Annotated in this window: 82 protein-coding genes (2 of these 82 running past the window's edge); 32 read left to right on the plus strand and 50 right to left on the minus strand. The window is 34.3% G+C overall.

Annotated features, from left to right (window positions below; translation table 11 throughout):
• Positions 1 to 1,839 carry the 3' portion of an excinuclease ABC subunit UvrA gene (gene uvrA / locus FLACHUCJ7_RS23175; RefSeq protein WP_180910698.1) on the plus strand. The gene continues 993 nt to the left of window position 1, outside the view, so the window shows 1,839 of its 2,832 coding nt (coding positions 994-2,832); its start codon lies off the left edge, out of view; it ends in the stop codon at positions 1,837 to 1,839.
• A gap of 76 nt (positions 1,840 to 1,915) precedes the next feature.
• Here uvrA and FLACHUCJ7_RS25650 read toward each other — a convergent pair whose 3' ends face one another.
• From FLACHUCJ7_RS25650 to FLACHUCJ7_RS23310, 27 genes are all read right to left on the minus strand, one after another.
• On the minus strand, positions 1,916 to 2,299 hold the full coding sequence (locus tag FLACHUCJ7_RS25650) for a TonB-dependent receptor domain-containing protein (protein ID WP_180910760.1): 384 nt from the start codon (positions 2,297 to 2,299) through the stop codon (positions 1,916 to 1,918).
• 92 nt (positions 2,300 to 2,391) lie between these two features.
• Positions 2,392 to 2,841, minus strand: a complete 450-nt coding sequence (locus FLACHUCJ7_RS23185; protein ID WP_078229425.1) for a hypothetical protein — start codon at positions 2,839 to 2,841, stop codon at positions 2,392 to 2,394.
• Positions 2,842 to 3,214: 373 nt separating this feature from the next.
• Positions 3,215 to 4,135: a hypothetical protein gene (locus tag FLACHUCJ7_RS23190; protein ID WP_180910699.1), complete on the minus strand. Its 921-nt coding sequence runs from the start codon at positions 4,133 to 4,135 to the stop codon at positions 3,215 to 3,217.
• A gap of 195 nt (positions 4,136 to 4,330) precedes the next feature.
• Positions 4,331 to 5,347: an STM3941 family protein gene (locus tag FLACHUCJ7_RS23195; protein ID WP_180910700.1), complete on the minus strand. Its 1,017-nt coding sequence runs from the start codon at positions 5,345 to 5,347 to the stop codon at positions 4,331 to 4,333.
• Between the two features lie 217 nt (positions 5,348 to 5,564).
• Positions 5,565 to 6,164 carry a hypothetical protein gene (locus tag FLACHUCJ7_RS23200; RefSeq protein ID WP_180910701.1) on the minus strand — a complete coding sequence of 200 codons (600 nt, stop codon included), beginning with the start codon at positions 6,162 to 6,164 and terminating at the stop codon, positions 5,565 to 5,567.
• A 211-nt stretch (positions 6,165 to 6,375) separates the two neighbouring features.
• The gene (locus FLACHUCJ7_RS23205; RefSeq protein ID WP_180910702.1) at positions 6,376 to 7,026 is read right to left on the minus strand and encodes a WG repeat-containing protein; all 651 of its coding nucleotides are present in this window, start codon (positions 7,024 to 7,026) and stop codon (positions 6,376 to 6,378) included.
• Positions 7,027 to 7,119: 93 nt separating this feature from the next.
• A complete protein-coding gene (locus FLACHUCJ7_RS23210; protein WP_180910703.1) occupies positions 7,120 to 8,406 on the minus strand; it encodes a retropepsin-like aspartic protease in 1,287 nt (428 codons plus the stop codon).
• Positions 8,407 to 8,618: 212 nt separating this feature from the next.
• Entirely contained in the window at positions 8,619 to 9,383 is a 765-nt protein-coding gene (locus FLACHUCJ7_RS23215; RefSeq protein WP_180910704.1) for an alpha/beta hydrolase, read from the minus strand.
• Between the two features lie 377 nt (positions 9,384 to 9,760).
• Entirely contained in the window at positions 9,761 to 10,330 is a 570-nt protein-coding gene (locus FLACHUCJ7_RS23220) for a hypothetical protein (protein WP_180910705.1), read from the minus strand.
• Between the two features lie 177 nt (positions 10,331 to 10,507).
• Entirely contained in the window at positions 10,508 to 10,975 is a 468-nt protein-coding gene (locus FLACHUCJ7_RS25495; protein ID WP_317170957.1) for an STM3941 family protein, read from the minus strand.
• Positions 10,976 to 11,243: 268 nt separating this feature from the next.
• On the minus strand, positions 11,244 to 11,999 hold the full coding sequence (locus FLACHUCJ7_RS23230; protein ID WP_180910706.1) for a DUF4262 domain-containing protein: 756 nt from the start codon (positions 11,997 to 11,999) through the stop codon (positions 11,244 to 11,246).
• A 239-nt stretch (positions 12,000 to 12,238) separates the two neighbouring features.
• The gene (locus FLACHUCJ7_RS23235) at positions 12,239 to 12,712 is read right to left on the minus strand and encodes a GNAT family N-acetyltransferase (RefSeq protein ID WP_180910707.1); all 474 of its coding nucleotides are present in this window, start codon (positions 12,710 to 12,712) and stop codon (positions 12,239 to 12,241) included.
• Positions 12,713 to 13,019: 307 nt separating this feature from the next.
• On the minus strand, positions 13,020 to 13,508 hold the full coding sequence (locus FLACHUCJ7_RS23240; RefSeq protein ID WP_031457244.1) for a hypothetical protein: 489 nt from the start codon (positions 13,506 to 13,508) through the stop codon (positions 13,020 to 13,022).
• A 154-nt stretch (positions 13,509 to 13,662) separates the two neighbouring features.
• Positions 13,663 to 14,334 (minus strand): hypothetical protein, encoded by a 672-nt coding sequence (locus tag FLACHUCJ7_RS23245; RefSeq protein ID WP_180910708.1) that lies wholly within the window; start codon positions 14,332 to 14,334, stop codon positions 13,663 to 13,665.
• The gene (locus FLACHUCJ7_RS23250) at positions 14,331 to 14,807 is read right to left on the minus strand and encodes a hypothetical protein (protein WP_180910709.1); all 477 of its coding nucleotides are present in this window, start codon (positions 14,805 to 14,807) and stop codon (positions 14,331 to 14,333) included. The genes FLACHUCJ7_RS23245 and FLACHUCJ7_RS23250 overlap by 4 nt, the downstream gene beginning before the upstream one ends.
• Before the next feature lie 415 nt (positions 14,808 to 15,222).
• Entirely contained in the window at positions 15,223 to 17,154 is a 1,932-nt protein-coding gene (locus FLACHUCJ7_RS23255) for a family 43 glycosylhydrolase (RefSeq protein ID WP_180910710.1), read from the minus strand.
• Between the two features lie 41 nt (positions 17,155 to 17,195).
• Positions 17,196 to 19,775, minus strand: a complete 2,580-nt coding sequence (locus FLACHUCJ7_RS23260; protein WP_180910711.1) for an alpha-L-arabinofuranosidase C-terminal domain-containing protein — start codon at positions 19,773 to 19,775, stop codon at positions 17,196 to 17,198.
• Complete coding sequence (locus tag FLACHUCJ7_RS23265; RefSeq protein WP_180910712.1) at positions 19,775 to 21,145, minus strand: glycoside hydrolase family 27 protein; 1,371 nt, start codon at positions 21,143 to 21,145, stop codon at positions 19,775 to 19,777. The genes FLACHUCJ7_RS23260 and FLACHUCJ7_RS23265 overlap by 1 nt, the downstream gene beginning before the upstream one ends.
• Positions 21,146 to 21,275: 130 nt before the next feature.
• On the minus strand, positions 21,276 to 23,696 hold the full coding sequence (locus tag FLACHUCJ7_RS23270; protein ID WP_180910713.1) for a sugar-binding domain-containing protein: 2,421 nt from the start codon (positions 23,694 to 23,696) through the stop codon (positions 21,276 to 21,278).
• A gap of 129 nt (positions 23,697 to 23,825) precedes the next feature.
• A complete protein-coding gene (locus FLACHUCJ7_RS23275) occupies positions 23,826 to 25,412 on the minus strand; it encodes a glycoside hydrolase (RefSeq protein ID WP_180910714.1) in 1,587 nt (528 codons plus the stop codon).
• Positions 25,413 to 25,572: 160 nt separating this feature from the next.
• Complete coding sequence (locus FLACHUCJ7_RS23280) at positions 25,573 to 27,210, minus strand: glycoside hydrolase (RefSeq protein WP_180910715.1); 1,638 nt, start codon at positions 27,208 to 27,210, stop codon at positions 25,573 to 25,575.
• A 1-nt stretch (position 27,211) separates the two neighbouring features.
• Positions 27,212 to 28,813: a RagB/SusD family nutrient uptake outer membrane protein gene (locus tag FLACHUCJ7_RS23285; protein WP_180910716.1), complete on the minus strand. Its 1,602-nt coding sequence runs from the start codon at positions 28,811 to 28,813 to the stop codon at positions 27,212 to 27,214.
• A gap of 11 nt (positions 28,814 to 28,824) precedes the next feature.
• Positions 28,825 to 31,857: a SusC/RagA family TonB-linked outer membrane protein gene (locus tag FLACHUCJ7_RS23290; RefSeq protein ID WP_180910717.1), complete on the minus strand. Its 3,033-nt coding sequence runs from the start codon at positions 31,855 to 31,857 to the stop codon at positions 28,825 to 28,827.
• Positions 31,858 to 31,903: 46 nt separating this feature from the next.
• The gene (locus tag FLACHUCJ7_RS23295) at positions 31,904 to 33,304 is read right to left on the minus strand and encodes a cadherin repeat domain-containing protein (RefSeq protein WP_180910718.1); all 1,401 of its coding nucleotides are present in this window, start codon (positions 33,302 to 33,304) and stop codon (positions 31,904 to 31,906) included.
• A gap of 706 nt (positions 33,305 to 34,010) precedes the next feature.
• On the minus strand, positions 34,011 to 36,803 hold the full coding sequence (locus FLACHUCJ7_RS23300; protein WP_230408899.1) for a sugar-binding domain-containing protein: 2,793 nt from the start codon (positions 36,801 to 36,803) through the stop codon (positions 34,011 to 34,013).
• A gap of 219 nt (positions 36,804 to 37,022) precedes the next feature.
• The gene (locus tag FLACHUCJ7_RS23305) at positions 37,023 to 40,406 is read right to left on the minus strand and encodes a DUF5107 domain-containing protein (protein ID WP_180910719.1); all 3,384 of its coding nucleotides are present in this window, start codon (positions 40,404 to 40,406) and stop codon (positions 37,023 to 37,025) included.
• A 14-nt stretch (positions 40,407 to 40,420) separates the two neighbouring features.
• A complete protein-coding gene (locus FLACHUCJ7_RS23310) occupies positions 40,421 to 41,797 on the minus strand; it encodes a sugar porter family MFS transporter (RefSeq protein ID WP_180910720.1) in 1,377 nt (458 codons plus the stop codon).
• Between the two features lie 362 nt (positions 41,798 to 42,159).
• On the opposite strand from FLACHUCJ7_RS23310, the gene FLACHUCJ7_RS23315 reads away from it, so the two are divergent.
• Entirely contained in the window at positions 42,160 to 43,044 is an 885-nt protein-coding gene (locus FLACHUCJ7_RS23315) for an AraC family transcriptional regulator (protein WP_180910721.1), read from the plus strand.
• 75 nt (positions 43,045 to 43,119) lie between these two features.
• On the opposite strand, the gene FLACHUCJ7_RS23320 is transcribed toward FLACHUCJ7_RS23315, so the two are convergent.
• Positions 43,120 to 47,160, minus strand: coding sequence for a hybrid sensor histidine kinase/response regulator transcription factor (locus FLACHUCJ7_RS23320; RefSeq protein WP_180910722.1), 4,041 nt, complete (start codon positions 47,158 to 47,160; stop codon positions 43,120 to 43,122).
• 165 nt (positions 47,161 to 47,325) lie between these two features.
• On the opposite strand from FLACHUCJ7_RS23320, the gene FLACHUCJ7_RS23325 reads away from it, so the two are divergent.
• Entirely contained in the window at positions 47,326 to 47,685 is a 360-nt protein-coding gene (locus FLACHUCJ7_RS23325; protein ID WP_180910723.1) for a hypothetical protein, read from the plus strand.
• 67 nt (positions 47,686 to 47,752) lie between these two features.
• On the opposite strand, the gene FLACHUCJ7_RS23330 is transcribed toward FLACHUCJ7_RS23325, so the two are convergent.
• The 5 genes from FLACHUCJ7_RS23330 to FLACHUCJ7_RS23350 all read right to left on the minus strand — a co-directional run bounded on the left by FLACHUCJ7_RS23330 (position 47,753) and on the right by FLACHUCJ7_RS23350 (position 53,336).
• Positions 47,753 to 49,171 (minus strand): TolC family protein, encoded by a 1,419-nt coding sequence (locus FLACHUCJ7_RS23330; protein ID WP_180910724.1) that lies wholly within the window; start codon positions 49,169 to 49,171, stop codon positions 47,753 to 47,755.
• The gene (locus FLACHUCJ7_RS23335) at positions 49,152 to 50,507 is read right to left on the minus strand and encodes an HlyD family secretion protein (protein WP_078229456.1); all 1,356 of its coding nucleotides are present in this window, start codon (positions 50,505 to 50,507) and stop codon (positions 49,152 to 49,154) included. Before FLACHUCJ7_RS23335 ends, FLACHUCJ7_RS23330 begins: the two co-directional genes overlap by 20 nt.
• A 2-nt stretch (positions 50,508 to 50,509) precedes the next feature.
• Positions 50,510 to 52,165 (minus strand): peptidase domain-containing ABC transporter, encoded by a 1,656-nt coding sequence (locus FLACHUCJ7_RS23340; protein ID WP_180910725.1) that lies wholly within the window; start codon positions 52,163 to 52,165, stop codon positions 50,510 to 50,512.
• A gap of 102 nt (positions 52,166 to 52,267) precedes the next feature.
• Entirely contained in the window at positions 52,268 to 52,744 is a 477-nt protein-coding gene (locus FLACHUCJ7_RS23345; RefSeq protein WP_230408900.1) for a hypothetical protein, read from the minus strand.
• A 190-nt stretch (positions 52,745 to 52,934) separates the two neighbouring features.
• Positions 52,935 to 53,336 carry a DoxX family protein gene (locus tag FLACHUCJ7_RS23350; RefSeq protein WP_031455495.1) on the minus strand — a complete coding sequence of 134 codons (402 nt, stop codon included), beginning with the start codon at positions 53,334 to 53,336 and terminating at the stop codon, positions 52,935 to 52,937.
• Between the two features lie 424 nt (positions 53,337 to 53,760).
• On the opposite strand from FLACHUCJ7_RS23350, the gene FLACHUCJ7_RS23355 reads away from it, so the two are divergent.
• The gene (locus tag FLACHUCJ7_RS23355; RefSeq protein WP_180910726.1) at positions 53,761 to 54,816 is read left to right on the plus strand and encodes a GntR family transcriptional regulator; all 1,056 of its coding nucleotides are present in this window, start codon (positions 53,761 to 53,763) and stop codon (positions 54,814 to 54,816) included.
• A 37-nt stretch (positions 54,817 to 54,853) separates the two neighbouring features.
• Here the strand turns inward: FLACHUCJ7_RS23355 and FLACHUCJ7_RS23360 are convergent, their stop codons facing one another.
• Complete coding sequence (locus FLACHUCJ7_RS23360; RefSeq protein WP_180910727.1) at positions 54,854 to 56,083, minus strand: PQQ-dependent sugar dehydrogenase; 1,230 nt, start codon at positions 56,081 to 56,083, stop codon at positions 54,854 to 54,856.
• Between the two features lie 341 nt (positions 56,084 to 56,424).
• On the opposite strand from FLACHUCJ7_RS23360, the gene FLACHUCJ7_RS23365 reads away from it, so the two are divergent.
• From FLACHUCJ7_RS23365 to FLACHUCJ7_RS23485, 25 genes are all read left to right on the plus strand, one after another.
• Complete coding sequence (locus FLACHUCJ7_RS23365; RefSeq protein ID WP_180910728.1) at positions 56,425 to 57,294, plus strand: helix-turn-helix transcriptional regulator; 870 nt, start codon at positions 56,425 to 56,427, stop codon at positions 57,292 to 57,294.
• Positions 57,295 to 57,637: 343 nt separating this feature from the next.
• Entirely contained in the window at positions 57,638 to 58,207 is a 570-nt protein-coding gene (locus FLACHUCJ7_RS23370) for a DUF4255 domain-containing protein (protein ID WP_078229502.1), read from the plus strand.
• Entirely contained in the window at positions 58,204 to 59,037 is an 834-nt protein-coding gene (locus FLACHUCJ7_RS23375) for a hypothetical protein (RefSeq protein WP_180910729.1), read from the plus strand. Before FLACHUCJ7_RS23370 ends, FLACHUCJ7_RS23375 begins: the two co-directional genes overlap by 4 nt.
• A gap of 37 nt (positions 59,038 to 59,074) precedes the next feature.
• Positions 59,075 to 60,652 carry a phage tail sheath family protein gene (locus FLACHUCJ7_RS23380; protein ID WP_180910730.1) on the plus strand — a complete coding sequence of 526 codons (1,578 nt, stop codon included), beginning with the start codon at positions 59,075 to 59,077 and terminating at the stop codon, positions 60,650 to 60,652.
• A gap of 53 nt (positions 60,653 to 60,705) precedes the next feature.
• The gene (locus FLACHUCJ7_RS23385) at positions 60,706 to 61,179 is read left to right on the plus strand and encodes a phage tail protein (RefSeq protein WP_031455486.1); all 474 of its coding nucleotides are present in this window, start codon (positions 60,706 to 60,708) and stop codon (positions 61,177 to 61,179) included.
• On the plus strand, positions 61,179 to 61,637 hold the full coding sequence (locus FLACHUCJ7_RS23390; RefSeq protein ID WP_180910731.1) for a phage tail protein: 459 nt from the start codon (positions 61,179 to 61,181) through the stop codon (positions 61,635 to 61,637). Before FLACHUCJ7_RS23385 ends, FLACHUCJ7_RS23390 begins: the two co-directional genes overlap by 1 nt.
• Before the next feature lie 5 nt (positions 61,638 to 61,642).
• The gene (locus tag FLACHUCJ7_RS23395; protein WP_180910732.1) at positions 61,643 to 61,813 is read left to right on the plus strand and encodes a DUF5908 family protein; all 171 of its coding nucleotides are present in this window, start codon (positions 61,643 to 61,645) and stop codon (positions 61,811 to 61,813) included.
• Between the two features lie 10 nt (positions 61,814 to 61,823).
• Entirely contained in the window at positions 61,824 to 62,495 is a 672-nt protein-coding gene (locus tag FLACHUCJ7_RS23400) for a CIS tube protein (protein WP_180910733.1), read from the plus strand.
• A gap of 2 nt (positions 62,496 to 62,497) precedes the next feature.
• Positions 62,498 to 64,294: a type VI secretion system tip protein VgrG gene (vgrG, locus tag FLACHUCJ7_RS23405; protein ID WP_180910734.1), complete on the plus strand. Its 1,797-nt coding sequence runs from the start codon at positions 62,498 to 62,500 to the stop codon at positions 64,292 to 64,294.
• Between the two features lie 51 nt (positions 64,295 to 64,345).
• The gene (locus FLACHUCJ7_RS23410) at positions 64,346 to 64,645 is read left to right on the plus strand and encodes a PAAR domain-containing protein (RefSeq protein ID WP_078229467.1); all 300 of its coding nucleotides are present in this window, start codon (positions 64,346 to 64,348) and stop codon (positions 64,643 to 64,645) included.
• The gene (locus FLACHUCJ7_RS23415; RefSeq protein ID WP_230408901.1) at positions 64,638 to 65,072 is read left to right on the plus strand and encodes a GPW/gp25 family protein; all 435 of its coding nucleotides are present in this window, start codon (positions 64,638 to 64,640) and stop codon (positions 65,070 to 65,072) included. The genes FLACHUCJ7_RS23410 and FLACHUCJ7_RS23415 overlap by 8 nt, the downstream gene beginning before the upstream one ends.
• Positions 65,072 to 68,773 (plus strand): hypothetical protein, encoded by a 3,702-nt coding sequence (locus tag FLACHUCJ7_RS23420; RefSeq protein WP_180910735.1) that lies wholly within the window; start codon positions 65,072 to 65,074, stop codon positions 68,771 to 68,773. The genes FLACHUCJ7_RS23415 and FLACHUCJ7_RS23420 overlap by 1 nt, the downstream gene beginning before the upstream one ends.
• An 8-nt stretch (positions 68,774 to 68,781) precedes the next feature.
• Positions 68,782 to 71,553 (plus strand): hypothetical protein, encoded by a 2,772-nt coding sequence (locus FLACHUCJ7_RS23425; RefSeq protein ID WP_180910736.1) that lies wholly within the window; start codon positions 68,782 to 68,784, stop codon positions 71,551 to 71,553.
• The gene (locus FLACHUCJ7_RS23430) at positions 71,540 to 75,241 is read left to right on the plus strand and encodes a contractile injection system tape measure protein (RefSeq protein ID WP_180910737.1); all 3,702 of its coding nucleotides are present in this window, start codon (positions 71,540 to 71,542) and stop codon (positions 75,239 to 75,241) included. Before FLACHUCJ7_RS23425 ends, FLACHUCJ7_RS23430 begins: the two co-directional genes overlap by 14 nt.
• 53 nt (positions 75,242 to 75,294) lie before the next feature.
• The gene (locus tag FLACHUCJ7_RS23435; protein WP_180910738.1) at positions 75,295 to 77,817 is read left to right on the plus strand and encodes a synaptonemal complex protein 1; all 2,523 of its coding nucleotides are present in this window, start codon (positions 75,295 to 75,297) and stop codon (positions 77,815 to 77,817) included.
• Positions 77,818 to 77,827: 10 nt separating this feature from the next.
• A complete protein-coding gene (locus tag FLACHUCJ7_RS23440; RefSeq protein WP_180910739.1) occupies positions 77,828 to 78,655 on the plus strand; it encodes a hypothetical protein in 828 nt (275 codons plus the stop codon).
• 63 nt (positions 78,656 to 78,718) lie between these two features.
• Positions 78,719 to 79,642 (plus strand): hypothetical protein, encoded by a 924-nt coding sequence (locus FLACHUCJ7_RS23445; RefSeq protein WP_078229473.1) that lies wholly within the window; start codon positions 78,719 to 78,721, stop codon positions 79,640 to 79,642.
• Complete coding sequence (locus FLACHUCJ7_RS23450) at positions 79,632 to 80,999, plus strand: ATP-binding protein (protein WP_180910740.1); 1,368 nt, start codon at positions 79,632 to 79,634, stop codon at positions 80,997 to 80,999. The genes FLACHUCJ7_RS23445 and FLACHUCJ7_RS23450 overlap by 11 nt, the downstream gene beginning before the upstream one ends.
• A gap of 1 nt (position 81,000) precedes the next feature.
• Positions 81,001 to 81,558, plus strand: coding sequence for a hypothetical protein (locus FLACHUCJ7_RS23455; RefSeq protein WP_180910741.1), 558 nt, complete (start codon positions 81,001 to 81,003; stop codon positions 81,556 to 81,558).
• Between the two features lie 18 nt (positions 81,559 to 81,576).
• Positions 81,577 to 83,583 carry an eCIS core domain-containing protein gene (locus FLACHUCJ7_RS23460; RefSeq protein ID WP_219634160.1) on the plus strand — a complete coding sequence of 669 codons (2,007 nt, stop codon included), beginning with the start codon at positions 81,577 to 81,579 and terminating at the stop codon, positions 83,581 to 83,583.
• A 12-nt stretch (positions 83,584 to 83,595) separates the two neighbouring features.
• Positions 83,596 to 84,834, plus strand: coding sequence for an eCIS core domain-containing protein (locus FLACHUCJ7_RS23465; RefSeq protein WP_180910742.1), 1,239 nt, complete (start codon positions 83,596 to 83,598; stop codon positions 84,832 to 84,834).
• 442 nt (positions 84,835 to 85,276) lie between these two features.
• Positions 85,277 to 86,785 (plus strand): ankyrin repeat domain-containing protein, encoded by a 1,509-nt coding sequence (locus FLACHUCJ7_RS23470; protein WP_180910743.1) that lies wholly within the window; start codon positions 85,277 to 85,279, stop codon positions 86,783 to 86,785.
• Positions 86,786 to 86,844: 59 nt separating this feature from the next.
• Complete coding sequence (locus FLACHUCJ7_RS23475; RefSeq protein WP_180910744.1) at positions 86,845 to 87,327, plus strand: DUF2271 domain-containing protein; 483 nt, start codon at positions 86,845 to 86,847, stop codon at positions 87,325 to 87,327.
• 27 nt (positions 87,328 to 87,354) lie between these two features.
• Positions 87,355 to 89,538 carry a PepSY domain-containing protein gene (locus FLACHUCJ7_RS23480; RefSeq protein WP_180910745.1) on the plus strand — a complete coding sequence of 728 codons (2,184 nt, stop codon included), beginning with the start codon at positions 87,355 to 87,357 and terminating at the stop codon, positions 89,536 to 89,538.
• Positions 89,539 to 89,551: 13 nt separating this feature from the next.
• Positions 89,552 to 90,556, plus strand: coding sequence for an FAD:protein FMN transferase (locus tag FLACHUCJ7_RS23485; RefSeq protein ID WP_180910746.1), 1,005 nt, complete (start codon positions 89,552 to 89,554; stop codon positions 90,554 to 90,556).
• Between the two features lie 590 nt (positions 90,557 to 91,146).
• On the opposite strand, the gene FLACHUCJ7_RS23490 is transcribed toward FLACHUCJ7_RS23485, so the two are convergent.
• Positions 91,147 to 92,178: a LacI family DNA-binding transcriptional regulator gene (locus FLACHUCJ7_RS23490; RefSeq protein ID WP_078229481.1), complete on the minus strand. Its 1,032-nt coding sequence runs from the start codon at positions 92,176 to 92,178 to the stop codon at positions 91,147 to 91,149.
• Positions 92,179 to 92,339: 161 nt separating this feature from the next.
• Between FLACHUCJ7_RS23490 and FLACHUCJ7_RS23495 the strand changes: the two genes are divergently transcribed.
• On the plus strand, positions 92,340 to 93,161 hold the full coding sequence (locus tag FLACHUCJ7_RS23495) for a polysaccharide deacetylase family protein (RefSeq protein ID WP_180910747.1): 822 nt from the start codon (positions 92,340 to 92,342) through the stop codon (positions 93,159 to 93,161).
• Positions 93,162 to 93,232: 71 nt separating this feature from the next.
• Here FLACHUCJ7_RS23495 and FLACHUCJ7_RS23500 read toward each other — a convergent pair whose 3' ends face one another.
• The gene (locus FLACHUCJ7_RS23500; protein ID WP_180910748.1) at positions 93,233 to 93,721 is read right to left on the minus strand and encodes a TlpA family protein disulfide reductase; all 489 of its coding nucleotides are present in this window, start codon (positions 93,719 to 93,721) and stop codon (positions 93,233 to 93,235) included.
• Positions 93,722 to 94,002: 281 nt separating this feature from the next.
• Here FLACHUCJ7_RS23500 and FLACHUCJ7_RS23505 point away from each other — a divergent pair, with 281 nt between their 5' ends.
• Complete coding sequence (locus FLACHUCJ7_RS23505) at positions 94,003 to 94,455, plus strand: hypothetical protein (protein ID WP_078229484.1); 453 nt, start codon at positions 94,003 to 94,005, stop codon at positions 94,453 to 94,455.
• A gap of 4 nt (positions 94,456 to 94,459) precedes the next feature.
• A complete protein-coding gene (locus FLACHUCJ7_RS23510) occupies positions 94,460 to 94,765 on the plus strand; it encodes a hypothetical protein (RefSeq protein ID WP_180910749.1) in 306 nt (101 codons plus the stop codon).
• Between the two features lie 53 nt (positions 94,766 to 94,818).
• On the opposite strand, the gene FLACHUCJ7_RS23515 is transcribed toward FLACHUCJ7_RS23510, so the two are convergent.
• The 14 genes from FLACHUCJ7_RS23515 to pta form a co-directional block, all read right to left on the minus strand.
• The gene (locus FLACHUCJ7_RS23515) at positions 94,819 to 95,322 is read right to left on the minus strand and encodes a hypothetical protein (protein WP_180910750.1); all 504 of its coding nucleotides are present in this window, start codon (positions 95,320 to 95,322) and stop codon (positions 94,819 to 94,821) included.
• A 160-nt stretch (positions 95,323 to 95,482) separates the two neighbouring features.
• Entirely contained in the window at positions 95,483 to 95,836 is a 354-nt protein-coding gene (locus tag FLACHUCJ7_RS23520) for a hypothetical protein (RefSeq protein WP_180910751.1), read from the minus strand.
• A gap of 129 nt (positions 95,837 to 95,965) precedes the next feature.
• Positions 95,966 to 96,694, minus strand: a complete 729-nt coding sequence (locus FLACHUCJ7_RS23525; RefSeq protein WP_078229488.1) for an SH3 domain-containing protein — start codon at positions 96,692 to 96,694, stop codon at positions 95,966 to 95,968.
• A 197-nt stretch (positions 96,695 to 96,891) separates the two neighbouring features.
• Positions 96,892 to 98,280 (minus strand): M20/M25/M40 family metallo-hydrolase, encoded by a 1,389-nt coding sequence (locus FLACHUCJ7_RS23530; RefSeq protein ID WP_180910752.1) that lies wholly within the window; start codon positions 98,278 to 98,280, stop codon positions 96,892 to 96,894.
• A 167-nt stretch (positions 98,281 to 98,447) separates the two neighbouring features.
• The gene (locus FLACHUCJ7_RS23535; protein ID WP_230408902.1) at positions 98,448 to 100,367 is read right to left on the minus strand and encodes a family 43 glycosylhydrolase; all 1,920 of its coding nucleotides are present in this window, start codon (positions 100,365 to 100,367) and stop codon (positions 98,448 to 98,450) included.
• 198 nt (positions 100,368 to 100,565) lie between these two features.
• Positions 100,566 to 102,866, minus strand: coding sequence for a beta-glucosidase BglX (gene bglX / locus FLACHUCJ7_RS23540; RefSeq protein WP_180910753.1), 2,301 nt, complete (start codon positions 102,864 to 102,866; stop codon positions 100,566 to 100,568).
• A gap of 93 nt (positions 102,867 to 102,959) precedes the next feature.
• Positions 102,960 to 103,667 carry a carboxylesterase family protein gene (locus tag FLACHUCJ7_RS23545; protein WP_180910754.1) on the minus strand — a complete coding sequence of 236 codons (708 nt, stop codon included), beginning with the start codon at positions 103,665 to 103,667 and terminating at the stop codon, positions 102,960 to 102,962.
• Positions 103,668 to 103,678: 11 nt separating this feature from the next.
• Entirely contained in the window at positions 103,679 to 105,052 is a 1,374-nt protein-coding gene (locus FLACHUCJ7_RS23550; RefSeq protein ID WP_078229492.1) for a glucoamylase family protein, read from the minus strand.
• Between the two features lie 67 nt (positions 105,053 to 105,119).
• Positions 105,120 to 106,607, minus strand: coding sequence for a RagB/SusD family nutrient uptake outer membrane protein (locus tag FLACHUCJ7_RS23555; RefSeq protein ID WP_078229493.1), 1,488 nt, complete (start codon positions 106,605 to 106,607; stop codon positions 105,120 to 105,122).
• A gap of 4 nt (positions 106,608 to 106,611) precedes the next feature.
• Positions 106,612 to 109,635: a SusC/RagA family TonB-linked outer membrane protein gene (locus FLACHUCJ7_RS23560; RefSeq protein ID WP_180910755.1), complete on the minus strand. Its 3,024-nt coding sequence runs from the start codon at positions 109,633 to 109,635 to the stop codon at positions 106,612 to 106,614.
• Between the two features lie 243 nt (positions 109,636 to 109,878).
• Entirely contained in the window at positions 109,879 to 112,623 is a 2,745-nt protein-coding gene (locus FLACHUCJ7_RS23565; RefSeq protein WP_180910756.1) for a helix-turn-helix and ligand-binding sensor domain-containing protein, read from the minus strand.
• Between the two features lie 72 nt (positions 112,624 to 112,695).
• A complete protein-coding gene (locus FLACHUCJ7_RS23570; protein ID WP_078229909.1) occupies positions 112,696 to 113,277 on the minus strand; it encodes a hypothetical protein in 582 nt (193 codons plus the stop codon).
• An 11-nt stretch (positions 113,278 to 113,288) separates the two neighbouring features.
• Positions 113,289 to 114,485, minus strand: a complete 1,197-nt coding sequence (locus tag FLACHUCJ7_RS23575; protein ID WP_180910757.1) for an acetate/propionate family kinase — start codon at positions 114,483 to 114,485, stop codon at positions 113,289 to 113,291.
• Between the two features lie 74 nt (positions 114,486 to 114,559).
• A protein-coding gene (gene pta / locus FLACHUCJ7_RS23580; protein ID WP_078229907.1) for a phosphate acetyltransferase crosses the window boundary here: on the minus strand, positions 114,560 to 115,343 show its end. Its footprint extends 1,310 nt past the window's final position; the window shows 784 of its 2,094 coding nt (coding positions 1,311-2,094); the start codon falls outside the window, past its right edge; it ends in the stop codon at positions 114,560 to 114,562.

Consider the following 115,343-nt stretch of genomic DNA (forward strand, 5'->3'; position numbering starts at 1 on the left):
AAGTTCAGTTTTAAAATAACTGATCCAATCGAAAAAATTCCGGAAGAAGCCATGACTATGATTTTGCATGGCGGAAAAGATAAATTCATTGTAAACTCAAAAGATTTGGGTGTTACTCGCGATTATAAAATTGATTTTGAAGGAATTTCTCATTTCATCAAAAATCAATATGACGAAAGTGCCTCTACAACGATAAAACGCTGGGCAAAAGATTTCATGGACGAAGTAAACTGCCCTGTTTGTGATGGTTCACGATTAAAAAAAGAGGCTCAGTTTTTTAGAGTAAATGGAAAAAATATCACTGAATTGTGTGATATGGACATATCTGATTTAACGGCCTGGTTTCAGGATTTAAATATTCATTTATCAGACAAACAGCTTTTGATTGCATCTGAAGTGGTAAAAGAAATCAAAGACCGTTTGAATTTTTTGATGAATGTAGGTTTGAATTATCTGGCTTTAAGCCGAAGCTCAAAATCACTTTCTGGCGGAGAAGCACAACGCATTCGTCTGGCAACACAAATTGGTTCGCAATTGGTTGGTGTTTTGTATATTTTGGATGAGCCAAGTATTGGTTTACACCAAAGAGATAATGAAAAGTTGATTAAATCACTGGAGCAATTACGTGATATCGGTAATTCGGTAATTGTGGTAGAACACGATAAAGACATGATCGAAACCGCCGATTATGTAATTGATATTGGTCCGAAAGCAGGAAAATACGGAGGAGAAATTATCAGTATTGGTACACCTGCTGAAACTTTGAAATCGAATACTATTACTGCTCAATATTTGAACGGTACGATGAAACTTGAGATTCCTAAAGAACGAAGAAAAGGAAATGGAAAGTTTTTAAAACTAACCGGAGCAACCGGAAATAATCTTAAAAATGTTTCTATAGAAATACCTTTAGGTCAATTAATTTGTGTAACCGGAGTTTCGGGAAGTGGTAAATCGACTTTAATTAACGAAACCCTCTACCCGATTCTAAATGCTTATTACTTTAACGGTGTAAAAAAACCACAACCTTATAAAAAAATAGAAGGATTAGAATATATCGACAAAGTAATTGATATTGACCAAAGTCCAATTGGAAGAACACCGCGTTCAAATCCGGCGACTTATACTGAAGTTTTTACCGAAATCAGAAATCTGTTTACAATGACTTCAGAAAGTATGATTCGTGGTTATAAAGCCGGACGTTTTAGTTTCAATGTAAAAGGTGGGCGCTGTGAAACCTGTGAAGGCTCAGGCGTACGAACCATCGAAATGAACTTTCTACCGGATGTATATGTAGAATGCGAAACTTGTCAGGGAAAACGTTTTAACAGAGAAACTTTAGAGATTCGGTACAAAGGAAAATCAATTTCGGATGTATTAAATATGACGGTTGACGAAGCAGTTCCGTTTTTTGAAAACATTCCGAAGATTTATCGCAAGGTGAAAACGATTCAGGATGTTGGCTTAGGTTATATTACACTTGGTCAGCAAAGTACAACACTTTCTGGTGGTGAAGCACAACGTATTAAACTAGCCGGAGAATTGTCTAAAAAAGATACTGGAAACACGTTTTATATCTTAGACGAACCTACAACTGGATTGCACTTTGAAGATATTCGTGTTTTAATGGATGTGATTAATAAACTCGTTGACAAAGGAAATACAATTCTGGTAATCGAACATAACATGGATGTCATCAAACTAGCTGATTATATTATCGATATTGGTCCTGAAGGCGGAAAAGGCGGCGGACAATTGGTTGCAAAAGGAACTCCTGAAGAAGTCGCTCAGAACAAAAAAAGCTATACGGCTAAGTTTTTGAAAAAAGAGTTGGTTTAAAATCTATTCAAATAAAAAAAACAGTAGCAAATATGATTTCGCTACTGTTTTTTTTATACTAATTATTATTTTAGAATTAAAATTTAAATGTAATACCTGCTAATATGTTTACAGGTTTTTGAGGCATTCCAGTTGCATTCCAATATCTTTCATTTAGGAGATTATTTCCTTTCAAAGAGATTTTGTATTTAGGCTGATCATAAAACAATGCAGCGTTTAACAACGTATAAGAAGGAAGAACAAATGTATTTGATGTTTCAAACCAAGAATCGCTTACGTAATTTCCTCCGACACCTAAACCAAGTCCTTTGCTCTTTCCTTCGGTAATTGTATAACTCGCCCAGATATTTGCTGCATTTTTTGGACTAGCTGTAAGAGACTTTCCTTCTAATGCTATAGAAGCGTTTGTATATTTGTTTTCATTAACTATATTTAAACTGGGAATAGGATTAGCAATAATTTCTACGTCTCACCTTTACTGTTTTGAGTTCCATCCTAAACGTAATAATTTGATAAATCTCTGTAAAAGGAATTTGTTACAACAATCATAATTCATGCTGCATCAAAAATTTCAATTTTTAATATTGATTTTAATTTTTCTGCTATATGCAAACATTCAGTTTTGTTACCATTCTGATAAACTGTAAAATATTGATGTTGATTAAAAAATAAACGGACATTTATAAGTTCAGAATATGTTCTGTTTTGTGGATAATCATCGTCTAATATTCTAGTCTTAATAACTGTGATAAATTTTACTTCTGGATAATTTATCCATTTTCCAATGTGAACTCCAAATATTTTTAAGAATTTTCTATAAGAATTGTTTTCAACTTTAAATTCTAAACCTCTTGATGAGAAAACAAACAATCCAATAAAAATAAAAATAGAACCATAAAATATATAATTTCCAACGATTAAGCCAAACCCAATAGTTAATAATGCGAATGTAAAAATTCTTTGCGTTAAAGTCTTTTCATTTAAATATATTAGTTCGCTCATATTTTATTTGTTGTTAAATTTGGTTGAGCTAAAAATAGAATTATGGTTAAGAATTTTTACAATTTTCTTCATAAACAGATTTTATCAATATTTCCTGTAACCTCCCTATTTCATGAAATTAGGAAAATTTCACCTCCGAACTTTCAATTAAGGACAGGTAAATTATTGTAATACAAATATTTAACTTATTCTTTTTATCAATTCTTTTGATATTTTATAAGTGACAAATTCTGTTAACTTTATTTTCGGATTTTAAAGCTTTATTATAAGCTGTTTGAAATCATAATCAATTTTGTATATTTTAGAATAAAAATAATGAGTGTCCAAATTAAAATTGGCTTTTCACAAACTTTTAGATTAAGTTCATTCTATATTACAAACCTAAATTAGGCAACACAAAAGACTTAGTATTAGGATGTAACCTTATCCATAACCCCGGATTTGTATTTAATTGCAATAAAGCTTCCTCTTTATCTGAACTCAGGTCTGTATTAAGCACGTTTGCATAAGTTTGAATTTTAGCAGGAGCAGAATCGGCATCTACTACAGACTGAACAATCTTTTTGGCTTGTAATATCACTGCTGGACCTAATGTGAGAATATATTCAGCAGATCGACATTCTTTTTCATCGCTTTCATTTACAAGGCTTCCACCAGCTTTAAACTTGCTAATGTGATGCTCCAAAATACTTCCGGATATTGGAATTATACCTACGAAATGATGAGGCTGCGCTCCAGAGAAAGGTTTTATATAGGCAAGGTGTGATGCCTGATTCTCTTCCGGACCATGACCAATAAAAAAAATATCCAAACCACCTAAATCTTCCAATTTAGTCAAATATGCTATAAGCGCTAACTCTAAATCTTCTGTATCTGTTCGCATTGGTGTAAAGCTTTTTATTTTTTTGAAAAAGGCATCACCTAAAATACGCTCAAAATCCCTAACAAAGCTAAAACCATTATTCATGCTCAAAGGAGCAAGTGCATCCTGAGTAAAAACATTTAGTCTGGCAAGCAGCTGATCCTGTTCTGTTGATTTTGCTAACGCACCAAGCAAACGGTGTAACTCCTGCGCACCTCTCCCACCCAGTAGTGCAATATTAATATCCCCTTCTTTTGATGCTGCAGTGCTGTAAAGTTCATTTAACATTGCCTGGCCAACCTCAGCTTCACTGCTAAGAACTGTGGGTACTATCCCGTAATCAATAAAATTAAATTCCTGATTGTTATTTTTAGACAACCACACATTATTGTTGTCTTCATATCTTGTTAATTGTGAATTATCAATATTCATTATATTACCTATTTATTCTAATTCATTAATTTATGGACTCTTAAATCAATCCTCGTTAGGAACTAAATCTTAGCCCAATTTAAGCGATTTGAGACTAAATTAAACCCTTTTTTCGGATTTGCCAAATCATATATAAATCCAACTTTTCATTAAGGCAATTGCCCAAATCTGTTGCATTAGCTGTTTGTAGCAGTATTAATTCCACTCATTTAATTCAGTATCAAATTCTTTTTGATTATGATTTAAAGTTTCTAATTTCAATTTATATTCATTTCCGTTCTTTTCGTATTCTATTTTGTCGACAATATAATTTTGAATTAGATTTAAATTTAGTTTTTCACGAATATTTTTAATGTCATTTGGATAATTTCCAAATTTGCTTTTATACGTTTCTATTTCGTTGTGTATTTCAATTCCAATTTTGTTAGAAGTAAAATCATAAATTTTAAACACAAGTAATAGTACAACTATATTGATAAAGCCTAAGAAAGTCATTATTCGGGCATATTTATATAGAATTGATTTATTATTTGTTCCTCGATGCCATCTTGCAATTATTGCCGCTATTCCCATTAAAATTATAATAGTCATAAAAGCTTTGAAATTGCTTAATGATGTCAAAACCAAAACAATTAAAATGATGAAATAAACTAAATAATTTTGAAGTTCAAAATTTGGAATAGTTTTTTGGTTTGATGAAAATACTCTGATATGATTTTGTCTTTCGTTTTTTTCTGAATTTATAATTTTATTTAATAATTCGGTAAGTTCAATTTCATCAATTTTTATTTGACTTAAGTTTAAATTTAATTTTTGAGAACCAACAAATTCGTTTAATTTTTCAGCCCACTTATATTGTTTTTTCTTAAACTCAAATGTTTCGCAAACAACTATTGAAATAAATTTTTGATTATGAATATCAATAGGATAGGTTTCAATAATTTGCTCCCATTTTATCTCTCCTTGTTTTAAAGTTCTATCTGAAATTCCATTTTCATTAATTATTATTTGTGGTCTTTTATCAAATAAAACAAAAAATCCTAATGGAATTCCTAAACCAAAAAACGAAACACAAAGCCATCCCATAATATAGTCAAATGTTCCTATTTGTTCTTCCAAAATCATCCAAATACCAATTATAACAAAAGGCAAAGACAATGCTATAAGTCTTGCTCCTTTCCAGCTTGATTTATATAATTTTATTTCAGCCATTTTTTTAGGTGTTTTTTTAGGTGTTTTTTTTAGTTGCCGAAATACTGCTCCAAAAGTTCCGGAACTACAACTGGTTTCATACTAAATCAAGCCCATTCTTCGGATTTACTACCCAAACGATAGCGAGCATACGAAGTAAATCATCCAAATATAAATCATCTTTCAATTAAATCCATTACTCAAATTCATTATTCCAACTGTTAGACATTTGTTTTTTTTAGTATAATTCGTTTTCAAATGGTTCAACGTCTTGGATTTTTGGCAAAGGTCTTATGAGTATTTTCTTTTTTGTATTACTCAAAACCCTGTCCTCTTCTTCACCATAACTTTCTGTTTTCTCAAGTCTTATTCCTGTTGAAAGATTAAAGTCAGTAGTGTAAATTGTTCCGTGCCCATCCGATGATATGTAAGAGAAACCAATTAATTCAAAATTTCCGTTCTGAAACCTGAAATTATGTTCAAAGTGTCCTCGTAATAAACCAAAATTCACACTAACTATTCCTTTATTAATTGTAACATCTACAAATCCATCTCCTGTTCGGTATCCATCTCTTCCGTTTGGATATTGCGGTGAGATTATCTTAGTTGAAGCAGCAATTAATTTAAATTGTCTGTTTGGCTGAGCAAAAAATATTTGAAGTTTATATGGGGATTCCTGATTAATAGTATCTTGAGTAACTATTACTTTATCATCTAAATTATCTTTGTTTAAATCTCCAATGACTTTTGTTACCAAAAAAGTAAAAGTATCTTTTTCATTTTTACTTTGTGAAAACGAAGTAACACAAATCAATAATAAAAAAATTAATGTCTTCATTTTTAATCTTTCATTTTTGATATTTTTTCTTTCTTCAAAACCTTTCCATTATTTGTAAAATAATAGCTGTAATTTTCATCCTCAGCGTAAATTTCACTATTATCTATATTTTCCTGGGACATCGTTTTAAAATCTTTTGCTATAATCGGTTTTAGATTAAAATCAACTAAACTATATTTTCCTCCTTTTTTTATACATATTAATTTTTCTGTTATAAATTGTAATTTTTTTTTGAAAACGGAATAATTATTTTATTGTTTCTGTCTATAACTCCCATTTCATCTGCTTTCTTAACAATTACAAAGAAATTATGTGTTGTTTTGTTTTCTACAAAACTAAATATCTCATCATAGATGAAAGGAACTATAATTTTGTTTTCATAATTTATTACAGCCGTTTTATTGTTTTTTTTAGCAATAAATATTTCTTGATTTTGAATGTCTAATTCATCATATTCAATTGGAATTACTATTTCTTTTTTTTCATTAACAACTCCGTACAAACTATTTTTTTGAACCACTATAATACCATTTGATACATCAATTGAACTGTAATTTTCTTCAAAATTGACAACAAATTTGCCTTTGCTGTTAAGGAGTCCATATTTTTCAGTTCCAGGTATATGATTTTCATTTTTATATCCATTCTCGCTAATTTCGTGTTCTGCAATGGAAACCATATAATAGCCGTCAATGTTATAAGATGCTGAGCAAAACTGACCTTTTACTACATTTGTTCCGTCTTCAAGAAAATAGCCAAGTCCTCCAGCTATTCTGTCCTTTTTAGGAAACAGTTCCGGGTCATTTTGAGCACTTGCCAAATATTGAAAAATTAAAAAGAAAAGTATTAATTGTAATTTCATTGGTTTGTATAAAATAAAAGTAGAAATTTAATTTAAGATGATATTTAGACATTTCTTGCTACATTGCTAGCAACCGTTTTGTACATTCATTATTTATTTAAAGTCTATATTCATATTTTTAAAACTGATAATCAACGTATCAAACTTTAAAAAAACATCTTGTCCTAAATTCCCGTCAAAGTATTTATTAAAATCGTACTCTTCCAACGTAACAGGAATTTTATCTAAACTTGTTTTATGTTGTCCAATTTGAATTGGGAAGTTTGAAAGCATATATTCTTTAACTTCTACCTTGCCGCCAGCACCACCCCTTTGATTTGTTTGCATAATTCCTTTTTTTTCAACATCCAATTTATGATCCTTATAGTACTTAAAGGATAATTCTGTATTCTTGGCACCAGTGTCAAATGTGAATAATAAAGTGTCACTTTTAGAGAAAAGCCTAACTACTGGATTTAACCCTTCAAAAAACATATTTTTTTCAGTTTTTTTTAAAGCAGCTCCCGGAATAAATATCTTACCGTCTTTATGTAAGTGAACTTCGTCCAATTGGTTAATTACCGGAAAACCAATTATTCCTTTTATGGCATAATTTATTTGAGGAAATGTTAATTGGCTATCAGGCATAACAATAAACAACACATTTTCAAAAAGTATATCTCCTACATACAGACTGTCAGCTAATGCCAATTTAGACTGAACATCTTTCTGAGTTGATGAACCAATATCTACAATTTGTTCAAACAATTTAAGCTTCATTTTCTTTGCCTGGCTTTCAGATATTGTACTCAAATTTGCTCCAGTGTCAAAAATAAAATCTTCGTTGACAGTATCTACCTTTACCGGTATCATAAGGTGATTGAATTTGTTTCTATACGATTTTAAAGTTACATCTTTGGCTTTGTGCATTTTCTGCTGATTTACATCCGAAAATGTCCCAAACAAATTTTTTGTGTTTTTATAATTTTCTAAATCAGCACTGTCCAAAACCTTTTTATAAGTAGTCAAAATATCGTTGTAAATTTTCGTTGCCTTTTTGTATTCATATAAAAACAGGTAATTGGATGCCTGAACATCAAGTAACTTAACGGTTAAGCTGTCGTTTAAAGCTTGTTTGTGTTTGTTTAAAAGAATTTCAATTTCATGATTGGATTTTTCCCATTGTCCAAATGCTTTATTTATGAATACATTATAGTACAAAATCCGGTCATCACTCAACTCATTCAAATTTTTGAATAGTTCATCTTGTAATTGAAAATAATTTTTCTGTTCAAGCAAGAAATTTAATTTGTCTTCAACAATCTTGTTAGTTGTTTTTTTTGTACAACTAACAAATGTTGCAATAAGGGTTAAAATAACGAGAATTTGATTTTTTTTCATAATATCTTTAATTGTGAATTTCGTTATAAAATGCTACTACGTTTTAATGTAATGTGTTTGCTTTTTCCTTAATTTAAGAACAGACAGCCCAAAGAAAATTCTTTACATTTTTAGCGGCTGTTTTCAGTGATAATCTCCACTATTATTTTTTCAATGGAGGTTTCCAGTCCTGATAAATAAATCGCAATGCGTCATAATAAGCAACTATTGGTTCACTCATGTGGCTTTCCTTCCGGGTAGCATTTGTACTTATATAAAAGTCCTTTTAGTGTTCTATTTACAATCAAACCATCAAATTTCAACACATCAGTATGAAATGAATTCTGTTCATTAATACCTTCGTTTCCTGTACTGTAAAAAAGCATTTTATTGAGATAAACTGATTTTGTCAATTTGTTTTCTGCGAGTTTTAATATATATTTATTATCCCACCAAAGCGAAGGACTTATGGCTATATAGGCATTAAACATATCAGGGTGAGTAAACATACAATTTATAGTTGTAATGCCACCAAAAGAATGCCCGGCAAATATTTTGTATGATCCAGCTTTATAATTTGTTTCAATGTAGGGTATTAACTCTGATTGCATAAATTGAAAAAAATGTTCATTACCACCACTTGTTTTATAGGTAGAGTCAATTTTTCCAAAATAATCAATTGCACTTTTGGTAGGTGTAAGGTCTTTTCTACGGTCTTTACTAATAATACCAACTACTATAATTGGAGGGATTATCTCATAATAGCTTAAGTAGTCAATGTATGCGGAAAGTATATGAAAATTATTTTCCCCATCTAATAAATACAACACGGGAAAAGTCTTGTTAGGGCTTGCGGATTCCTGTTTTGGAACATGAATGTAAATTTGACGTTCCTCATTTAGTACTTTGGATGGTATTGTGATTACTTCATTAGATATGTGATTAAACAATTCGACATTTTGTCCTTTTGATTGCAATGATAAAAACAAAAAAAGCATAAGGGTATACTTTTTACAATTAAGAGTAGTTGTCATGGTTAAATATTGATAATTTTAAATTTGGTAATATATCAAAGATTTACTTTTTGTAGTCACCCGGATAATTGACGCAAACATCAGGTATTCAGATGGTTTAGACCTAAATTAACTCCATTTTTCGGATTTACCAAATTATTCCAAATACAAAACCATCTTTTGATTAAGCAAATTGCCTAAATTCATTATAGTAGCTGTAAACTATTTGGTTTTAATATATTTTTTTATCAGAATACAAACTTCCTTAAGATTTTTTCATTCAAATTCATACTATTCGATAATACTTCGCAAATCCAAAGTGGTTTTATTTTGGTTTAACCTTTTTTTAAGAAAGTTGTTTTTTATTTAAGTTCTCCTTTAATTGCTGAAATATTTTGTCTGTGATTTATTATGTCAATTGGTTGGCATGATCGTTTGTATAACTTCCAAAATTTGTCTTCCCAAAACTCGGCTTTTTCTTGTTTGTTTTGTTTATTTTTTGGTTTATTCACAAATTCCCAATTTCCATCTTCATTTAAAAATTTTTCGTGACTTTCAAAATATGATTCTATTAATTGGCCTTTGTCTGCCATAATCCATCTACAAGTACAAATCCAAGGGTCAATAAAAAAATAATATACTTTTGTATTTAATTCTTTTGAAAGAATTAATGTCATTTTTTTAGTTTCTTCAAAATCCCAAACATTCCATCGTAGATAATTCCATTCATTAATTTTATCAAATAATAAAAATTGTTTGTCAAAATTTTTCGTTTTTTCATCAAATAGAAAATTCCAATTAAATTTATTATCAACTAATACATTTTCGGTATAAGAAGCATTCAAAACTTTTAGAATTTCATTATTATTTGAATCTTTTATACAAAAGTGATGATTTATCAAAGTGTTAATTAGTGGATTTTCCTTTTCCACCTTGATTAGTTTTAAATTCTTTTTTTTGCTTTTGAAAAAGTCGAAAATTTTCATGGCTTTTTGGTTTTCTGCGTAAGTTCGGTATAAACTCATTCTTCGGATTTGCTAAATCAGCCCAACTACAAAAACATTTTTCCTTTAAGCCAATTGCAAATCCGTTGTAGCCGTTCGTTGTTTTTATGCTCTTTCTTTGAATTTTCTTTGTAACAATTTATATAACTCTTCGAAATTTGTGTCTAAAGTATTTGCGGAAATACTAATTGGTGAACCATAAGTTTTATAATTTATTTCCATTGCTTTTCTTTTCACAATTCCATTTTGACGATTTATATATTCTTCAGGATTTTTTACAATAAACATTAAGAATTTTTGGTTCATTACATTCGCTGTAGAAATTTCGATTATATCTTTCCACAAAACTATTCCTGCGGAAACTCCACTAGAATTATCAATTATTCCTTCAGAGTTAATTATTAAACCTGGTTTATTATCAGGCATTTTTTTTAAAAGTATAAACGTAGTATACCCAAAAAAAACAATTGCAGATATTCCGCTTATAAAAATTATCATTGGATTTCCAAAGATTTGATGATTACTTTTAGGTGGATTTACTACTAACCAAGTTCCGATTATAACAAATATTATTCAGCCTAATAACATTAAATATAATTTTTGCTTACTCAATGGTATTTCAATTTGATTTTCTTCTGACATTATTTTAGTTTCGTTTTGGTTTTAATTTTAGTTCTTTTTCTCTTTTCTGCCGTACAATGACGGTTAACGTTCTGGGATTACAGCAGGTTTGGTACTAAATTAAGCTCTATTCTCGGATTTGCCAAATCATTACAGATACAAAATCAACTTTCCATAAGCCTATTGTTCAAATCCGTTGTAGCAGTTAGTGGTAGCCTTTTTATTCATCATCATCATTTTCAATGATATTTCTTGTCCATTTTCCACCTATAAATTCTCTTTCAGCTTGCTCTCCATACTCAAGGTCAAAAACTTCATTTAAAGTTTTATCTTTGATTGTCATTTGCTCTAATGCAATAAGTTTAGCATCTTCGAGCATTTGGTCGCCTGTTAAAAACTGCCAATCTCCATCATTGTCGTGTACAACTCTTAATATAGGTTTTCCAAGTTCAAGCCATTGTCTTGTTGTAAAAACAGCAACGTTTTTAGCCTCATTGAATTTAAAATCAGCGTTTCTGTCAAGTAAAGGTTGCTTGTAAATAAACTCTTCTTCAAAATCTGTTTCCCAAGGAAATTTGTCATTTCGGTCTGTCCAAATAAGTTGAATTGCAGGAAAATCATTTGTATTGTAGAAATCTATTGCAGTTCCAAAATAGTCAGCTAAATTTCTGTTGTCAATTTGGACAAATTCGGCTTTACTATTTTCAAATATATCATTGTATGTTTTATTTGTCTCAATTTTTTGTCCACTCTTTACTAAGTCAACGACATCATTGATTATTGAATGTAAAGTTTGGGTGCTAAGTCCAAAACAAATTATTTCGGGATGATTGTATTTAGTCCAAAGTCCAATACTATAAGCGAAAGAAGGCAAATAGTCACTCGCTTCAATAAGTATAACAGAGAGTCCATATTTTTCTATATCAGATTTTGTCCGATTATCATCTCTACAATTATGTTCGTTTTCTTTTGTCATTCTTTCGTTTAAGTTTTCTTCTACTAAGGTTACCACTACGTTCTGTGACTACAGCGGATTTGGGACTAAATTAAGCCCATTCTTCGGATTTGCCAATATTCCAAATACAACACCAACTTTCCATTAAGCCTATTGCTCAGTTGTAGCATCTATGTAATGGTTATTTTTACCGCAAATTTTAAAATCTTCAGTTTTATTTAGTAATTGATATAACCTATTATAGTTCGAGATTCAATTTTCTATATTGTTACCCTAAGTTTAGGTCCTTTTTCTTCGAATCCATTCTTTTTGTAAAATTCAATTGTTCTAGGCCATTCATCCTTGTTAGGAGCACCGACCTCTACTTTGTTCCAATTCTTCGTTCTTGCAAATTCTAAAGCATTTTTAATTAGAAGTTTTCCGATTCCATTACTTCTAATGTTTCTGTCAACATACAATTCTGTTATGACTCCAAAGTCTCCACCATTGTAAATAGCAGTTCCTTGTGCTATTGTTATTATTCCGACAGTTTCATTTGTTATGTTATCTCTTGCAATGAATCCTGCAAAATTGTCTCTTGCCAATAATTCTTTACAAGTATCTTCAATTTTAGATGCATCAATCATAAAGTTACTTCCACTTCGTTGATTGAAATCCTTTAATAATTCGCAAATTAATTTTGAAATTAATCCTGAGTCCTTAATTGTCGCTTTATTTATTGAGTATGTGTTCATTTAAAATCTCGCCAAACGGCTTTTAGGTTGTATTTTAGTTTAAGGTACAATCGTAATTTTCAAGTTTTAACGCTTCTGCTTTTAATTTTTTTGCTTAAAAAACGTCTCTTCTGATGTTTTTCATGTGCCTGTTTTTGGCGATAACTATCACATAACGCTCTGTTATCAGCGGGTTTGGGACTAAATTAAGCCTATATTTAGATTTCCACCCGAGTCATAGCGAACAGGCAAATCAAATCATCCCAAATACAAAACCATTTTCCCATTAAGCCAATTGTCCAAATCCGTTGTAGCTGTTATAATCAGTTTATTTTATCTTTTTATAAATTTCATTTTTGTTAAATCGTAAATGCAAGTCGTTTCTATCGAAAAATTCAGTCTCTCGAACAATCTGAAGTCGCCGGTTACTAATTTTTACTATGTCAAAGTTATCATAGCCAATTCTAATAGTATCACCCTCGTAAATTTCAATATCAGGTACTAATGTTATAGTCTTAAGTCCGCGTTTAGGATTATTCAATAAAAAATATTTTCCTTTAAAGTCTAAATGAATGCAACCACAATTTGTTTTGAAAGTGTAAGCAGAGTCTTTGAGAAAAGTTAAATAGTCACATGCTTCCACTTTTTGGTAATCATTTCCTCTGGGGTAAGTAGCACTGTCCAAAACCCAAGTCCCTATTAAATATTCTAACTCATTAGGTCTTTGAACAGAATTGTCACATGATGCTATTGACAAAACAAGAATTATTAAGCAAATCTTCGTTATTATAGGATTAATATGTTTAACTCTTGTCATCGTCACTTAAATTAAGTATAAAGTTCTGGGATTAAAGTGGGTTTGGGATTAAATTAAGACCTATTCTCGGATTTGCCTAATCTTCCAAATACAAAACCAATTTCAAATTAAGCCTAATACCCAAATTGCTTGTAGCGTGTGTTGTGCGTAGTACTTATTTTTCTTTTTTAATTTCTCTTAAAGTTAAAATATCTATATTCTTTCCATTTTCTTCTATTGAAATAACTCTACAATGTTTATTTGCTGGATTTTTCACAAATGAAACTTCTTCAAGTTCCATTTCAGTTATTATTCTTGTACAAAGTTCACCATTGTAAAGTTTTCCTTTAATATGATTGCATTTACCTGACTTTTCATTGCAGATAGAACAATGGCTTTGTTTAATAATTCCTCCAACACTTTGAAAATAAAGATTAGGAAAAAGTAGTTTTTCGTATTGCTCTAATTTAGTTAAATATTTTTCGTTTGATTCATCAGGAAAAGTTGAGTTACATATTACAGTTCCATATATTACTTGAGCTCTTACTAAACTATTCCAAGCTTCGTCCATTTTATCTTCTTTTATGTTTACAAGCATTTGTAATTCATAAGCAATTGCTAATAAAGAGTTTTCAATACAATAGACAAGATTTGCTTCGTTTTCAAAATTTTTACTAACATATTCTTTTTTTAAACTATTGAGTTCTTTTATATAATTCTGGATAGTTTGGATTTCTTCTTTTTGAATTTCAATTCCGATCGTGATGAATGCTTTATTTTGGGCAATAGAAGCCATTTCATTAAACTCAGAAATTAATAAATTTGGGTTCTCAAAAAAAATCATCATTTTAGAGCTTTTATTATTTTATCAAAATTTTTTAATCCTTCTGCATCACCTTTGTAGTTTATTTTAGAAATTTTACCCTTTTTCTTTTCAACGTAAAATTCAATTTTAGCCGTTTTATTTCCGATAGTACCTTTAAGATTGTCATAAATAAAACTTGAAATAACATTTAATGCTAATGAAACTATATTTGGATTTTCCGAAATAGTTGAATAAGCTATAAAAATTGCAGGAAGATAAATGTCTGCATTTTTTCTGCTTCTTAATAACTCTGGTTCAACTCCTAATGAATTAATATGTATATTATTAAGTTTAAAATATTTATGAAGTTCAATTATAGATTCAGTAAAAATTAAATCCTCTTTAGTATTTGCAGATTCAATATTTTCAGGAATAAATGTTAATTCATTTAATTCTTGAATAGATAATCTGAGCAAATGATCATTAATTTCTATTTCTTCAATTTTATATTCCATTTTATAAATATTTGATTATATGGGGATGTTGATTTTTAGCACTTTACGCAGTATTACGCACAACTTGTATATATGTCTGACAATATAAGACTTATCCACCTTAAATCAGGTCGCTATGTCTGACAAATGTCAGATTTTATTGTTGGTCAAATATATGATAATTTCCTGTTAATCATCAAAAAGACTCTAGACTTATCGAATACTTTCTTAAGTAGGTAATTGTAATTTTAACATTGTTATGAAACCTAAAAACCCTAGCCCTGATGGAAACGGCATCCTTTTGTGCCGGGGTTCGGCACAAAAGATATAGTGTACAGCAGGAAACAGCTCCTAAATCTAAAACTCAAAATTTATAAAACAAAAAAAGCTGCTCCGGGGCAAAGTAGAGCAGCTTTTTACAACGAAATAATAGGTATTACTTAATTGTCTGTATTCCTGTATGTGTTGGGGTTGCCTGTTTAATGGTTCCATCCGGATTGAATTCTAATTTATCAATGCAGACTTCGCGGTGGAAACCTCCGGCCTCTCCCATTTTTATTCCGGTTGGGTACGAAAATCGGTGGTACGTGATATACCATTCGTCTTTGTTTGGAATTTGTAAAACCGAATTATGACCTGTTGCATAGATTCCCTGATCCGGGATTCCCTGAATTACGATGTTGTTTTCCGGAATTTCAATTGGTCCCAGAGGTGATTTTGAAGTTCCGTATCGTACTTTGTAATTTGGACTTCTGGTATCGTCTTCGCTCCACATAAAATAGTAAGTTCCTTTTCTGTAAATCACGTAGGTTCCTTCACGGAACGTTTTGTCTACTTTAATCAATTTTATATCGCCTTTGAATGAAATCATATCGTCATTCAATTCGGCTACAGCCATGTATCCGTTACCCCAGTACAAATAACTTTTGCCGGTTTTAGGATCTGTAAAAACATCCGGATCGATTTCCTGGCCGCCTTTTGCTCCTTCAGGTTTGGTTGCTACCAAGGCTTTTCCGCTGTCTTTGAACGGTCCTGCCGGATTGTCTGAAACGGCAACACCAATTTTTTGCGCTGCGGTGAAATAATAGAAATATTTGTATTTTCCTTTTACCTTTTTCTCTACGATACAAGGTGCCCAGGCATTTCTGTTGGCCCAGCTTACATCTTTTGGAAGATCTAAAATAACGCCTTCGTCTTTCCAGTCTATCAAATTTTCTGATGAAAAAGTTTTGAAATATTTGCCTGACCAGCCATCAAAACCATCGCTGGTTGGGTAGATGTAATATTTTTTGGTTTTGTTTGAATATAAAATATCAGGATCGGCATAATATCCTTGTAAAACCGGGTTGTTATTTATTTTTGGAAATTTTGCAGGAGTTCCCCATTTTGCAAAAAGCCTTTTCAATTCAGAACGGGTGATTGGCAAAATAGTTCCGTGACGTGGTTTGAAATCCATTGAAATTTCATCGTCAATTGCTTTGAAATTTTCTAAATCGGTGCTTTTTGTAAACTGATATTTTCCTTTTTTGTAAACGTCATACATCAGAATATAATCGTCCGAATTGTTTAGTTTAAAAACACTGGAACCTTCAACGGACTCTTTGGTCTGCTGGAGGTAATTGTCGTTTTCTGTCCATTTTCCTGAAGTCAGATCGGTTGTGGTAGCCACTTTGATTCCCGGATTTTCGGTTTCAGTTTTGTAAAAAAGATGATACACACCGTTCTTTTCGATAATATCTCCGTCAATACAGGCTTTTTCAGATTTTGGAATGAATAATAATTTTGGCTCGCTTTCAAGCGCTGTGAAATCTTTATTTGCGTAAGCGTAGTAGATTTTATCTGCATTATTTCCGTGCTGCATGCTGAAGTAAATCAAATATTTACCGGCTTTGGCATCGTAAATCGTCTGAGGTGCCCAAACACGTTTCAGGTTTTCATTGCCCGGAAATGCTTTCTGAATATTCACGATACTGGTTTTCCAGTTTACAAGATCAGTACTTTTTAGCAAAACCATGGCACGGTTGCTGTCCCATCCTTTTGAAGAAGTCATATCAGTCAGCACCATATAAAATGTTTTGCCGTCGTCGCCACGCAAAATATGGGGATCACGCACCCCTCCTGTAGAGCTGATTACCTTACTGTCTATAACCGGTTTATCGCTGTTAAGGGTATGGTAATGATACCCATCGGCACTTACGGCATAACGAACTGCTTCTTCTTCGATGCTATTTCCTGTAAAATATACAAATAAATAAGCGGTTAAATCCTTGCCGGCAATAACAGGAGGTGTTCCTGCCGGAATATTCTGGGCCTGTAAAAGATTAAAAATCGCTAAAAATAATACAAGGCTAAATTGTGTTCTTTTCATTATTCTGTTGAGTTTAAATAAAAAATCGAGTATATCAAAATTTAAAAAGTTTCATTTAAAAGTACTTTCTCATTTACTTTTATACGTATTACGGCAAATGAGTAAGGAGGCAGTTCTTTTGAAAATACTTCTTTTGCAGTTATCTGTTGAGTTACAGGTCTGGCAGTCGTTTTTTCAGGATTTCCTGATAATAAGGTATAACTTGCATTCTCTGCTGTTCCCAGATTAGCTACTGTAATCGAAGGTGCTACGGAAACCGGAAGTACATTGACCAGTTTTATAATCAAATCGCCTGTTGTCTTGTCCTGAACTGCGGAAACGCCAATACGTTTGTTAACTTCGTCATTCGCATCAGATAATTTTACGGTATTCTGAAGGTAAAAATCACCTGGGTTCTGTCCGTAAAGCTGTTGTACAAAATAGTTTACTGTAGGTTTTACTTCATAACCGTTAAAATAAATTAAATCGGGATTCCACTGGGTATGTTTTTCGCGGGCCAGTAAAGGTGCATATGAAGCCATTGTTACCACATCTCCGTTTCGTTCGATTCCGGTAAGGTATAAAGCTTCTGAAAGGGCATTATAAAATTTATTACCTCGTGAAGCATATTCGCCCAGATATACTTTGGATTTTGAGCGGTCATAGCTGTCATAAAAGTTCTGATTATTGATGAACCAGCCCGGGCTTTGATAATAATGTTCATCAACCATTGGCAGTTTCAAATCGTTTGCAATTGCCCAGCCTTCATTGTAATCTGATCCTTCAAAAAAGGGTCCAACTGTACCAATAATAATAATTTCAGGGTGTTTTTGCTGAACTGCTTTTACAATCATTCGGTAACGTTCTTCGAAAACATCACTGATCAGATCTTCATTACCAATACCTACATATTTTAAATTAAATGGTTTCGGATGACCGGCTTCTGCACGTTTTTTACCCCAGATAGTATTCACGCTTCCATTGGCATATTCGATTAGATCCAGAACATCCTGAACATATTCGTCCATATCTTCCATCGGGATTCCGAATTGCTGTCCGGCTCCTCCATCAGATGAATTCTGACAAGGAACGCCTGCAGCCAAAACTGGAACGGCCTGGGCTCCTAGATCCTCACAAAACTGAAAATATTCAAAATACCCTAATCCCATTGACTGGTGGTAGTTCCATATGTTTCGGGCAGGAATACGACTTTCTAAAGGACCAATCGTATTCTTCCATTTGTAAATATTATGAATTCCGTCTCCATGCGCTACACAGCCTCCCGGAAAACGTACAAACTTTGGATTCATTCCTGCAATAGCTTCTGCTAAGTCTTCACGAAGACCATTTTTACGATTTCTGAATGTTTTTTGAGGGAAAAGCGACACCATATCAACAGCAGTTTCTCCGGCTGTACTAATTTCTAAATGTGCATCGGTTACTGTTTTTGATGATTTTAGAACACCTGTTAATTTTTTCCATGAAGCCGTTGGGCTTACAGTTGTTTCTGCCAGAGTTTCTCCTGCAGAACTTTTTAATTTAACGGTAAGTTTTACCCCTTTTGCAAAAACACTAAAATCATATTTTTCATTGGCTTTCAAAACAATTCCATCAAAACCGGTATTACTGACACTACTTTTTATAAGAACTGCATAATTTGGATTATTGGCATGAATTGGATTTTCCTTAGAAATTTTAAAATCTCCATCCCACGCCATAGTGGCATTCCACTTTTCGTCTCTTCCTTTTTTATCGCTAACGGCATATTCAAAATCACGGTTTTGAATCATTTCTCCATACAAACCGCCATCGGCTGCGTAATTGATGTCCTCGAAGAAAACACCCGTAAGCATGTTGCTGATTTTTTTAACATCCCTGCCATTTATATTGATTTGAGCAGTTACAGGTTTTAAACCCGCCAACATTAGGCTGTCACTTTTGGGCGAAGTATTATCCTTCTTATCTCTGAATTTTACAGATTCCATTGTTCTGATGAGCATTTCGACAACACTCCAGTCAACTATTGTGATAGTCCCTTTTTGAATGTCGCCTTGTACCGTAATTTCAGTTAATTTAGGGGCATTGTCTGTATCTTCTTTCGTTTCAGTATAATTTACAAAATCTTTGGTCGTATTGTAATACTTAGTATTATCTGAAACCCAATGAATGCCATACTGACCGTCTTTTTTACCTACAGTTATATTTTGAATAACCGGTTTCTCGTCCAGTTTTTTAGTTATATTCTTCATTGCCTGAATATAACGCTGACTCTTCCAGTTAATCAGGTCTTTGCTTGAAGCTTGTGCTAAAACATCGTCTTTCACACTCCAAAAACAATGAAAAATTCCGTTATCATCCTTTATTAAAAAAGCTTCAGACATACTTTTTCCTGTTGGTCCCCAGCTTCCGTAATCTGATTTTAAAAAGCTGTGTTCAGGACCAATCCCAAACCAGTTTTTCTGATCGGTGCTCCATGAAAAATGAAGTCCGTTTTTACCGTTATTTTTTAAATTCGAATAGGCAAAAAGATATACTTTATCCGGTTTGTCTGCTTTGGATTTGAAACTAAAACCAGAGAATAAAAAGACAATTACAAAAAGTACTGCAAGACCCAAAAAATGCTGCTGTAAAAACTTCTTCATTATTTTTTGCTTTTTAGTTTGTAAAGAACAGAGCTGTGAGGTTTTAAGGTTACGGAAACTTCTTTGGAAGAAACATTCAGTTTTTCACCTGTCCACATGTTTATTCCTCCGGCAAAACCCGCTATTCCAAGATCTGAAAGACTTACTGAAACGTTTTGAGAATCTGTATCTGAAATATTAAACAATGCCAGATATACGCTTCCGTCCTTTGGATTTTTTGAAGTCACGGCAATTTTTCCGTCGTTGTGAAAAAGCTGTTTTACATTTGTGCTTTCGTTGTGCATTTTTACCACTTCTTTATTCGTTAATAATGATAAAGTAAAGGCATCATTACTTGGTAAATCACCACCAAAAAACAAAGGCGATTTAAAAATATTAAAGAATGTAATCAGTGTATATTGTTCGTCTTTTGTCAAACGCGTCATTCTGTCTTCTCCACGTTCTCCCCTAACTGAAATACGTCCTAACGGAATCATATCACAATCAGGCCATGTTCCCGGAGCAATATGCGGATACCATTTTTGAGCAACATCCATCAGGTGTGTAATGTGTGGCCATGTATCCCAAACATCATCGACCATACGCCACATATTGGCATGTCTTGTTACGTGTGCAGCTGCTGAAATTGGTGTTTCTCCAGGTGATGTACTCAATACGATTTTACGTCCGCATTTATCGATTGCATTTCTGATCAAATTGATTTCACCTTCGTGATACGGTCTTGACAGGTCGTCAATTTTAATAAAATCTACTCCCCATTGTGCATATAATTCAAAAATAGAATCATAATACTCCTGTGCTCCCGGTTTGTCTGCTAAAACAGTATAATTATCTTTTAACCATTCGCACTGTAAGGCTGTGGTGTAAATCTGGTCGGCTGTAACTCCATTTGCTCCTTTAATTGGCATTTTTTCTTCAACCGCTTTTTTAGGAATCCCACGCATAATGTGAATTCCGAATTTCAATCCTTTTTTGTGGATGTAATCTGCCAACGGTTTGAATCCCTGACCATCTTTAGCGGAAGGAAAACGGTTTACAGCAGGCAAATATCTTCCATATGGATCGATTACATAACGTGGATCTTTTTGGTTGTACCCTCCTGCTTTGTCATTTTCTACAAACCATCTGATATCAACCACTACGTACTCCCAACCATATTTTTTCAGCTCTTTTGCCATATAATCGGCATTGGCTTTTACTTCGTGTTCTTCTACCGTTGGACCATAACAATCCCAGCTGTTCCAGCCCATTGGAGGCGTTTGTGCCCATTGCTTAAATTCATCTTTTTTAAAAACTGCTTTTTGAGCATTTGAAAAAAATGATGTTAAAAAAATTCCTAAACTAAATATTATTATGCTTTTTATTTTCATATCAGTAAAAAAAATAAGTGTTGATAGTACACTTCAAATATAATAAACTTTTCTTCATTATAACAAAAAACCTGCCTGCGAATACCGAAATGCAGACAGGTTTAACTCAAATTAAAATAAACTAACTAAATTATCTTACATTCACAGTAATTTCAACCGGTTTCAACCATTGGCTTGTAAAAGTAACTTTGATAGGCTGTGCTTCTCCGGTTGCTTCAATATATGCAGCAATATGACCGTGATATACCCTCTGAACGTTATCTGTATAATCTGTCATGTCGCTGTTGTTTCCTGCCTCAAGTCCTAATAAAACTCCCGGACCACTAATGGTACAAGCTACTTCATTGTCTGAAAGCATAACCGGAAGACCGTTTTGATCTTTAACCTGAACCATTATTTTAGCAACACCTCTGTCTTTACTGATTGTGATATTTTTATCTGCAATAGTCAATTCAACAGGCTGCTGTGTTGTTGTAATTGCGTAATGGCTTTCTTCTTTATCGTCTTTATCCAATCCAACAGCTTCTAATTTTCCCGAAGCAAAAGGAATATCCCAGTAAATGATTCCAGTTTTTTCGTCGTACAATTTGGTTTCGCCTACTACTTTTCCGTTTAATTCCAAACGAGCTTTTGCAGCATTCGTATAACAAACGACACGGATTTTTTGTCCCGCTTCATAGTTCCAGATTGCCCAGGCGTCTTTAGAAATATCTTTTTCATTTTTGAGCGGATAAGTCCCTAAATATGCCATTGGTTTATCTGACCATAATGACTGACGGAAATAGCCTCTTGGTTTGATTACTCCGGCAAAATCAACCAGTCCTGAATAGAATCCTCTTGAAGGCCATCTTCCTGATTCACCTAAATAATCAATTCCTGTCCATAAAAACTGCCCAAAAATATGTTTGTTGTTTTTTACAGCTAACCAAGGCTCCATATCATGCACATTTTCACTTCCGAAAATGACTCTGTTTGGATATTTTTCGTGATCCGACTGGTATTTGCTTTCTGTATAATTGTATCCGGTAATATCCAAAGCTCCCGGATATTCAGTTTCATTAGACATCGCAACTCCGGCTAATCCTGCCGTTGTCGGACGTGATTTATCGTATTTTTTAACGGCTGCAACCAAACGTTTTGCAATTGCTCCTAAACGCATGGCATCTGGAGCATCTTTTTTATAACCTCCGTAATTTGCCTGTCCGAAACCTTCTTTCCCTTTATCCAAAACAGGGTGAGAATACGGATCGTTAGGATAATCTACTTCGTTACCGATACTCCATCCAAATACTGATAAATGGTTTCTGTCGCGGCGTACAAAATCTTCCAGATCTTTTTCTGCCCAGTCGGCAAAAATATCAAACGTTCCTTCGAATCCAGGAGTTCCGTAATTCCAGCCTTCCAGCCATTTACGCTTAGGGAATTCCCACTCGTCATACGCTTCGTTTAATACCAATAATCCTAATTCGTCGCAAAGTTCATAAAATTCAGGAGCCTGCGGATTATGGCTCGTACGGATTGCGTTTACACCAATTTCCTTCAGCGTTTGCAATCTGGTTTTCCAAACTTCACGAGGAACTGCTGAACCCAAAACTCCGGCATCATGATGTAAACAAACCCCTTTCATTTTCATCCATTTGTCATTTAATGCAAAACCATTATTTGAATCGAAAGTGAATTTTCTGAAACCTGTTTTGGTAACCGTTTCATCGATTTGCTTTCCGTCTTTTAAAACCGTTGTTTTTAACTGATACAAATTCGGATTCTCCAAATCCCATAATTGTGGATTTTTGATATTTAATTTAGTCGAAATCTTTCCGTTCTGATTGGCTGCCACATCAACTTTAGAAGAAGATTTAGCAACTGATTTTCCATCTTTCGAAATCAATTCATTCACAACCGTAAGACTTGATTTTGCTTTAGAACCGTTTTCTACCTCAACCTCAACATTCAAAGTTCCGTTACCTTTATTCACTTCCGGATAAGCGTAAACTCCCCATTGTGCAATATGAACCGGATTAGCATACACTACCCATACATTTCTGTAAATCCCGGAACCGGTGTACCATCTTGAATCGGCACTTTGACTGTGATCTACACGAACTGAAATAGTATTTTCGCCACCATATTTTACGAATGGTGTTGCATCATATGCAAATGAAATATAACCGTTTGGACGTTTGCCTAAAGAATGTCCGTTAATGAAAACTTCGCTTCGGTTGTAAACGCCTTCAAAATATAAATATACTTTTTCGCCATTTTTACTCTGCGGAATATTGATTGATTTTCTGTACCAGGCAATTCCTCCCGGCAAAAATCCGGTACAACTTGCCAATGTTGGACTCAATTGCCCTTTTACACTCCAGTCATGAGGTACATTTACCTGTTGCCATTTGCTGTCGTTAAAAGCTGCATTTTGAGCATCCGGTGTATCCTGAAGATTGAATTTCCAGTTGTCATTAATTTTTTTAGAATCTCCAAACGAAATCTGGCTGGTCGCTGACAGACACGAGAAGAGCAATACGGGTAATAAGATCTTTTTTGTAAACATTTTTTAAAAGGTTCTAAGATGCTAAGAATCTAATTTTCTAAGCTTTCCTTAATTTGTTAATTAATATTTTGCTTCGGTTTCTCAGGTTCAGGTTTCAAGCTCGTTATCAAACCTGAAACCTGAAATATTTTAATATTGTAATTCTCCAACAAACGTTACTACTGATTTTGCCGGAATTTCCAGATTATCCATTTTCTGAACTGTTCCTTTTTTTAAATTGAAAGTATCAGAAGTTGTGTAAGGTGTAAATTCATTGCTTTTTACTGTTCCCTTTGATAAATCAAACTTGTATTGCTGAGCTGACTTTCCACAGTTCACTGCTACTACAATCAGTTTTTTGTTTTGAACATCCTTGTAAGCTGTGAGCATCACATCATTTGCAGCATCAAGTTCATTTTGATCCGGAACATCAACTCTCAGCATTCCCGGACGTACAAACAAAGAGTAATTCCCTAAAGCCCAAAGCAATTTTGAATCGTGAAACTCTCCATCATTTCGAACATAATCCGGTGCTGTTGAACCTGTGCTTTTTCCATCATCGAGATAAACAAGACCGTCTTTGTAATCAGCACGGGTAATGGATGTCCACCACTGCCATGAAGCAGCATTTGCAAGTGCAATATCATTATGAATTAACCTCGCTACGAACAAAGCTGTCTGAATTCCTAAATCTCTTCCTCCGCCTGAACCTCCCGGAATTTCAGCTTCACCCGGGTTCTCCAAAATGCAGTACTCAGACTGCCAATACTTTAAACCCGGTTTCTGTTTTACTTCTGCTGCAATTAATTTTCGGCTTAAAACCTGTTTTTCAACCGGCCAGGTTGTAAAATAACTGTGGCCTAAAATAACATTTTTAACATTCGAAAATTTAGAAATATTCGTTTTTGTTTTTCCAAAGAAATAATCAATCTGATTATCGCGATTTTCTGCATTTACATTTCCATACAAATAATCGATTTGTGCTGCTTCGGCAACTACAATTTCTGTACTCATTTTTTTGGCTTTCAGCTTCTCAGAAAGTGCTTTCGTTACCTCGTATATCTCCTGATTTGTAGCCGGAGTACCTTCCTGACTGTTGGTGTCACCGCTTTTTGGCATCCACTCCCACTGCGGTTCATTTAATGGGCTGACATAATCGAATTTTATACCTTCATTTTTCTCCAGTCCCTGAATACTTTGAACTAAAAAATCGGCAAATTTTGGAATTGCACCATCTTTTAGATTCAGTTTATTCTTTTGTGAAGAAAAAGATAATCCGTTGTGCGTCATGTGAACCGGCGGACTGTTGGTGAATATCAGGAATTTTTCGACTCCCCTTTTTTTAGCTGCCTGCAAAAACCATCTCTGCCCTTCCTGTTTTGAAAAATCGTAGGTTCCATCTGCATTGAGGAAACATTCGCTTCTTCTCCATTCGTCAGAAACTTTGCTGTTTTCGCCTTGTTCTGCACTTCCTGCTCCGAGATTAAAACGCCAGATCGAAAGTCCGATTCCTTTTGGGTTTCCTTCTGCATCAATTTCTTTGCTGAACAACAAATCTGCAATTGCATTTTTTTTCTGCTCCGGCCAATTTTTACCCACGAATTGTGTTCTCCAGGCATCCGAACCTCCAAAACCATCCATGGTCTGTACCACATTATCTGTCCTTATAGTGATGGTTCGCTGTCCATAAGACAGCGAACTCATTACTACTAAAAGCGAGATATATACTCTTCTCATTTTTTAAATTCTTTCTATTTTTATCAATACTGTTTTTGTCATTCCGACGCAGGAGGAATCTCAGCAAGCAACTCCTCAATCAAAAGCAAAAATCTTTGTCGATCTTGCACCGGAGATCCTTCGTTCCTAAGGACGACAAACATTACGGATAAAACCTGTTTTATTTATACGTTCCTACATACGTTACAACTGATCTTGCAGGAATTTCTAAATTCGTAGCTTCAACAGCTGTTCCTTTTTTAAGACTCAAGGTTTCAGAAGTTGTGTAAGGTGTTAATTTATTATCTGTTAACACACCTCCTGAAAGGTTAAATTTGTATGTTTTTGCTGCTTTACTGATGTTCACTGCAACAATTACCAGTTTTTTGGATGCAACATCTTTATAAGCTGTAACCATCACATCGTTTACAGCTTTTGCGCTATCTACACTTGGAACCTGAACTCTTACCATTCCCGGTTTTACGAAGAAAGAAAAGTTTCCTAAAGCCCAAAGTGTTTTGGAATCCCGGATAAATCCATCATTTTTACAATAATTTGCATCACCGGCTCCATTGCTTGAACCATTATCAACGTGAATTAATCCGTCTTTGTAATCTCCACGGCTAATAGCTGTCCACCATTGCCATGAAGTTACGCCACCAACAGCAATATCAGTACTGATAATACGCGCTGTCCAAAGTGCCAGAGAAATTCCTAAATCCCTTCCCGGACCTGCGCCACCTGGCAATTCAGCCGTTCCTGGGCTTTCTAAAACACAATATTCTGTAGACCAAAGACTCAATCCTCCAACAGACTGCGCTCTTACAGCAGCTAATTCTCTTGAATTTACTAACTCTCTTAAAGGCCATGCCTGCCAGTAACTATGTGCAGAAATGGTTTTCTTAACGTTGCTTAAACCTGCAATGTTTTTGGAAGAATTAGAAGCAAAAAAATAATCGATCTGGTTCGATCTGTTTTCTTTACCTGAAATTGTTTTGTATAAAGGCTCATAAGAACCTCCTTCTCCTACTACAATCTGAGAACTTAGTCCTTTAGATTGTAATTTTGGAGATAAAACATTCACAAAACTGTAAATATTTCCATTTGTAGCAGGTGAACCTTCCTGACCTGAACCATCCCATTCGTATTGCGGTTCGTTGAAAGGACTCAAATAATCGATTGTTAATCCGTGCTCTGATTTTAATTTATCTAAAGATGTTACCCAGAAATCAGCCAGTTCAGACATTTTTCCTTCTTTCAGATTGTAATATTCTTTGATACTTGCATGCGCTTTTCCGTTTTGAGTCAAATAAACCGGGGCACTGTTTGAAAAAGCCAATAATTTATCTACTCCACGTTCTCTTGCAGCTTTCATGAACCAAACCTGACCGGCTTGTTTGGTCATATCATAGTTTACTCCGTTTGTAGTGAAACATTCTGTACGTCTCCATTCATCACCAATATCGCTGGCATCGCCCTGTTCTGCACTTCCTGCACCCAAATTAAAACGCCATAATGACAAACCGATACCTTTTGGATTTCCTTCAGCATCAAACTCTTTGCTGAAAAGCAAATCTGCCATTTTGTTTTTTTTATCCGAAGGCCAGTTTTTCCCAATAAAATTACACTGCCAGGCATCAGAAGCACCAAAACTTTCCATGGTTTGAAGATTAGCATCCAGATTAATTTTTAGTTCTGCAACAGCATTATCAGAATCAGAATTTTCGTTTTTATCAGAATCACAGCTCACAAAAAGAGAACTGGCGAAAAGCAAGCCTGCACACAGCAGACTTACTTTATTATTTTTATATAATGTCATCTTAATAATTAGGGTTTTGAGTAATTACACCTCCACTTAAATCTCTCTCGATTTGCGGTATTGGCCAAAGTAAATGTTTTGAAGGATCAAAATTAATCCCCTTATCCTGAGATTCTTTTGTATTTGTTGTTTCATAAGGATCTGTAGAACTTAAATTGTATTTTACAAAAGTTCCGTTTGGTCCCATCAAAGTTTCAATTACTCTTTTTCCTGTTGTTGGATCTTTTTCGCGACGGATATCGAACAGACGTAATCCTTCAAAAGCCAGTTCCAGACGACGCTCTTTATAAATTTGGTTTAAAAGCGTTGGTCCTGAGATTCCGGTTTTAGGGTCTAGATCGACACGATCCCTAATGATATTAATATCCGCCAAAGCATCTCCGCTTGTATGGTAACTTGCTTCTGCTCTTGTCAGGTACATTTCAGCCAGACGAATCAACGGAACATTTAATGGTAAGTGCCCGTCTTTTTTATCTAATGTACGGCGTGTAGCGATTGGAATATAATATTTACGGCAGATACGTCCTGATTTATTATCATTTAAACTGAATTTATGAGTCGGATTTAAAACCTCATCTCCATAAGCGGCTTCTCCCCATTTTGTAATAGTACTTCTGCGACGGATCACATCATTTTCAGAAAGATAAGCATTCTCTAAATCACTGGTTGGCATGCACCATCCCCAACCATCAATAACATCTTTTGCATCATTACTAGGGAAGTTTTTTTTGTCTTCTCCTCTTGCTCCCGAAAAAGTTGGCAGCATAGAACCCAAAGCTTCGTTTTGTATAGAGGAAGACTGAGCTTCTAAAATAGATTCTTTTCCGTTATGATTGTTTACATTCCAGATGTCTAGAAAATTTTCTTCCAGGGTGTAAGGACCTTCTGTTATTACCTTATTGGAATATTGTTTTGCCTCAGCCCATTTTTCCTGAAATAAGGAAACACGAGCCAATAAAGCATAAGCAGCCCATTTGTTTATTCTTCCGTTTCTGGCTACCGGGATTCCTTCCAGCTTTGCTGCAGATTCTTTTAAGTCGGCTTCTATTTGTGCATAAACTGCTGTTGCCGGACTGCGCTCCAGTTTTAAATCACTGGTTCCCAAAGATTTTGTATACAAAGGTACTGCCCCGAAAAAGTTTACCAATTCATAATAGCAATAGGCACGAACAAACAAAGATTCTCCCATATATTGGTTTTTCTGAGTGTCCGTAATTGGCGAAACAGCCATTTTTTCCAAACCAATATTTGCTGATTGAATGGTATAATAATGAGCCGTATAAAGACTATTTAAACCTCCCATATTGTCCGGAGTGATAACATACTGCGCCCCTGGTCTAAACGCACTATTATCCTGTCCTGTGTTTCCCATCCAGGCATCATCAGTAGCAGTTTCGTTTACTAATCTTGGAGCAAGTAATGTATACCAGTCTTTAGAAAGCAGTAATCTCTGCGTCAATTCATTAGTATAGTTTTCGCATTCCTGCGCTGTCTGAAAGTAGTTGTCCAGCGTCTGTGTTCCTCTTTCTTCTTTTTCAATAAAATCCTCACAGGAAACTGCAAACATTGAAAAAGCTATTATAGATAAAATTATTTTTTTCATGTTTTCTATTATTAAAATGCTACATTAAGACCCATCAAAATGGTTGGCTGAACCGGATAGTTCCATCCTCCAAAACCTGATCCTTTAACTCCGTCGTCTTTTTTAGGATCTCCTCCTGCAACTTCAGGATCAACACCTGAATAGTTTGTCCATGTCCATAAATTCTGTCCTGACAACGATATTCTCAACTTGTCTAAACCAAATTTATTCTGGAATGTATATCCTAACTGAATGTTCTTCATACGTACAAACGAACCGTCTTCTACATAAAAAGAAGAAAATTTACTAAAGTTTTCATTGTTGTCATCTTTAGACAAACGAGGAACATAATTAGAAGTTCCTTCTCCGTGCCATGCCATCTGATCTAATCCGTCTACTTTGTTTGTTAAGCTTGCACCGTTGTATAAATCTGAAATATTCTGGTTTACGATATCATTTCCGATACTTGAATAGAAATTAGCCACTAAATCAAATTGTTTGTAAGCAAAATTCAGATTCAGACCTATGTTGTAATCAGCCCAAGGTGAACCAATTTTTGTTCTGTCTTTATCATCTAATTTTCCGTCTCCATTCAAATCTTTGAAGCGAATATCACCCGCTTTTGCATAAGGCTGTAATTTAGTTCCGTGTTCATCTGTATGTGCATTCAGTTCTGTCTGATTTTGGAATAAGCCATCTGCTACATACCCGTAAAAATAACCCGGTTCATCGCCTTTAACTGTCAAAGTTCTGTTTCCTGCTCCATAAAGTCTTTCTCCTTCTGTTGATAAAGAAAGCATTTCCACATTTACCGTTGTAAAAGTCAGGTCTGCACCGTATGAGAAATCTCCTTTTTTATTTTTATACGAAAGCAATAAATCTATACCGCTGGATTGCATAGCACCTACATTTGTCCAGATTGTCGCATATCCAGGAAAACCACTGTATGTTGGAAATTGTTTCTTGAACAACATATCATTTGTTTTCTTTTGATAGTATTCTAATGAACCGGAAAATTTATTTTGCCACAAACTAAAATCAATTCCAAAATTGATATCCTCGACAGTTTCCCATTTGATATCCTTGTTTGCCATGGATGACGGATAAGAAGTATCTACCATTTCACCTCCAATTACGTAGTAACCTTGTCCGATATTAGACTGATAAACTGAAGCCGGCAGCCCTTGATTACCTACTTTACCCCAACCTGCTCTTAATCTAAGATCACTTATAACTTCTTTAGTACTTTCCATAAAACCTTCATTCGAAATTCTCCATGAAGCTGAAGCAGACGGGAAATTGGCCCATTTATTATTTGCCATGAACTTTGAAGAACCATCACGTCTGAAAGTACCCGTAAAATAATATTTACTGTCATAATTGTAAGAAAAACGAGAAATATATGACATTATAGAACTGGACCAGCTATTACCTTCGCTGTCACGGTTTTTAGTAGCCGCATTTACCTCTCTCATCGATTCTGAATTGTTAGGCACACCTTCTCCATAGCCCCAGACATCATTACCGTTATACTCTTCCATTGTAGTACCAATCATCAGCGATGCATTGTGTTTCTCTGCAAATTTTCTTGAATACGTTGCAGTACTTTGCCATGTCCAGTCATGATTTGTAGTCGCTCTTCTCTCAACGCTATTAATTTCTGCTTTTTCATGAGCTGCATCAATAATAAAATCCGGTTTGAATATACTCTGTACTTTATTACCCACTTCGATAGAAGCCTGCGTACGAATTACAAGTCCTTTGATAGGTGTATATTGCAAATAACCATTGGTGTTTAAATTATACTGGTCTGTATAATCATCATATCTTTTTACAGCGGCAACGGGATTCCATACATACGAAGGAGAACGTGCATAAATACTGTATTCATTTTCTAATCCAGTTAACTGATCTGCCGGTTTGTAAATTGGGGTAATAGGATCAATTTTAACAAAATCTGCCCAGTTTCCAGGACCTCCCCAACTTTCATAACGAGGATTTAAAGTGATTCCTGCTGAGAATTTATCTGAGAATTTAAAATCATTATTGATTCTCATTGTGATTCTTTCCCATCCTCCTATTTCATACATTGATTCTGTATTGTAATAGTTTAAACTAACTGCATACGTGTGTTTGTCTGAACCTCCCGAAGCTCCTAAAGAAGCATTTGTTACCGGAGAACTTTTTCTGATTCCTGCACCCCACCAGTCTGTGGTTTTTCCTCTGTACTGAGAAGCATTTGGTAAATAATCTGAATAACCCGAATTATTATAAGCCGTATTCATAATGTTAGCATAGCCTTCAGCATTTGCCATATCGTATGGATTCTCCATCATCTGCATACCTGAGCTCAGATCAAAAGTAAATCTTGTTTTTCCTGATTTACCTTTTTTCGTAGTAATAAGAATAACTCCATTAGATGCTCTCGAACCATAAATAGCACTTGCTGAAGCATCTTTTAAAACCTCCATAGACTCAATTTCGTTATTACTCAAAAAATTGATACTCGTTCCCATTGGAATACCGTCAACAACATAAAGCGGATCTGTACCAAGATTAAGAGTTGAAATACCACGAATCAATACCCTTGGCTGTGCTCCCGGACCACCTTGTCCGGTAATCTGAACTCCAGCTACTTTTCCCTGCAAAGATTCGGTCACGTTACCAACAGTCATAGTCTGAAGTTCTTTTCCTTTTACAGAAGAAATTGAACTTGTTACATCGCTCTTTTTTACAGATGCATAACCTACCACTACAATCTCATCCAAAACCTGACTAGACTCTTCTAAAGTAACATCAAGAGTAGTTTTATCTCCGGCAGCAACGACTTTAGATGTAAAACCAATGAAAGAAAATTCGATCTGAGTGTTTGCATTAGGAACAGAAATGGAATATTTACCATCGAAATCGGTTGCTGTTGAGTTAGAAGTTCCTTTAACAATTACATTAACCCCGGGAATCGGCACATTGGCTTTATCCTTTACAGTTCCTTTGATTGTTACTTGCGCAAATGATGCAGCACTGCATAATAAGGCAATAAAAAACCATATATATTTAAATTTCATATTTAGCTATTTTATTTATTAATGTTATAACAAAGCCTATAACAAATTATTTTTTTGTTATAAAGGCTCTTTCCAACTCGGTATCAACAATAACTTTGTAAACACCCGGAGCTGCTGTGTATGCACCATTACCATTTTCTCCTGGAGACATAGTGGCAATACCATTATTAATCAATCTCCATTGTGGATTCCACCATTGCCCTGTAAAAGTAATTTTCATAGTTGATCCTGTAAGTGTAATCTCTCCAACTAATTGATATGGATTATCCGGATTATTAGCCAGGTGTAAACTTCCCATAACCCATGCGTTCCAGGTATCCCAGTTAGCGTCTTTAACACCTTCACCACAAACACTCACAAAAGTTTTTCTTAGTGCTTCATCATCATTCCATGATCCGTTAGCAATATCTGCCCAAACTTTACTTGAAGGTGTATATTTAGTAACTGTATAAGCCATTGTATTTGGATTCATTTTTATGTTGTAATATCCTTTGGTAGGTAAAATAATTGGTGCTGAAGAAGCAGCATCAACGATGTTTCCTGAACCATCTAATCCAAAACAATGTGGGGCAAAGTCAGATTCCTGTCCTAAGAAATAAATTTCTTTATTGTCTTTATCAGCATAATATTTGAATTCAAAATTCTGTCCGTTTTTCTCATGGAAATACATAGGAACACCAGTTGCATCTGTTTTAAGGTTAGTTCCTTTTGGCTGATCACATAAATAAATGGCAGGATACTCATTCGTAGCCACAACATTGATATTTAATGATCCTGTATTAGGAATAGCAAATTTATCTTTAGCAGTAATTGTTAGTACATAATTTGCTGCAGTAACAGGTAAGACATATTCTTTGCTGAATGTATAAGTTTGTGGAGAACCCTGTAACTGAACAGTTTCATCAATATTAAGAGCAGCACACTTAACCTGAACATAATCGATACCTGAATCATCATTAACTACAAAATTTACCGGCATTATATTACTGGTCGACAATAAAATAACGGCTCCTTCATTTGGGGAAAGCATACTTATTGCCGGAGCAGCAAATTCTCCGTCTAAGCGCAGGTTAATTTCTTCATCAACAGCGTTTCCTGAAACATCAGTTATTGTCAGTTTTATTTTAAAAGCTTCAGATGTTCCTCTATCAGCAGGAACCTCGAAAAAATAACTCAGGTTATAGGTTTCAAGTAAAGGATCAGTTTCAAAAGTAATCACCTTATCAAGGGACAGCTCAGGAATTTGAATGTGTACACTCTTTAGTCCTAAATCATCTGCCAAAGCAGCTTTGATTTCAAATTTTCGGGTTGGTGCACCATAAATTTCTTTTGTTGATACAACTACCGTGGGGTTATCAGAACTTGGAAAATCTGATTCGTTATTTTGACATCCGGTAAAAAGGACAGCAAAAAGGGCAAGAAAAAATAAAAATACATTTTTTTTCATTTCTTTAATTTTAAGGTTAGGTTCGTTTAGTAAGTTTTCTTTTTAAAGCTTAATTGTAGGTTGTAATTGTAGGTTAATTTTAGCATTTTGCTTTAACTGTTTTTTGGGAAAACAGGCAAATGATTAACTGATTGTTTTCATATTATCTGGTCTGGTTAATTTGTTAGTGATTCTTTTTTTTATTTATGTTTCTGCCTGCTTATGGCAGCATTTAATTTTTTTTTAAACCCGCAGGTATTAATCTGCGGGTATGATAAGTAACAAGATAAACTAACTCTACTTTCTACATTTAAAGAGTGCTCAAATTCTTTAAATCAGATAAAAACTTATCGTAAAAAAAACACTTATAACTACATAGTAATTGATAACTTTATTACTATTACTGCAAAGAAATGTTTAATACATACTTTAAAAGAGGGGTAAATTGGAAAAAAAAGGAGGTCAAAATCGCAATCAGGCGTTTTTTAACCTTTAAAATTACCAAGTGAAAAAAAATAACAGGATTTTTTTACACAATACGCAATTACTATCTAAAATTGCAATTTTCATTATTAAAACATCTTTGTAATCCAATACTGATTATGCTTTACTAAAAGTTGATTAGCATTTAAAGTTTTTGCACTAATTCAATTTATAGTTTAGAAAACAATGTTTTAAAAAAGACGTTATAATTATGATAATGAAAATGTTTTTTTTTGATTTTGTTTTAATAAATACTCTTCGCATCCTCCTTACCTTTTTCCTTTTGTTCCGTCAAAACAGATTTTAAAATTTCAGGATTTTTTATAGCTTCCGGATTAAAGGATTCGCTGTTCATGTATTTTAAGATTGATATGAGCATCTGTTTTGTGACTGGGCGTTTATCTAAATCTGTGGCCAGATCAAAAGATGCGATAACCAATTTTCCAGATCCTACGCTTCCTTCAAAAAGCGAAGCCAGTTTTCGGTTATTGGCAAAATTATCTACCATTTCTACAATCGGGCTTCCTCCTTCTATTCCGTCTGTAATGAGTGTTGTAGAATTCACATTCAAATCCCACCACTGCCAGTCGGTATTTATGTCTGTCGGGAAATCGGCCAACGCTTTGTGCGAAGGATTACAAAGCACTCCCATCGTTCCAGCTTGTTTGGGAAAGTGTACCGGACTCCAAAATACAGGTACAAATTTTCCTTCGATTCCTTTAATCTTTTTCCAATCTGGATTTAGCAATACTTTTTTACCGGCTTTCAGTAGTTTGTACGCTTCTTCAAGGCTTCGGGTGTAAACTACTTTTCCGTAATCTATGTTTTGTTTTTGGGGATAGATCCAAATATTCCATTGGTTTTTATAATTTGTTCCTTTCAGATTTACAATAACTGTTAATTTCGTCGCTTTCGTTATTTTCTGAAGGCTTTCATTTATATCCAATATTTTATGGTTGTAACCAATAAAAATTGCTGCTTTTGTATTTCCTGAAGCAACTATAGTATTGCCGTCATTAATGCTCCATTCTATTTCCTGATCTTTTAAAACTGAATCCGAATAATTACTGATATCCAAAAAAGCTGTAAAAAATTCATCGTTTGTATAAGCCGCTTTAGAAAACCGGAGCAGAGGCACAACCGGAGCTGAAAACTGCCTGAATTCTTCGGCCGAAATCAAGCCTTTACTATCCCAAAAAGCATCCAAAAGTCCGACTAAAGCCGTTCCCTGCCCCGGAAAATCATGTAAATCCAATAATTGAAAACCACTGATTCCTGCTGTTTTTAATGCTCTTTCAATTTCTTCTTTATAAAGAATTACAGCCAATTTACCCGATGCTTTTGTATAATCAGCTGCTTTATTGATTAATCCTTTTCTTTCTAAATCTTCCTTAAGCGATTTAAAATTGATGGGTTCCAAAACTCCTGTATATTTCGAAATTTCATCAATTTTTGGATAAACAGCATACTGACCAATTTCATGCGTGACCAAAGGCACTGTCATTCCTTCAACGGAAGCAGTGTAATCTTTGTTGAAAGTTGGCGATTCACTGTTAAAAACACCTTGTCCGCGAACCCAACCTTTCTTTGTCCATTGTGTGATAAAGAAATCATCTTCAGGTTCCGGCCAGTCGCCATGTCCTTTTTCAAAAGTAAACGAAGTTGTTGTGTAAAGATGTCTATCGTCCTTCGCTCTTAAACTGTTCATCAATTTTGTCAAAACGGTCATGTCGCCCTGCAGTTCATTCCCCATCGACCACATACAGAAAGAGGGATGATTTCCATACTCATCAATCATGCGTTGTGCTTCGGCATAAAGAAAATCAGTTGTTTTTGGATCTTCGCCAATTTTCAACACCCAAACCGGAAGTTCAACTTGTAAATAAAACCCCATTTCGTCAGCTACTTCAAACGCTGCCTGAGGCGGACACCAGGAGTGAAAACGCAGGTGGTTCAATCCCCAGTCTTTGGCTGTCCCGAAAACTTTCCTCCAACCTTCTTTATCCATTGGCGGATGCCCGGTGAGCGGGAAAATATTACATTCTAATGTTCCTCTCAAAAATACTGGCTGTTCGTTAATCGTCAGTACAGAACCTTTTTTGGAAAAACTCCGCATTCCAAAATCAACAGAAACATTCGAATTGTTTTTCCCGGCTTTTAATTCGGCTTTTAATTCATATAACTCAGGTGAAAATTCACTCCAAAGTTTTATGTCTTTGCCCATATTATAATCCGCTTCAACGATTGATTCCCCGGTTTTTATCTGAATTTCCTTTTGAAGTGTTGCTGCCGAAATCTTAGTCTTTTTATTTACTGCCGTAATACTTAGAATCCCTTTTGTGTTTTTTGCGCTGTTGTTAAGCGTTACTTTCACTTTAGCAGTTCCTGTACTTATTTCCGGTTTTACCTGAAGATTGGCAATCCGTACCGCATCAAAAGCTTCGATTTCCATTTTGCCAATAATTCCATTCCAGATAATCTGAGTTTCATTAGTGTAAGCATGGGCCATATTATCAACACTGATATCAAACAGTTTACGGTTGTCCACACGAATGGTTATACGGTGTGTTTTTCCGGCAGTAAGATATTTTGTAAGGTCATAATAATGCGGTGCTATCAGACTGTTTTGTTCTGCTGGAAGTTCATTTCCGTCAATCCATACATTGGTTTTCCAGATAACACGTTCCAGTTTTAAAATAAATTCCTTCCCCTTCCAGTTTTTCGGCACTGAGATTTCACGCGTATACCATGCTGCACCTAAATAACTATTTTTTCTTGTCAAATGACTCATCTGCAGTTTCTCTAAACTTGGTTTTAGTTTATTAGGAACTCCAAGACCCGCATCATCTGTAGTTCCCGGCAGTTTCATCAGCTGTTTAAAACTCATGTTCTGCCAGCCATTTTTCAGTCCGCTGTCTGTGCTGTCGAGCTGTACTGTCCATTCTCCGGCAATATCCATAACTGTTTTTTCTCTCGAATCCCATGAAGACAGAAAAAGCAGAAGCAGAACAGACGTTATGATATGTTTGATTTTCATCTCTTAAATTTTACTAATTAAATAATTTGTCGATTTTAACACACTTCGACTCCCCTCAGTGCAGGCTAGAATCATAGATTTGGAAACTTAAAAAAGGCGTTTCACTCATTCAAAAACATATAGCTATGTGTTGAGAAATGAGTTTCTCTTTATATTTTTTTCGAAAGATAGAAATCTATGTTTATATGTGTTAATTATTAAACAATGTTAAAACTCATCTTATTTACAAAAGGTCTGTTTATTGATATCTAATTGTTTTACTTTCTGATAATATTTTTCAGATTCGGTTTCATTACCTAATCCGCTGTGACCTAATGCCATCACATAATAACAGTGCACCTGATTTCTAACATTCAGATCATCATCCCAAATCGCCAAATCCGGAAGCGAAACCGCAAAATAATCGATTCTTGATTTTTCGAACAGGTATTTCTCTCCGTGTGCCAGCAGTTTGTTGAAACGGCTTCGGGCTTTGTCTTCATCTCCTAATTCACGCCAGGCCAGTCCCTGATAAAAAATCTTATCCGGTTGCTGATCGTTATAGAAAAATGCCTGAACAGGCTCTGAGGATCCAAGTGTTGCCTCAACAAAATTTGCTGTTGCTTTTTCTAAATCTCCAAGACCTTTATACGCTAATCCTTTATAATAAAAAACTTCATTTTCCTCTGCATTTTTCAGTTTGCCTTCACCTAAATCGTGCGGATAAACTTCGGTTTCTTTCAGCAATTGTACTGCTTCTTCAAATCTTTTTTCTGCAATTGCTATTTTTGCCAATTCCACTCTGCACAACGTATATTGCCCTGTTACTTTTCCTTCACCTCCTTCCCAGGGATGGAATTTTCGCTGTGCAATCAATTCTTTTGCAACAGCATATTTTCCTATCTGATTGTAAAGTGTAATACGTTCAATACATAAATCATCACGCTCTTCGACCAAATTTGAATACTGGTTTAAAAGCTCTAATCTATATTCAGGTGATTTTCCAATTTTCTTATACAGCTGATCCAGCTCCATAAAAATTCTTGAATCGGTTGTATCCAATGCAAATGCTTTTTCTAACATTACCTGAGCCTTAACTTTATCACTTGTCTTGTTAAAATAAGCGAGTGCAAGATTTCGCAATAAAGTTGGAAACGTATCATCGATGCTGTATGACAGTTCCCAGCATTTTACAGCATCATCATATTGGCGGAAAGCGTACCAAAAATTCCCTAAATAATAAGGTGCTTTTGCATCCTTAGGATTTAAACGAATAGCGTCCTGCAGGATATTAACTTCTTCAATACGGTTTGGAAAACATTTTTCTGGTGACTCCGCAGCGGCTTTTTTGTACCATTCTAAAGCTTTATCTTTATCTCCATCCATAGAAGAAAAATAACCCAAAGCATAATATACCATTGGATAAACTTCTCCGTTATCATTTATCGATTCCTGCAATAATCGAGAAGCTTCTTGATACAATCCGGCACCAGCAAAGTCAAGCGCATATTCGATATAACCGTGTGACCACTGACGCATAATGGTATTCATTTCGTCCAATAGAGTCTGGTCTTTTGTCAGCAGATATTTCTCAAAACGGCAACCCATGTTGAAACGGTCAATTTTGAGCGATTCTTCAATCCATGCCAAAGCTTCCTGATTTCTGTTTAACTTTCGCAAAATAGAAGCTTTCAACTGACGTGCCTTGTGATTGTGCCAGTTGCGGATCAATGATGATTCGACTCTTTCCAACGCTTCTGACCATTCTCCTTTTATACTGTCAATTTGTGCTAAAGCGTAAAAACCGGCGTCCTGCCACGCTGCATTCCAGGTTGATTTGAAAAGTGAATTATAAGCATCATCAAATTTCCCTTGTAATTTCAGGCAATAACCCAGATTGTATAAAGGTTCTCCATCGATTGGATTTGGATTGCGCTCTGTTAAAACTTCAACCGCAGTTCTGAAATACTTTTCGGCTTTTTCAAACTGACCTCTTCGCAGTATCAAAAGGCCGATAGCATTACTACATCTCAAATCTCTTGAATCTCTGCTTAAAGCTTCAAAATAATAATCAAGCGGATTGTAAGTAGCATGTCTGTATTGTTCCAAATGCAGTCCTGTCAAATACAATTGCTCCATTGAAGCGATATCTTTTGGATCAAGAGCCGCTTTTGCAGGATCAGGAACTGGTTTTATTTCTGGTTTTTCTTCCTGATATTGAACCAGAATTTTACCATTCGAAGTATAAACTGTAAAAATTAAATCTTCAGAGACCGTTTCTCCAATTGAAACTCGTTTTTTATACGGATTTAAAGGCGAAATCGTAATTTCATCCTGAAATAATACCCCGTTTTGCTTGTTTTTTAATTCAATACTCAAATTCTCATACAAACCAGTTGTATACAAAATTAGATCAGCTTCGTTTCCTTCAATTTCAATATTAATGATCGCATCTTTTGTTGCATTTTTTACATAACCTACTTCGGCATACGGCATAAAATATTGTACCCATGACTTTTCTTCGTAAGCCTGAAGCCAGGAAAAATCAGGCTGATTGTCTGTAAAAACACCCGTCATTAATTCAATATACGGACCGTCTTTGTCTGTTAAATTTCTGTCCCATGCAAGTCCGAAATCTCCGTTCCCCCACGTCCATTGTTTTTTTCCCGGCGAAACATGATGATTGGCAACATGCAACAATCCTGCCTGCACATCATCTTGGTAACCGCCCACAAAATTATATTTGGACTGAACCGCCATATAAGATGTTGGAACCGGAATATTTTTATATTTTGAAATGTCGACTCCGGCAGAATAGTCCTGTTTGTAATATTCTCCAGTCGCAATTGGAAATTTAGAAACATCTCTTTTTCCGTGGTCAAATACGGCATTAACATCTGGAGGAAAAACCGATTTATAACCGTCATTCACCACCACAGCAGGGTTTGCCCACCAAAGAAAAGTCTGAGGAAAAGCGGTACGGTTATAGATTTTTACTTTAATTTCGATGTAAGCTTTATCAGGATGCAGCGTGAATCCCTGCATTCCTTTGGTTCTAAACATTCTTTCTACTTCATTACACCATATTGTTCTGCTTCCGTCCTCATTTTCTTCAATATTATAATCTGTAGGCAAAAAAGTACTCGGACGGTGGTGCTGTGGCCAGTTGAACTCAATTCCGCCGGAAATCCAAGGTCCGGTAAGCCCCACAAGAGCCGGTTTTATAACCTGATTGTAATAAACAAAATGACGCTGTTTTACTTTGTCATACGCCATGTGAACGCGCCCTCCCAGTTCAGGAAGAATCATGATTTTGATGTATTTGTTTTCTAAAAATACGGCGTTATACGGCTTATCGAATTTTTCATCTGATAATTTTTCTACAACAGGATAAGGATAAACAGCTCCTGAACTTCCCTGATATACTCGTTTTTCCAAAAAAATCGGATTCTTTTCCTCTTCACCAATTTGGTACGTAGGCAGTAAAATATCTTCTTTCCAAACACGTACAACACCATCTTCATTAACCGTTGACTGAATTAAATAGGCTGTGATTTTTTCGTCCTGCCCTGTCTCTTTTATTGTTTGTTTTGCATGTAAATTATCTGCAATTGTATTTTCCATTTTATTATATACTATTATTTTGTCAATTCATTTTCTATTTCTTCTAAAGACTTTCCTTTAGTTTCCGGCAGCGAAATGCGAAGGAAAAAGTATCCTGCTAAGCAGATAACCCCATAAAGCCAGAATGTTCCGTACGATCCAAGACTTTTGTTTAGTATCGGAAAAGTATAAGTAAGTACAAAACAGGCTGTCCAAAGAGCGAAAGTCGAAACCGCCATTGCCATGGCACGTATTTTTGTGGGGAATATTTCAGATAAAACGACCCAGGTAATGGGTGCCAATGTCATGGCATAGCAGGAAATCGCAGCAATAACAAGTCCTAAAACTGCAAGCCCTGTTATTTCAAAATAATAGCAGGTGCCAAGTGCTGCATAGATGAAAAACAATCCTATTGAACCGATAAGCATCAATGTTCTTCTTCCCCATCTGTCGACAAAATACATTCCTGCAAAAGTGAAGATTACATTCGTTACACCTGTAATTACGATATTGAACAAGATATCCGAAACGCCATAACCGGCTGCTGAAAATATTTCCTGAGCATAATTAAAAATCACGTTGATACCGCACCATTGCTGAAAAGCCGCAATCACGATTCCTAACAAAAGAATCTTTAGCATTTTACCTTCAAATAGCATTTTATAATTGGCTTCTTCTTTGACGTCTCCGGCACTTAATTTTAATTCTTCAATTTGTTCTCTTGCAAAGGCAAGCCCGCCAATTTTAGTAAAAACAGATTCGGCTTTTGCATATTTACGCTGACTCGCCAGCCATCTTGGACTTTCTGGTATAATTAGTATCAAAACAAAAAAGGCTACTGACGGAATGGCTCCCGCCCAAAACATGTATCTCCAGCCCCATTGACCGTTCCAGGAATTCAAAATATCCTGTCCTTCTACAATTGGGTCTGCAATTAACCAATTCACAATTTGAGCCGCCAATATTCCTATTACAACCGTTAACTGATTTATCGAAACAAATTTTCCTCTGGATTCACTTGGAGCGATTTCGGCTATATACATTGGTGAAAGATTTGAAGCGATTCCAATTCCGATACCGCCAACAACTCTCCATATAATAAACCATTCAATAGTATCGACTATTCCGGTGCCAACTGCTGCCAGTGTAAAAAAGATTGAAGCTACAATCATTAGTGGTTTTCTTCCGTATTTATCAGATAAACTTCCCGAAATCATTACACCCAAGAGGCATCCTAAAATAGCGCTTCCCATTACCCATCCCTGCATCGAAGGTGAATTGGCAATATTAAAAAAGACTTCATAAAATGGTTTCGCACCACCAATTACAACCCAGTCATATCCGAACAGTAATCCGCCCATGGCTGAAACCAATGCGATAAAAAGCAGGTATGAAGAATTAAACTTATTCATATGTATAATTTTAAATTAATTTATTATTTACAAATATCGCTAGTTGGCAGGCTTTTAAAAATGTAATATTTATGCAAAACATGTATAAAACAACGATTTTAAACAAACCATTGTCATACTAAAAATAAAAAAACCTTTTTTTATTGCAAATACATTTTTAGAGTTAAAAACTAACATAACAAACAACTTTAATATAAAAAATATCCAACTAAAGCATTATTTACGATACATTATCATACCTTTTTAAGTAACATAATTACATAATATGTAAATTATCACGGTTAAGTTATACATATATTTTCTTAAATTTGATTTTTGAATACATCTCAAATGTTTAGTTTCTACAATAAATATAATTTAATATGAATCAAATAGCAGATGGTTTTAAGGGCGAAAGAGCAATCGTTGTTCCATATAGTGTACGTAATTTTCAATCAGGCAATGAATTGACAAAAAACGCATTTATTACACATATTGGTTATTATCCTAATGCAAAATATCATTTTAGAAAACGGTCAAAAGGCGCACTTGAAAACATTCTTATTTATTGTGAAACCGGAAAAGGTTTTATAACCCTTGAAAACGAACAATTCTCGCTTACGAAAGATCAGGCTTTTATAATTCCGGCTCACAAAGCACATAGCTATGAAGCAGAAATTTCTAAACCCTGGAGTATTTACTGGCTCCATTTTAAAGGAAATTCAAACTCTTTACATACTGCTGTTTCAGGAAAGATCCTAAATCTAAACGACAGCAGATCAACGGACAGATTAAATTTATTCGAAGAAATATATCAAAATCTGGAAATGGGTTTTAATCCTGACAATCTTGAATATTCCAGCATTTGTCTGCAGCATTTTCTGGCCAGTCTAAAATACACCGATCAATTCTTAAAAATAAAAACAGCAGACACAGAGGTATTAGATGTTATACCACTAAGTATTATTTACATGAAAAATAACCTAACTGGTAAAATCACGCTGTATGATATTGCACAGCATGCCGGTTATTCGAGTTCGCATTTTGGGTCTCTGTTTTTAGAGAAAACCTCCTTTACCCCTATGGACTATTACAATCAGTTAAAAATTCAGAAGTCCTGCTCTCTTTTGCAGTTCAGCACCATGAAAATAAAGGAAATTGCTTATTTCTTGGGCTATTATGACCCGTTTCATTTTTCAAAATCATTTAGGATGGTCATGGAAATATCTCCCAGGGAATACCGGCTTAAATATAAAACTACTGTTTAATCGCTATTTGAATCATCAAAAAGGGCTTCAACTCCGCTCAGCCTGACAACTGTTTTGAATTACACCCAGCAAGTACTATTTAATAATATTCAAATCAGAATTAAAAGAACTCTTATACTTTTTGATGTATTCTGAAGGTGTCATTCCAAATAATTTCACGAATTGCTGTCTGAAATATTTCGGGTCTTCAAAACCAACCTCAGCACTTGCCTGTGCAATATTAATATCTTCAGTAAGCATCAACATGGCAGCTCTTCGGATTCGCAGTGAACGTATAAAAGCGTTTAGAGTCTGTCCCGAAATGATCTTAATTTTGGTATAAAGTGTTCTATGGCTCATACCCATTTCAAGAGCAAAAGTTCTAATTGTAAAATCTCTTTTGTGAATATTAGCTTCTACAATATCAATACATTTTTTCAGCATTTCCTGATATTCTACAGGGACTTTCTGTGTATTCTCTTTTAAAGTTATGCTATTTAAGAAATAGGTTCGTAAATTGCTTCTGTTTCGCAATAACGATTCGACACGGGCCACGAGTATCTCATCATCAAATGGTTTCGTGATATAATCATCCGCACCATCATTTATTCCCTGCAAATGGGTTTCAGGATTTTTTGATGCGGTTAACAGAATTACAGGAATATGAGATAAATCATTGCTTTCTTTTATTTTTCGGCATAATTCAAGACCATCCATTTCTTCCATGGTAATATCGCTGATTACCAAATCGGGCATGTGTTTTTTGGTTAGTTTTAAACCCTCTTCACCATTTTCGGCACTATACACTATATGATTTTCAGAAAATAATTTGATTAGATATCCTCTTATTTCAGCGTTGTCGTCAACAATTAAAACCGTTCTTTTTTCAGTAAGCATCACTTTTTGTAAATCACTTTCGGAAACTACTGTATTAACTGGCGCATTGCTTTCTTCGGCATCATCAATAATCAATTCATCAAAAAGCTGACTTCTTTTTTGAACGTCGTTTGTAATTTCTGCATTTTCAAAATGGCTGTCTCCTTTCAGAAAAGTTAATTTAAACGTACTCCCTTTACCAGGTTCACTGCTACAGCTTACAGTTCCTTTATGTTTGTCTGTAAAATATTTGACAATATAAAGCCCGATTCCAAAACCGGTTCCAATAGAAACTTTTGAATTGATTTGTTTGAATTTTTCGAAGATTACCTCAATATCTTTTTTCTCGATTCCATCGCCGTTATCAGCGATCTCTAGCTGTACATCATCATCAGTTTCTGTAAGTTTAAGATCAATCTGCCCACCAATTGAGGTATACTTAAAAGCATTTGACATCAGGTTAAACAGTGAGATTTCAATTTTTTCATAATCACCGATAATCACAATTTCATGATCCGGAATATCAAAATTGTATTTTATATTCTTCTCTTTTGCCTGATTTACAAAACACTGATACACTTCATTACAAAGATTGTTGACATTTATAGGAGATAATCTAAGGGAATCAGCATCATTTTCGGCTTTTCTAAAAAGCAGAAGCTGATCTACCAGACTCAAAAGTCTTCTGGCATTTCGGTGTGCAATAGCCAAATCACTTCCTGAAGATCCATTTTGAACACTTTCTTTCTGAACTGCTTTTTTAAGCGGATTTATAATGAGCGAAAGCGGTGTTCTGAATTCGTGTGAAATATAGGTAAACATCGATGATTGTTTCTCAGCAACTTCTTTTTCTTTCTTGCTTTCAAGTTCAGCGATTTTTACCTTATATTTTAATTTTTCCTTATTCTTTTGATAATCAAGATACACAAAAAGAATTCCTGCCACAGCCAGAACATATAAACTATAAGCCCACCACGTTCTGTACCAGGGCGGCAAAACTTCAATTGAAATCAGATTGATTTCATTGTTCCAGCCCCCCTCAAAATTGGTGGTTTTTACTTTAAAAGTATATTTTCCTTCCGGCAGTCTTGAATAGTTTGCCTTTCGGGCCTGACCCACATAATTCCATTGGTCATCCCAGCCGTCGAGCAGGTAAGCATAATTTATTTTATCGGCATTATTATAATCCAAAGCAACAAATTCTACCGATAAAGTGGTCTGATCGTAATCCAGACTTACTTCTTTCATTTTGTCGGAGTCTAAAGTTGTTACTTCCACTCCGCTTACTTCAATTGGCTGATTGTTGACATAAAAATCAGTCAGCAATACGTTATTTTTTTGATTGAAACCCTTAATCGCTTCCGGAAAAAAGATATTAAAACCGTTTATACCGCCAAAAAGAAATTCGCCTGTCGATAATTGAATCCCGGCATTAAAACTAAACTGATTGCTTTGAAGTCCGTCATTTACAGAAAAATTACGGAATGTTTTTCGTTTTTTATCAAATCTGCAAATACCGCTGTAAGTACTCATCCAGAGATTCCCTTCCTTATCTTCAAGTAATCTCAAAACCGTATTTGACGGAAGGCCTTCATCTGTAGTAAATCTTTTAATACGATTGGTTTTTCTGTCAAACATAACCAATCCGCCTTCCTGTGTCCCCAGCCAGAGATTTTTGTCCTTATCTTCATGAATACATCGAATCGGATTGCCAATTACCGTTTTTTTGACTTTTTTTGGTGTTTTTTCTATACAAAACAAAGTACTGTAATTTGCTCCCCAAAGCTTACCATCCCTGGTTTCTATTAGACATTGCAAATTATTGATGTTTCGGTCAAAAAGTACAAAACTGTTTTTATTGCGGTCAAAAAGATACAAGGAACCTTCGTTTGTAGCACTTGCCCAGATATTAGCTTTTGAATCCATATAAACAAACCAGATGTTTTTTTCTATTTGTTTGGTATATGGGTTGTAACATGAAAACTGGGTTACACTGTTATTATTTTTATTAATTCGGTTTACACCTCCGGCCCAGGTAGAGATCCAGATATCGTTATTATTATCACGTGTTATTCCGGTAATAAATTTGCTCGAAAGGGTATTTCCGTAGTTTACATAAGTATTATTTTTTCGGTTCCAGTATTTTAAACCTGCACCGTCTGTTCCTACCCAAATGTTATTTTTCTCATCCTCGCAAAAAGACAAAATAAAATTTTCAGCGGGATCTTTTGCATTATATCTAATGCTTTTAAAATACTTGGGAATATTGCTTAGCATACTGACTCCGCCACGCAATGAACCAAACCATTTATTTCCGGTTTTATCTTCATACAAACTCCAAACCGAATTACTTTTGGCCAGTTGATTACCATTAACTTCATTCTGCCAAATAGCCTGGTTACCAATAATTCTGTAAATCCCACAACCGTCAGTCGTAATCCAGATTTCTTTTTTCTTATCAACAAGAATATCGGTAACACTGCATTTATTTGAAAAATAATTCTCAGAAAGAGTACCCGATCTTGTATCAAAAAGAAAAAGCCCTTCATCTGTGCCTAACCAAAGGTTTCTATCAGAAGCCGGTTTCATTGCTTTTACTTCTTTCGAAAGCGGAAAAACTACTTGTAAAACTTTAGACTGATAGGAATACCTGCAGATTCCAATATTACGGACATATACCCAGGAATGGCTGTTTTTTTTATCATCCTGAATAGCTACTGCATCATAATTATCAATACTATTTTTTTTACCTTGAATTTTAAGCGGAATTTGTTTGCCGATGAAAGAGCCGTTTTCAAAACTTATCAATCCTAAACTCTGAGAAGCTATCAGTACTAAATCATCAGAAACAGAACGCATCTGATGAATAATGTCTTTTAAAACTTTTACTTTTTTATTTGTAGCTGTATAACGAACAGGATGAAATGTGGCTGTATTTTTATTGTAAATACAAACCCCATTCGAACCACCAACCCAGATATTTTTTTTCGAGTCTCCTTCGATGTTATAAATAGTATTGAATGGCAAGGATTTTTTATCGTTGATACGGTTTCGGAATACTTTAAAATTATATCCGTCATATCGGTTCAGTCCATCATAAGTTCCAAACCACATATAACCATCACTATCCTGAAATATTGTAGTCACCGAATTGTTGGATAACCCATCAGATATGTCAAGAAATTTTACCGGATTCTCCTGCGCCGAAACAAGTGCGTAAAATCCCACTAATAGAATCAGGTTTATAAAAAATTTCTTCAAGATTTGTTTATTTTAAATTGAAAAGAATAATCAAGCAATAAATTTATCAATAATTTAAAAAATCACAAGAAAAAAGAATAAAAAATAAATAAAATCACAATTTACCTATATTATTAAAAGTTCGATTATATTTGCCGACTTTCTTTTTAAAACACAAATAAAATAATGACAATACAAGATTTAACTGGCAGCTATTCTATTTTGGGAAGTAATCAGGACGGCTCTGATGAAATGACTTATAAAGGTGTTCTGACACTCTCTCTTGATAAAAACAACAGGATTAAAGCCAGGTGGATCATCAACAATGTTCAGGAACAAAAAGGCTCAGGATTTTTTAAGGATAATATTCTCGTAATCAATTTTAGTTATAAAGGAGAAGACAAAAAAACATACAAAGGAGTGGCGGTTTACAGATGCATTACCAAAGATATACTCGAAGGATTTTGGTCTGAAAAACACGGAAACCCGCTCTATCTGGGAACCGAACATTGCAGGAGAACAGCAACTTCTGAACGGTTGAACTAATATCCTTTAAATAAAAAACCACTTATTTTACCTGAATAAATAAGTGGTTTGGAAAAGAAAAAAAATATCAATCAGGATTTGCCAGTATTTTAAACAATTCGGCATTTGAAATGTAAAACTGATTTTCGATGCTGATTTGTGATAGTTTGGCACTCACCAGATTATTTTCCCTTGAATTGATCAGGAAGATAGAACTTTCACCAAAAGAGAACAGTTTTTCTTCAGAATTCAGCATTGTCAGATAGTCTTTTACCAGATTATCAATGACGCCTTTTTGCCTTTTTAAAGAAGCAATTTCGGTTTGCTGTGCTTTGATTTTATTTTTAAGTTCTAGTCGCTGCTGGTCAATGTCATATTTTAAATCCTGAATTTTAAGTTTTGCCAGTTTTAAGCTTCCGCGCTCTTTTCTCAAAAAAATCGGAATGCTGAAATCGACATTAAACTTATAATCGTCGGTATTGAAAGAATTAAAATAAGAAGGCTCCGAAATATAATTGTACCCCACATTCAGCTTTGGAAGCAATGAATTTGCTTTCAGTTCCCTGCTGATTTCCAGCATCCCCATTTTAGTTTCCAGAGCCTGAATCTTCGGATGAGAGTCCAGACCCTGAACATCCACCATCATTGCATCCGTTCTTAGGGTTTCTTCCAGCGTTTTTATCAGATTTTCTTCCGGTTTAACAGCATCTCCTAACTCAACAGGAACATTTTCTATCCATAAATAATTCGAAAGATATAATTTCGCTTTAGCCAATTTCAGATTTCCGTTTTCTACGTTTAATTCACGGTTTCGAACAGTAATTCCGGCCTCTACACTGTCTATGGCCGGAGCGTCCCCCAGTTCAATCAGCTTTTTTACACCCTGAAAACGAGTGCTGGCAAAACCAAGATATCTTTTATAAAGTTCAGCTTCATTGTAGCTTTTTCTCCATTCAAAATACGCTTCGCTGGCTTTGTACAAAACCTCAATAGCTTTAAGTTTTCGCTGTGCATCACTCAGTTTTACCTGCAGTTTCCCTTCCCTTACATCAGCCATTCGCTGATTGATGAACATTCCCTGACCTAAGGCTACATTAATTCCCAAAGAAGTCAAACCCGCTTCAGGAGTACGATTTTGTGGGTTGTAGTATTGCCCGTCTGTCTGGTCAAAACCTGCTTTAATTTCGATTCCGTACCAGGTAGGAATTTTAAAACTGCTGTTTAAAAGCGAATAATATTCTGTTCCTTTAAATTCTTTTTTATTGTAATCGACTTCGATTTTAGGATCAAATCCTCCTCGGGCAAGCATCAATGCAGCCTGAGCCGTACTAATTTCAAGATTAGCCTGCTTGACCAGCGGATGATACTTTTTTACGTATCCCAAAAACTCGCTATAGCTCAATTCTTCTTTATTAAAATCCTGACTGTATAAATTAGAAAAGCCGAATAAAAATAAAAGAGAAAAGACTGTAACAGCATACTTCAATTTATTTTTTGTCCTTACCATCCTTCGCCTCTTTTTCGTCTGATTTATAATAATTTGGAGGGAAGCCATTCAGGTTACGCCATATTTCGTACCATACTGAAACGGTTTCAAGTAAAGCGATACTTTGTGCCCCTGCTCCTATACTTAATTCTTTTGGCCATTTATTATCCGGACCATCAGGTGAAACAAGCACTCTGTATTTCCCATTAGAACTTATAAAATTCTCGATTGCCACGATTCTTCCACCATAGGTTCCATAAGATAATCCAGGCCATCCTGAAAATACGATTCTTGGCCATCCGTCAAACCAGACACGTACTTTCGCACCGCGATGTACCAACGGAAGATCGATAGGATCAACATAGGTTTCAACCGCAATATCATAACTTGCCGGCATAATACTCACAATTGGAGTCCCTTCTTTGATTGTTTCTCCCAAACCTGCCAGCAAAGCACGGTTGACATAACCGCTCTGAGGAGCCTTAATGTAGTACAGACCGTTTCTAAGACTATAATTTACATATTGATTCTGCAATTTATTTACTTGGGCTTCTGTATCATATTGCGTACTCAAAGCAGTATATTTATCGCTTTTTGATTTCGAAATTTTCTCGGTGTACTCAGCTGTAATTCGGTTAATTTCAACTCTTGCATTTATCAATTCGTTTTTACTGCTCAAAAGCTTGTTTTGCTGCGTCACTATATATGCTTCAGACTCCTGAAGTTTCAGTCTTTTTTGCTCCACATCGGTAAGCGGCTTCAAACCTTCCTTATTCAATGCTGTCGAACGGTCAAATTGAGTTTTAGCGATTCTTAACTGTGTTTTTATCGCTTCAAGATCCATACTGTCACTCTTGATTTTCAGCTGGGCCTGTTTAATTTTATTCTGGGCCTGCTGCAGTTTTAATTCTCTTTCTGTATTAAGCGATTGTGCCTGAACTTCAAGCGAATTTACTTTGTCTCCATACGATTCTACAGCCATTTTCTTGGCATCAACCTGCTGTTTGGTGTTGCCAACAAGATTCGGATCCAGATAATCTTCTTTTACCTCCGAAATAAAAACAATTGTATCTCCTTTTTTTACATAATCACCTTCCTGCACGTACCATTTTTCTATTCTTCCGGCAATAGCATTATGTACTGTTTGTGGTCTCTGATCAGGTTTTAAGGTCGTTACTGAACCGCTCCCTGAAATGTTTTGTGTCCATGGCAGAAAAAGGCAAGCTACACAAAAGATCAAAAATCCGATTATAACCCTGTTTAAAATTTTATAATGTGGCCTGCGGGCTACGCTGGTAATAGATTTGTATTTACCCGGAGTTATCAGTACATTATTATCTTTAGATATATTGAGCATGATTAAAGCTTTATGTCGTTAATAATTTTTCCGTTATCGATCGTTATCATACGGTCACATTTGTTCTTCCAGATATCGTTTTTAGAAGTTACAATTACCGTCCAGTCATTTTCTTCAGAAAGTAAAAAATCTACAATTTTACCAGAAGTCAGTTCGTCCATTTTGTCAACAGGATCTTCAAGAAATAATATATTAGGTTTATGAACAATACTACGTGCTAAAAGAATCTTTTGGATATCTGAAGCAGAAAGTTCATTACCACCCGGATGCACCTGATGTTCTAGCCCGTTTGGGAATGTTTTGATGTCAGGCGTCAGCCCAACATTATCAAGAGCCCATTTTAGATCATCATTATTCAATGCATCGTTTCCAAAAAGGATATTTTCGCGAATGGTTCCGGCAAAAAGCGTATCCCCTTGTAAAAAAGTTCCGGCCTGTGCTCTGTAGGCATCTTCGTTTAAACGGTTCATATAATTATCTGTCACATACATCGCACCGCTTTCAGGTTCAAGTAAACCAGATAATAAACGTAATAAAGTACTTTTTCCTGCTCCGTTTGTTCCTCTTAAAATGATTTTTTCCCCCTGATTTATTTTCAGATTAATATTTTTAAGTGATTTTTTATTGTGATCCGGATAATTGTAAACCACGCTTTCTGTTTCAATATTAATTCCTGTTTCAGAGACTGCTGATGTTTCAGGGATACATGAGATTTCCATGTCTGTTACTTGTCCAATTTTTTCCAATGAAGTCAGTACATCATAAAAAGATTCCAATCCGAAAATAATTTTTTCAACCGAATTGATCAGCAATACGATAACAATTTCAGCTGCTACAAACTGCCCGATGTTCATTTGATGGTGAATTACCAGGAAACCACCAATAGACAATAAGGCAGCCGTAACAATAACTTTAAAAACAATAAGCTGAATATATTGTTTTTTCATTACCTGAAAATGCTTTTCACGATAGTTTATGTACTTGCTTACATAGTCATCATTTCTTTCTAATGCATATTCAAAACCTCCTTTTTTGCGAAAACTATCCCTATTACGGGCAATTTCCTGAAGCCACGCTGCCACTTTATACTTAAATTTTGATTCGTTAAGACTCGTCTCAAGTCCATCTTTATACGAAAATTTAAAAATGATATATAAAATGACGATAAACAAAAGACCAATTACCGTAAAGAAAGAATGGTACAAGACTAATAATATAATCCCCAGACCAACTTGTAAAAAAGCAGTACAAAAATCCAGTAAAAGTTTTGCCGTTCCTTTTTGTACCATTAAAGTATCAAAAAAACGATTGGCTTTTTCCGGGGCATATTCAGAATACATTTCCTTAAATTTGATTAGAGGCAATCTGTAGGCAAATTCAAATGAAGAGCGCACAAAAATTCGCTGCTGCAGATTTTCTACGATGCGAAGCTGTAAAATGGTCAGAATTCCGCCGAAACCAACTCCTATTGTAACCAAAATCACAAGTACAATCCAGGAAACACTCAGCTGTCCGCTCTGGATAAAATTAATAATTGCCTGAATCCCTAAAGGAAGTGAAAGGTTTACAAGGCCGGCAAAAGCAGCATAAAAAATAATTTGATATACATCGCGTTTGTCAAGATGAAGCAAATTGTAAAAACGTTTTAATGGTGTCATGAATTTATATAAATACAATATTAATAAATGTTACATACGGTAAAAACCATAGATAAGGATGTCAGAATTACTTCTAACAGCAAACAAAATTAAGTATTTATATTAGAATCGAGGTGGAGGTAAATGAATTTTACCATGAAAACCAAATGAGAATATTTGATTATCAACATAGTTTTTTGTTTTTGAACTAATTTGAAAGTACAAAACAGTTAATGAAGTGTTTAAAGGTACCAGATAATCTAATGACGGAATCCCTTTTGCGAGTTTAGTGGTTTTTGTTTCCTTAGTTTCGTAGTCATCCAATTCTTCCGGAATACTGTCGCAATTGAATATTTTTTTCAGGAAATTACAGGTAATACCTCTAACCGTATTTGTTTCTGCATTATCAGCGATGATAAGGCCAAAACTATTTGAGACGTTAATACTGCTGATTAGAAAGTACCCAATTAGCAATACCTGAAGGCATTTACATAAGATACTATTTTTAATTCTGCTCAACATTTCCCTGTCCTTAAAGTGGCGCAAGTTAGGACGAAATTTTATGACCAACATTAAAATAACATTAGAATTGGATTTCATTCTGTTATTTTTTTCTTAATAGAAAACAAAAAAAGAGACCCGAAAGTCTCTTTGTATATGATAAAATAGTCTATCCTAATCTGTTAGATGAAATTGACAGGATGATAAAAGTTTTATAATTTGAAAGCCACTTCGACTCTGCTCAGCCTGACCCTTATCTCTAGTTCGCTACAGATTTAAAATGAATATTTTAGTCCCAGTTGTTGTTTTTTGAAACTGCCAGTTTTCCCCCACCAGTAAAAAATAAAGCAAGAGCACCAAAGAAATACAATCCTAAAAGCTCAAGCGCCCAGCCTCCGTGTTCTCCTAATTTGAATATATCTGCACTATGCGCCATTAATACGGCAACTAAACAATTGAATGCATAAATAAGTGCTGCAAGCCTTGTTCTAAAACCAATTAAAATGGCAATTGGAGCCAAAATTTCACCAACTAAAACACCATAAGCAAAGAATCCCGGAAGTCCTTTTTCTACAAGCATACCGCTTATGAATTCCAACCCTCCTCCAAATTTTGCAAAACCGTGCAAAAGCATTAAAAATCCAATTGTAATACGAAGTATTAACAAACCTAAATCATTGTTTTTTCTCATTTTTTAATATTTAAATTTAGTAAAACAAATCAGTATTTCATACAAAACAATGCTACTGTATGATAGCTGCTAAAGGTAAAAATAGTAAAAATATACTTCCTGAAAGATTAAAAAACTCATTCTTTTGAGTTTTACAACTTATGATTTAGCAGTTGGATATTTAGTATTTGTTAAAAAAATAATTCACTAAACATTTTCAGCACAGCACAGGACAGATGCAGCATTCTATTTCTATATTTTTGAGAACAATCAAATTAACATTTAGCAACCCAAACACATTAATCATAAAAATAAAATAAAATATTTGTTAAAATTTTAATTCTTCACTCAGTATTCATACAATTAAACTCATACCTATAATTTTCAAAAATGAAGGTGGTTAAAAATTAACGAAAGTTTTATAAAATATATCCGAAACCCCTATATGGCATCAAAAAGAAATAATGTAACTATAAACCTGAAAATGGATTCCGGCTCTCCTAAATTTATACAGGTAGCCGATTTTCTCGCCACAGAAATTGTGAATGGTAAAATGAAGACTGGCCAGCAAATGCCATCAATAAATGAATTGAGTACCCAAAATTCGATCTCGCGGGACACTGCAGAAAAAGCTTATAAAATATTAAGGAATCAGAAATTAATAGTTTCCGTGATGGGATCAGGAAATTTTGTTTCCTATGCCGGCTCAAAAGCAAAGTTTGATGTTTTTTTTCTTATCAATAAACCATGTACCTATAAAATGGAGGCTTACAATGCTTTTGTTGATACAATTGGAAATAAAGGACATGTCAATATGTATATCTATTATTGTGATGAGCAGCTTTTTATTAATGCTTTGAAAAAAAACATTAATAATTATAACTATTTTATAATTATGCCTCATTTTAGAACCAGCAAAAAAACTCATATTAATTATACAAACAGAGTTCTAAAAGCTATTGAAACCATTCCGAAAGATAAACTTTTGATACTCGACAATTCTTATTCTGAAATTTCAGGGAATTTTACAGCAGTTTATCAGGATTTTAAAGAGGATATAATGTATGCGCTGACAAAAGCTTTCGCAAAATTAAAAAAATACAAAAAGATCATTTTGGTGTTTTCAACCCAAACCGTATTTCCAATTCCGGTTGGTTTATTACATGGTTTTAAAGAATTCTGTCAAAATAATTCCCTTGACTTTGAAATCATAGAAGAAGTAAATAATGATCTGAAATTTGAATCAAAAGAAGCTTATATCGTTATTGATGATAATGATTTGGTGCAGCTTGTTCAGCAGATAAAAGAAAAAAAGCTACAAATTGGTACTGATGTAGGTGTCATTTCTTATAATGAAACCCCACTCAAGGCGCTTCTTGACATTAGTGTTCTAAGCAGCGATTTTAAAGCCATGGGACAAAAAGCTGCAGAATTAGTACTGAGCAATAAAAAAGAGTTTTTCAAAAATCCGTTTGGATATATTGAACGCAGTTCTCTATAAAAAATGGCGCCTGAGAGCGCCATTTTTATTGAAATCATTATTTCTTATCTATCTTATAAAGTCTACCCTGATCGGTTACAGCATACAAAGCACCGTCATTGCCCTGAGTAACATCTCTAAATCGCTGACCTTCGCCAGCTAAAAGCCTTTCTTCTCCCACAACACGGTTATTTACTATTGCAAGACGTGCTATATGTTGACCACTTAATGCCCCTATAAATAAATTATTTTTCCATTCCGGCACACGGTCACCCTTATAAAAAGTCATACCGCTTGGTGATATAACAGGATCCCAGTAATACACCGGTTGTTCCATGCCTTCTTTTTTCTGGATAGCATCTCCAATTGCCTCTCCTCCGTATTCTATACCATAAGTTATGATTGGCCATCCGTAATTTGAGCCTGCTTTTAATCGATTAATTTCATCTCCCCCACGCGGTCCATGTTCACTTAGCCAAATTTCACCTGTAGTCGGGTGAAGTGCCAGCCCTTGCGGATTTCTATGCCCTATAGTATACAATTCTGCTAAAGCTCCTGTCTGACTAAAAACAGGATTGCCAGTTGCTGGCAGTCCGTCTTTGGTTATTCTGACCACTTTTCCTAAACCGGCAGAAACCGACTGTGCCAACGGTCTGGTTGCTAACACTGAACGTTCTCCTGTACTAACGATAAGATTTCCGGTTTTATCAAAAAGAATACGACCTCCATAATGAAGCGTACTTGCATTTGCCGGATTTGCACGATAAATTACAGTCGCTCCTTCGATTGTTTTTTCATCATTTGATAACTTTCCTTTCGCAACTGCTGTTAGGTTTCCGCCTGTTCCTGCTTCAGCAAACACCCAATAAATCATTCTATTGGATGTAAAATCAGGATCAAGACACAAGCCCAATAAACCTCCCTGATTTGCCGAATTTACCGCTGGTAAACCTGTAATTGCGGCACTTACTTCACCTGTTACTTTAACAATGCGTAAGTTTCCTGTTGTTTTCTCGGTAACTAAAAGTCTGCCATCCGGAAGGCTTTTGACCCCCCAGGGACTGGTCAATGCTGAAGTGATAATCTTTGCCTCATAACTCGTATTGGTCTGTAGTCCGCCTATTCGTGTTTGTCCCTCAAACGCAGGAGTATAAGTTGTATTGGCTGAATTATTTTCAACCGGATTTGTCGGTGTTCCCAGATCGTTTGTGTTTTTATCATCGTTCGAGCAGCTGAATAATGTAAAAGATGCAATTAAAAGACTCAGAATTTGATTTGTATTTCTCATCGTATTTTGGATTTAATTTTTTGTAATAGTTTTCAAAAATCTAAAATTAATTCTATAAAAAATTATACAATTTATCTTATGATTTATATAATTTTAAACATTAGCAACTTATTTCATATAACAATATAAAATACAATTTAGACAATTAAAGAATAAAAAGTAAGGAAATAAATCTCGGCTAAAAATTCACAGAAAGTCATTTCATTTTAATCAACAACACAAAAAATATGTTTTTCATGACAAGAAAAACCTGTTCTGTGACAAACTCTCCTTTTTTAAAATGATTAGATTTTTAATTTTAAACTGCTATAATAAACCAACCCAAAAAAACGATCACCAAAATGCCTGAAAAAAAATCAATATTGATAGGATGTGATGATACCTTCGTTTTAACCCAGGTATTAAATGTATTGTCAACAATGTCTGATTTTACTTTTTCTACGGTTACTGTTTCCAGAGCTATCGATTTATATAATACCGCAAAATCACTGGCACCGGACTTAATTATTTTAGGCTTCAAAAGAAATCAGCCTGTTATAAACGACAGTACTTTCAATTCCAGTAAAATAGATATTCCTATTTTATGTTTAACTCAAAGCTATGAATGCGAATCGTCATGCTGGTCAAAAAACTGTATTATTTTTACACATCCATATAAGCTTATTAATAATGTTGATTTTTTAATCTACAGAATCAAATCTATATTTGTCTTAAAAAAAACAGAAACTACAAATAAAGCGAGTTCAACATTTGCAGAAGCAGCCTTACAAAAAAATGATTTTAATCATACCAGAGAATTAAGTCATTATGTGATGGAACTTGATCAAAAAGTAGAAGTACTTCAAAATATTAAAAAACGTATTTCGTTCCTGTACCCAAATGTTGATGATACTATCAGAAGAGAATTAATGTCTATCGCAAATTGTATTAAAACGGCTGCCAATGACAATAAACTCTGGGACGATTTTAAAATTTATTTTGAACAATCAGATCCAGAATTTTTATTGGCCCTTGCCAAAAAACATCCTTCCCTTAGTCCTAAAGATTTAAAGTATTGCTGCTACATTAAAATGAATATGAGTAATAATGACATTACCAACCTTCTCGGTATTAATCAGGAAAGCGTACGAACTCATAAATACCGCTTAAAAAAGAAATTGACACTTGAAAAAAAACAGGATATCATTTCGTATTTAAGAAGCGTCTCTTAAAATCACTTCATCTTTCGATATAAAAAAGCTTAATTGATTCATTTTACAACCTGTAACTGAATCAATTTTTATTTTATAACAAACTAACAGCATACCCTAAATAAAACTAAAAACCACTAAAATCATCTTTCATAAATCGTATTAAAACTGACCATACATAATGAATAAATCCTTTCTTTTTACTAAAAAATATTCCTGTCTACATTTTGTCTATATAACATCAGAAATTTTAAACAATGTATACGAAAAGTACATTCTGAAAATCTTACACAAATTCAATTCTAAAGTAATTTTACCACTGCCATTGACAATCTCTTTTCTGAATAATTTAAATCATATTAAAATGATCAATCAATCACTTCAATTTACGAATAAATTACTGGGACAGTTTTTAAAAAACCGTTTTGGACTGGACGAAGATAAAATCGTCCTGAATTATATTGTAGATGTGAATGGCACATTTCCTAAAGTGAATCAGAATAAAGTGGTTTTATCCTTAATCAATGTGGAGAAAGAAACCAATCAGCCATTTTATATAAAAAACAAACAGCTCGAAAACGGAAATTATTCCAGTTTTAACCCTGTCGAAAGATACAATCTGGACATCCTGATCAGCAGTAATTTTGACGATTATAATGAATCTCTAAAATTTCTCGATGCCATTATTTATTTTTTTCAGATTAATAATTATCTGGATGCTTCCAGCTCTTCTTCTATTCCGGAAGGCTTGTCAAAACTGGAATTTGAATACGAAAAGATTTCGTACCATCAGATGCATAGTTTATGGACCGCAATGGGAGCAAAATACCAGCCGTCAATAATTTATAAAATGAAACTTATAAAAGTTCAGGCCAATGAAACAATCGCGATTACACCAGCTGTAACCAATACCAGTAATGCTCTGACAACATGATACAAAGCAATTACATAAAAATATTTACTACAGCTGTGTATCATACTTATTTTGATAACACCAAGTGCAATTGTCTTGATTTTATTGCTAATCATAAAACAGAAAAAATACTAAAGAGATTTGGTTTTAAAATCAATACTATTTACAACGGTTTTGATTTGTTCAGTACTACATCATCACTATCAAATTTATTCGATTATATTTCGAAAACTACTACACAGAATTACTTTGAATTTGATATTAGATGCAGTAATCCAAATTTCATTCTTTTTACAGCATTACCTATAAACTGGCTCGGCGAAATTATATTTGACAGCCATGATGATAAAAATCAGAATAACAATGGTATTACAACGCTCAGCCCAACATTAGAAACAAAATCAATGGCTCCGTTTTTTGGCAGTTTAAAAATTTATTTTGCTGATATTCTAAAAAATCAAACCACTACTCCCTTTCAGTTTGAAATAAAATTTAAAGCCAGAGCGACACAATGGCAATACTATTTTATTAATAAAAATGCCGTTACCTTAAACAATCCGGCGATTACTGAAAAAGAAAATATTCAATTTGATGGTCCGCAGCAGGTTACTCTTCAAACAGGAGAAAAAGCGCTCCTTTTTACATCAAGCACTACTAATATTCTGCTTAGTGAAAAACCGAAGTACAAATTTGATTTAATTAATAAAAATACATCAAATGGATCCGGTCAAAGCAATTTAAACGGAAAAGTAATCATTAAAGGACTACCTGTTCCTGATGTTTCACGAATTGAAATAGTCAAAAACAGTAAGACAAATCAAATAGCATCACCAATGTATATCTATCTATAAAAAACAAATTAAAATGAACATTAAAAATTAAAAATCAATGAATTTATCTACCATCCAAACCCCTGGTGTGTATATTCAGGAATTAAATGCCTTTCCAAATTCAGTAGTAGCAGTTGCTACGGCTGTACCGGCATTTATTGGATACACGCCACAAGCTTCTTACGAAGGTAAATCGTACACGAATGTACCGGTAAGAATCACATCGTTCTCTGATTTTCAGGCATTTTTTTGTTTACCGGATCCTGCGAGTCCAGCAAGTCCTGCTAAACAATATAGCCCTGAATATTATTTGGTACAACAAAAAAGTCAGCCGGCAAAGGGAGACTATATGTTGATCAACGGATCTTACTATTCTATAGTTCCGGATCCTAATACAGTCTATTATTTGTATAACAGCGTGAAGCTTTTTTATGAAAATGGCGGTGGCGATGCGTATATTGTATCTGTGGGTACTTATGGCCCCGGATCACAAAAGCCAATGACTCCGGGTACTCCGATTGTGAATCCGAATGTACAGTTAAACGACTTATCTAACGGTCTTACTTTATTACTAAACGAACCGGAACCAACGATGTACATTTGTCCTGAAGCTACTTTGTTAAATCTTGCAGACAATGGTACCCTTATGCAATCAATGCTTCTTCAGGCTACAAAAATGCAAACAGCCATGTGCTTATTTGATATTATTGGAGGTGATGATCCTGATCCTATTTTGTATACTCAGGACATTATCAATTTCAGGAATAACACGGGTGCTCAGGGTCTAAATTATGGTATGGCCTATTATCCATTTATTGGAACTACCATAATGCAGAATTCGGATATTGATTATACCAATTTATTTGGTGGTGATATAAAACAGCTTGCCTCAATTCTTAATCCGCCAAGTGCACCTAACCCGGCCGTTGCTACGATTATTGCCAACATTCAAAATCCTGATAGCGGTTTAAGTGTTACTCAGAACAACAACGCTCTTTTGATTGCGAGCCCAATTTACTCGTTAATCATAAAACACGTACTGACTGATGCTAATATTCTGCCTCCAAGCGGTGCTATGGCTGGGGTTATTACTACCACTGACAATGCTGTTGGCCCTTGGCAAGCACCTGCAAATACTTCTATTGTTGGAGCAGCTTCATTACCAATCAGTATTTCTGAAAGTCAGCAGGCAAATTTAAATGTTGATGCCGTTTCAGGAAAATCTATCAATGCAATCAGAATGTTTAATGGATTGGGTATTTTAATTTGGGGTTCAAGAACCTTAGACGGAAATAGCCAGGACTGGCGATATATTCCGGTAAGAAGAACCATGATTTTTCTTGAACAGTCTTGTAAACTCGCAGCTCAGGCTTATGTGTTCCAGCCAAATGACAAAAATACCTGGGAAGCCGTAATTTCGATGATCAGCAGTTTTCTTAATTCGATCTGGAAACAAGGCGGTCTGCAAGGTGCGAGTGCATCAGATGCTTATTCAGTTGCCTGTGGATTGGGCTCTACAATGACAGCAGATGATCTTTTGAATGGTTTTATGAATGTAACTGTAAAAGTAGCAGTAGTTCATCCTGCAGAATTTATCGTATTGACATTTCAACAGCAAATGGCAACTTCTAGTTAATCAAAGAAATACTCTAGTTAATCAAAGAAATTTTTAATTTAAAATAAAATATTATGCCACCACCAGATGACGGAAGCGTACAAGGCGCAACATGGCCAATGCCAAAGTTTAGGTTCGAAGTAGACCTTGGAACCGAATTGACAAAAGTAGCTTTTCAGGAAGTTACAGGAATGGATGTCGAAAATCAAATTATAGAATATCGTAAAAGTAACAGCCCTCTTTTTTCTGTAGAAAAAATGCCGGGAATTACCAAATACGGAAATGTTACCATGAAGCGTGGCATCTTTGTAAACGATAATACTTTTTGGGACTGGCATCAGCAAATCGTGATGAATACGATTAAAAGAAGAACAGTTTTGATCAAATTATTAGACGAAAAAGGCGATGTAACCATGCAATGGACATTAAATAATGCCTGGCCAACCAAAATTACCAGCACCGATTTAAAATCTGATGGAAATGAGGTTGCAGTAGACACTATCGAAATTGCACATGAGCAGCTCATCATTAAAAATGGTGGCAAATAATGGATTATCCGGTTAGCTTCTATTTTACACTTTCATTTTCAGGTGTAGATGCAGCTTTCAAAGAGGTATCAGGAATTTCGAAAGAATTAAGTGTTGAAGAAATTGTTTGCGGAGGCGAGAATCGTTTTAAATACCGCCTCCCAACTGTTTCTAACAGCCAAAACTTAGTTCTTAAAAGAGCCGTAGTACCCGTGGGATCTCAATTGGTAAACTGGTGTGCAAACTCTATTGATCAGGGATTATCAAATACGATTCAGCCCCACAATGTGATTTTGAGTTTGCTTAATGCCACCGGTATTGTATGCATGCAATGGACTTTTAATAATGCTTATCCTGTAAAATATACTATTTCTGACTTAAACTCGCAGGAAAGCGGTATTGCAATAGAATCTATTGAACTCGCCTATACCTATTTTGATATTTCTTCAGACACAAAATTTGATAACCTTTTTACTTAATAATTATGCCAATAGAAATAAGAGAACTCATTATCAAGACAGAAATCGTAAGCAGCAATACGAAAAATTCTTCTGTAGTGAAAGAAAAAGAATTATCTGTTTTAAGAAAACAGGTATTGGAAGAATGCAAAAGGCTGATTGCCGAAAAAAATCAGGAGAATAGCTATAAACGTTAAAAATAAAAAAATGGCAAGTCTGGAATTAATGAAAATAACAGGATATACTGATGAAGAATTTCAAAATAAATTCTCAGCAAGCCCGTATGCCTTTATGATTAATCCTGATACCATTAAAATACAAAAAAGCATTGAATATAATGAACAGCAGGCTCCTGCAACGAGCTCTGCATCTCAAAAATATAAAAGTACTCCCAGCGATAAACTAAGTTTCGAAATCATAATAGACTGTACAGGTATTGTAGATGCAAAACGCATTGATATGGCACAGGAAATAGAGGCGTTGGAAACTATTATTTATACGTATAACGGTAAAATTCACCGTCCTAATTTCGTAAAAGTACAGTGGGGTCAAAATATTACTTTTAATGGGGTTCTGGATTCTATAGATATTTCATACACTCTGTTTAAACCAGACGGGAATCCTTTGAGAGCAAAAATATCTTTGGCTTTCAGTCAATATATTTCTCCCAAATCAGTAACAATGATTGATGCTCCTCAATCACTGGACTTAACGCATATTGTCAATGTAACAGAGGGAATGTCATTACCTCAGTTGTGTTTACAAACGTGGGATGATGACTCCCTCTATATACAAGTGGCACAATTCAACAACCTGAACAAATTCAGAAATCTCAAAGGGATCGATAAATTAATATTTCCTCCTGTAAATCCATCTTAATCATGAGTGCTTCAAACGAAATAGCATGTGGGGGAATCGCAACATTCTCAGTCAAAGTCAACGGCAATACAATTCCGGATGAACTTAGTGTGCTTTCTGTTCACATCGAAAAAAAAGTAAATCGGATCGCTATTGCAAAAATTATGATTCTGGACGGAGAAGCCAATACAGGAACTTTTGATGCAAGTTCGTCTTCTACTTTTCTTCCGGGTGCAACTGTAAGTATAGAGGCCGGATATGATAATAAAAACACCGTTATTTTTTCGGGTTTAATTATGGGGCAATCCATTCGTATTAATGATTCGGTTGGATCAGCCTTAGAAATTGAGTGCAGGGATGCTGCAATAAAAATGATTGTGGGAAGAAAAAGCCTGACGTATTCTAATCAAAAAGACAGCGATATCATTTCATCCATTATTGGAACTTATGGATTATCATCGGATGTAACGGCTACAACTACTCAGTGGCCTGAACAAGTACAATATTATGTAACCGACTGGGATTATATTTTGGCTCTTGCCGAAGCCAACGGACTAATTGTGACGACGATAAACGGAAAAGTTTCTGTCAATACGCCTGATAACAATACAACATCTGTACTGACTGTAACTTACGGAAACAGTCTTTTGGAATTTAATGCTAAATTAAATGCCACGACACAATTAGGAAATGTTACTTCTAATAGCTGGGATTACAAAAATCAGGTAATCGTAAAAGGTGAAGCAACTCCAAATGTAGCCGGATCCGGAAATTTATCATCAAAAAAATTATCTGAAGTTATTGGACTCTCTGCTTTTCAATTGCAAACTTCAGCACCTTTAGAAACTGCTGATTTAACGAATTGGTCAAAAGCTCAAATTGTTAAAAGTGAATATTCTAAAATAATTGGTGAGGCTAAATTTCAGGGAACAAACTTAATTGATCCGGGAAAATATATGACTTTTGATGGTGTTGGCGATCGGTTTAATGGTGATTATATTATTTCAGGTGTTGTTCATGATCTGTCACTAGGAAATTGGGTTTCTCATGCTTCACTTGGACTTTCGCCTTTTTGGTTTACTGAAGAACCAGATGTTATGTCTCCTCCCGCATCCGGCCTTTTACCGGGAGCAAGAGGTTTATTTAACGCTACTGTAAAAAAAATGTTTGATGATCCCGATTCTCAATATCGAATTTTAGTAGATGTTCCATTATTTGACACGAATGGCGCAGGAATCTGGGCCAGACTTTCCAACTTTTATTCTACCAGTGGAGCGGGAGCGTTTTTTTTACCCGAAGTTGGTGATGAAGTTATCCTTGGTTTTTTAAACGAAGATCCCCGTTATCCTGTGATTTTAGGAAGTTTGTACAGCGGAACCAAAAACAAACCTTTTAAGGACTTAGCGCCTAATGAAAAAAACTCCATAAAAGCTATTGTTTCCAAATCCGGAATTTCAGTAGAGTTTGATGATGAAAATAAAATCTGGACCGTTGCCACGCCTAATAAAAACACCATCATTATCAGCGATAAAGACAAAAAAATAACAATTCAGGATGAAAATCAGAATAGTGTTGTCATGTCTGGCAGTGGTATCGATCTGTCAAGCCAAAAAAGCATTTCTATTTCGGCTCAGGAAAATGTGACCATCAAAGGAACACAGGGCGTTTCAATTCAGTCTAGTGGTGGTGATGTTGCCACCAAAGGAATGAATATTAAGGACTCTGCAGATATGCAGTATACTGCTCAGGGCGGACAAACAGCTCAGGTTTCCGGAGGAATGGAATTAACGCTGAAAGGCGCCATGGTAATGATTAATTAAAAAAATTATCAATTATCAATTATCAATTATCAATTATCAATTAAAAAAAATATGCCTCCAGCAGCAAGACTTACAGATTTTCATGAATGCCCGATGCAAACGCCGGCTGTACCTCCGATTCCGCATGTTGGCGGTCCAATTGTTGGGCCGGGAGAGCCAACGGTTTTGATAGCAGGATTACCGGCAGCGAGAATTGGTGATATGCTGGTTTGCGTAGGACCGCCTGATTCTATAGTACAAGGATCGGCAACTGTTAAAATTGGTGGAATGCCCGCCGCAAGAATAGGAGATAAAACCGCTCATGGGGGATCAATTGTCCTTGGAGCCTTTAATGTGATAATAGGTGGATAAAATAGCCGATAAAAAAGAAAATGTTTTTTTGGGTTCAGGATGGGCATTTCCTGTGTCTTTTTCTGCAGGTAATCATCAGGTAAATATCTCAGCAAACGAAACCAATATAAACGAATCTATCAATATCATTTTGAATACCCGTAAAGGAGAACGTACGCTGGAATCGAATTTTGGATCCGGATTACAGCAATTTATGTTTAGAAAAATCGACAATACTTTGAAAGGAGAAATTGTAGAAACTATTCAGTTTTCCTTGTTACGTTACGAACCAAGAATAATAGTTCAGGAAGTACGGGTAGCAGCTACAGATTTAATTAATGGTGTTGTCGAAATATTAATTATTTACATCTACGCACAAACGAATACCAGACATAATTATGTTTTTCCTTTTCATTTAAACGAAGGAACCAATTTAGCCGGAAAATAATGCTTGTAATTGATCAAAATAGCGCCATAAATTCACTTAATGAGTCACTCATTCCTAATTCCACTTTGATTGATGGAAGGACTGAGCAGGACTGGCTGTACTTTGCTGCCGAATTTAGCAAGCTAATCAATTTTTATAATGACACCAATACCATTGAAGGAAACTGGAATCCTTTTTTATTAAAAGATCCGGTGTTTTTAATGGCTTCTATATCCAAAACAAATTATAAAAACCTTTATGCTGTCTACAAGACTATTTGTACAGAAATTCAAAAACAGACACTAAATGCTAACGCAGGTAATTTGAATTCAAAAGCGTTAAGCAAATTATTCGACCACCTGAATGCTATTTATAAAATTATCGAAAGCTGGACCCATTATATGCAAAAAACAAATGAAAAATATGATCTTAAAAATTATATCCTTCACGAAGTACAGACAAAACTGAGCATAGATTTTTGGGCTATCCAATCTTTTAGACAATACTTATATACCTCATCTGTGAATAAGGTTTTTATTGAGCCTGCGCCTGTAAGTAAATTTGTTTCTTTTGAAACCCATTTGTGGAGTATCAATAAAGACAAAACTCCTTTTTGGGAAGTTTTTGGATTTGAATCAGAACAAAATATTCTGAATACATCAGAAACAATGATTGCTTTCAGTTTGAATATTCTGACCAAAAAAGCGGATCAGTTATTTAGTTTTTTACAAACTGTAATTCATCATTCATCTGATGAATTTAAAAAATTAAGCCATAAAAAAAGTAAATTTCCAGATACAACACTTTTAAGATCTTTTATCAATATTTTAAAAATACAACAAGATCAATTAAACGGCATTTCACAAAAACATCTTGATTTTTATTATCGTGATATCTTAAAACAAACCAAATTACCTGCTCTGGCCGACAGTACATTTTTGTGTGCCACACTTGCCAAAACGGATTCAGTTTATAATTTACCGGTTGGAACTTTATTTAATGCCGGAGTTGATGCACAAAAAAATCCAATATTATTTGCATCACAAAAAAACACTGCCTTAAATCCGGCCAGTATTGTAAGTGCAAATACACTTTGTTATCAGCCTGATACTTCATCTTATAACTTACAATCGATTAAAGCCACCAGCGTACAAAAAGATCCTGATGGAAAAATAATAAGCTGGCCAACTTTTGGGGAATCAAATCCGAAAGCTTCTTCAGTACCAATCGGAATTGCTTTTGCATCGCCTATGCTATTATTACGGGAAGGGAAAAGGATCATCACGCTTACGCTGGAATTTGATTCGGCAATTTATTTAAGTTTTTTACAGAAAGCTTCCTATCTTTTAAGTACCCAAAACGATTGGTTAAAACTTGCATTAGACCCAACTGTTTTTAATATAAATACTTCCTTAACTACCGTGACAATAGAAATAAGCCTTGCTGCTACAGAAGCTGCAATAGAGCCTTTCCTGATTAATCCTGATGGATTAAAGACTGAATGGCCAATGCTTAAAATATTATTTGAATCAGTTCCAAATCCGGTTACGCCTCCAAAAGTGCTTTCTATTACTATCGGTGTAAAAGTATATGAGGTTAAAACATTTCAGTTGTATAACGATTTTGGGGAATTAAATACTAAAAATCCCTTTCCTCCTTTTGGACCGATTCCTTTAGAAAATGCCAATTTTATAATTGGAAACAATGAAATATTCAGTAAGCCTATTGATAATTTTATAACAGAAATCAACTGGGATAAACGTCCTTCGGATTTTAGAACGTATTACAAACAATACAATGATTATTTGAATCCGGGTTCAACTGACGATGAAAAACCGGGAGTTGGAGAAAGATTTATGAATTTTATTGGTGCCAGAAAAGAAACTGTTACTGTAGATGATGATGACGAAACTTTTAGCAATGGCAGTTTTATTGTTGACTTTAATGTGTTGGAAGAAAAATCGTGGCAGGAACTTAAAATATATAAAGTGGACAGCGCAAATGGTATTGATGTGCTTGCTCCAAAAGTAGACAATGACAACCCTGTCTTTTTGTTCGATACTAATGAAGGAGATCCAACTCTACCTTTTGTTACCAATTCGAGCAGTTATTATATGTATTCCAAAACCACTACATCAGCTTCTCAGGTTGTAATGGATCATACTTTTTTGGTTGACCCGAACATTCAGAATGAACCTTTAAAATTTACTGAAAGCAGTTCCTCCGGATTTATAAAAATGATTTTATCCGGGCCGGAATACGGTTTTGGGTCAGAAATTTATCCAAATGTGGTAACTTCTATTGCACTGGATAATGCTAATAGTCTTGCGAGAGCCAGAGGAAAAAAAGACGCTGTATTTATTCCGTCTGCAAATTTGCCGTTTGCGCCAAAAATCAAATCGTTTTCGGCTAGTTATTCGGCTACCGTAACGTATAAATTTGACAGCACGGCAGCAGAATATCCCTTGCAGTATTTTATCTATACGCCTTTTAGCAATTATCAGATATTTGATAATTCTGACCAGACCAATACAGCAAGCACCTCTATTGCAGAGCCTAATCCAACTGTTACAGCTGGCTTGCCACTTTATCCTTCGTTTAATTATACCGGAGGATTATTTATTGAACTCGAAAATTTAATCTGCAACAGTTCATTAAATTTATATTTTGAATTAGCCCGAAATTCAACTGCAATTACACCTGGTCACAGCGTTAACTACTCCTATTTAAACAATTCCGGCTGGAGCCAAATAAAACCATTAGCTGACGAAACGAATCAGTTTAAATGTTCAGGAATTATAACACTTCCTATTCCGGCAGATTGCAATAACAATGAAATTTACATGCCCGGGAAAAACAATTGGATTTCTATTGTTGTTTCGGGCAAGCCTGACTCCTACTCTAAAACGACTTTTTTACAAACAAACGGATTTAGCGTTCAGCGAACAGGAACAGAATTTTTATTGGATACGGAAACTCCACAGATAAATAGCGGTACAATCACCAAACCGCAAAATGCAATTCCACAGATTGCAACACTGATTCAGCCATTTGCTTCTTTTGGAGGAAAAGCAGCAGAAAACGAAACCAATAAAAATCAAAGAGTTAGTACTACTATCAAAACAAAAAACAGAGTCATTACGTCTTCTGATTATTATACTTTAATCGCTCAACAATACGATAGTGTTTATTATTCAAAAATTGTAAATAAAAAATATAAAAACAGCTGTACTGTTTATCTGGTAAAAAAAATGGACAGTGGGAACGACAGTAATGCTTTTATCCCTTTGGCGTCAAACAGTCTGGAAATCGATGTAGAAGATTTTTTAAAAGAAAATGCTTCTCCGTTTGCAAACATTACAGTTTCGAATTTTAATATGGAATATGTTTCTGTTACTGCTAAAATAGTTGTTGAAAGCGGTTATCAGCCAATCCTAATTCATAAAAATGTAAATGATGCTTTAAAACTATATCTGTCGCCCTGGATTAACAGTTCTGCAGCTCAGACAGAAATTGACAAACCACTGATTAATGCCAAAGTGACCACTTTTATTCAAAATATCGAAGGGGTAGCTTTGGCTGAAAATGTTTCATTCTCCAGTTATTACATTAATTCCAAAACAGGAATACAAACGGTTTGCAAAAAAAATAAAGCTACGCTTAAAGCTTATGGTCCAACGACACTTTTAGTTTCAGCACCTGATCACAATATTACTTTTTAATCTGAGAAATGGATACAATCAATCACATAACAAAGACACCGCTTCCTCCGCATCAGGATTTCACTTTTCTGAAAAACGAAGCACTTGGTTATATCCAAAAACATATTGGAAGTGAATGGACAAACTTTAACCCAAGTGATCCGGGAATGACTATTTTAGATCAGTTTTGTTATGCACTCACTGAATTGGGGTATTGTACTGATTTTAGTATTCCGGATATTTTAACAGATGCAAACGGTGATCTCGAAATTAATAACCAGTTTTATTTACCATATCAAATACTTACAACTGCTCCGTATACAATTGATGATTATAAAAAATATTTGATTGATGGTATCGAAGAGGTCTATAATGTTGCCATAATTTGCTATAACAATAATATTTTTCCCTTTAATAAAGTATATCAGGTTTATCTTTATGTAAATCCTGAAATTACGAATCCCAATAAAATTAAAAATATTTGTAAATCGGCATTTTATTTACTCAACAAAAGCCGAAATTTAGGAGAGCTATTTAATGTCCCTATTGCACTCCAGCCTGTAAATTGCTGGATTGGAGGAAAATTAGACCTCAAAAAAGAAGCTGACCCCTATACCGTATTACTGGAACTGCAAGCTGCACTCCGTTCTTATGTGTTTTCTAAAATTGCACAAACAAGTACGGATAATTTAAAACTTGCTGGATATACTTCATCTGAAATTTATGATGGCCCTTATTTAGAAAACGGCTGGATTATAACAGAATCTTTAGTTGATAAAAAAGATACTATTCAGGCAGTTGATTTAGTTTCTGTAATAGAATATGTGGCTGGAGTTGATTCCATTTCCGGTTTACAGCTTTATCAGGAACAAAAAACTGTTGCTCTGCTTCAGTCTACAGTAAATCAAATTTTGTCAATTGATATTTTGGGCTCTTATCAAAATAAAAACCTGATATTGAGCTGTAACGGTAAAGATTTGTCTTTTGATTCTTTTAGACCGTTATTGGCCAACATTGATAATTTTGAAAAAACAACCAGTATTATAAGCAATAGTACAGGTTTAAAATTACCTAAAAGTTACTTCAGGGATATTAACACCTATTATTCTATTCAAAATACATTTCCGGCGCAATACAATATTGGCGATGATACGATCGAAGATGAGACAAAACCGGTTCAGGTGGCACAATCACGGCAGTTAAAAGGATATTTGACATTATTTGATCAAATACTGGCTAATCAGTTTTCGCAATTGGCTAATATTTCTAAACTTTTTTCTTTTAAGAATTCTGTTTGTGGAACCCCTTCAGATGAAGAAGCTTTTTATGCCGTAAAAGATAAATACGAGCAAAAGCATTTAGAATATCCCGTACCCTACAAAATGTTTTCGCCTAGCTATTATTATCAGTCACTATATACAGTTCCTCATATCCAGCCTTTATTAAAAGACAGCAATACGTTTAATTACAGCTACGGTAATGAATCTCAGGCAGAATTGAAAGAAAAAAGCTGGATTGAATATCAGCAGGATCCTTATAATCCATACATATTTGGTTTAATGAAGCTTATGGAACAGGAAAATGTAAGCCTTGACCGAAGAAATAAATTACTCGATCACCTGCTTTCACGTCACGGCGAATCTCCAAAGGTCATTGATTCTATTATTGATGATACGATTTATACCGGAGACAAACGAAAAGACCAAATAATTTTAAAAAGCCTTTATTTACAAAATCTTGGTCTGCTGTCATACAACAGACAAAAAGCATATAATTTTCTAAGTGCCTCAAAAATAGCAAATCCAGTTAATGGTAAACTGGATATAAATTTGCCAAAAATTAAGGTAAACAATTTTCAATTTATAAATGAAAACACTTCTGATTTCATCTTCAGATCTGAAAAAATCAATAAAAAAGAGAAATTACATTTGAATGATTTCAACAATTTTTCAGGAATTGAATTAAAACTGAATTTACTCTTCGGGTTAAGAAATATATATTCTAATTTCATTACAAGCAAACTTGATATTTTAAAAAATAACTCTGAAAATCAATCGGATAGTAATGCTTTCAAAACGATACGTGAAGCATTATGGTTTACAGAAAAAAGAAACGGAAGTGTGCTTTTGGAATCGGTACTTTTTTTAAATCAATTAAAATTTAATCTCGAAATAATAAAAGCAAATCAGGTAAATTATGCTTCTTACAGTATTGAAAACATTGATTTTCAAACGGTAACCAATCTGAATTATGTTTTAAACAGTACAGATCAAACTACGTTAGATGTGCAGTTACAGCAAAATTTTTTATTGTTTGCTGATGTAAAATATTTTTTCACTCCCGGAAATGAAACTATCGAAAATCAAAGCGATTATGTAAAAACGGCACTGTCCAATTATTCTTTCCGGATAACGATTTCATCAGGAAATGGAAAAGTAACTCTTGATTCTAAAATTTTTAAAAAGAGCATTTTCCTGATATTCCCAAATTTTATTCATCCGTTTCATACTGCTGAATTTAAAAAACGCTTAAAACAGTTTCTTAAAATCAATCTTCCGGTGAATGTTAACTATGAATGTCTCTTTTTAACCAGTCAGCAATTAGAAGGATTTATTCCGGATTATCTCTACTGGTATGAAAGTTTACGATACAAAGATGAATTACTTCCGATTAGAAATGATTCAGAGTATCCTTCAACAGATAACTCAGATAAAACAGTGACCATAAATCCTGTTGAGTCTGCAATGAATCTCATAAGCAGTTTAACCTCAATTTTAGAAGCAAAAAATGGAAGAAATTAACCGCCATATTGTATCAAGCCTAAAGTGGGACACTACTTTTGATCAAAAAAATGAAGGATACAAACTTCAGGACCGTTTGAGTTCGTGGAGCAAAATCGCTTTACCCAGAGAAGTCGCTAATATATTTAATGAGCTTTGTCCGCCTGAACAAAGCTGGAGAATTGAATCGCTGGAATTAAACCTTGGCCCGTGCGATTATGATGATCTTGAGTTTGATTTAAGCACCAAAATTCGAAATCAGCTGAAGGAAAAAATTGCTGAAATGATTATCTACCAAAATCATCAGAAGAAAAACCTGATTTCGGTTTACAACAAAGAAAAATCGATCCTGGAGAATCTTATTGTTTTTTTGATGGAAGGCTATTTGCCATGGAATTACCAAAACAAAGAAGGATCTATTAACGAAATATTGGCCGAATTACTTCAGAATAATTTAGCCGAGGTTAGTATTATCATCAAAAAAGCAGGAATTACCCATGAACAGGTAAGAAAAAGAATCGCCTGGCAATTTAACGAAAGTAATATAACCAAAATAATCGCTGCACTTGAACCCAATAATAGCAATACTATAGTTGAATTCACCTCAGTTATGACGAAACTTAAGGTAAAAGAAACTATTATTCAGACCAGTGCCATCAATTTCAAAAAAAATCTTTGGTTTTTTATATTCAATTTTCTGCTGCTGGAGCGAGGAACTCTTTTTAATAAACTGGCGTTTATGAAAAGCAGTATTCTTCAAATGGCAAATCATTACAATATTTCGTATACTGAACTTATTTTGCTGATTGAAAACACGATTATAAAACTTTCTGATAAAACCAGTCAGGACAATGATTTTATTGTTTCGCTAAAAACACTTACACAGGAATTTGAATCTCAAAAAAAAGACCCTTATCAGCCTGAAAAAAACGAAGATTACTGGGATATTTTCGAACAATTGCTAAACAATACAATTAAAGAAAAAACAAATACCAATAAAAACGATTTGAATGAATTGATTGTTGCGCTGAGCAATGAGAATCCAACAAAATTTAGCACACTCATAAATAAAGCTTTACATAACGATAATGCTCTTATTTTACTGATTCAGGATCTAAATGAAACAGCTCTCAGATTATTGTTTTCTAACTTCGATACAGCTTCATCATCGTTGCATCTGGATACTATAATTTGTCTGAACAAATTAAGCAGCACCCTTAAGTTGAAAACAAACAGCAAGACCTTATGGCAAATCTCAATTGTTTTTCTGATAAAAAATAAAAATGTAAATCATAGTACATTTATACTCCACTGCATTACAGAATTAAGTAAGAAGAATAATCTTGATCCGGAACATTTATTAGAATCGTTTACCAGTTCCAGAATTCCTTCTGATGTAAAAAATCATAATTCTGAAATAATTTACAACAGCCTCAATGCTATTTATTGCAGTGAAATAACCCGTAATAATTCGAGTTATCCTGCCACTCATTTCAAAAACTTACTATCAAAACTCGAAATCCAATTACAAAAAAAATCAGCCCAAAAAGAGCTTTTTACAGACCTGCAAAGATCACTTATCAAAAACATCACGCTGCATCCCAAAATGGCTTTCGAAGTAATGCTTTCGTATGGCAATAAAGATTTGCTAAAAAAAATACTTCCATTGGTTCTTAACCGTGAATTATTGAAACTATTGGTTAAAACTGCCAACTATAAAAAAACAAAACTGGTAGAAACGATTCAGATGGTATACGAAATCTTAAATGCCAAAGAAAAATACGATTTTCCTGAAGAGCTTCTTACTAATGATTTGCTGTTGTTTGGTATACAGGAAATATTTCTTCATCCGGAACATAATTCATCGCTGTTCCTGGAAACCATTATTCTTCAGTTATCCCAAAAAGTAACCCATACACATCGTAAAAATTACTTTCAGTTTATAACCAAACTATTGCTTTCTAAAAAAATAAAGTCTTTTGGAGTCGCAGTCAAAAATACTTTTTTTAATCAATTGAGAAACAACAGCGCCATAGACGTTATAGAACTAGCACTTTTGATACAGAGCACATCTCAACAATCCCACTCTGAATTATCTCATTTGCTGATTCTGAATTTTGATGATCCTAAATTTATTTTATTACGAAAAAAGGACGAAAAAGAAAGTAAAATCCTTATGCATTATTTTTTAAAGAACAGTACATCTTTAAAAAAACACTGGATAGCAGAACAATCTGCCCTATTGACTAAAAAAATCACAACACTTTCAAAAACAGAAATTTGTTCTGGATTAAATGAATTGTTCTGGATAACGATTTTAAAATATTCTGCCTATAAAGGAAATGAAATCCTGTTTCAAAAAATGCTGCAAAATGCGCTCAACGTTTACCTGGAAACCAATAGTAGCAATAATCAAAATCAGCTTATAGAGGAGATAAAACGTCTTCATAAAATAGATTTAAAAAATAAGGCCCTCCCCTCTTTTATAGAAAATCCTAGCATGAGAAATCTGCCTGAGGATACATTGCCTTTGAAGAATAAAACTAAAAGCAAAATTTTGTTTGCAGGTAAAAACCTTTCAGAAAAAGAAAAACAGGAGTGGTTCTCACTCATCATCCGTCAAAAACAAATTCCTGTTGCCTTAAGTATTTCCGGAACATTTGACATTAAGGAATTACTCGGTGAAATTGTAGTAAACCATCCTAAAATATTTTTCGGAATAATCAAAAATGAATTCGTTGCCGAAGCGCAATTAGACTGGCTTAGCCGTACTATTGATTTTGACAATTTATGCAGCTCAATTGGTCAATTAGATAAAAACAGAGAGTCTTATCTGAGAATCCTAAAAAAATTCCACTCCGTTTTAGGAACCGTTGCGATTAAAGGAATAGCCTCAAAAGAAATACAAATACTGTTATTAAGAAAACTGCTCAAAGCCGCAGCAAATGATAACTGGAAGCTCATTTCGATTGATAAAATCTGGAATGAATTAATCTGGGAAGTGGTAACCCAAAAAGGAATTACAAAAAAAACCTTCCTGATCGACATTGAAAAACACATTCACCTATTTCCACTGTCTTTACAACTTAGTTTTAGAGCAGTAAGCAATGCCGAAAAACAAACTGCTCTAATCTCAAAAAATATTGAAATACTTGAAAAAATGGAACGAATAAGCATCAGTAAAAAAACAAAAGCCCCTATTCGGGAGGGTATTGCTGTCAGAAACGCCGGAATCGTAATCTTAAACAGCTATATCATTATGCTTTTTGAGAGGCTTAAATTGGTAGCTGATAACGAATTTACCAGTATAGAAAATCAGATTCGCGCTTCTCAATACCTGCAATATGTAGTTACAGGATTAACAAAAACAGAAGAAGCATATTTACCCCTAAACAAGGTATTGTGCGGATTATCGATGATGCATGCCATACCGGACGAAATCGAAATTCCCGAAGAAAATAAAACATTAATCAACAGTTTAATCTTGGCTGCTATTTCTTACTGGGATGCAATTGGCGATTGTTCAGTAGATGGTTTTAGAGGAAACTGGCTTGTACGCGACGGAATCCTGACAGAACTTGAAGACAGATGGGAACTTACAGTAGACAAGAAAGCCTATGATGTACTGATCAACAAATCACCTTTTGCTTTTTCAATTATAAAATATGCCTGGATGGACAAACCATTGCATGTTAACTGGCCTTATTAAAACTATAAATACAATCTCTTAAAATAAAAAATTAATCAATTAAAAAATCAATTATGAACAGCTACAGCGAAAATTTACATTCCAGTGTATTGGCATCATTAGAAAGCCAGGAGATGAATCAGAAAAAATTGGATTCACAATTAAATTCATCCATGTTTACACTTTATTATGCCGAAGGTGCAGAAATCGTTACCGATAACAAACTAGAATTGGCTACAAAAAAATACAATCAGGCTCAGACGGTTAAGGAGCAAGCGGTTAAAACCAAAAATATTTCTACCAATATTGTAATGTCGGCTACCCAGCAAAACACAAATACTTTGCAATCTGTAAGCAATGGGGCTGTTAGTGCGGCCAACATTCAAATTGCTACTAATGCAATTGTACGACTGGCAAGTGATATGGGAAGCATTTTTAGTATTATTAATGCGGCGGATTACGGTACTCAAATTTATCAGCAAAGTATCGAAGCTTACAATTTGATGAACAGAACGGCTTATCTTGCAGAAGTCGCTTCTCAGCATGCTATGGAAGCTTCTGCAGCTATTGCAGAAGTCTCATCATCTACAGTACAGGATAAGGCAAAAGCTACGGATACTTCAATTAGCAATCTTTTGCAGGTATCCAGTACAAATTTTACAACTACAGCAGCAATTGTTGCTGCCGATAATGATGCAAAAGCGGCTGCCAGCGTAAATACAAAAGCAGCTCAGGGAATCATTGAATCTAACAAAGTAGAGTTAGAAGCTGCAAAAGTAGCTTATCTCCTTAATAACAAAAGTCTTAATTACAATTTAAGAGTCAATGTTCCTAAGATTTATAATAATTCTTATGAAGTTTCTTTTAACTATTTTAAGGCACCTTTTAAAACAGATGAAAAAGGAACAAATACGCCACAGCTTGGATTAGATAACCCTGTCAAAAGCTACAATTTATTTTTGGTTAAGGACAGTAAAAAATCTTTTTTTTCTGCATCAGCTGCTGAAGAATTATTGATTAATCCGCTTCAGCATATCCAGATACTTCCTTCTGATGGTACTGCTGTCAAAACAGATTTATCAACAAGTAAAACAATCCTTTCTAATTATAAAACCCGCTTTCAGGCAATCAATAATCTAAGAGCATCCCAACAAAAAGCCATTGAAGCAAAAGATAATTTAAGTAAAGCCAATGTTGCTTTGGCATTAGCAACCAAAGAAAAAAGTGATGCTGATACTGCTGTTAACAATACGAAAAACAACATTACCAGACTTACAAAAGAATTAGAAACTGCTAAACAAAATACAGCAAAAGCAGCAGAAGCAGCCAAAAAAAATCCTGACGATAAGGATCTTGCCAAAACTTCAGCACAGGCTGCCAGAGATCAGGATACAATTGAGCGATCCCTAAATATTGCCACACTTACCGAAACAGAAGCAATTGACTTTCAGAAAGTAGCGACAGATAATTTAAAAGCTGAAAATACAAATGCCGCAAAAGCTGAAAATGAATTATTAGAAGCGCAAAAATTAGTTGCTACTAATGAAACAAATCTGAAAACTGCTGAAGCTGCTTTTAAAGAAAAAAAAGATGTTTTTAAAACCATTAACATTTTAGATTTAGTGGATACAGATAACGAAGTGATCGTTTTAGGAGAAAAATATGTCATCTTTCTTCTTACTGTATTTACAGACGAATATAAAAAAGGAATAAATACTTACGATGATTATCTATCAGCTCCATCTGAAACTTTTAGTTTAAAGAAAACAGTAAATGCGGTAAAAGACATTAACATTGTACAAGAACCTGAAAAAAAGGATACTACAAAAATAGGTTTGCCAACGCTATCGCCTTTTGCTGTAAACTTTGCCGTGAATAAAGATGATAAGTCAATTACAGAATACAGATGTATGTTTTTGCCTTATAAAGAAAAAGACTTTACAAAAAATGACCTTGACAACTTTGAAGAATCTATTCAGGAAACTATTTTAAAGAAAGAAATAGAAACAGTTGAAAATGAAATTACGCAGTACGAAACCGAATTAGAATCTATTAAAGATAAAAATAAGGACCCCAAAGACCAACTGGATAAGCCACTGAATAAGAAACAGGAATCTCCTGACTCATCTAATAAAGAAAAATTGAATAATGAAATAGAAAACACTAAAAATCAATCAAATAGTTACAACCTGGTTGAGATAGAAACTAATTCAAAACTTGAAATCGCACTGACCAAATTGAACCATTTGTATATTGGACTTGAAAAAATGTATTCCCAAAAAACTGCTGAAATTAAAAATACAAAAGCTTTTTTCTTTAATCAAAAATTAGCCGAAAACGTTCCTTCGGGCAATTATACTGTTGCTGCCCCTACTTCAAACGATCCGCTGGTTTATGAGGTAAAAATTGATCCTGCTACGACAGATAATTTTGGTAATTCACTAATAGACAACAGACTGTACATTCCGGTAATTCTGTCTTATTACAAAGGAAGTGAAACGAACAGAAAACAGTATAATAACAATTTATCCGATTGGGAAAATGAAGAAAGTTTTACTTTTTCAATTGCTAATAACCAAAAAATACTAATCAATTAAATCCTAAAATATGGACACTATACTAAATTCAAATCCAAAGCGATATGGAATTACCGAAAAGAAAAAATCTGATATCGATTTATTAAACTCTCAGGTAACAGATGCCCAGGCAGTTGTAGATCAACAATCAACGGTTGTTGCTTCCTTAAATCAAAAATCAATAAAATATCAAGGATATTTACTGGATGCTGAAAGTTCGAGAACTCAGGCAAAAAGCAACAAAGAACTTGTAGACCAGGTGGTTCAGAACGGATTAGATTTGTTTCAGAATTCCGAAATTGCCTTTTCAAAAATGACTGTGGCAAACGAGGCTACAGGAGAAGTTGCAAAAGAAGTAACGGTGTTAATTAATAAGCTTATCTATTCTGTAGAGATTATTAATAAACTATCCAATCTTGTTATTCGCAAAAAATCATTAAACCCGCTTATATCAGATGATTTGATAACCAAAATAAATGCTGCCGGTACAGATTCTAATAATGCAATCGCACTTACACTGGTTGCTTTAAAATCAATATTTGCTGCACAATCATTATCTCTTGAATCTGAGGCTTCTACAGCTCTTGAACAAAAACAGGCTCTAAACCTTTATTTGACCCTAACCGGAAAAAAAGACCCGCAAGATACCTTTATTTTAGAGGGTAATAATTCCGTACAAGCCTTGATATACAAAGCAAATGATGAAGCAAAAGCCAATTATCTTGAAGCAAATAAAGCAAATGATGAAACGACAAGACAATTGAATGTAGCAAATATCAACTTAAATAAAGCTCAGGTTGAACTTAAATCGTTACAGGCTGCTTTGGCTGCTGCAAACGCTGCTGCTTTGGCTTCTTAATAAAAAAGTCCACTGTTTCAATCAAAGATTCAGTGGGCATTTAACCACCTAATTTTTAGTTTTATGGATTTAATTTATAAAAATTATTACAGGCATTTTTACTTAAAAACAGGTGGATTTCTACCTACTAAACCATTAAATAAAAACCTGTTTCCTGGCGATTATTTCCAAATTAAAAATGGTACGATTACCCTTTTGGGGAATTTATATCGCAACGGTATTCTGTCTCCGGATGAAGTTAGTTTAAGCCCTGTAATTAAACTAAATCCATCAAGCTGGAGTTTTAGTGATGGCATCTCAAAACCCTATTCAGGAAGAGGTTTTGGTAATAGTGCTATTGAAGGACAATTTGAATTCAGCAAACAGATACTCGCTTTTACAAATAAAGGAAGTTTCATTTTTAGGGCTGCAGAACCCGAATCCATGAAAATTGAGAATTGGAATGATATTCAACAGCAATTAATTATAAAACTTACGCAAACCTTATTCTCTTTTCGGGAACTTTATATTGTGACAGAAAGTGCTACAGCTGCAAGCACTACTCTGGCTGTTGCAGGTGAAGCAAATGCTGAACTGGAATTAGCAAGTGATTCTGAAAACTTTGGATTAGTTGATATATTCGGACATGATAATACCAAAACAATACAATCTAAGGATATTGATTATTACCATCGTGAAACCAAAAGAAAGCCAGCTTATTTCAAGGCAAAAAAACTAGTTGTCCAAGATGATAAACTGGCTTATTTTATTAGTGATTTTTTACATAAAACCTATAATTCAAGCGAGTGGACAGATACTTTTTTTGATTCAAACTTTCATAATGATATTGCCTTAAGTTCACAAATAATCATGCAAAATGCACAAAGTCATTTTTTGGATATGTTACAAGCCAATGAATTAAATCCGAATAATGCATTATTATATTTTAAATGGACAGATACCAATTTAGATGATGTCGAAAAACTATTTGAAGGGTATGGAAGCTAAACAAAATAGTGTCATTTTATACAAAGAAATAGACTGGCTTCAAAAAGTAATTGATCAGGTAATCTGTAGTTACTTGCTTCAGGAAGGTCATGAAAATCATTGGATGGACATTCCATTTCCTGAAACAGATGAAGATGCAGAAAATACTGCTTATTATAAAAAACTAAAGGAGTGGGATTTAAATCAATTTGAGCGACTTTGTCTTGCTTTAATAATTGCCCCTCAGATAAAGCCCGAAGCATTAGATATTTTCTTTAGTAAAAATGCCATGTACGATCGTGGTTTTACTGAATTTGGAGGAGTTGTAAACAAAATTCACAGCGGATTTTTACCAACCGGTCAAACCTTTTCCTTTTTAATTACAGCTGTTAATCCTGAATTAAGAATTGAAATGCTGAATGTTCTTAACCCATCAAATATTCTTTTGAAAGAACAGGTTTTAATTTTAGAAGCCACAGAATCCAATACACCACTTTTAAATCAGGTAATCTCGATTAACGAACGCTGGCTGCAGTATTTTATAACGGGTACATTACCCAAATTAGAGCATAGTGTTTCATTTCCTGCTCAACAAATTTTTACTAAAATGGATTGGTCAGACTTAGTTTTAGAAGATCACGTCATGGAACAAGTTCTGGAAATTGATGCATGGCTAAAACATGGATCAACACTTATGAACGAATGGGGGCTTGAAAGCAAAATTAAACCCGGTTATCGAACGCTTTTTTACGGACCCCCGGGAACTGGAAAAACACTAACTGCTACCTTATTAGGAAAAAGTACTAATCGGGAAGTATATAGAGTTGATCTTTCGATGATTGTATCAAAATATATCGGAGAAACAGAAAAAAACCTTTCTAAAATATTTGACGTTGCCCAGCATAAAGACTGGATTTTATTTTTTGACGAAGCAGATGCACTTTTTGGTAAAAGAACCAGTGCGTCATCATCAAACGACAGGCATGCCAACCAGCAAACAGGTTATTTATTACAAAGAATTGAGGACTTTCCCGGGGTTGTCATATTAGCATCAAATTTAAAGGAAAATATGGATGAAGCATTTTCGAGAAGATTTCAATCTATGATTCATTTTACAATGCCAACCCCAGAAGAACGCATGCTATTATGGAAAAATGCCTTTTCAGGAAAATGCAAATTGGATCCTGATATTGATATCGAAAATATTGCAGAACAATATGAACTGGCGGGAGGAGCTATTATTAATGTATTGAGGTATTGTGCTTTAAAAGCAATTCAGAAAAAGGAAACTATTGTTAGTAATCAGGATTTGCTAGAAGGTATCAGACGTGAATTTAAAAAAGAGAACCGAACACTTAGTGTTTCACAAATGAGTTGATATGAAAAAGGTAAACGACAAATCTATCTCCATAACTATCGAAAAGCGTTTACACGAACATAAAATAGAGCTTAGGATAGGAAACTGGAGCAAAAAATTCGATTTAAATTATGTAAACATTATAATTGCAATGACCTTAAATCATTGCACTAAAAACAAGGATTTTATAATTAAAGGTTATCTGATTACATCCAAAACGGTTTATCTGATTTTAAAAACCAATGAAAAAACATTTGATAACCTGCTGAAAAAAATAGAAATTCATATTCATTTTTTGCTCAAAATACACAAGAAACAAATACAAAACAGCTATGAAAATGATTTTATTGCTGATGAAGAGGATAGCACTTTTTATACTATCAGAAGGCCATTATTTAAATTACAGCCCTTAAAAAATGAACATTTGGTACTTCTCATTACAGGAAAAAAAGTAGTACTGCCCTATTATAATCGCGAGCTTGAAGATTTAAAATTGTTTATTCGAAATCATCCATTTTGTTCGGCTATTGATTATTCGGGAGCAATTGGACCTGTGGATATGACATTACTGAATGATTAAACTATAAATTCTGAAAAGATGCAACATCAGAAAAAAATATCCGATAATAAGACAGAAGTATCTGCCGCGAATATAAATCGCGAAAGTAGTTCCGTGCAGTTAAAAGATAATCGGAAAAGTTCTGCCATTCAGCAAAAACTTTCTGAAAAGACTACAAATCAGGAATCGGGCTTTACACCTATTCAAAGAAAAAAAAATAATACCGGTTTGCCCGATAATCTAAAATCAGGAATAGAAAACCTCTCAGGACATTCTATGGGTGATGTAAAAGTACATTACAACTCTGATAAACCTGCACAACTCAACGCTCATGCGTATGCTCAGGGAACGAATATTCATGTTGCCTCAGGACAGGAAAAACATTTACCTCACGAAGCATGGCATGTCGTACAGCAAAAACAAGGACGGGTAAAGCCCACCTTGCAAATGAAGGAAAAAGTGAGTGTAAATAATGATAAAGGTTTAGAAAAAGAAGCTGATGTCATGGGCGCGAAGGCGTTACAAATGAAATCAAGTTTTCATAATAATAGTGTTATATTATCTGGTGCAAAAAACACAACTCCTAATCATTTACCAATTCAGCGTTATTCCATTAAGAAAGCGCCTGAAAACAATAGAATTTATTCCCAATCAAATAATGGAAATATGCTTACTGGTATGGGCAGTCCTAATCATGATTTTTATGTGGAGCACACACAGGCTTTTCCTGTAATGAATACTATGATCGAGAATTCGCCTTTAGAAATTTTTGGTCGTGCAAAAGAAAAATTATTCGGTAAAAATATGCTAAAAGCCGGGCTTCGATATAAAACTAATCGATTGGTAGACGAAGGAAGAAAGGAACAAATTAAAAGAAAAGATATAAAAGAAGATTTTTTTGAATCAAAAAAAACAGAAAATGTTCAATTGCAATATGAGCATAATGTCTTACCGCACATTAAAGCCTATAGACAATTAATTTTAAATTCTGCTAAACATAAAATTGAGAATATTGGTCTATCAAAACCAGTAGTTTCAGCAATTATAGGTTCTTTATACGAACTGATAACTTCTCTAAATCTCTTTAAAAAAGTATTTAATAGCGAAATCGCAAATAAAGGAGATTTTTATGAAGATTCTAAAAACCTTGCTCATGTTGGTTTAGAATTAATTAGAACAGTCGATCATCCGCTTTATGAGACTAATTTAACAAAGGCCAAACTAATTACAGCTAAACAGACATTACTTGAAACCTGGTTTGATGAAGAAGATCGCGATAATCCAAATTTAATAAATCAAATTGTTTATTCTATTCGGGATAATTTAAGTACATTAATCAGTGTTTTTCCCAACCAGCCTGTAGATATGATGCCATTTCATCAGTACAATTTTAATTTAGAAATTATCCAAAATTTATTTTCTCCAGATAATCTGGTACTTTTCAGGGCCTGCGATGTACAAGCTTCTACGTTACTTGGCAACAAACTTACTTCTCAAAATGCGCATCAGTTAAAAAATTATAATGCAGGACAAGAAGGTGCTTTTCATTATGCAACAAAAATACTGCAATCAGGTACAGACTGGGTAACACTGGAACATTTTGCCGCATCTGTCAGGGAAAGAGAAATAAGCGGTATAGGAGGATCTAAATTTAAAAACCTTGATCATACATGGCAATTTATTATGCAGGGACAAAGTCAAAGTACAACTCCAGGTATCTCTAATGAAGATAAATATTTTGAAATATATACCAAAATCAGATACTATCTGAAAGGAATCACCCAACATGAAACAGGAACATTTGATACTGCGAGACGAGATCGTGTAACAGATCCCACAAGAAAAGAACATGAATGGTATGTGCAACTGGGAGATTCAAGTCAATTAGCAAATATTATGGGCTGGCGGGCATTTTATAAAAAAATTGCGAGTGAAGGTGAAGAAAATGAACTCATAAACTTTTTAGAACGAATGGACTTACCAAGGAGTGATGGGATGGATCCGCTGGTGCACTCTAAACAAAGTTGGGATCATTTAAAAAAATAAGTTTTGAAAATTATGAAATATTATCAAAATAATAATACAACAAAATATTCTGCCAGTAGTGACACTGGCAAAATTATTCAAAATAAAGCAATAGAACTGCAAGACAATCGCCCAGCTTCCATTTTACAAAGAAAAAAGAATAACACTGGCCTTCCCGATAATCTAAAATCAGGAATTGAAAATCTTTCCGGTCATTCCATGGATGATGTGAAGGTACATTATAACTCCAATAAACCTGCACAACTCAATGCTCACGCCTACGCTCAAGGTACGGATATTCATGTTGCTTCAGGACAGGAAAAACATCTGGCACATGAAGCCTGGCATGTTGTTCAGCAAAAACAAGGAAGGGTAAAACCTACTTTGCAGATGAGAGGTAAGGTAAATGTAAATGATGATAAAGTATTGGAGAATGAGGCTGATGTGATGGGAGCAAAAGCATTGCAAATGAAAATATTTGAAGAAAAACAAAAAAACAGACAGTTAAAAACAATAAATACGGCAAACATTCAACCAAAATGGATTAGCAATAAAGGTCCGCTTTTAAAATGGGACATTCCTATTAAAGGTGTGAGATGGTATTATAATCAAAGTAATCATAAAATGTTTTACATAATTGAACAAGGAGGTGATCGTTTTTCTCTATATGCAGGCAAAGAAAATGCCAGAACACATGGACAATGGTTGGAGTTAGGAGCTACACCCCTTTTAAACGCTAGTGCTAATGTTATAGATGAAGAAGACGTTTTTACTGATTCAGATAGCGATTCTGAAGACCCTACACATGAGGGAGTACGCTTAATGCAAAAAGATAAAAAAAACGATTTAGCAGAATTTGACAGGCTGCGTTTCGGGCGCAAAAAAATTTACGAAGATAAACTAACACATTTTGGAGATAAATCAAAAATTCCATCAAAACACAAACAAACAGAGGGAAAACTAATTGAAGCTTGGATTAAAAAACAGATACTAGAAAAAGTAACAAAAAAAATGAACGTTATTCAGGGTGATTTAAACAATGTTACTGTTAGGGCTCATGAAGAAACTGGTCAGTCCGTTGAAATAATTATGGAATGGATACCAACAGTTCGTCAATTTAAAATAGTTGTTTTTGGAGAAAGTCCTTTACTAAAGGAAAAACTAAAAGCTGCTATTCTCGAATTACGCACAAACTTTCCTTCTTGGAGAATAACCGCAAAAATGGGAGATCCTGTTGCACGATTAGATCACGATAATATGCATGGAAAATAATTTGTAAAGAAAAGGTGGCCATACTTTATATTTGTTTTTCAAACCTTAATTGTTATGAATAACTACCTCGATAAAATATCAACACAAAGATAGCACAGAAATTATTTCTGTATCCACAAAAATGAAAGAGGCAATTAGTATGTTTTAATTTTATTAGTGATGAGGCTTTTACAAAATTCATACAGTTAAATGTATATTTTATGCATCAGGTAAATCTTAAAATTAGCGTTGCTAAAACATTTTCTTTACAATTTGTCACTCAAAACCCCACTTTTTAAAACCAAATAAACATTGATATTATATTTTTTATTTTTATATTTGCGCTATTTTTATTTATTCTAAATAATTAAATAAAAAACACAGCTAAATTTAAACCTTTTGAGAATAAAAGTATCTAACAGGCGTATTATTCCCAATTGGCAAAAAACCTTATATAAAATTTATGAAAAATAACCTTTTTCTTTCTTTTGCCTTAGTGGCTTCTTTATTCGTAAATGCCCAGCAAAAAAACACATTATTAGAGCAATCTTTCTGGAAAACTTCTCCGGATGTAAGCGCTGTTAAAGCAGAAATAGCAAAAGGCAACAGTCCATCTGCCTCTACTTCAAATGCTTTTGATGTGGTTGTTATAGCGATTAATAATGATGCTCCAACAGAAATAATTAAATTTTTATTGGAACAACCAGGGAATGAAGTAAACAAACCCACACACGATAACCGAATTTATCTTCACTGGGCTGCCGGAAAAGGAAATGCTGAAATCGTAAAATACCTCATTGCAAAAGGTTCTGATATTAATTTAGAAGACAGCCATGGCAGCTTTCCTGTTACAGCAGCAGCAAGCGCTGGCCAAAACAATACAGAAGTATACGAAGCTTTTTTTAAAGCAGGTATAGATCCAAAGAAAAAATACAAAGATGGTACAAACCTGTTGCTTATGGCAATACCGTATGACAAAAATCTTTCCATCTCGAATTACTTTATTACAAAAGGATTATCACTTAAAGATGTTGATAATGATGGTAATACTGCTTTTGATTATGCAGCCAGAACCGGAAATATTTCACTTTTAAAAACACTATTAGAAAAAGGCGTAAAATATACAGACAATGCACTACTAATTGCAGCACAAGGTTCACGCAGGGAAACCAACACAATTGATACCTATAAATATCTTATCGAAGATTTAAAAATAAAACCAACAGCTACAAATAAAGAAGGACAAACTGTACTTCATTTTCTGGCAAATAAACCCAACCAGACAGAAATTATCAATTACTTTATAGCAAAAGGAGTAAATAGTAACAAAGCTGACAATGAAGGAAATACTCCTTTAATGATCACTGCTTCTGCCAGAGAAACAACTGCATTGGAACAATTATTGCCAAATACAAAAAACATCAATACACAGAATTTAAAGGGAGAATCTGCCTTAACATTAGCGGTTAAAACAGGAACTCCGGGTGCTGTTGAGATTCTTTTAAGTAAAGGAGCTGATACCAAAGTTTTAGACAAAGACGGAAACAACCTTGGTTTTTATCTAATACAATCTTACCGTCCTCAAATGATGGGACGTGCTGGTGATGGAGCTTCCGCAAAACAAGATCCGTTAGCTGCCAAAATAAAATTATTACAGGATAAAGGACTAAACCTGACAACTCCGCAAAAAGACGGAAACACACTATACCATTTAGCTGTCATAAAAAACGATTTAACATTACTGAAAAAAATTGCAGATTTAAATATCGACATTAATACTAAAAATAAAGACGGTTTAACGGCTTTGCATAAAGCAGCAATGGTTGCCAAAGATGATACTATATTAAAATATCTTATTTCTGTTGGTGCAAAAAAAGACGTAACAACTGAATTTGACGAAACTGCTTACGCTTTGGCAAAAGAAAATGAATCACTTACTAAAAGCAATGTTTCTGTTGAATTTTTAAAGTAAACAATCATTAAATTTCAATTTTTTAAATTCCAAATTCCAATAAAATAAATCAATTTCAAATGAAATCTATTAAAATTGCCCTTACAGCCGTTCTTATATGTCTTGTTTCTTTCAATATAAATGCACAGTCGGGCAAATACAAATGCATGCTCCAAATGTCAAATTATATGGGAGAAGGCGCCTATATAGTCGTATCACTAATTAATGCTAAAGGAGATTACGAAAAAACGCTTTATGTGATGGGAGATGACAAAAAATGGTACAAATCATTGAAGGAATGGAACAAGTTTTATACAGCTCAAAAAACAGACGATATCAGTGCTAAAACCGGAGCTTCTGTAACTGGTGGAGACCGCAGTATTACTACTATTGAAATTGAAAATTCTAAAATAAACAAAGGATACAAATTACGATTTGAATCGGCAGTTGAAGACCAGAAATATTACGTAAACGATCTTGAAATTCCACTTACAACTGAAGGTCTCGCTGAAAAAACAGAAGGTAAAGGTTATATCAGATACGTAAGACTGAACAAAATTTAATACGATTATATTTCTAGAATACACGCAATGACTCTTTCTTTCTGGCGTTACGCACACCTCGCTTTGGCCCTATTTTCCTCTGTATTTCTAATTTTGGCTTCGGTAACCGGAATCATTCTGGCAATCGATGCGGCGCAGGAAAAAACATTGCCGTACAAAGCAGCTAATTTTGACCAGTTAACTTTAGGCGAAACACTGCCAATATTAAAAAAAGCATATCCTGAAATTACAGAATTGAGTATCGATTACAACCAGTTTGTAACATTGCAGGCAATCGATGAGGATGGAAATGACATCAACGCATATATCGATCCCAAAACCGGTAAGACATTAGGCACGCCTTTAAAAAAAAGCGAATTTATTCAATGGGTTACCGGTTTTCATCGTTCCTTGTTTCTTCATGAAGCGGGACGATTTTTTGTTGGTGTAATTTCGTTTTTATTGTTTCTGATTTCAATTTCGGGTTTTGTGCTTGTTTTAAAAAGACAAAGAGGAATCCGCAACTTTTTTTCGAAAGTAATCAAAGAATATTTTGCTCAGTATTACCATGTTGTTTTTGGAAGACTGGCTTTGATTCCGATTTTTATTATTGCACTTACCGGAATGTATCTTTCTCTGGAAAGATTCAACTTTTTTATGGGCAATAAAAAAGTCAAACCTGTAAATACCGAACTTTCTTCGGAAGTCAAAAAAACTTCAATCTTTAAAAATACACTTTTATCAGACGTAAAAAAAATAGAATTTCCTTTTACGGATGACCCTGAAGAATATTACATTATCGAATTAAAAGATCGTGAAATTGAAGTAAATCAGGTTAGCGGCACAGTTGTTTCTGAAAAATGTTCTCCTGTAACAGTTCAGTTAGCAGCGTTGAGCCTTGATGTTCATACCGGAAGAATCAATGCCGTATGGGCTATTATTCTGGCTATTGCCTGCATCAATATTCTTTTCTTTGTTTATTCAGGATTTGCAATTACTTTAAAACGAAGATCTGGTTTAATAAAAAATAAATTCAAAGCGAATGAGAGCAGCATCATTCTATTAGTAGGTTCTGAAAACGGGAGCTCTTTCAGGTTTGCCAATGCTATTTTGAAGCAACTTACAGATCAGGGACACAAAGCTTTTATAACCGAACTAAACCGTTTTTCTGTTTATCCAAAGGCAGAACATATCATTATCTTTTCTTCTACGCATGGTTTAGGAGATCCGCCTTCAAACGGAACTCAATTTAAATCTCTTTTGCACAAGCAGAAACAAAAACAGAAAATCAATTTTTCCGTAATCGGTTTTGGGTCAAAATCATATCCTGATTTTTGCAAGTTTGCAGTAGAAGCCGATCAGCTTCTGGAAATCCAAAACTGGACAGAACGTTTTCTTGAATTGCAGACGGTTAATGACAAATCGGCTGTTGAGTTTGTAAACTGGGTGAAATTATGGAGCGAAAAAACCGGAATTCCTTTAGCCACGACACCTTCCTTATATAACCATGTTCCAAAAGGACTTCAAAAACTAATGGTTTTAGACAAAACAAAAGTTACCGTAACCGAACACACTTTCATATTAACCTTACGGGCCAATATGCGGGCAAAATTCAGTTCGGGAGATTTGCTTGCCATTTATCCTGCAAATGATTCACGCGAACGCCTCTACTCTATTGGAAATCATTCCGGAAACATACAATTGGTTGTAAAACTACATCCAAACGGACTGGGTTCCGAATTCTTAAATAACCTTGAAGCAGGAAATATCATTAAAGCCCGAATCATACATAATAATGCTTTTCATTTTCCTGCCAAAGCTCCAAAAGTTGCTCTGATTTCAAACGGAACAGGAATTGCCCCTTTTCTTGGAATGATTGAGCAAAACAGAAAAAAAACAGAAACTCATTTGTATTGCGGTTTCAGAATGGAAACCGAAACTGTTACGGGTTACAAAAATTTTTCAGCTGAAATGATTCAGAAACAAAAACTTGCAGGTTTTCATCTGGCTCTTTCCCGGGAAGCAGAACATATTTACGTGATGGATTTGATAAAACGTGATGCTTCCTTTTTTGTTAATTTATTACAACAAGGCGGCGTTATCATGATTTGTGGTTCGCTGGCAATGCAAAATGATGTAGAAGCAATTTTAAACGAATTATGCCTGGAAAGAAACATCAAAAACCTTTATGATTATAAGAAAAACGGACAATTATTAACTGACTGTTATTAATATTTTTATACCAATGAAGTTATCTCATTATAAAATTGTACTTGCTTTTGTAATTTTATGGAACATCTCCGGGTATTCTCAGCTATTGCGCAAAAGAACTACTTTGCTAATGGGCGGACGTTTTGATATTAGTATTGTTGCCAATGATTCTATTACAGCAGAACAAAATATAAATGAAGTAATTGCAGAAATCAGCCGGATTGAAAACCTGATTTCAGACTGGAAACCGGATTCGCAGGTTTCTGAGGTGAATCAGAATGCGGGGATCAAACCCGTTAAAGTGGATCGGGAAGTTTTTGAATTGACACAAAGAGCCATCCGGTTCTCTGAAATAACCAATGGTGGTTTCGACATCAGTTTTGCTGCCATGGACAGAATCTGGAAGTTTGACGGTTCCATGACCGAAATGCCTTCGGCGGAAGCCATAAAAAAATCGGTAGCCAAAGTTGGCTTTAAAAACATTGTGTTAGACAGTCTTCAATCGACTATTTTCTTAAAGCTAAAAGGAATGAAAATTGGATTTGGCGCTCTGGGTGAAGGATACGCAACAGATAAATGCCGAACCATGATGGTCGCAAAAGGAATAAAAGCCGGAATCATAAACGGATCCGGTGATATGAGTACCTGGGGAAAGCAGCCCAACGGCGAAGACTGGAAAATCGGAATTACAAACCCTTTTAAACCTGAAAAACTTTTGGCGGTTGTTCCTTTGAATGAGGGTGCTGTAACCACATCAGGCAATTATGAAAAATATGTTGTTTTTAACGGCAAACGATATTCTCACATTATAAATCCCGCAACTGGCTATCCTGCAACTGGTTTATGCAGTGTTACTGTTTTTGGTCCCAATGCTGAAACTGCCAACGGATTAAGTACTTCGATAATGGTTTTGGGCAAAGATGATGGGGTGCTTTTACTTCAAAAATTCCCGGATTACAGTTGTTTAATGATTACTGATAACGGAAAAGTAATTAAGTCTAAGAATTTTAAAGTTGCTAAATTCAAAGCTAAATTGTAATTATCACATATCTTTTCATAATTAAGTGATTGATCAAGATGGCTGGCAGTTGATTTAGAGATTTTGATAAAGGTTGCTGTTAACAACAGTTATAATACAACTTTCTTAAAAATATACAAGTCTATAAATATACAAGTCTGTAAATATGAATGTCGAAATCAATAAAGGAGATGTAAATATTAATATTTCGAATGAATCGAAAAAACCGAAAGTATTAACTCTCATAAATATTACTATCAACCAAATTGCAAAAAGCCAAAGATTTAATACACCTAAAAAGGAATAAACAAAGTTACTTTTCAATATGTTTTGAAACCTAACCAACTTGTACAAAATTAATCTCAAAACAATTATTGACGTTCCAAAAAAAACAGCCGCGGCAACACTTTTTAAAAAATATTTCTGAAGCATAAATCCGTAGAAAACCTGTTTTTCATATGAACTGAATAAACAGTACAAAGTCCAAATATTTATGATTATCAAACTATAAACAAGATTTCTTAAATATTTTTCTTTCACTTTGTGATTGTCTAAAAGTTGTACTCTCTGAAATAAAAAATTCAATTCCAATTAGAAATAAGATTAAATAACTACTTTCTATTCGAAGACTCGCGTGCCAAAACCTCCGTATTTAAAAAAGTGATTTCTTTAACCTCATCACTATTAGAAGATTTTAGGTTTTTAATAATAATTTCGGCAGCGGCCTTACCCATTTTTTCTGCAGGATGTGTTATGGTTGACAAATTTGGATCAATAATTTGCGAAATTGGATCATTATTAAAGCCAATAACAGCAACATCCTCCGGAACTTTAATTCCTCTTTTTTTAGCCGTCTGAACAGCACTTACAGCAATAATATCTCCAGCTGCAAAAATACCATCGGGAATTGGATTCAAATCAAATAATTTATTGCTTGCCTTTACTCCGTCTTCATATGTAACTGACTTTAAATTGACTATCAGTTCCTCGTCCATAGGTAAATTATGATCTCTTAAAGCTTCGATATAACCTCTTCTCCTTTCATTATATAAATTACCAAATTCTGATCCAGCGGTCAAATGTGCAATTCTGGTACAGCCCTGATCAATAAGATGTTTCGTTGCTTTATAACCTGCTGAATAATTATCAATTATGACCCTGAATGTATTGAAATCTTTAGGAACCCTGTCGACAAAAACAAGGGGAATATTATTGTTTGAAAATTGCAAAAAGTGTGATGTATCCCTGGTTTCCATAGCTAGCGAACAAATAACACCGCTAACACGATTGCTGTATAAAGATTTGGCCATATTTACTTCCTCTTCAGAAGAGTCATGCGACTGCATAATGATAACCGTATAACCGGATTTTTGGGCGGCAATTTCAATTCCGCTGATTAATGATGACAGGAAGGGCTGGGTAACTGTCGGAATCAAAACGCCTATGGTTTTGGTTTTATTTCCTCTTAGACTTGCTGCTAAAGTATTAGGCACAAAACCCATTTCTTCGGCAGTTTTTTTAACCTTTTTTATTGTTTTATCACTAATCGTGTGATGGTCTTTTAAAGCCCTGGAAATAGTTGATGTTGCTAAATTTAACTTTTCAGCAATATCGTATATCGTTACATGTTTATTTTCTTCCATAAAATAAATAATAAATAAGTGTAAATATAGCTATTTTCTATCTGATGCAATCTTCTAAAAACCGAAGAAATAAAACAATACCATTTGTCATTTTGCCTGAATATTTTTTCATATATTTCTGGTCAGAATAATTGAAACCTTCTAAATAAAAGCTAACTAACATGACCACTTTTCCTTGTAAACTATTAAACCAGAATCTCAAAAACATAATAGCTGCCGTAATTGTTTATCTGTTTTCTGCTGCCGTTTTTGCCCAGACACAAAACACAAACTGGAATGGTAAAAAATGTGCTGTTGTACTGACATATGATGACGCCTTAAATATTCATCTTGACAAAGTCATCCCAATGCTTAACTCGTATCAGTTTAAAGGGACTTTTTATCTGATAGGCTCTTCCCCTGTTGTTTCACAGAGAATTGAAGCATGGAGAACCGCAGCAAAACAAGGACATGAACTTGGTAATCATACGTTAAACCATCCGTGTGACGGAAATTTACCCGGAAGAGAATTTGTAACAGCTGAAGCTGATTTATCCAAATATACGGTTGCAAGGGCAGTTAATGAAACCAGAATTACAAATACTTTACTAAAAGCTATTGACGGCAAAAACGAACGTACTTTTGCCTATCCTTGCGGAGATTTGACCATTAATGATACATTGTATTATAATTTTTTAAAAAATGATTTTGTTGCTGCACGGGGAGTTGCAGCCGGTTATTTAAACAAGAAAGAAGTTGATCTTTCTAATGTAAATTCCTTTGTTCAAAACGGAAGCACAGCCGAACAAATGATAGCTCAGGTTGAAGAAGCTGAAAAAAAGGGCTCTTTTATTGTTTTTCTGTTTCACGGTGTAGGCGGCGAACATTCTCTGAATATCGATTTGGAAGAACACCGAAAATTACTGGAATATTTAAAGAAAAGAAAAAAAGATATTTGGGTTGCGACAATGGTTGATGTGGCGAAATGTATTAAAGTAAATTAAAATTTTGCAGATCAATTTGAAATTTTGCAGATCAATTTGAATTAATTGATCTGCAAAATTGCACAAAATAACTATTTCGTCAATAGTTCTTTTACCAGTTCATTTAACTTGCTGCCATGAATATTTTTTGCCAGAATAATTCCGTTTTTGTCCAGTAAAACATTAAATGGCAACGCTTGTACCATATAATCAGTTGCTGCTGCAGAACTCCAGTATTTTAAATCACTTACTTGTGTCCATGGAAGTTTGAGTTTTGTTATTACTCCTGTCCAGGAAGGTTTTTTAGTATCTAATGAAACCCCATAAATATCTAATTTTCCGGGATATGTGTTGTATAGTTTCAATAATTCAGGCTGTTCTTTAATGCATGGACCACACCATGATGCCCAAAAGTCAACTAATACAATTCCTCCTCTTAAAGATGAAAGTGCTACTTTTTCCCCTTTTGTATCCGGAAGATCAATTTCTGGAGCTATATCCCCTACTTCAAGGCCTACAACCTGTGCTTTAACACCAATTACAGAAAAAAACAACAATACTGCAACAAATAATTTCTTCATATTTTAATTCTCAATTAACTTACTAATTCTAATTTATTTTTCAGACAAATATAAATAACAACACTTAACTTTTAAATAAAAATTAAGCATTATTCTATTTAAAAAAATAACTGCAATTTTATTTGGCAGCTATTTTTTTTATTATTTACTTTGCAATTCAAAGTACTTTAAAAACAATAACGAAAGATAAAATACATATTTAGATTGTTATTTAAAAATTACATTATTTTTTTATTTGATTAAATGCTTTGAATTTCAAAGAACTTTATAAAGCATGTATTATGAAAGACCACATTATTGAAAAATTGTATGAATACACAAAAAAGCCTTATCAAAAATATTTTAAAAGAAATACCCCTTGGGAAATTGACAAAGCAACACTATTAAATTATCCCGAAGGCACTTTAGGAAACGGTTTAGGAAAATTTCTTTCAAAACATCATTTTGATATGCAGCCCAAATTAGAAGATCATGACATTATTCATGTTTTAACCAATACCGGAATTTCAGTTATTGATGAGATCGGGATGCAGTATTATCTTTTAGGAAACGGAAAGAGAAGTATTTATTTGTTTTTGGTAATCTTTTCAGGTACTCCCTTCTACCCTAAACAGATTCGGTATTTTATTGAACAATACAAAAGAGGCAAAAAAGCACATTCTTTTTATTATCTGAATTTTTCAAATATGCTTTTTGTACCAGTTAAAACGATTCAACACATTTTTAATATTTAATCTTATGCAAACTACACATCAAAAACTTTCAGAAGAAACCCAAACTATTGAATTAGTGATTGGAACTTTTATAATCAGTACTATCTTATTTGTCTTTTATATGTTTACCAGCCAAAACGCTAATGTTCTGTTATTTGCTTTTCCTTTTGCCGTTTCAGTTTTATTTTTAAACGCAATCATGCTCTTTAATCTGACAGGCCGTTTTATAAAATTATATAAGGAACGAAAAGATATAGCTGTTAAGATTTTACTGCTGCTCAGTAATATTCCTATTGGGTTATTATATTATGTGATTTCGATGAAATCATAATTATTTGAAATAAAAAAAGGGTATGAATTCACAAAGCTTTAGACTGTAGCAACTTAGTCATAAAGCTCTTCACCTTCTTTTATTGATTTATCAAACCTGAAGTCTATTAAAGTTCCTTTTTGAGTTTTTCTATTTCCAATGATTTTTACTATTTTATTATTAGATAAGTTAATAACTCTAATTCCAACTTCATATTTTTTTCCATTGGCAAAATAAGTATCATAAATTACATACTTAGTTTTTTCAATTATAAATGCAACATAGTTCAGATCAATCCCTTCGTTTTCAACACCTCCACCTCTAAGCCAATAAGAATATTCAAATTTGTTCCAACTCGATTTATCTTTATTTTTTGGGAATTCTAATTCAATGTTTTCCTTTGTTCCAAATCGATAGACAATATACTTTCCCGTTTTATCACTACAAAGAGTCATTACCTTTCCATTGTTTGTTTGAAAAGAATAAATTATTTTTTCATTGTTTAATACATATTTCTGTCCAAATAAGTAGCAGTTTGAAAAAAAAAGAAAAGCGATTATGATGGCTAAATGTTTCATTAGATTATTCGCGTTACAAACGCTTTATTTAGTTAAAAAAGTAAATAGGTACTCGTTGCAAACGAGTACCAGATAGAGAGATATAGCGCTTAAGATTTTGCTGTTGCTCAGTAATATTCCTATTGCGGTTTTGTATTATGTTATTGCGATGAAATTGTGATTATTGAAATCTAAAACTCATCTCATTATTGGAGAAGAAAAGCGGGACTAAAATCTTTGTTACTTCTCCATCTTTCGAGAGCAATGTCCAATCCAAACTGTTAATAATAGATCGATGTTTAAATTCTTCTTTATCTATGAATTCTCCATATGCTATATCGTCACACAATACTTTCTCGGAAGATTCGATTGAAAAATTTATGTACTCTCTCAATTCTTTTTCTTTTTCAATTGTATCTGTATTCAGTTTTATCCGTCCAGATGTACTTGGGAAATCCATACTCTCGATTAAAAAAGTGCCAATTAATTTGTCCTTGTATAAAAGATTGAATTCTTGTCTAATTTTTTCAGGCATTTTTTATGTGATTTTTGGATGAGAATTGGTCAACGTTTTGGAATTTTGTGTTCGGGCCAAGAAACATTTTGCTATCAATAAATTTGAATAGAAGTATAAATATCTTTTCATTTTGCAAAACTTTGTTTATTAGCAACCCCTCGTATACCTCCAAAGGTTAGGTTCTCCATTATCATCAATAACTTTTAACCAACCTTCTGTTATATATTCTAAATTTTGTTTTTCAGTTAACTCTGTGTTGCAGGGATGTTCTTTATATTTTATGGCTTTAACTTTACACCATTGCCCAAAAGTTTCTGTTGTAAGTTTGATTTCAAATAAATCTCCTCTGACAGAACCAATTATTTCACTATTTGAGTTTGGTTCTTTTCGTAACCTCAACCCCGGCTCATTGGCATAATAACCCGATGCATTTTTGCTTTGCTTAATCAAATAATCAAACCAACTTATAACCTTAAAGCCTTGCTTTCTAATTTCAGCAACATTGAGCCAATAGTTTTTTGATGTGTCAAGAACTTTTACAAATCCTTGGATTGAATCGGTATAATTTATCGCATAAATTTCATAACCAATTTCTATATAATTCTCAATTTGTACTTTTTGGTTACCTGTTACAAAATAGATTTTATATGGAACTTGATCGTCTTTTTTCATGTCACCAATTCTTTTTAGCGTTCCAATAATTTTACCGTTTGGATTGTCATAAACTGAAAATCCTTGTTCTGGCGAAAGAATACAACAATATTTTTCGGAAGTTTTCAAACTGTCAATAGCAGGAACAATAATGCCTCGTTTAACATTCTGTCCAAAAACTAATAATGGAAACAAAAATAGTAGTTCAAAAATTATTTTTTTCATTCGAGTTCTTATTCTGTTTCAGTTTCAGATGGCTTTGCAAATTTGCAAAATCATCCCAATTGCAAAACCAAGTTTCAATTAAATCTATTATCTAAATTCGTTGTAGTAAATGCTAGTGGTGGTTCTTTTTTTGTTAGAGATTGCCCGACTCCCAATTTTTCCAACTATTCACAGCTTTTTGATATTTCTCTTAAAAATCAATTAGCCCCCGGCAAAACAATCCCTCCCTGATCAATCAAATAAAGTAAAGTTGTCATAGTCGCTGCACCCAATTCCAGTTCTCTTTTATTGATGGCGTCAAACTTATCATTTGCCGCATGATGATAATCAAAATAGCGTTGTGAGTCCGGTTTTAAGCCTGCTTTAACGATCGCTTTAGAGGTTAAATGACCAATATCTGAACCTGCATGACCAATCGTAAAACTATGTACCAGATATGGCTCGAAAAAGTCTTTGAATCCCTGGATTTTCTTCAAATTAGCATCGTCTGCTTCAATTGAGAATCCTCTTGGTGTAAATCCACCTGAGTCACTTTCTAAAGCAAAAATATGGTTTTCGTTCTTTTGCTTTGAAACTTCTTCGTATTTGGCTCCGCCTTTTCCACCGTTTTCTTCGTTCATAAATAATACGACACGAATCGTATTTTTAGGTTTATAATTGAAACTTTTAAGGATACGCACCACTTCCATACTTTGCACTACTCCTGCACCATCGTCATGAGATCCGTCTGCCAAATCCCAGGAATCCAAATGACCGCCTACAACCATAATATTTTCAGGTGTCACTGTTCCTGTCAATTCACCAATAACGTTATAAGATAGTATATCCGGCAAAGTTTCGCAGGATTGTTTGAAATAAAATTTTAACGCAGGATTATTTTTTAAAGCAGCACTTAATAATTCAGCACCATTCGTACTGATCGCCGCAGTCGGAATATATTGCTCTTTTGGCAAGTCGCCATAACTCTGAGCTCCTGTGTGTGGAAAATCATCTAAACGCAAATTCATTGAACGAACAATGGTTCCTGCTGCACCAAGTTTAGCCGCCTCTTTTGCGCCTGCAAATCGCTGGTCTACACAAGCTCCATAAGATTTGAAGGTTTCAATATTTTCAGGATTCATTGGTCTGTTAAAAAACACAATTTTTCCTTTTACTTTATCTCCTAACGTTTTTAATTCTTCGATACCCTGTACTTCTATTACTTCAGCGGTTAATCCTGTTTTTGGTGTGGCAACAGAGCCTCCCAAAGCACAAATTGGCACTACGGTTTTTACTTTTCCGTCTAAGATAAATGCTGTTTCTTTTTCGCCACGTACCCAATGCGGCACCACTACTTCCTGCAGATAGACTTTGTCAAGTCCTAAACTCTCTAATTGGGACTTGGTGTAATTAACCGCCAATTGTGCATTTTGAGAACCTGATAAACGAGCCCCAATATCGTTGGACAAATACTCTAACCAAGTATAACATTTGGAATCGGTTAAGGCTTTTTTATAAAATAATTTAATATTTTTTTCATCATTTGATTGTGCAAAAGCCATCAAACCGCTTAAAATCAAAACAGGCAGAAGAGTTGTTTTTTTCATCGTTTTTATATGTGTTTTGGGTGTTTTTGTGTTGGTTAGTTCTTTCACAAAGAAACAAAAATTCTCCAAATCTGTCAGATTTTTTCTTCAGCCTTTTCACAAAAAAGCTCTGATTTACAAATTCTTCAATTTGCAGTCAGAGCTTTTATAAATTATTTAAATAAAAATTATTTTACTTCGATAATCTTATTTTTTATACCGATTCCATTTTCATTAAAGGCTTCGATTGTAAAGTAATATTTTGTGCCTTTATCGAGACCTCTAAAATCATACGTGTTGTCTCCGTAAACCATAATGCTGTTGTATAATTTATCCGGAGTAATTCCGTAATAAATGTTGTATCCGACTGCATCATTTTGTTTTTTCCATGAAATTATGGCATTTCTTGAATCGGTTTTATTTCTGTTTAATTTAAAAGAGGCAACTGCTTTTGGTTTTGCTGCTAATCCATCACCAAAAACCCTGAAATCTGAAATTGCAAATAATCCGGAAGCGTTATGAATGTTTTCCATTTTAATATAACGCGCTTTAATCGATTTTGTGAGTTCTAGGTAATCGTGAGGCACATCTTTATCATTTTTGGATTTGTCTACAACCAATATCCAGTTTACAGCATCATCAGACATGAAAATTTTGTACTGGTAATAAATATCCATTGCTTTATTGAACTGTGTTGCTTTATGATCTGCGTAATTAATCTGCAAAGCCTTTATTTCCATAGGTCTTCCCAAATCCATTTGAAGCCATTCACCCGCATTATTGGTTTTAGCCGACCAATATGTCTGAATATTTTCATCCGTCAAATTTTCAGCTCCGTAGCAGAATTTCTCATAGACTTTTTTTCCGCCGTTATCCATTCGGTGTGTTTCGACTTCCATACATTCTTCCGAAGAAGAAACAGTTACAGGCTTTTTATACGAAAGTAACATCCATCCTGATGAAGCGCCTTTTGTCTGATCGCGTTCACCGGTTGGAAGCACGATTGGAAAATCACCGTATGAAGTAATAGAATACATAACATCATCCTTATCAAATCCGGCAGGAAACATATCGATACGACGCTCAAAACGGTCTTTAATAGAGATTTTGCAGGTTCCGGTATTCCAGTAATTTCCGTAATTGTCTTCAAAAGTATTTCCGTGTCCGGCTCCAATTACAAATCCGCCCGGTTTATACGACATTGGATTGTGTTTTTGATACGTAAAAGGCCCTAACGGATGATCACCTACGTGAACACCATTGGCATAGCCTTTAAACTCGGTTGCCGGTGCACCGTACTGCATATAATATTTACCGTTATGTTTGGTCATCCAGGCACCTTCAATAAAATTCCCCCAGGGCGCAGGTTCCATATCGTTGTTTGGCCCGAAACGTTCCCAGCCGTGAGCTGAAGGATCTAATATAGCCACTTCTTTAATCTGACCATACGGACGCTGAATATCTTCAACTTCGGTCGCTTTGTATAATGTCGCATAATCTCCCTGATTTCCTTTTGGAAGCCAGGTTTTATAGTCAACCTCAACACCTACAAGAGGTAGTTTTCCGCTTGAACCATAATACATATATACTTTTTTGTCGTCATCCTGAAAAATGGCCGGATCCCACGTAGGCAGCATTGCTTTATCAACATGACGTGTCCATCTGCCTGATTTCGGGTCGGCTGTTTTCCAGATGGGATGATCCCTTTTCCATGTGGAGCCTACGTAAAATAAAGTGTCATTTACCACCCAGGCAGCCGGAGCGCACTGATCATCATCGCCAGGCTTTCTTTGGAAACTTCCGTAAACAAAATTCCAATCGGACATATCTTTACTCCAAAAGAAACCTGCCTGATTTGTGGCAAATAAATAATAATCTCCTTTATACGTAATAATTACCGGATCAGCACTGGAACGGCGTGACTCCGGAATTCCGTTGTGATTGTGTGTGGTATAATTGTAACCAATATTAATTGGATTACAATAGGTTGTTGCAGGTCTGGCAGGATCAAACCATGCTGTTTTACCAAGTTTATTCTGTGCTGATGTCTTAAAATTAAAACCAATCAGCAACAGTAAAAATAGAATTGAATAAATTATTTTCATCATTTTGTATTTTATAAACATACGAATGCAATTAAAAAATTACAATCTTGTCTTTTCATATAAATCTCAGATTTTAAGGAAACAATGTGTTGAGATTCCTACGGAATGACAGACTGTGCGCTTAAATCTTAACCTGTTTGCGATTTAAAAAAAAGCCCTTCGTATAACCAGTACGAAGGGCAATTAATAATAACAAACCAATTATTTAGTTAACTCAAAACTAACTTTCTTATCGGCAGCCGAATTTCCTCCTACGAAAATTTCAAACTGTCCGGGCTCTGCTACGAATTGTAAATCAGAGTTATAAAATTTTAAATCTTCAACAGTGATATCAAAACTTACTGTTTGTTTTTCTCCTTTTTTAAGGGCTATTTTTTGGAAACCTTTTAGTTCTCTAACCGGTCTTGTTACTGAACCCACTAAATCTCTGATGTATAGCTGAACGGTTTCTTTCCCATCAAAATTTCCGGTGTTAGTTAACTCAACCGTAACTTTTAATTTTCCGGTTGAATTCATTTTATCAGCAGAAATTTTCAGGTTTGAATAATCGAAAGTGGTGTAACTTAAACCAAATCCGAATGGAAATAACGGCTCGTTTCTTTCGTCAAGATAGTTTGATCTGAACTTCTCGAACTTTCCTTCTGTATTCGAAAGAGGTCTTCCTGTATTTTTGTGCGCGTAATAAATCGGCACCTGACCAACACTTCTTGGGAAAGTAGTAGTTAATTTCCCGGAAGGGTTAACGTCTCCAAATAAAACATCCGCAATAGCGTGACCTGCTTCACTTCCTGCAAACCAAACGTTTAAAATGGCGGGAACCGTTGCGTTTTCATCATTTAACACCAAAGGGCGTCCGTCAAATAAAACCAATACGACAGGTTTTCCTGTTTTTAGCAAAGCATTCAGTAAATCTTTTTGAGCCTGCGGAATTTCTAAATTGGTACGGCTGCTGGATTCTCCGCTCATTTCGGCAGATTCTCCTAAGGCAGCCACAATTACATCTGATTGTTCAGCGACTTTTAAAGCTTCTGCAATTAATTCTTCTTTAGGACGAGCATCACGATTTAAGGTTTTACCAAACATAGTGGCATTGGTTTCAAAAGTTTCATCGTAATCTAAATTGCTTCCTTTTGCGTAAAGTACTTTTACAGATTTTCCACCTACATCCTGAATCCCCTGCAGTAATGAGATACATTTTTCGCCAATAGTGGCGACACTCCAGGTCCCTGACATATTGTTTCTGGCATCTGCCAATGGTCCGATAAGGGCAATAGTTCCCGATTTTTTAAGAGGCAATACCTGATTTTGATTTTTTAACAATACCAATGATTGTGCCGCTATATCACGTGCTTCTTTTCTGCTAGATGGTGTAAAAATCTCCGTTTTTGCTCTTTTTTCGTCACAATACTTATACGGATCCTGAAATAATCCTAAATCGTATTTTGCTTCTAAAATCAATTTAACCGCATGATCAATCTGCTCAATTGTTACTTTTTTCTCGTCTAAAGATTTTTTCAAAGTTCCTAAGAAACCTTCTCCAACCATATCCATTTCAACTCCGGCGTTTAATGATAAAGCCGAAACTGTTTGTAAATCTCCCATTCCGTGTTCAATCATTTCCGGAATTCCTGTAAAATCAGTAACTACAAAACCTTTAAAACCCCATTGTTTTCTTAGAACATCGGTCATTAGCCATTTGTTTCCCGTTGCTGGGATTCCGTCAATTTCGTTGAAAGAAGCCATAACCGAACCTACACCCGCATCAACAGCCGCTTTGTAAGGAGGAAAATAATCGTTAAACATTCGGATGTGACTCATGTCTACTGTATTGTAATCACGACCAGCTTCCGGAGCTCCGTATAAGGCAAAATGTTTAACACAAGCTAAAATGGAATTGTTTTTAGAAAGATCGTGCTGTTGGTACCCGTTCACCATTGCTTTTGCAATCTGGCTTCCTAAATACGGATCTTCTCCTGAACCTTCGGAAATCCTTCCCCAACGAGGATCCCGCGAAATGTCTACCATAGGAGAAAATGTCCAGTTGATGCCATCAGCACTTGCTTCCTGTGCAGCAATCTGAGCACTTCTTTCAATTAGATTCATATCCCAGGTACAGGATAATCCAAGCGGAATTGGAAATGTGGTTTCGTAACCGTGAATCACGTCCATACCAAAAAGCAGCGGAATTTTTAAACGGCTTTTTTCAACCGAAATTTTCTGCACTTCTTTTATTTTTTGAACCGATTTAATATTGAACAATCCGCCTACTTTACCTTCAGCGATATTTTTTGCAACGTTCGAACTGTTTGCCTGACCTGTCGTAATATCTCCCGATGTTGGTAAATTTAGCTGACCTAATTTCTCATCTAAAGTCATTTTTGACATTAACTCTGCCACAAACTCCGACTTTGGTTTAATTTTTACAGCATTTTTAGTATTCTTTTTTTGGGCGTAACCCAAAACAGCGCATCCTAAAAAAAGTAAAACTAATTTATTTTTCATATATAAATATTTATTGATTTTTATATAATCGCCATTGTGTATTCCTATTTTGGTTCGGAACAATGGCGATTTTTCATTCTGTGGTATTTATTTTTATTTATTGATTTTAATCTGTCTAAACATCCAGTCATAAATTTCGGGATTGTCATAAACTCTTGTCCAGCTATCGTGATTTGCATCATCAAAAATGGTCAGTTTTACATCTTTGGCGTTACATTTTTTCAATTCTTTGTAGATTGTAATCGCATAATTCACATTCACTACATCATCCAGTAATCCGTGAAAAATTCTGGTTGGAATATTGGCTATTGCGCAAGCGTGTTCTAACTGAATTAAATCTACAAAACCAGCGACAGGTACATTTGCGGCAAATAGATCCGGATGTGCAAAAGCCAAATTCCAGGAAGCCCATCCTCCTGAGCTCAAACCAGTAACATATATTCTTTCTGAATCGATTTTGTTTTCTTTCTGAATTTTTACAATAAGCTGATAAATGGATTCAATGTCCCAATTTTCATCTTCTTTGCATTGAGGAGCCAAAACATAAGCATCTAACTGATGTGTTTTTAAATACTTAAAAGGGCCATTAATTTTTACTTTTTCAATGTCAGTTCCTTTTTCTCCATCTCCTGAAATAAAAACGATTAATGGCTTTTTCTCTTTCAGATTGGCTGGACGATGCAAAGCATAACCCAATTCATATTTTGATAGTATGACTGTATTGATTTTTCCGGTTGTTTCACTTTGGGAAAATCCAACTATTGAAAATAACAGGAATAAAAATGTTGCTTTATACCTCATGAAAAAACTATTTAAATTCCGTATTTTCCAGATTTGAATCCAAGTTTTGTCAAACCTTGTTTTACTTCCGGTGCATTCATAAACAATTTCCACAATAAACCTGTTCTGTAATTTTCAATCATTACAACTTCTGGTCCCTGATCGATTGCTAAATAACGTTTAGCCACCCACTTATTGCCCAAACTAATTGCATCATAAAAGCCTGCATCTCCCCAGGTTTCATTTTTATGATTTTCATATAAATTACGTATCAAAGCCAATGATTCTTTTGGAGTATAAACAATAGAACTTATGGCTGCTGTGGGCGAAATAACCCCCTGATCATTACTTGGCATGTGCGCATTGTAACCAATAGAACCGTCCGGATTTCTGGAATAGGATGCTGTTAATCCCCAATAATTTGGTCCATAATCCTTGATTTTGTTAGGGTTTTCTACACAATATTCATAATTGATTTTAGTCTGATTTACATTTAAATCCCAATAATTAGCATATTTATCACTCAATTGATTTGGATCTAATCCTACATAAGAATAATGTGCCCAGAATAATGGACCTCCAAATTCTTCTGCTCCGTTATGTTTTAGAATCAATGGAATATTATATTTTGTTTTTGATGAAACGATTCCACCGCTTCTGACCCATCCTTCATGATATGCTTTTGCATCAATTGAATGAGTTGGTGAAGATGCAGCCATCACATACGTGATTAAACATTCATTGTATCCTTGTAATGGAAAATTCATCTGCCATGCGTAATTTGGTGACCAGTGCCAATACAATACATTTTTATTGTTGGTGTACCATTGCCAGTCAACTCCTTTCCAAAGATCATCGTATTTTTTTGCGACCGCTTTTTCTTTTTCAGAGCCATCTTTAAGATATTCACGAACTGTAATCATCCCTGCAACCAAAAATGAAGTTTCGACTAAATCGCCACCATTATCCTTGGTTCCAAAAGGTTTTACCTTTCCTGTATTTCCGTCAATCCAATGTGGCCATGCCCCATGAAAACGATCTGCTTTGTCTAAAAAATCTGCAATTTTGTTCAGTCTTTCGACTCCTTGCTCTTTGGTAATATAACCTTGAGCCATACCCGAAACCAAAGCCATTAATCCAAAACCTGAACCGCCTGTGGTCACGATATTTGAATCGTTTTCAGGATAATTTCCGTCTGGATGGTAACGCTCCCGTGCTAATCCTGAATTGGGTTCTGCGTAATCCCAGAAATATTTGAATGTTTGTTTTTGAACGGCATCTAAAAGCTGTTCATCTGTTAATGTTACAGTTGCAGTATTTTGGCCTTTATTTTCTTTTGATTTTTCGGAATTAGATCCAAAGCCAAAAAAGCTAAAAACTAATAATAAAACTGAAATTCTAATCATTATAAAAATTTAAGATTATGGTAAATACACTTCCTCCGGAAAATCTGAAGGAAGTGATTTAATGCTGTTAATTCGGATATCCCGGATTTTGTTGCGATAAGCCGTTGGCTTGTAATAAGAATGATGCCGGTATTGGGAACAATTCATTTTTTCCTTCTGTAAAGACTCTTCCATTAGGGAAAATATCGCTCTTATCTGCTTCAAAAGCAGCTTTGGCCTGTCCTGTTCTGACAAGATCAAAGAATCTGTCAAATTCAAAAGCTAATTCAACTCTTCTTTCTTTCCAGATTGCAGTTCTAACCGCTGACTGCGAAGTCGCAGGAGTATCGCCTAATCCGGCTCTGTGTCTGATTTGATTCAACAAAGGAATTGCTTCTGAAGTTTGCCCTAATTCATTTAAAGCTTCTGCTTTCATTAATAAAACTTCAGCATATCTTAAATATTTAATATTAGCATCTGTTTCCCATGCACTTGTATAGGCAGAAGAATAAGCTTTATAATTATATCTCGGATTAGGATCGTCTGCACTAACTACTGGAATTACTCTTCCATCATATAAGGTTGTACCTCTAAAAATTATCGTCGCCTCTTTTCTAACATCTCCGGCTTCATAAGCATTTACTAAACTTTTAGAAGGCTGATTAAATCCCCATCCCCATGCATCACGAACACCTTGAGTATTAGAATATCCTTGAATTCCACGAGTTGGTACTGCCCCATTACCGTTTATTTCAAAAATAGATTCCCCATCATTTTCTCCTTCAAGTCTGAACATTTTAGCATAATCAGGAGATATGCTATATCCTGTAACCAGATTACAGTTATCTACGACGTCTTGCCATTTTTTCTGATACAGACTTACTTTTGCCAATAAAGCATAAGCTGCTCCTTTTGAAGCTCTGGCTTTTTCAGAATCAGCATATTCAGATTTATTTGGTAAAACCACTACAGCCTCAGTTAAATCTTTTTCAATAAAAGCATACACTTCAGCAGCTGTTTTACGAGTTAACTGCATTGCTTTATCTTCTGCTGATAATGGAATACTGGAAACGTGATCTACAATTGGCACTCCTCCGTAACATTTTACTAAAGTAAAGTACATGAAAGCTCTTAAAAATTTTGCCTCAGCCATTAACCTTTCTCTTAATGCAGGATCCGCTTTGTCTAATTTAGGAAGAATCGCTAATGCCTGGTTACATCTATTGATTCCATCATAGTTTGCATTAAAAGTACTTTCAGCAGATGGATTTGATGCATTATAAGTTAAGGCGTCCAAAACATCTTTATCAGTACCTGTATCACTTGGAGTGGAACCTTTATCAGCATCATCAGATGTAATACTTGCCAAGCCAATCCATCCGAATGAACTCATGTCCCAATCTAAAAACTTACTGTAAATTGAGGTAACAAAGGTTTTTGCTCCGCTGTCGTTGTTAAATAACTCAATATCATCTGTAGAAATAGTCTCAGTTTGTTTAACATCCAGGTAATCATCTGCACATCCTGTAAAAGTTAATGCCGATAACAAGAAGATTGATATATATATTTTTTTCATAATATTAAAATTTTAAATTAGCACCAATTACAAATGATCTTAATGTTGGGTAAGCGTCCAGTTCAACACCTTGTGTTCCATAAGGATTACCATCTCCATTTAACTCAGGAGAAAAACCAGAATACTTCTGTGTAATAAACGGGTTAATTGCATTAAAATAAATTCTGCAAGAACTAATAAATTGATCTTCTTTAAGAGGAAGTTTGTACCCTACAGTGATATTGTTGATTCTAAAGAAATCTGCAGATTCCATATAATAAGTTGAAGCAACCGGAACAATATTAAATGGTGCTGGATTCTGAGATGTTGTATTTGTTGCCGTCCAATAATCATTTGTCATAGAAGCTTCGATGTTTTCACCTCCAAAACGCTGTGCTTTTTTACCATTGTACACTTTTGCTCCGCCAGTCCCATATCCGTCAACTGAAAAATCAATGTTTTTGTAAACAAGCCCTAAAGAAACTCCGTAATTTGCTTTTGGTAAAATTGAACCAGCGTATTTTTTATCAGTTGTTGCAGATAAAGCATCCTGAGTTACTTTAGCACCAGTAAAATCGTAATAAAGCATGTTTCCATTTGCCGGATCTACACCTGCATATTCATAAAGATAAAAACTACCTAATGGCTGGCCAATTGAGTTGTTGTATAATAATTTGGTATCCTGACCATTTCCTAAATTACCTCCAATAACCTGAGATAATGAAACATCTTTTAAGCTTGTAAGCTCATTTTTGTTGTGTGAGAAGTTACCACCAACCCAATAGCTTAAATTGTCATTAATTTTATCATCCCAACGTAAAGCAATTTCAAAACCTTTGTTTGAAACTTCACCAACATGAGAAGGAGAAGCCGTTGTAATTCCAGAAGTTGGATAAGGTTTTACATATAAAATTACATTATCTGTATTTTTGTCATAAACATCGAAAGATCCTTTTAATCTGTTGCCTAAAAGTTCGAAATCTACACCTGCAGAAGCCTCTTCAGTAATTTCCCATGTTAAAGACGGGTCAATTTGAGAAGTTATACTTGATCCTTCATATAAAATTGAACCTCCTAAATAACTGTTTAAACCCGAATTATAACTTTGACTGTTTAATGGTACATTTTGGTTACCCAATTTACCCCAGCTACCTCTTAATTTGATTAAGTCAACTCCTTTAACATCTGTCAGAAAACTTTCTTTAGTCATAATCCATCCAAGACCTACAGATGGGAAAGTTCCCCAACGGTAATCTTTTGCAAAATTTGAAGATCCGTCACGTCTAATAGTTCCGGTTACTAAGTATCTGTCCATTAATTTGTATTGGAAACGTCCAAAATAAGATGCTAATTTACTTTCATTGAAAACAATATCCTGTAAATTTGTAACAGTACCTGAGTAATCAACACCTTCTGCATCTGTCGCATTATATAAAGACCAATAGTTAGAATCAGGACTCACATTTTTTCTGGTGATTACTAATTTTTCTCTTGGACCTTTTACAGAAGTTTCAATACCTGCTGTTAATTCTACATCGTGAACATTAGCAAATACTTTATTATAAGTAAAATAGTTAGACAGGTTCCAGTTAAAATACTGTTCTCTGCCTCTCGTTAATAAATTAATAGGATCAGTACTTGAATAATCAGCATCTTTACGGGTTGGATTAGCCGCTAACCAAACATTTTTAGTATCCTCGAAATTATAATTTTTCCAGGTATAGTATTCCCCATTAAATTGTGAAGTAAACTTTAAGCCTTTTAAGATTTCATAATCCAGTTTCAAACCACCCTGAAGCGTAATACTTCTTTGTTCTTCATTATAAAAATCTAATTGTGATACAGGATTTCCAACATTATTAAATGAAGTACCTGTTGGGCTTGCCACTCCGCTTGCATCTGCAAAAGGAGCGCCATATTGACCATTCGCAAAACGCACCGGCACAATTGATGACTGTTTGTAAGCATTTGTAAATGCGCTTAATGGTTTTGGTGTAGAATTAGCCGATGTAAAGCTAAAGTTCTGATTTAAAGTGATTTTTTTAGAAAGTTTAAATTCATTATTATTTCTAAAATTTGTACGGCTGTAATCTAAGCCGTTAAGAATCGCCTTTTCCTGATAGTTACCTGCGCTGAAAAAGTATTTAACACTTTCTGAACCTCCGGAAATAGAAATATTATTTTGAGTATAAGTACCCGTTCTTGTAATTTCATCAAACCAATCTGTATTAACAGGCTGATTGGTAGAGAATCTGTTTGTGCCTAAAGAGGCGTTAGAATAGCTTGCATATTGATTAGAATCTGCCATCTTTACTTTCTTAAGGGGTGTTCTGATACCGCCAAAACTTTCAATTTCTACAGAAACTTTATCTCCTTTACCTTTTTTAGTAGTAATAATGATAACCCCATTTGCTGCTCTTGTGCCATAAATAGCAAGGGACGAAGCATCTTTTAGGATTTCATAAGAAGTAATATCATTTGTATTGATATTATTGATATTTTCTGTTGGCATACCATCAACAATATATAAAGGATTTCTGCCTCCTAATGCAGTACCCAAACCTCTAATGACTACAGAAGGTGTACTCCCTGGTGCATCTGAAGAAGTTACCTGAACCCCTGCAGCTTTTCCCTGAATAGCCTGAGAAGCATTTAATACCTTTGTTCTTGTAACATCTTCTGCTTTTAATGAAGTAATGGCAGACGTATTGTCAATTTTCTTTCTGGTACCATATCCAATTACTACTACTTCTTTTAAGGCAGTATCGCCAGCTTCTTTTAAAGTAATTGTCATTAAACCGGAAGTTGCTGCTACAGAAACAGCATCGAAGCCCAGCATCGAAATCTTTAGAATTTCACCTGGTTTGGCATTAATTGTAAAATTTCCGTCGAAATCAGCATCGGCGGTAGTTTTGGATTGGGGGGCACTAATAATTGCTCCGGGGATTCCCATTCCGCTATTATCTATTACTTTTCCTTTAATTGCCTGACCCGACATATAAGCCGGTAAAAGCAAGAGAGCCAAAAAGCTAAAAATAAAATTTTTCATACAGTTTAAATCGTTTAAGTTAGTAGAGCCAAATTAAACAATTACAACGTTTGAGTACATCATATAGTACTACTACACAACCACATCACACACTCTTAAAATACAATTAAAGCCTTTTAAAACAACAACTTAATTATTAAATAAATTTCATCAACATAATGTTATGATGTAGTAATGATGTATTGTAATAATGTAAAAAAAGGATTGAAAAAATAGTATTTGTATAAAAAATAAAACAAAATCTTACAGACTTAATAAAAACTTAGAAAGATTATCCTCCTGAGACAGATTTAACTTCTTTCTTAGACGATATCTGTGTAGTTCAACACCTCTGAATGATATGTTCATTAGCGGTGCAATTTCTTTAGAAGAAAGATTCATTTTTAGATAAATACATAACTTAATATCCTTAGGAGTCAGGTTTGGGAATTTCTTCGAAAGATTAATGATAAATTCATTATGGATCTGATTCAAATTGGTTTCAAAGATTTCCCATTCATGTTTATTGACTTCATTGATCTTAATTGCTTTTTTAATTTCACTTTTCAGTTTATTAAAATCTTTTTCAGAATCCAGAATACTCTGAATATTTTCAATCATTTCACTTTGTTTGGCAATAGATAATGATTTTCCGGCAACTTCAGATGATTTAGTTTGCAGTTCGAGTTCCAGAATGTGTTTCTCGTATTCCTGAATATTGAGTTCGTTTTCGGCCTTTAATTCCATTTCCAGAATTTTCCTTTGATGTCTTTCTTCTTCTGCCTGCAATTCCAGTTTTTGCATATAGCGAAATTTATTCCACTTATAATAAAAAAACAAAACTGTCCCTACTAATAAGAGATATAATAAAATCATCCAAACAGAAAAATACCAGGGCTCGGCTACTTTAAAATAGAAATTACAGACCTTATCATAATTGGCTCCGTCATGTTTATAAACGACAATGGTATGATTACCACTACTTAGATTATTCAGTACAATTAAGCCATCGGAAATGGGTACAAAATCATTACTTTTATTGATTTTATAAAATAAATTAGGCTTACTGGCTCCGTAAATTCCTGATATTACATTGATTCTTAATTCGGTATTGTATTTAATTTTAGAATCATCGGGAAGCAGTATTCCGTTATTAAATGCTTCAATTTTAACATGTGTATTTTGCTTATTTTCATATTTAAGCTGAAGAGAAATAAATCCGTCATCCAGATTCAGTAAATAGTGATTCTGAGTTTTAAAAATCCTTAAATTGTCATTTATGAGTTTTCCTTTGTAATATTTTTCCTGAATAATATTCCAGACAAATTTATTTTCGACAGCATAAATATGGTACAAAATACCTTCCTGAAGTACCATAAAATGATTTTCATCAATTGCTACTACATCTGTTATATTTTTAAAATTAGTATTAAACAATTCATTTTCTTCCAATTTATTGGTAATTGAATTATAGGTAAACCATGAATTATCAATTAGAAACAAAATTTCATTTCTAAATTCAAAAATCTTAACCCCAAAATCATTTTGTATTTTACTCTGCTGGGTGATATTTTCAACCTTTTTAGTCTGATAATCATCACTATACACAACACGATATAAACCACGATAATTATCTGCAGCAAAAATTTCATTTTTTTTATTTTGAGCTACATATTTTATAGGCTTTGAAATATCTTTAATTTTTTTATAATCACTTAATTTTGAAATATCATCATATGCCAAAATCCCACTATAAGTAGATTGAAAACAAGTATTGTTAATACTGCTTTTTGATAAATTCCAGCCACCGCTAATATTATTTGTTTTAACTAAAGAACCATTTTCATAGCAAAAAGTTCCGTCATTATGTCCAATGATGTATTTATTTTCAATTTTAGTAATATTCCAGGCCTGTCCTTGTGTATTGGGCATCATTTTGAATTTACCTGAATCAAATTCAAAAACACCATGATTTGAAGCAATTAAATATCCTTTATTGGTGGTTGCAACGGAATATACCGAACCTAAAATTCCTGAATTGTCATAAAAAATAGATATGGGTGAATTCACTTCAACGTGTGCTATACCGTTATCCAGACCAAGCCATAAATCATTTTCTTTATCAAAGCCAATACAGAGAACTGAGTTGTTCATCAACACATTATTTCGGTCTATATTTTTGTATGTCTCTGAATTAAAATCATAAATATAAACTCCTTTGTTTCCGGTTCCGATAACTAATTTGTTATTTTTAATAAACCTCGCGACATTGATTCCGTTTACTTTTAATGTTTCGTTTAAAGGATTATTCCAGGCAATCAAACCTGATTTTTCTACAATAAAAATCCCTTTCTTTTGGGTAAAAATATAAGTTTTGCCTTTGTGTTTTTCGATTGCATGAACGACTGTGTTCTTTAAAATATTCCAGCCTTTTGGATTTGCAATTCGGGAACCATCCATTCTAAAAAGTCCTTTATCGACAGAAGCAACAAAAAGCTCTTTATCCACCACAAAACAGTACGATATTAAAAATGGAAATTTGATTTTTTTAATATGTTTTCCATCATAAATAAAAACATCATTAAAGGATTGAAAATATAACGAACCGTTATATCTGAATATTTTCCAAATTTCCTCATTGTCTTTTTCAGCAAATAAGCGTAGTTTTTTGGTAATTGAAACATAATGCATTTTACCTTCTTTTCTGTACCAATAACCAAATTCCTTATAAGAACCTGAATAGATTTTATCTCCATCAATCATAATGGAACGGATGATTGTTTTGTTTGGTAAAGTATATTTTTCCCATATTACGCCATCATATCGTAGTAAGTAATGATTGTTGGCAAAATACATGGCGTTATCTTTTCCCTGAACGACATTCCAGATCTGATTGTCACCCTGATAATTGGACTTACTATAATTTTCTACAAAGGGAAGTAATTCTTGCGATTGAATTTGAGAGGTAATGAAAAAGAAGAAAAATAATTTTAAGAGTATCGATTTCAAAGTATTCGGATTTAAACTCAAATATACTGACAAATATTTAATTTAGAAAGATGATACTTTTTACGACAAGTATTAATATAAAAAATTTAAAGGATCAAACTTTTTGAGATTTGGCAAAGGTGTAATTTTTTCTATTGTTGTATTATTCTCAATTATTTTATCTGTTTCATACGCTTTTTTTATTTCTATCATTTTTCCCGTTGAAAGATTATAATCAACAGTTAGAAAGTATCCGGGATTGGCACTATTAAAATGTATACCTATCAACTCAAATTGATTTTTCTGAAATCTAAATTTATGTGTAAATGTTCCTCGTATTAAACTTTGATTAAAAATTAATATTCCTTTTTTTATTTCAATACTTTCTAACAAACATATAGTTATGTTATCTTCTCCGGGAAATTTAGCAACTACTGCCGTTTCTGAACTTAAGACAGTACGATAGCTTTTATCTTTTCCCTGAAATTTAATTTCTAACAAAAATGGATTATGCTTGTCTTTATTATCTTCTTTTACAAGTACTAAATCATCTAAACCATCTTTATTTAAATCTCCATATACCTCAAAAACTACGTGATTATAGTTTTGACAAAAAGAATTACTTGATAAAAATCCAAAAATAAATAAAATATAAATTTTGAATAATTGATTCATAAAATTAGAATTTAATTCTCCAATAAATGATAAACCTGATTGGCAATTTCAAATTCCTCATCAGTTGGAACTACCAAAATTTTCACTTTAGAATCCGGACTGTTTATAGCTCTGTTTTCCTTAGATCGCATTTGGTTTTTATCTTCATCCAGCTTGAGTCCAAAATAGCTCATATCAGTACAAACCAGTTTTCGCATGTAGGATGAGTTTTCACCTATTCCGGCTGTAAAAACAATCGCATCTAAACCATTTAGAGCAGCCGTATAGGATCCAATAAATTTTTTGATGCGATAGGCATTCATATACAAAGCCAGTTCACATTCCTTATTTCCTTTTTCAGCCTGTGCTTCAATATCACGAAGATCACTATAACCGGTAAGTCCAAGCATTCCGCTTTGTTTTTGCAGAATGTTATTTATTTCTTCCAAAGAATATCCTAATGAATTTTGCATATAAAAAATAACCGACTGATCAACATCACCTGCTCTGGTACCCATTATCAGACCATTTGTAGGACCAAATCCAAAAGAATGGTCAATACTTTTACCATCTTTAACAGCCGTCATACTACAGCCGTTTCCTAAATGAATCGTAATTATATTTTGAAATGGTTTATTATGTTCTCTTAAAAATTCAATTGCTTTTTCAGATACATATTTATGACTTGTACCGTGAAAACCATAAACGCGAATTCTGCTTTCTGTTAACAATTTATTCGGAATTGCAAATTTATACGCTACTTCGGGTATGGTTTGATGAAAAGCAGTATCGAAAACAGCAATTTGAACGGCAGAATTAAAAATTTCTTCAGCTACATTAATTCCTTCTAAATTTGCAGGATTGTGCAATGGAGCCAGGTCAAAAAGCTGTTTGATTTTTGCTTTTACTTTTTCGTCGATTTTTACGGTTTCTGTAAAAGTACTTCCGCCATGAACCACACGGTGTCCTACAGCATCGATTTCAGAAGTCGATTTAATAACTCCTTTTTGATCATCCAACAGCATATTGGCTACTTTTTGCAGACCTATTTTGTGAGTCGCAATCGGTATGGTTTCTTCATATGAATTTGATGAAGCCTTAAAAGTAACATTCGAACTTTCTAAACCAATTCTGTCAATCATTCCGGTACAAATTACTTCGTTTTCCGGCATAAACATTAATTGATACTTTATTGATGAACTTCCTGAGTTTATTATTAATATTTTCATTTTTTTAATTCTATTTCTATTTGTTGCTAAACGAAAAAACCGAATAACATTTTACTTCTAACTTTTAACTTCAATTACAATCCCTGTGCCTGAATCGCCGTAATAACAACCGTATTTATAATATCATCAACGGTACAGCCACGGCTCAAATCGTTTACAGGTTTGTTTAAACCTTGTAACATTGGTCCGATTGCCAAAGCTCCGGTTTCACGCTGAACGGCTTTGTAAGTATTATTACCTGTATTTAAATCCGGAAAAATAAGCACACTCGCCTGCCCTGCAACTTCAGAATCCGGCATTTTACTTTTTCCTACGGCACGATCTACAGCAGCATCGTACTGAATTGGCCCTTCTATCTTTAAATCAGGTCGTTTTTGTTTTACGATTTCGGTCGCAGTACGAACTTTTTCCACTTCATCCCCTTTTCCTGATGAACCGGAAGAATAGGAAAGCATCGCTATTTTTGGTTCAATCCCGAAAGCTGAACTTGAATCTGCTGATGAAATAGCAATTTCCGCCAATTGTTCCGCAGTTGGATTTGGGTTAATCGCACAATCTCCAAAAACAGAAACACGATCTTCTAAGCACATAAAAAATACCGATGAAACTACAGATGAATTAGGTTTGGTTTTAATGAATTGCAATGCCGGTAAAATCGTATGCTGTGTCGTATGTGCGGCTCCTGAAACCATTCCGTCAGCGTGACCTTTATAAACCATCATTGTTCCGAAATACGAAACATCCTCCATTAAATCCCTTGCCATTGTGATGCTTACATTTTTCGCCTTTCGAAGCTCATAATAGGTATTGGCATACTCTTCATAAAACTCAGATTCTATTGGATTGATAATATTAACT

The sequence above is a fragment of the Flavobacterium salmonis genome, assembly GCF_903819435.1.
Lineage (GTDB): Bacteria > Bacteroidota > Bacteroidia > Flavobacteriales > Flavobacteriaceae > Flavobacterium > Flavobacterium chungangense.

What these genes read in the sequence shown, in the direction of transcription:
- FLACHUCJ7_RS23185 (WP_078229425.1), bottom strand. Translation starts at nt 2,841, where the DNA reads ATGAGCGAACTAATATATTTAAATGAAAAGACTTTAACGCAAAGAATT.
- FLACHUCJ7_RS23190 (WP_180910699.1), bottom strand. Translation starts at nt 4,135, where the DNA reads ATGAATATTGATAATTCACAATTAACAAGATATGAAGACAACAATAAT.
- FLACHUCJ7_RS23195 (WP_180910700.1), bottom strand. Translation starts at nt 5,347, where the DNA reads ATGGCTGAAATAAAATTATATAAATCAAGCTGGAAAGGAGCAAGACTT.
- FLACHUCJ7_RS23200 (WP_180910701.1), bottom strand. Translation starts at nt 6,164, where the DNA reads ATGAAGACATTAATTTTTTTATTATTGATTTGTGTTACTTCGTTTTCA.
- FLACHUCJ7_RS23205 (WP_180910702.1), bottom strand. Translation starts at nt 7,026, where the DNA reads ATGAAATTACAATTAATACTTTTCTTTTTAATTTTTCAATATTTGGCA.
- FLACHUCJ7_RS23210 (WP_180910703.1), bottom strand. Translation starts at nt 8,406, where the DNA reads ATGAAAAAAAATCAAATTCTCGTTATTTTAACCCTTATTGCAACATTT.
- FLACHUCJ7_RS23215 (WP_180910704.1), bottom strand. Translation starts at nt 9,383, where the DNA reads ATGCTTTTTTTGTTTTTATCATTGCAATCAAAAGGACAAAATGTCGAA.
- FLACHUCJ7_RS23230 (WP_180910706.1), bottom strand. Translation starts at nt 11,999, where the DNA reads ATGACAAAAGAAAACGAACATAATTGTAGAGATGATAATCGGACAAAA.
- FLACHUCJ7_RS23235 (WP_180910707.1), bottom strand. Translation starts at nt 12,712, where the DNA reads ATGAACACATACTCAATAAATAAAGCGACAATTAAGGACTCAGGATTA.
- FLACHUCJ7_RS23240 (WP_031457244.1), bottom strand. Translation starts at nt 13,508, where the DNA reads ATGACAAGAGTTAAACATATTAATCCTATAATAACGAAGATTTGCTTA.
- FLACHUCJ7_RS23245 (WP_180910708.1), bottom strand. Translation starts at nt 14,334, where the DNA reads ATGATGATTTTTTTTGAGAACCCAAATTTATTAATTTCTGAGTTTAAT.
- FLACHUCJ7_RS23250 (WP_180910709.1), bottom strand. Translation starts at nt 14,807, where the DNA reads ATGGAATATAAAATTGAAGAAATAGAAATTAATGATCATTTGCTCAGA.
- FLACHUCJ7_RS23255 (WP_180910710.1), bottom strand. Translation starts at nt 17,154, where the DNA reads ATGAAAAGAACACAATTTAGCCTTGTATTATTTTTAGCGATTTTTAAT.
- FLACHUCJ7_RS23260 (WP_180910711.1), bottom strand. Translation starts at nt 19,775, where the DNA reads ATGAAGAAGTTTTTACAGCAGCATTTTTTGGGTCTTGCAGTACTTTTT.
- FLACHUCJ7_RS23265 (WP_180910712.1), bottom strand. Translation starts at nt 21,145, where the DNA reads ATGAAAATAAAAAGCATAATAATATTTAGTTTAGGAATTTTTTTAACA.
- FLACHUCJ7_RS23270 (WP_180910713.1), bottom strand. Translation starts at nt 23,696, where the DNA reads ATGTTTACAAAAAAGATCTTATTACCCGTATTGCTCTTCTCGTGTCTG.
- FLACHUCJ7_RS23275 (WP_180910714.1), bottom strand. Translation starts at nt 25,412, where the DNA reads ATGAGAAGAGTATATATCTCGCTTTTAGTAGTAATGAGTTCGCTGTCT.
- FLACHUCJ7_RS23280 (WP_180910715.1), bottom strand. Translation starts at nt 27,210, where the DNA reads ATGACATTATATAAAAATAATAAAGTAAGTCTGCTGTGTGCAGGCTTG.
- FLACHUCJ7_RS23285 (WP_180910716.1), bottom strand. Translation starts at nt 28,813, where the DNA reads ATGAAAAAAATAATTTTATCTATAATAGCTTTTTCAATGTTTGCAGTT.
- FLACHUCJ7_RS23290 (WP_180910717.1), bottom strand. Translation starts at nt 31,857, where the DNA reads ATGAAATTTAAATATATATGGTTTTTTATTGCCTTATTATGCAGTGCT.
- FLACHUCJ7_RS23295 (WP_180910718.1), bottom strand. Translation starts at nt 33,304, where the DNA reads ATGAAAAAAAATGTATTTTTATTTTTTCTTGCCCTTTTTGCTGTCCTT.
- FLACHUCJ7_RS23300 (WP_230408899.1), bottom strand. Translation starts at nt 36,803, where the DNA reads ATGAAAATCAAACATATCATAACGTCTGTTCTGCTTCTGCTTTTTCTG.
- FLACHUCJ7_RS23305 (WP_180910719.1), bottom strand. Translation starts at nt 40,406, where the DNA reads ATGGAAAATACAATTGCAGATAATTTACATGCAAAACAAACAATAAAA.
- FLACHUCJ7_RS23310 (WP_180910720.1), bottom strand. Translation starts at nt 41,797, where the DNA reads ATGAATAAGTTTAATTCTTCATACCTGCTTTTTATCGCATTGGTTTCA.
- FLACHUCJ7_RS23315 (WP_180910721.1), top strand. Translation starts at nt 42,160, where the DNA reads ATGAATCAAATAGCAGATGGTTTTAAGGGCGAAAGAGCAATCGTTGTT.
- FLACHUCJ7_RS23325 (WP_180910723.1), top strand. Translation starts at nt 47,326, where the DNA reads ATGACAATACAAGATTTAACTGGCAGCTATTCTATTTTGGGAAGTAAT.
- FLACHUCJ7_RS23330 (WP_180910724.1), bottom strand. Translation starts at nt 49,171, where the DNA reads ATGGTAAGGACAAAAAATAAATTGAAGTATGCTGTTACAGTCTTTTCT.
- FLACHUCJ7_RS23335 (WP_078229456.1), bottom strand. Translation starts at nt 50,507, where the DNA reads ATGCTCAATATATCTAAAGATAATAATGTACTGATAACTCCGGGTAAA.
- FLACHUCJ7_RS23340 (WP_180910725.1), bottom strand. Translation starts at nt 52,165, where the DNA reads ATGACACCATTAAAACGTTTTTACAATTTGCTTCATCTTGACAAACGC.
- FLACHUCJ7_RS23345 (WP_230408900.1), bottom strand. Translation starts at nt 52,744, where the DNA reads ATGAAATCCAATTCTAATGTTATTTTAATGTTGGTCATAAAATTTCGT.
- FLACHUCJ7_RS23350 (WP_031455495.1), bottom strand. Translation starts at nt 53,336, where the DNA reads ATGAGAAAAAACAATGATTTAGGTTTGTTAATACTTCGTATTACAATT.
- FLACHUCJ7_RS23355 (WP_180910726.1), top strand. Translation starts at nt 53,761, where the DNA reads ATGGCATCAAAAAGAAATAATGTAACTATAAACCTGAAAATGGATTCC.
- FLACHUCJ7_RS23360 (WP_180910727.1), bottom strand. Translation starts at nt 56,083, where the DNA reads ATGAGAAATACAAATCAAATTCTGAGTCTTTTAATTGCATCTTTTACA.
- FLACHUCJ7_RS23365 (WP_180910728.1), top strand. Translation starts at nt 56,425, where the DNA reads ATGCCTGAAAAAAAATCAATATTGATAGGATGTGATGATACCTTCGTT.
- FLACHUCJ7_RS23370 (WP_078229502.1), top strand. Translation starts at nt 57,638, where the DNA reads ATGATCAATCAATCACTTCAATTTACGAATAAATTACTGGGACAGTTT.
- FLACHUCJ7_RS23375 (WP_180910729.1), top strand. Translation starts at nt 58,204, where the DNA reads ATGATACAAAGCAATTACATAAAAATATTTACTACAGCTGTGTATCAT.
- FLACHUCJ7_RS23380 (WP_180910730.1), top strand. Translation starts at nt 59,075, where the DNA reads ATGAATTTATCTACCATCCAAACCCCTGGTGTGTATATTCAGGAATTA.
- FLACHUCJ7_RS23385 (WP_031455486.1), top strand. Translation starts at nt 60,706, where the DNA reads ATGCCACCACCAGATGACGGAAGCGTACAAGGCGCAACATGGCCAATG.
- FLACHUCJ7_RS23390 (WP_180910731.1), top strand. Translation starts at nt 61,179, where the DNA reads ATGGATTATCCGGTTAGCTTCTATTTTACACTTTCATTTTCAGGTGTA.
- FLACHUCJ7_RS23395 (WP_180910732.1), top strand. Translation starts at nt 61,643, where the DNA reads ATGCCAATAGAAATAAGAGAACTCATTATCAAGACAGAAATCGTAAGC.
- FLACHUCJ7_RS23400 (WP_180910733.1), top strand. Translation starts at nt 61,824, where the DNA reads ATGGCAAGTCTGGAATTAATGAAAATAACAGGATATACTGATGAAGAA.
- vgrG (WP_180910734.1), top strand. Translation starts at nt 62,498, where the DNA reads ATGAGTGCTTCAAACGAAATAGCATGTGGGGGAATCGCAACATTCTCA.
- FLACHUCJ7_RS23410 (WP_078229467.1), top strand. Translation starts at nt 64,346, where the DNA reads ATGCCTCCAGCAGCAAGACTTACAGATTTTCATGAATGCCCGATGCAA.
- FLACHUCJ7_RS23420 (WP_180910735.1), top strand. Translation starts at nt 65,072, where the DNA reads ATGCTTGTAATTGATCAAAATAGCGCCATAAATTCACTTAATGAGTCA.
- FLACHUCJ7_RS23425 (WP_180910736.1), top strand. Translation starts at nt 68,782, where the DNA reads ATGGATACAATCAATCACATAACAAAGACACCGCTTCCTCCGCATCAG.
- FLACHUCJ7_RS23430 (WP_180910737.1), top strand. Translation starts at nt 71,540, where the DNA reads ATGGAAGAAATTAACCGCCATATTGTATCAAGCCTAAAGTGGGACACT.
- FLACHUCJ7_RS23435 (WP_180910738.1), top strand. Translation starts at nt 75,295, where the DNA reads ATGAACAGCTACAGCGAAAATTTACATTCCAGTGTATTGGCATCATTA.
- FLACHUCJ7_RS23440 (WP_180910739.1), top strand. Translation starts at nt 77,828, where the DNA reads ATGGACACTATACTAAATTCAAATCCAAAGCGATATGGAATTACCGAA.
- FLACHUCJ7_RS23445 (WP_078229473.1), top strand. Translation starts at nt 78,719, where the DNA reads ATGGATTTAATTTATAAAAATTATTACAGGCATTTTTACTTAAAAACA.
- FLACHUCJ7_RS23450 (WP_180910740.1), top strand. Translation starts at nt 79,632, where the DNA reads ATGGAAGCTAAACAAAATAGTGTCATTTTATACAAAGAAATAGACTGG.
- FLACHUCJ7_RS23455 (WP_180910741.1), top strand. Translation starts at nt 81,001, where the DNA reads ATGAAAAAGGTAAACGACAAATCTATCTCCATAACTATCGAAAAGCGT.
- FLACHUCJ7_RS23460 (WP_219634160.1), top strand. Translation starts at nt 81,577, where the DNA reads ATGCAACATCAGAAAAAAATATCCGATAATAAGACAGAAGTATCTGCC.
- FLACHUCJ7_RS23465 (WP_180910742.1), top strand. Translation starts at nt 83,596, where the DNA reads ATGAAATATTATCAAAATAATAATACAACAAAATATTCTGCCAGTAGT.
- FLACHUCJ7_RS23470 (WP_180910743.1), top strand. Translation starts at nt 85,277, where the DNA reads ATGAAAAATAACCTTTTTCTTTCTTTTGCCTTAGTGGCTTCTTTATTC.
- FLACHUCJ7_RS23475 (WP_180910744.1), top strand. Translation starts at nt 86,845, where the DNA reads ATGAAATCTATTAAAATTGCCCTTACAGCCGTTCTTATATGTCTTGTT.
- FLACHUCJ7_RS23480 (WP_180910745.1), top strand. Translation starts at nt 87,355, where the DNA reads ATGACTCTTTCTTTCTGGCGTTACGCACACCTCGCTTTGGCCCTATTT.
- FLACHUCJ7_RS23485 (WP_180910746.1), top strand. Translation starts at nt 89,552, where the DNA reads ATGAAGTTATCTCATTATAAAATTGTACTTGCTTTTGTAATTTTATGG.
- FLACHUCJ7_RS23490 (WP_078229481.1), bottom strand. Translation starts at nt 92,178, where the DNA reads ATGGAAGAAAATAAACATGTAACGATATACGATATTGCTGAAAAGTTA.
- FLACHUCJ7_RS23495 (WP_180910747.1), top strand. Translation starts at nt 92,340, where the DNA reads ATGACCACTTTTCCTTGTAAACTATTAAACCAGAATCTCAAAAACATA.
- FLACHUCJ7_RS23500 (WP_180910748.1), bottom strand. Translation starts at nt 93,721, where the DNA reads ATGAAGAAATTATTTGTTGCAGTATTGTTGTTTTTTTCTGTAATTGGT.
- FLACHUCJ7_RS23505 (WP_078229484.1), top strand. Translation starts at nt 94,003, where the DNA reads ATGAAAGACCACATTATTGAAAAATTGTATGAATACACAAAAAAGCCT.
- FLACHUCJ7_RS23510 (WP_180910749.1), top strand. Translation starts at nt 94,460, where the DNA reads ATGCAAACTACACATCAAAAACTTTCAGAAGAAACCCAAACTATTGAA.
- FLACHUCJ7_RS23515 (WP_180910750.1), bottom strand. Translation starts at nt 95,322, where the DNA reads ATGAAACATTTAGCCATCATAATCGCTTTTCTTTTTTTTTCAAACTGC.
- FLACHUCJ7_RS23520 (WP_180910751.1), bottom strand. Translation starts at nt 95,836, where the DNA reads ATGCCTGAAAAAATTAGACAAGAATTCAATCTTTTATACAAGGACAAA.
- FLACHUCJ7_RS23525 (WP_078229488.1), bottom strand. Translation starts at nt 96,694, where the DNA reads ATGAAAAAAATAATTTTTGAACTACTATTTTTGTTTCCATTATTAGTT.
- FLACHUCJ7_RS23530 (WP_180910752.1), bottom strand. Translation starts at nt 98,280, where the DNA reads ATGAAAAAAACAACTCTTCTGCCTGTTTTGATTTTAAGCGGTTTGATG.
- FLACHUCJ7_RS23535 (WP_230408902.1), bottom strand. Translation starts at nt 100,367, where the DNA reads ATGATGAAAATAATTTATTCAATTCTATTTTTACTGTTGCTGATTGGT.
- bglX (WP_180910753.1), bottom strand. Translation starts at nt 102,866, where the DNA reads ATGAAAAATAAATTAGTTTTACTTTTTTTAGGATGCGCTGTTTTGGGT.
- FLACHUCJ7_RS23545 (WP_180910754.1), bottom strand. Translation starts at nt 103,667, where the DNA reads ATGAGGTATAAAGCAACATTTTTATTCCTGTTATTTTCAATAGTTGGA.
- FLACHUCJ7_RS23550 (WP_078229492.1), bottom strand. Translation starts at nt 105,052, where the DNA reads ATGATTAGAATTTCAGTTTTATTATTAGTTTTTAGCTTTTTTGGCTTT.
- FLACHUCJ7_RS23555 (WP_078229493.1), bottom strand. Translation starts at nt 106,607, where the DNA reads ATGAAAAAAATATATATATCAATCTTCTTGTTATCGGCATTAACTTTT.
- FLACHUCJ7_RS23560 (WP_180910755.1), bottom strand. Translation starts at nt 109,635, where the DNA reads ATGAAAAATTTTATTTTTAGCTTTTTGGCTCTCTTGCTTTTACCGGCT.
- FLACHUCJ7_RS23570 (WP_078229909.1), bottom strand. Translation starts at nt 113,277, where the DNA reads ATGAATCAATTATTCAAAATTTATATTTTATTTATTTTTGGATTTTTA.
- FLACHUCJ7_RS23575 (WP_180910757.1), bottom strand. Translation starts at nt 114,485, where the DNA reads ATGAAAATATTAATAATAAACTCAGGAAGTTCATCAATAAAGTATCAA.